Raw genomic sequence first — 115,343 nt, 5'->3', positions numbered from 1 at the left:
TACCAGCCGCCGCGACTGGGAGAGCACAGCGCCGCCATCCTGAGCGAGCTGGGCTACAGCCAGGACGAGATCGCTTCCTTCCGCGCACGGGGAATCATTTAAGCGAGCCACGTGGGAGCAAGGGATCAGGTGACCGGCAATCAGACAGGCGGCGAGCTGGCGGCAGGCAGGCCCCTCAATGTGATAGAATTAGAGAGTGAGAGAATAGCGGACATGCAGCAGGAGATCGCAGAGGGAAGAGAGGAGCCAGGCCAGCGGCTCTGGCGGCGTCTGCCGGCCAATCCTCTTGCCGGGCTGCGGCAGGTCGCCGAGGAACAAGAGAGGGCCGGTCAGGCCCTGCTGCGGCTAGAGATCGGAGAGCCGAGCTTTCGCACCCCGCAGCACATCGTCGCCGCCGCCATTGCCTCCCTGGAAGAAGAGGCCCAGACTTATGGTCCTGCCTGCGGCTGGCCCTGGCTGCGCGAGCTACTGGCAGACAAGATCAAGCGCATCGACGGCTACGAGGTCTCGCCGGACAACATCGGAGTGACTGTTGGCGGAACGGGGGCGGTCCAGCTAGCGCTCCTGGCGACCGTTGGCCCAGGAGATGAGGTCTTGCTGCCCGATCCCGGCTGGCCCCACTACTATCGCCAGCTTGCGGTCGCCGGCGCCACACCTGTGCCGTATCCGCTTGATCCGGCCAGCGGCTGGTTACCGGACCCGCGTGAGCTGGAGCGGCGGGTCAGCTCGCGCACGCGCCTGCTGATCCTCAACAGTCCCGGCAACCCAACGGGGGCCGTCTTTCCCCGGGAGCTGGTCGCCGCACTCCTGGAGGTCGTCCGCCGTCATCGGCTGGCGCTACTCTCGGATGAATGCTACGACGAGCTTGTTTTCGAGGGAGAGCATGTCAGCCCCCTGGCCCTGCTAACGGCGGAGGAGCGTGAACGAGGGACCTACATCGGCGTCTATAGTTTTTCGAAAACCTATGCCATGACCGGCTGGCGCATCGGCTATCTGGTGGCGAGCCAGACCCTTATGCGCAGCCTCAATCAAGTGCTCGACGCCAGCTATACCAGCCTACCGCTGGCCAGCCAGCGTGCCGCCGCAGCGGCCCTCAGCGGACCACAGGACTGCGTCGCTCACATGCGCGCGGCCTATCGGCAGCGACGCGACCGTGCCCTGGCCCTCCTGCAGCGCTACGGGCGCTACGAGTACACACCCCATGGCGCCTTCTATATCCTGGTCAACATCGCCCGCAAGAGAGACGGCAGACAGAGCGACAGCGGCAGCGGCAGCAACAGAGGGCAAGCCGCCGCCTTCGCTCTGGAGCTGCTGCGCCGGCGGAACGTCCTGGTTGTACCAGGGAACCTCTTCGGCACCAGCACCGTTGACTACGTGCGCGTCTCTCTGGGAGCGGAGGAGGAGACCATCGAGCGCGGCCTCAGCGCCATCTGTGAGCTGTGCGAGGAGGAAGCAGACGCGCCAGGAGTCGGGACGGCGCGCGAGCACAGCCAGGAGCTGCAAGAATAAGCCAAGAGCAAGAGCAGGCCAAAAGCAAGCACCGGGGCCCGGCGGACGCGGGCAGCCCCCTCAGCGGTTACTTATAGGCTACCACGCCAAACGCCTCCTGATGCGGCATCACCCGCGAAAAGCCAGCTTCCTGCAAACGGCGGGTCACCCCACGAAGGGTGCTACTCCCTGCGCGGCTCTGCAGGTCGCCCACATAGTGGAAAAGGCGCCCTCCTGCGCGGAGCACGCGATACAGCTCGCGATAGAAGGCACCCGAGTAGAGTTCGCCAGCCAGGGCGAAAGCAGGCGGGTCATGGATAATCCGCGAAAAATACTGATCAGGAAAGGTCGGCACCAACTCGCTGGCATCGCCCAGCATGCGACGGATTCGCGGATGATGAAAAAGATCCTGTGACCAGGGATTGAAACGAGCCACCTCCTGGACCGCAGGATCAAGCTCGATGGTAATCACCTCGTCGGCATGGCGGGCCGCCTCAATGGCGGTATAGCCCAGACCGGTGGCGGTGTCCAGCACGCGCCCCCCAATGGGCGCCAGCGTGCGGATCTTGAGGCGCGTGTCCTCCAACGGATCAACCTCCTTTACGCGGTGCATGACAAAGCCGGCGATCAGCAGGCTGGGCGCCCCCTGCGTCGGATAGAGGCTACAGGGACGGTTGGTCACCGCAGAGAAGGTCTGAATGGCCCGCACAGAACCGTGCTCCAACAAGAAACAGCTATTGAGAGCAGAGGCGATGCGCTCGACATCGTCCCAACGCAACAGTTCGCCCGAAGGGAAGAGTACCCCCTCCTCAGTGAGAGCCACAGTCACGAGGGAGAGGCCCAGGTCCGGCGAGAGTTCACACTGCCGCCTCCCCTCCCGACGAGCCTGCAAAAGGGGGGCAACCTGGACGTGTGATAAGACAACATGTAGGCTGGTGACCACAGGTCGCAGTTCCTCGATGTTGAATGGTAGGTGTTGGCGCGAAGATTATATATGGGAGCAAGCTTCAATGCAAGGGGGCCATTTTGACTAACTAAGAGTCTTACTCTCAGGGGCATTTATTGCCATCTGGGTAGACAGCGAGTATAATATCTTTCAACATTTATTGTACCTGCACCGGTAATCGCCGTCTGCTAGCAGGTTCCCAGCCAGGCCGTGCAGGTGGTAAATGCACAGCAATAAATCGATAAAAGATGGAAACATAACAAGGGAAAACGTATGAGTGGGCAACTCAGCATCATTCTGGTGCCACATACCCATTGGGACCGCGAGTGGTATCTGACTTTTCAGCAGTTTCGTATCCGGCTGGTACAAACCATAGACAAACTGCTGAACATCATGGAACATGACCCTGCATTCAAGCACTTCATGCTCGACGGGCAGACGATCGTGCTTGAAGACTACCTGGAGGTTCGACCGGAGCAGGAGGAGCGTCTCAAGCAGTATATTGCCGAGGGGCGCATTCTGATCGGCCCCTGGTACCTTCAGCCCGACGAGTTCCTGGTCAGCGGCGAGTCGCTGATTCGCAATCTGCAGACGGGTCTTAAGCAGGCGGCGCGTTTTGGGGAACCTATGCGAGTCGGCTACCTGCCTGACTGCTTTGGTCACATTGCCCAGATGCCGCAGATTCTGCAGGGCTTCGGCATCGGCAGCGCGGTTCTCTGGCGAGGAGTGGGCGATGAGGTCAGAGAAAGTGAATTCTACTGGGAGGCGCCAGATGGCACCAGGGTTCTGGTGGTCTACCTGCCCGAAGGCTATGGCAATGCTCGTCTGATGCCCCTGACTCCCGATGCCTTCGTCACCCGGCTGGAGATGGTGGTCTCGCAGCTGCTCGATCGCACCACCACCACCACGGACACGCTGCTCCTGATGAATGGCTCCGACCACCTGGAGCCGCAGCAGGGCCTGCCGGCCACTATCGAGGCGGCCAATAAGCTTCTGGGGAACGTCCCTCGCTCTGGTCACAGCAATCATCATCAGTATGCAGGTATTCATATTCAGATCGGCACGATTCCCCAGTACATCGAGCAGGTGCGCCGTGGCATCGAGCAGCAGCAGCGTCAGCTCCGCCTTCTCAAGGGCGAGCTGCGGAGCAGCAAGTATGCTCACCTGTTGCCGGCTGTCCTTTCGACTCGCATGTGGATCAAGCAGCAGAATACCGCTCAGGAGCATCTGCTGCAGCATTGGGTTGAGCCGCTGACACTCTGGGCCTGGAAGCTCGGCGACGACTATCCGCGCGGCCTGGTTCATCTGGCCTGGAAGTACTTGCTGCAGAATCAGCCGCACGACAGCATCTGCGGCTGCAGCATCGACCAGGTCCATCGCGAGAACAGCGTCCGCTTTGCGCAGTGCCAACAGATCGGCGAGGCCCTGGTCAGCCGCGCCCTGCAGCGGGTCAGTGATACGCTGTGCACGCTGCCGCCACAGTCGCTGGCCGGCCAGGAGCGGGCACCGTTCCCGATCGTGGTTTTCAATATGGGTCCGGGGCCGCGCAACGCGGCGGTCTCCGTCGAGGTCCATATCGCCGAGTCGCTGCAGCGCGCGGCGCTCGTTGATGAGCGGGGGCGGGCCTTGCCCTTCCGCGTGCTGGGCGAGCACCGACGCCGCATCGGCAGTCAGACCATCCAGCGTCAGGCGCTGGCCCGCATGCAGGCTGTTGGCACCTTCGACCGCCCCGGTCAGTTCCTGGCACTGACTCACGACACCATCAGGATCGCTATGGGCATCCCCGACGACCCCGATGAGATCGTCGATCTGCGCGTCCTGCCCGCCGCCACGCCCGACCTGCGCCGTATCGAGATCGCCCTCGCCCCTTCCCACCTCCTCAAAGGCGAGCGCGAACGCTTGCTTGCCGGCGAACGGGAGGTGCTGGAGCTGCTCCAGCGGGAGGAGATCAGGGCCTTCGAGTTCGAGGTCTTCGAGCTGGTGCAGCAGAAGGTCGAGTTTCTGGCCAGCGAGCTGCCAGCCTACGGGGCCAAAACCTATTGGCTCTATCCGGCTCTGCAGTCCCGGCAGGTTCCTCCCCAGGAACAGGAACAGGCAACCCTGCGCTGCGCTCCCCAGACGATCGAGAACGAGTTTTATCGGGTCGAGGTGGATGGCGAGCTTGGCACGCTGACGGTGACCGACAAGGAGACGGGCGCCGTTTTCCGCGGCCTGAATCGCTTTGTCGATGGCGGTGACGTCGGCGATCTCTATACCTACTGTCCGCCGGCGCGCGATACGCTGATCAGTACGCCGGCTCAGCCGCCGCGCATCGAGCTGCTGAGTGCTGGCCCGGTGCGCGCTACGCTGCGCATCAGCTCGGTCTGGCGCCTGCCAGTGGCCTGCAGCGATAGCCGCGATAGCCGCAGCGAGCGCTTCGTCGACTGCCCGATCGACAGCGAGGTCTCGCTCTACCCCGGGGTGCGTCGCATCGATATCCATACGACGGTGGAGAATAATGCGCGCGATCACCGTCTGCGGGTCCTGTTCCCCATCCCTTATACAATAGAAAGGGTGGCTGCTGAGGGAACGTTTGAGGTGCGCCTGCGCCCGGTAACGGCTCCTCGCCCGGAGAACGTCAGCGATTGGGCCGAGGCGCCCGTCAATACCTTCCCGCAGAAGCGCTTTGTGGATCTGAGCGATGGCCAGATCGGCCTGGCGGTCCTCAATCGCGGCCTGCCTGAATATGAGGTTGTGCAGGGCGGCCCAGGCCTGGCGTCGGGGCAGATGGCCCTGGCTCTGACCTTGCTGCGCTGTGTGGAATGGCTCTCGCGCGATGACCTCTCCACGCGCCAGGGTCCTGCCGGCCCCATGTACTATACGCCGGAGGCCCAATGTCCCGGCCGCCAGGAATTCGACTATGCGCTGGTTCCGCACCGCGGGACATGGGAGGCCGAGAACGGCCTGGTGCTGCGCGAGGCGCAGGCTCTCAATCTGCCGGTCCGCGCGCTGGTGACCAGCCAGCACGATGGTCCGCTTCCAGCTCAGACCTCGCTGGTGACCGTCTCGCCCCCGGAGCTGGTGGTCAGCGCCATCAAGCGCTCGCTCGATGATCAGGGCTGGGTTGTGCGCGTCTATAACCCGCTCGACCATGAGGTCGAGGCCACCTTCCGTCCCGGCCTTGCCGCCAGTCAGGCCTTTGTGGCAAACTTACTGGAGGAACCGCGCGAGCAGCTCGAATGGCAGGGAGGTCAGCATAGCTCATCGCTGCAGGATACCCCTTCTATCCGGCGACAGCTGCGCGCCGGGGAGATCCTGACGTTGCTGTTCCGTTAGGCCCGCTCGTGCGCGCGTCCTTTCTGAGCAGCGATAGCCTGATAGTCAGTCAGGTCGCTCTAACATAAGGCCCCAGTGAGGGCGAGATGGCCTCTCCCCTTCCGCTGCTCGGCCCCGCCTATTCGGCTCCGCCTGCTGTAGATGAGCGGGGCAGGGAGGAACCAGCGGACGGATAGGGAGAGGGTGAGGAAGAAGCATAAGGGGCAGAGGCGGGGCGGAGAACAGTCAGAGCCGGGTAGCTTAAGGCTCGCTCGACCGTCCGCCCCGCCTATGAGCCTGCCGCTCTGCGCCGGGCCAGCCAGATGGGTACTGGAAGTCCTGGCAGAAGCAACGTTCAACCGGGGATGTCCGTTGTAATTGTGTGTACTGAGCTATGTCTATTCTGAAAGGGGCCTTCATCCTGTGAACGCGCAATCTCTGACCCTTATTCTTGGAGCTACTCCCGGTGGGGGCAGCTTGCTAACAACCCTGCAGAACGCACTCGGGTTTATTGTCAGTTTTTTTCTCGCCTTCTTCTTCGTTTTCTGGATTAGCTTGATCATCTGGACATTCCGTGATATTCGCTCTCGCTCTCAGGACCTGGCCACCCAGGTCATCGCGACTTTGCTGGTGGCCGTCTTTAACGTGGGCGGGCTGCTGATCTACTTGATCCTGCGCCCTCGCCAGACACTGGCCGAGATCTACGAACGCCAACTGGAGGAGGAGTCGCTGCTGGCCGAGATGACAGAGCGCCAGACCTGCACCAACTGTCACGCCCGCGTGGAGTCGGACTTCCAGATTTGTCCTTCTTGCGGGCAGAAGCTAAAGCGGCCCTGCCCGAAGTGCGAGCGTCTTCTTGAGCTACGCTGGTCTTTCTGCCCCTACTGCGCCACTAATCTGATGGGGATGCCCATGCAGGGTATGCCCAGCGTCCCAGGTGTCTCCGGGATGCCCGGCGTGCCATCCATGCCGGGAGTGGCTGGGATGCCCGCTAATCAGCCGCCCGGCGTTCCAATGAGCGGGCCGCTCGGCGGCAACCGCTTCTAGCCCTGCTCTCAAACTCTGCCTCTCGCTTGCTATGCCGCCGGCCGACTTTCCGGATTCTCCGACCGGCCAAGCGAGCAGACAATGAACAGGATCGACGGATCGACAGCGACTGCCGAGAGGGCGGCAATGCGGCCCGGTTTTGGCCTGGCCACCAGGGAGCTGTGGCTTCCTGGCTTCTGCCGCTGGCTTATCTGGCATCTCGACCTTTCTCCTCTCGCATGGCGAGCGCTATGCTGGCTCCCAGGCACTAGCTCGGTATCCTCTGCTCCTCTGCAGGCCGGTGACCGGCGAAGAGCCGCCTGCCCGGTTTGGTACCAGGCCAGACGGCTCTTGTCTTGTTTTTTGGCTTTCTTCCCACTCAGGAAGATCGCTCACTTCCCCGGTCACCGGCAGGCAGGAGCAGCCAGGATCCGCTGGTCGGGCGAGCACTCGCTCGCCGACCGCGAGCCTTCCCTGCACCAGGCGGAGAGAAGCCCCTGCCGCCCGCTCTCAGGGAGAGCGTTGTCGCTGCAGCCAGAGAGACTGGGAGAAGCCGGCAGCCTGAGAGACTCTGGAAGAAACGGCCCACTGGCCGCCCACTGGCCGCCCGAGGATGTACCCCTGTGCGCTACCAGGTGGTCAATCTGTCCGTCTTTGATTGGCCCGGCGCTCCGCATGTGATATAATAAGAGAGACACCAAAGGGTAACTTCGTTACCACATTGGCTTCTCTCTTTCAGAAAGAACGTGTAAGCAGCATAGCAGCTGCGACCTTTTCCTCACAGAGCCTGTCTCCTCGCCCTGGGCAGCACGAAGGTGCTTGAGACCGCCAGGCGCTCGGTCCGTCCGCCCTCGCTATGCATCAACAAAGGGGCGGAAGGCACTGGCCAGGCCATCGAGACCAATCGAGACCAGCGAGGGGCGGGAATAGGGCGACAAAGCAAACAAGCAGAAGAAGGCTTTGGTGGGTCTTGTCGGTCTTTCTCTCTGTCCAGCCTGAGCGGAAAGATGGCCTTGATTGGGGAGCGGTTTTGACGAGCGAGCAAACGAGCAAGCAGGTGAAGCAGACGACAGGCCGCCGTCAGGTTGACCAGGCAGGCAAGCGGATAAGCGGAGAGAGAGCGAGACAGGCTGTGAGAGCAGACCAGCCCGCCCTTCTACGGCGGCCTGAGCTGGTTGAGGCGGCCAGGTCCGTCGTGCGGATGAAGCGGAGCGCGCTGCCGACCAGGCCCGGGCCGGTCCTGGCGGCGCCAGTCTGCCGGCTGCGATATCCATGAGGGCGAGAGCGGCCTCTTCGCTCTTTTTCTATAAATAGAAGGCTGTTAGCGCTAAAGGAACGTGCAGACCCTATGGCAAAAGCAAGAGAATCTCTGGCAGCAACGGCTGAGCAGGTAGCTGGTGATGGTGCTCTCCCGAAGGAGAAGCTCAATGGCTCCAGGGCGGCGCCGCGTGGCAGTGCCAGCAACGGGGAGTACAACGAGCAACACATCCAGATTCTGGAGGGCCTGGAGGCGGTGCGTGTCCGACCCGGGATGTACATCGGGTCGACAGACCAGCGCGGCCTTCACCACCTGATCTATGAGGTGGTTGACAACAGCGTCGATGAGGCCATGGCCGGCTTTGCCGATACGGTGACGGTCACCATCCACGCTGATGAGTCGGTGACGATTGAGGACAACGGGCGCGGCATCCCCGTGGAAAAGCACCATCAGCGTCCGGAGATGTCGACCCTGGAGGTGGTGATGACGATCCTGCACGCCGGGGGGAAGTTCGGCAGCGGGGTCTACCAGTTCAGCAGCGGCCTGCACGGTGTGGGCGTCTCGGTGGTCAATGCCCTGTCGGAATGGTGCGAGGTGGAGGTGACGCGCGACGGGCACCGCTATCGCCAGCGCTACGAGCGCGGCGTTGCCGTGACTCCCGTCGAGGACCTGGGGCCGGCTGAAGGCCACGGCACCAAAACAACTTTCCTCCCTGACCTGCAGGTCATGGAGACCCGTGACTATAACTTCGATATTCTGGCCCAGCGCTTCCGCGAGATTGCCTATCTCAACCGGGGCCTGACGATCTCCCTCCGCGACGAGCGCACCGACCGCGAGGTCACTTTCTACTTCGAAGGCGGCCTCGTCTCCTTTGTCCGCTACCTTAATAAGAACCGCAACTGCCTGCAAAGCCGTCCCGTCAGTATTGTGCGCGAGGTCGACCAGGTGAAGGTCGAGATCGCCCTCCAGTACAACGATAGCTGGAATACGACGGAGTTCTCTTTCGCTAACGGCATCAATACCGTGGACGGGGGCATGCATATCACGGGCTTCCGCAGCGCCCTGACACGCACGCTCAATGACTACGCCCGTAAGATGGGCTTCCTCAAGGAGAAGGAGAGCAACCTGACCGGTGAGGACGTGCGCCAGGGCCTGACGGCTGTCGTGAGTGTGAAGCTGCCTAACCCGCAATTCGAGGCTCAGACAAAGGCAAAGCTGAACAACGCTGAGGTGCGTCCGATCGTCGAGGCGGTGACGGCGGAAATGCTCTCCGTCTATCTGGAGGAGACGCCTTCGGAGGCCCGCGCGATTATCGAGAAATGTCTGACCTCGGCCCGCGCCCGCGAGGCCGCTCGGGCGGCCCGCGAGCTGGTTCAGCGCAAGAATGCCCTCGATACAACCCTCCCCGGCAAGCTGGCCGATTGTACCGAGCGCCGTCCCGATCGCTGTGAGCTGTACCTCGTGGAGGGCGATTCCGCCGGCGGTTCCGCCAAGCAAGGTCGCGATCGCCATTTCCAGGCCATCCTTCCCCTGCGTGGCAAAATCCTCAATGTGGAGCGGGCCCGCCTGCAGAAGATGCTCGAAAACGAGGAGGTGAAGAACATCATTACGGCCATCGGCGTGGGCATCGGCGAGTCCTTCGATAAGTCGAAGCTGCGCTACGGACGTATCGTGATCATGTGCGATGCCGATGTCGATGGGGCCCACATCCGCACTTTGCTCTTGACCTTCTTCTTCCGCTACATGGAGCCTCTGATCACCGACGGCCACCTCTACATCGCTCAGCCTCCCCTCTACCACGTGAAAATGGGGAAGGAGGTGCGCTACGCCTACTCGGACGAGGAGCGCGATGCCCTGATCGCCGAATATAAGGCAAAGCATAACGGAAAGGAGCCGGAGGTGGGACGCTACAAAGGTCTGGGCGAGATGAACCCTGAAACACTCTGGGAGACGACGATGGATCCAGCCCGCCGCACGATCCTCAAGGTGACGATCGAGGAGGCGGTGGAGGCAGATCGCGTCTTTAATATGCTGATGGGCGATGAGGTGGCTCCCCGCAAGCGCTTTATCGAAAGCCATGCCAAGAATGCTGAGCTGGATATCTAGCCTGGCCCTCGCGCTCGCCCTTTCGCAGAGCTGAGCCTTTTCCTCCCTCCCTCGCTGGCTAGCTCCATCCGGCTGGCGAGGGAAGGGAGGACCAAGCGCAAACGCTCCATTCCCCTCTCCACTCGCGCTCTTCTGGCCTCTTTCTCTCCCTCTCTCCCTCCGCCAACGGTCGACCATCCCAGACCCGCTTCCCTGGCAGTCGTGCACCGCAGCCAGCCAGCGAACAAAAGAGGAGACCAGTAGCAAACTGGTCTCCTCGCTATCGGGACCTCCATTGGTGAGGTGGGCGGGTCCGGCCAGGGGTCCGCCTCTCGCTCTTCGGAAGATGGGACCTGCTGGTCTGCTCGCCGCTGGGCCGGGGCTGACTAGTGAGCAGCCACGGCCTCGGTGCGCTCGCCTCCCGCGGCGGGTGGCGTCGGCTTCCTGGTGAAACGCTCCTTGATATCTTCAACCAGGACATAGAGCGTGGGCACCAGGAGCAAAGTCAGGACCGTCGAGGAAGTCAGACCACCAATGACTACGATGGCGAGATCGCCCGAGATCAGCAGGCTGTCGCCGCCTCCGATCCCCAGGGCCATCGGGATCAGGGCCATCACTGTCGCCAGAGCCGTCATGAGAATAGGACGCAGACGCCGGCGTCCTCCTTCAACCACGGCAGTGCGCGCATCCAGTCCCCTGGCTCGATACTGATTCACGAGGTCGATCAGAACGATGGCGTTGGTGACCACAATACCGATCAGCATCAGGAAGCCAAAGAGCGAGGAGATGCCGATCGGCGTGCGCGTACTGGCCGCCAGGATCAACGAGCCAACGCCGGCAAAGGGAATGGCGATCAGCAGGATCAGGGGCTGCACCAGGCTACGGAAGGTGGCAACCATCACAATGTAGACCAGAGGAATGGCTACCAGCAGAACAAAGTAGAACTGCTGCAGAGCCTGGTTTTGCAGCGAGGTATTGGTGCCCAGGCTGGCGCTCGCTCCATCTGGCAGGTGCAGACCATTGATGCGCTTCTCCACCTCGTGGGTTACCGCTCCCACGTTGTCGATGGTAGCGGTCAGGGTAATAGTAGCCGTGCGCGTGCCGTTGAGATGGGAGATCTGGGTCGGGCCGTTGACCTGGCTCACGGTGGCGATGTCTCCCAGACGTACGCTGCTTGAGCCGGTCGGCAGACGGAGGTCTCGCAGTTGCTGCAGGCTGGTGGGCGCCGCTCCCAGCTTGAGGTCAACGTCCTGCTGGGTTCCATTGAGGGTCACATGGGTCACCGTGGTGCCATTATAGACCATCTGCAGAAGCTGCCCCACCTGGACCGCTGTCAGGCCGTGCACCAGGGCCTTCTGAGGATCGACATGAACGTCAATGAGGGGCACCGCGGAGGAAAGATCGCTGCTGACGTCGGTCGTGTTGGGCGTATTGGCCACCGCGTCGTAAACCTGCTGGGCCGCCTGACGCAGCGTGGCCTCGTCGGGCGCCTGGACAGTGATATCAACGATGTTGCTGTTGCTGGTCTGCAGGAAGGTGAAGCTGCCTACTCCGTGCAGCCCCTTGAGGCGATCACGGACGGTCTGCTGAACCTGGTTGAGATCGGTGCTGGCTTTGACGGTGACGATGTAGGTGGCACTGGGACCATTGGAGGCACCAGGGCTGAGATTGAGAAGGGAACCACCACCGCCCCCCACGGTCACTTGATAGGCCTGGATGTCGGGGATGGTGCTCAGCATGTCTTCTACAGGCCGCGTCGCCGCGTCGATGCGGTCCAGGCTGGCCGTCGGCTCAAGCTTCTGGGTAAAGCGGAAGGAGGTCGCCCCCTGGTTCCCGAATACGTTGACCGGCAGCAGCGGGAAGAGGGCACAGCTCCCAAGGAAGAGCAGCAGGGCCACAACGAGCGTAATGGCCCGGTGACGCGTGACCCAGCGCACCAGCGGGACGTAGCCCCGCTCCAGAAAGCTCGGCTTCTCTTTGGGAAGCTCTCCCTTGCTGGCAGCTTTCTCCGCAGGACTCTTGAGGAACCAGTAGGCCAGGACGGGGATAATGGTCAGGGCCACCAGCAAAGAGGCCAGCAGCGCTACCGTGACTGAGAAGGCCAGCGGGTGAGCATACTCGCCCACGATGTCGCCGATAAAGGCTAACGGTAGAAAGACACAGACGGTCGTCAGCGTCGAGGCCGTGACGGCCGTGGCTACCTCTTTGACTCCCGCCAGCACTGCCGTACGCTTGTCTTCTCCTCCTCGCAGATGTCGATAGATATTTTCAAGAACAACGATTGAGTCGTCGACAACGCGCCCGACGGCGATGGTCAGTCCCGAGAGTGTCAGGAGGTTGAGCGAGTAGTTGCCCACCCAGAGACAGATCAGGGCGATGATGATAGAGAGCGGGATCGAGATAGCCGTGACCAGCGTGGAGCGTACGGACAGCAGGAAGACGAGGATGACGACCACGGCAAAGAGGGCGCCGAGCAGCCCTTCACGCGCCAGGTCGCGGACCGACTCCTGAATGTAGGGGGCCTGGTCACTAACGACCGTGATGCGGGCGTTATAGCCCAGCTTGCGCTCCAGGTCGGGAATCTGGTTGTTCACGTCCTGGGAGATCGAGACGGCATTGCCGTCGTTGGTCTTGGTAATCGAAATGCCCAGGCTAGGCTTGCCGTTGGTGCGTGTCAGAGTGGTAGAGGGAGCGAGATCTTCTTTGACAGTGGCCACATCGCCAAGCTTGATCGGTTTCAGGGTGACGCCCGCCGCAGCAGCCGCCGCCGCGCTGGCGCTGCTACTGGAATTGAGCTGTTGCTGCTGCTGCAGGGCGGCAGCGCTGCTGGCTGCACTGGTGCTGCCGGAGAACTGGCCCTGTGGCAGAATCGCCTGCTCGCCAACGACCAGATTCTTGAGGTCGTCGAGCGAGCCAAGGGTGTTGCCAACGCGCACCGCCAGCGTTTGACCGTTGGCGGTCTGCTGACCCGCCGGCAGGGTCATGTTATTGGCCTGCAATACTTGCTCAACCTGGCTGACGCTGAGATTGTATTGCTGAAGCTTCTTGGGATCGAGGGTGATGCTCACAATCTGCTGGCGCACTCCGGTGACGCTCACGTTGGCCACGCCGTTGATCCCCTGGAGGGCCGGCACCGCAATCTGCTTGAGACGCACGGCCAGGTCCTGCTGGTTCTGGTCCGAGCTGACGGCCAGGATGATGATCGGCACGTCGGCAAAGTCGTACTGCTGAACCTGGGGAGTGACGTTCGAGGGCAGGCTGGACTGGGCCTTGTTGATCTCTTCGCTGATGGTCTGTTGGGCCCGATCAAGGTCAGTGCCAAAGTTGTAGTAGATGGTAATGACCGACAGTCCCTGGCTCGATTGCGAGGTGATGCGCTGGACACCAGAGTTTCCCTGGAAGTCGCTTTCGAGAGGATCGGTGACATCCTGCTCTACCTGCTCCGGCGCAGCCCCCGGATAGGCGGTAATAACCGAAATAGCCGGATAGACAAGCGGTGGTAGAAGCTCTTGCTTTAACAACGGGATGATATATCCTCCTAACAGGAGCACAGCAACGGTGGCTAAGGCCACGATGCTCCTGTTAGCCATGCTCAGTTTCGCAAGGCGATGCATACTGTTCTCTCGTACCCTTTCTGGTCTGGTTCTAGCAGGAAGATATCTAGAACGGGGCAGTTTCGAAATGTTTTTACGAACGGCCCCGGTTATCGGTTACAGTCCAGGACACCAATCGGTGAGGTCGTGTGACCAGAAAAGGTCAGGGCCGGGCCGAGGGCGGCGATGTTTTTCCTTCTCGAATGCAGGGGAGAAGCGGCGTCTGAATAGCAGAAGCAAGGCAGCCCTCTTATCGGTCTGCTGCTATAATGCTTGTCAGTGAATTAGACCTCAGTACAACTAAGGTAAAGGAGACAGAAGCGATGTTCTGCCCTTTTTGTGGAACGCCCCTGCCGCCAGAGGCACGTTTCTGTCCTGTCTGTGGGCGTCTGGTGCTCCTCCCGGGGAGCGAGTGGGTCCAGGGTCAGGAAGGCCAGACCGAGAAGGCTCAGGCCGAGCCTGACCGGACAGAGCAGGCCGCCACCGTGCTCGCCGAGGAGCACACCGATACTGATCCGCTCGGAGAGAGGTTCATTGCTCCTCCGCCGCCATGGGTCGTCGGTCCAGAGCAGCCTGGTGCCGACAGGGGAGGCGATGGTGGCCTGGCAGTGCCACGACGCGCACTGCTGATTGGAGCCGCCGGGCTGGCGCTCCTCGGTGGCACAGCAGCCCTGGCCTCGCTGCGCGCCTTCACGGGAGCCTTCTCTGCTCAGCCCGCCCCGACCCGCAGCGCCGTCAAACCCGGCGTCGCCACGCGTCAACCTCCTGTCGTCTCTTCGACAGCCGCCAGCACGCCAACTGCCGGCGCGCCCTCCCCGACCGCCACCAGCTCAGGCGTCATGTCCCAATCCGGAGCCGTGGGCAGTCTTGTGGCCCGCTACACAGGTCACCGCGGTTATGTCTACTGCGCCGCCTGGTCGCCCGACAACCGGTTGGCAGCCACGGGAGGGCAGGACGGCAGCGTGCAGATCTGGGAGGCCCTGACGGCCAGGCCCGTCTTGATCTGGAATAGTGGGAATCCGCAGCAGGAGATCTACGCCCTGGCCTGGTCTCCTAATGGGAACTATCTGGCCTTTGGCGGCCAGGACTACCAGGTCTACATCGGCGATGTGAGGAGCGGGGCCGTGATCTTTAGCTACAGCGGCCATAGCCAGCCGATCTACGCCCTGGCCTGGTCCCCCGACAGCCAGCGCGTGGCTTCGGGCAGCGGAGATAAGACCGTTCAGGTCTGGAACGCGAGCGATGGCGGTGCGGTCGTGACTTATACGGCCCATCAGGATACCGTACGCGGCCTCTCCTGGTCACGTGTGGCTCAACTGCTGGCCTCCTGTTCTGAGGACAGCACTGTACGGGTCTGGCGGCCCTCCGATGGCACAACCCTGACGGTCTGCAGCGGCCATGAGGGGGGAGTCTTAAACCTGGACTGGGCACCCGACGGCCAGCGCCTGGCTTCGGGCGGACGCGATGCCACCGTGCGCCTCTGGCGTGCGGCCACTGGCAGTCAGGAACTGGTCTATCGCGGTCATCAGAGCCGTGTCTGGAGCGTGGCCTGGTCGCCCGGCGGCGACCGTCTGGCTTCCTCTGGCAAGGACGGCACGGTTCAGATCTGGCAAGCCAGCGGGGGGCAACAGCTCTTTGTCTATCGTGGCCATAGCGACACCGTTTGGGCGGCTCTGTGGTCGCGCGATGGCCAGCTCATTCTTTCCTGCGGCAACGACGGGACAGCTCAGATCTGGAGAGCCACACCCGCTTGAGGCAGGGAAGCCAGCGCCCCGCAGGTAGCGCCCTTTTCCTCCGCGGCCGGCTGCGCGATGGGGCTGGTAGGGGGCGGGCGCGGTGCGCCCACGAGGCTGGAAGCGGACCAGGCGCTGCCTCCGCTAGGTCAGGCGTACGAGGAGCGCCATGCAGGCGGTAAAGCCGTGAAGAAAAGGGCGGCCATCAACCGGTCCGATTTCTCCGCTGCAGAAGAGACCGACGAGCGGCAGGGGACCCAGATAGTGCTCGACTGCCTCGGCATCGTGATTGGGGGTATCGAAGAGATTCATGCCACGCCCGTTGCAGGTGCAGAGGATGGCCGCCACCGGTTCACGATCTCCCAGCTCCTGGCGGGTCCGCTCGAGAGTATCGCGTAGATCCATATCGGCGGTGCCAGCGTCGCGCATCTGGAACTGAATCGTCTGGCCCACGCGCGGCATAGCTCCGATGGCCAGGCCACCGCTGAGCCGGTCGACTCCAATCAGGGGCCGCACCAGAAAGCTACCGCGGCCAAAACTGTCGCGATACTCGTTGGCCGCCAGGCCCACCAACAGATTGTGGCGAGCGCGGCGCTGCAGAAAAGGCGGCAGCTCCTGCAAGGTCTCTAGCAGCAGCTCATAGGCCGGACGATTCGAGATCGTTTCGACAAGGTTGCCGCGCACACTGGTGATCGTCCAGGGTTCTCCGATCGGTTCACAGCCCTGCGAGACGAGCGGCAGAAGAGTGTAGGGTCCACCAATGGCCAGTCCAACGCCGCCCTCGCCGAAGACGTCACCATTGCGGAAGACAAAGGTGCGTTGCAGCAAGGGATGGGCCGAGGCCAGGCCGCCTACCATCGGGCAATGGGGATAGGCTCGCGCCAGCCCTTCCAGCAGAGCTTCGCAGTCCAGTCGGAAAGGATCGGCAAAGATCAGCCAGGCGTTGACCTCCTCCGGCAAGAGTCCCAGGCGCGCATGCCACTCCTCAGCCCGTTCACACTCTTCGACCAGAGCCTGCGTAAAGCGCACCACGCGCAGCCGCGCGCCCGGCAGTTGGAGCGTCATCAGCGCCAGGGCCGTGGTCTCCTCCAGCTCTTCACCCTGGCCGATCACTCCCTGACCGGAGCAGCCGATCAGCAGCCGCACTCCGCTTTCTTCATAGGCCCGGCGCACGAGTTCGGGAAACGATTCCGCATAGAGGCCACTGGCAAAGAGAATGGCCAGATCGCCAGGACCTTTGACGCGCCCGAGGGCGCGGGCCAAGGCCCGCTCCCAGCGAGGATCCTCGACCAGCGCTTCCCGCACCAGGGGCTTCTCCTCAGCCTCATTCATAGGCGCTCCCCCCGCTTCGTCTCGTCTCTGCAGGCCCTCCGGCTCGTTCTGCATGATAGGCCCTCAGTCGGCACTGGTCCGACAGATGAATTCCACTTCGTTGCCATCGGGATCATCCACGTACATGGTCCGACTGGCCAGCACGGGGTGCTGGCCACTGCGCGGTTGATAGCCCGCCTGCACCAGAGCTGCATATTGAGCATCAAATGCTTCTTTCGGCAGCTCCAGCGCCAGATGATGCAGCTGATAGCCCGCCGGTCGGGCTTTGATTTCCTCGCTCTTGGGAACCAGCACGATCATCTGGGGAATACCGGCCCGCCCCTCGCCAACTTTCAAGAAGACGTTCGGCAGGGCCGGAGGCGAGATTACCTCTAAGCCCAGGAGATCCCGGTAGAAGTGGAGAGCCTTTTCTTTGTCTGCCGTCCAGAGTACGATCTCCGCAATCCCGACGATATGTTTCATGTGGAACACCCGTTCTTAATACCGCTTCCTTCCTTGTTGCTCTGCCAGGCACCTTGCAGATGGTCGCGTCCTCATCGCAGCCTGGAGAGTTCTGGAAGAGGGCCGCTCTCTGCTTTCTTCTCAATTACGATAGTATCGCACACGCACAAAGGTTCCGGCAACTACAAGAGAGGCACAGCAGAGCTGAGGGGTAGCCTGGCAGCCTGCTACTCCCCAGCCCCCTGCGCCTAACAAGAGCGGGAGCCTGCGCGCGACCTGACGGTGGCCTCCGGGCCGCGGAGGCCCCTACTCGCTAGCCCCTGTCACCGCGAAAAAGCAAAGCAGCGCTTCCTCCCAGACCGGAGGAGAGAGGCGCCCCCCCAGGGGGAAGGCGCCGTCCCCCTGCCCCCAGACTAGAAGAAGAGCGGGCAGGGGTTGCCTGGCAGCACCTGACGGAAATCGTTGTAGCGCTGCAGCGTTGCCCCCCCACCTCCAAAAACCAGGTAGGTGAGCTTGAGCAGAGAGCCGAATTCCGCCGTCTTGCCGAAATCGTTGGTCGTCAGACCCGGCACATCGTTGCCAATCAGCCAGAGGCAGGTCGGCCCGTGGCTGGCCAGGCTGAAGAAAGGATAGAAGTCCGCTGGCACCCCCTCATCCGTGTTGGGAACGATGGCGCAGCCAGCTCCCGTGTCGCGGTTGCACTGTCCGTTAAAATCGGCCGCCTCGATGCGCGGCGTGTCCGCTTCAAAGGCCACTCGACTATAGTTTTGTCGATCGCCCAGGCCGGTGCGGGGACTGCTGAAAAGGATCGGCGTCGGATGGAGCCGTGTATTTCCATCGGGCCAGACCGGCTTGTAGGAGGTTCCGTCGAAGCCCACATTGGTGCCATAGCAGCCCGCCACCTGGATGCGCAGCGAGGCACTCGCGGGGAAGCAGGCGGTATCGTCGCGATCGGCTGGCTCGATGTCGCCGCCGGTCCCCTCAGTACCCCGACAGACTCCTTCCTCGTCGATCGGGCCGTTGCAGTAGTCAAAATGGCCGATCTCGTCGGCAAAGGCAATGTTATAGGAGTGAGCCGCCCAGATGACGCGCGTCGCCTCGGAGGAGGTGCTATACATCGGGTGGAAATCGTAGGGAATGTTGGTGCACTCAGTCGAGGGTGCGGGGGCAAATTTGACCTGCCCAAAGCCGTTGGCGGCGCTGGCCGTCATCGCCCCATGCTGGCCCGTCGTCAGATCAAAGAGATCGACGCGCAGGCCGTGCGGCGTATCCCCCAGCTTAACCAGGACGAGGTCGCCGGAATTCATAAAGAGGTCGCGCTGCGGATCAGGGGTGAAGGTCGCCAACGTCGCCTGTACTGGATTGGCCGGCGCCTGGGACCGCCCGTCGCGCGTAATAAAGGCAAAGTTGACGTACTCCAGACCGGTCTGGGCCGCGCAGGTCGGATTGAGCACCGTCCCGTGTACGGGGTCCTCGGAAAGACTGTCAATCGTCAGCGCCGCACACCAGCGGCGCGCATCACAGCTACTGCCCTGGGGCCAGGGGACAAAGCCCGGCGGGTAAAATTGCAGCTCCATGTAGGCCGTGCCCGGATGCCTGGGACTCACCGCCGGATCCACAATGTTGCGATCGCTGTCCGGCGTGCAGGTGCTTACTTGTAGGGGATAGGACTGGGTGTCGCAGAGGGCCATGCCAAACCAGAAGGTGATGTGGAGCTGGAAGTTGAAGGCTTTGTTCCCTCCCGCTGTCAGGCCCGCTGGATCGCTCGGCAGACGGAGGAGATAGGTCATATGGTTGCCCGAGCCTGGCAAGGAGGAGTAGAACAGAACGGAAGGCTCGTCGTGTCCGACGTAGTAGCCTTCCCCAAATACTTCTTCAGGATCCTGTACTTCGGTGCAGGCTGTGCCTGGGCGGGCACAATCGATGTGCCAGTGGGTCTGCAAAAGCACGGCAGCCCGTGCCCGACTGGCGCTCGCTGAAACCGCGCCTGTCGCGAGCAGTAAGACCAGCCCAAGGGTACCAGCCAGCAGGCAGAGCCGATGGCACAGGAGTTTCATGGTGAGCCTCCCGCAAAATCGCTGCTCAGAGACGACCATCCACGTCGCTGTTTTGCAGCGCACAGCCACGTGCGCTGTCAAGGCCGGCAAGCAACCGGGAAGGAGCTTATTCTTCTTACATACTCTCCCCCCTTCCTTAGCGATAGACTCGTATGGTCTGAAAGCTGGGAAGCAAAGAATGGAATATAGTTTTATCTGCTCTACCTGTTATCTCTGTTGGCACCCTTATAAGACGATCTAGATCTTCTTGCGAGCCTGGCGAGGAAGCCCAATAACCTCTCTCATTGTGTACCATATTTTTCCAGCGGTGTGAAGTCTGTGGAGGATAAGATAGCGGCTTCTCCCGTCGGCCAGGCAAGGAGAGGAGCTGGTAAGAGAAACGGCTTTGGGAGGGTGAGCGCCCGGGAATGTGACACGGCAGGCAAGCCACGGGCGTGGTTGGTGCGGTGAGGAGAGAGCCGTACGGCAGAAGAGGAGAGGAACGGTCAGGACGGGGGGCCAGCCAGTCCGCGCTGGCCGGGACCCCTTTCGAGACACTGGGAGCGCACTACAGCCGTACCCTTCTCTTCCTGTCTTGCCTGAGAGGGCAGGCTGCAGCACGCTCGGAAGAGCAGACCGGACGGGATGGGATTGAGGCGCTCAGTTCCGGCGAGGATTGCGCGGACGATAATCCAGCGCCCCCTCAAAGGTCACCGTGGTCACCAGCGAGGCATCGGAGAGGCGCGAGCGAATGCGCTCATCGATGGCCTGCAGGCCACGTGGATTGGCGGTGATCACCGTTGGATAGCGCAGATTATAACGATAATTTAGCAATTGGAAGAGCTTCTCGTTGGCCCAGGGCGAGCTTTGTTGCGCCCCGAGATCGTCGAGAACAAGCAGCTCCGCCTCGCGCATGCGGGCGAAAAGCTGATCGTAGACCTCTGGCGCCTCGGGCGCGAAGGCGGCGCGCAAATGATCCAGCAGATCAGGGACCGTCGCAAAGAGCACCAGCGAGCCATTCTCAAGACAGAGATTGGCAATGGCGGCTGCCAGATGCGTCTTGCCGCAGCCGTTGGGTCCCACCAGCAACAGCCATCCATCAGGCTCGCGGGCATACTCCACTGCCGCCTGATAGGCCTGGCGTACCCCGGGCACCGTATAGTTAAAGCTCTTGAAGCTCTTATCGCGGAAAGCTTCCAGATTAGACATGCTGCGGAGCTGTTGGCGCCGGCGCTCCTTGAGGTCGGCCTCCTTGCACTCGCAGGGAATGGGTTTGCCGAAATGGGGATGGCCAAAGGGCACATCCAGGCGCAGGTAGCCCGCCCCCTTGCACTTGGGGCAGACTGGGCGCTGGGAGCCGAAGGGAGCCGGCAGCGTTGAGGCGCTGTGGCCGACGGCTTCTAGAGGCCCGCTCCCTGGCCGCTCAGGCGCCGGTGCCTGACGAGCCTGGCGCTGTCGCACAGTCTCTTGTAGCTGGGCAAAGGCCGGATTGGCGAGAGCGTTGGGGCGTAAGGGCTGAGTGACCCGCTGCTGACGAGCCACCGCAGGCACCCCGGTCGGAGAGAGCGCGAACTGATCGCGAGGCAGACCCGGGGCCGAGGATGGTCCTTCCGTCTGGCGCTGCAGAGCGGCGCTCTCGCGCGGCATCAGCGCCTGCCTCAGCGAGGGCAGCTTGCTGGTGGGCATAGTGCGCGAGGGAGCCGGGCGAGAGCGAGCAGTGGCCTCGAACAACTCTTGCTCGTCTTCCCAATCTCCGTAGCGCATCCCCCCCTCGTCGTCCTCGTCGTCCTCATCCTCCCACCCCTGGCCGAAGAGGGCATCGCCGCGCACCGTCGGCAGGTAATCGTCGGCCCGATAGTAGTAGTCGCGGGCCCGCCGCGGCGGAGAGGGGGCCGCCGTTGGCCGACGCGCCCCATAGAGATGATCGCTTTGGCGAGCAGGCAGCCGGCTCGGACGGGAGAGCGGCTCGCCGCTTTCCAATGTCAGGGTATCTGCCAGGACGTCGGCCAGTGCCTCTACCCCGGAGACCTCTCTGACCTCGACGCGCCCACGAGGGGAGCGCCCGGGGTGCACCGGGGCCTGTTGAAAGCGCGTCGTCTGCTCCCCGCGCTCCCGCGACGGGCTCCCGGCCTGGCGAGCGCGCTGCTGAAGCAGTTGCTGCCGTCGCTGCTTGAGCATAATCTCATTCAAGCGTTCCATAGGTTATCTGCCTTCCGTTTCCCAGCGCCTCAAGATTGCGCGAATATAACGCCAGTTACGTTTATTATGTTCTACAGCCTCGCGAAAAGCTGCTTCGATCCACTCAGGAGGATAGCGTTCGGCGGCATCGCGCAGCTCATCGGCGATCAATGGAGAAAGAAGCCCTATATTCTGTTCGTACAAGACAAATATATTCGGACGCTCAATCTCAATGTGCAAATGCTGAGTCTGGCTCTGGCCGACGCGCGCCAGAGCGGTCGCAGCCGGGGTGGGTGAGGCAGTGATGCTCTGGCTCTCTCCCTGGCGTGGTCCACGCTCTGGCTCGGGGCGACGCTGTCCGATGTCGAGCAGGCGGACCGGAACCAGCTCGCTGCCCTGCAGCTCAGCCACCACGCGCCGGCTGCGGGCCGTATTAAAGAAATACCAGCCGATGACCTCATCCTCAGAGCCATCATCACCGAGCACCTTGAGGTAGACACGCAGGATGGTGCCACGTGCTACCGCCTTTTCCAGGCCCTGGCGTACTCGCTCTTCAGGAGGGCGCGGATCGCCGCGCCGCTTCAAGCTTTTCAGCAGCAGGCGATCGCTCAGCAACTCCGGCTCGCTCACGCAGCGCGGCTCGGCGCGCTTCTGGGCCAGGAGCCAGAAGAGGTGCAGCGTCACCTTCAATTCCGCCACATCCTCAATCTCTGGCAGGAGCGACCTGAAGAAGACCTCCGGCACAGGGACATAGGGATTCTTGCCCGAAGGGAAGCCAGCAAAGGACGTCATAGTCATCCATCCAGAGATTACTCAGGAGGCGGAGAAAGCTCTAGATCACAGAAGCGGGTATGACTCGCCTGGAAGTAGAGGCTTACCTCGCCGACAGGACCATTGCGATGCTTGGCGACGATAATATCCGCGATATTCTTGCGCTCCGACTCAGGGTTGTAGACATCATCTCGATAAATAAACATCACCACGTCGGCGTCTTGCTCAATGCTGTTGTGCAAGACAAGGTCAGCCGCCACAAAATTGTGCAGGCCAGCCACCGTCAGATCGTAGACCTCAGCCTGGCCAGCCGGGACAATCGTCTCCACAGGGTCCCAGACGATGTCTCCCTCAACAGCCCCCGCCGTCGAGAGCAGGTGGCCAGGGCCAGCGTCAGAGCCGGAGGCAGACGACCGGGCGCGCTCCAGAGCCACCGCCACGCTCTGCCCCGCCCTTAGCTCATCAAGGCGCTGCCAGCCGGCGCGGGTCAGAAAGGGATGGTTGGCCGTGGCGCGTATCTGCCGGCCTCCGGCGGTGGTGAGGCGGTAGACAGGGCGGCAGCCCGTGGCGAAGGCGCGTGTCACCGGGGCAGCCTCCAGGCGCATGGTTGCCGGATTCAGAGCCAGTACGCGGAAGCCCCGACGCCCCACCAACTGCCCAATGGGACAGCAGACCCCTTCGTCGGCCAGATAGACCGGCGTCTCCTCGGCCAGACAGCCGCTCTCGCGCAGGTCCGAGAGCTGGGGCACCTTCGACTGACGCGCCTCCACCGCTCGCGAGAGCTGGGCCAGCGCCAGGACCGGCACATTCAGCTCACGCGCCAGGGCCTTGAGCGTCCGGCTGATCTCCGAAATCTCCTGAACGCGGTTCTCGTTACGCCTCCCGCCGCCGCTGGTCGTCTGCATGAGCTGCAGGTAGTCGACAATAATCAGGTCGACCCCCTGCTCCGCCTGGAGGCGACGCGCCTTGCTGCGCATCTCTGCCGTCGAAATGCTGGCAGTGTCATCGATCCAGATCGGAGCCTCGGCCAGCCGCTGCGTGGCCAGCATAATGCGCTCCCACTCCTCATCGTCGATCCAGCCCGTGCGCAAGCGCTGCTGATCAACACCGGCCTCCATCGAGAGCAGACGCTGCACTAGCTGTTCTTTGCTCATCTCCAGGCTGAAGATGGCCACCGTCTGCTTGAAGTGCACAGCGGCGTTGTGAGCCATGCTCAGGGCCAGCGAGGTTTTGCCCAGCGAGGGACGCGCCGCCAGAATGATCAGGTCCGAGCGCTGTAGCCCGCCGGTCAGGCGGTCGAGATCGGTGAAGCCGGTCGGTACGCCAACGATGGCCCCACGTCGCTCATGCAGCTGATCCAGCTTATTCAGGTAGTCGGAAAGGATCTCGCTCAAGAGCGAGAAGTCCGAGCGCAGGCGCCGCCGGCCGATCTCAAAGATCAGGCGTTCGGCCTTATCGAGGGCCACATCGGCGTCGCCCTCCTCGTAGGCGATGGCGGCTATCTGACCGGCAGCATGGATCAGGCGGCGCAGAACTGCCGTGCGCTCAACGATGCGCCCATAGTACTCGATGTTGCCGCTGGTGGGCACCTGGTTGACAAGAGACGTGATGTAACTGGCGCCTCCTACCTCCTCCAGCTTCCCCTGACGCTCCAGCTCATCGCAGAGCGTAATAAAGTCTGCTGGCTCATGCCGCTCATAGAGCTGGAGCATCACCTCGTAGATAGCGCGATGGGCGTCGCGATAGAAGTCCTCGGGGCGCAAAAAGTCTGCAACCTGGATGATCGCCTCCGGGTCGATCAAGATGCTGCCCAGGACGCCACACTCGGCCTCGATATTCTGCGGTAAGAGCTTCTCCACGTCCTGTCTCCAGCCTTCTGGCAAATCTCCGCTGCTCGTCTCAGGCGCTCAACGATCTCAAATCTGACTCAGCGGCTTAAAGGATTATACCATACTCAGCCTGATTTTTCACGCAAAAGCCATCTGCAGGCACTTTTTGGTGACCAGCCAGACAGGCCAGGCTCGCCCTGGCTGGCGCGCGGCCCAGGTATGCGCCCGGCGTCCCTCTCGGCCTCATCCCGTCTGCCGGAGGTCCAGCCCGCACGGGCGCAGCGGGAAGGGAATCCCGTGTGTCTACACAGTGTAGCGAATCTTGTGCCCGAAAGCAAACAGCAGGCTAGCGCTGACGCTGTGGATATGTGGATATCCTGGGGGATAGCTCACGCTTGCGGCCCGCACGTATAGCTGAGTTAATTCCAGTTATCCCCCAGTTATCCACCGTCTGAGGGCAGTTATCCACAGCTATCCACAAACTTATCCACAAACTTATCCACATGGCCCAGTGGGCAAATCTTCCTATTCCTCGGGGGGCTGGCTCTCGAACCCCACCTATGGGGGAGGCCGGAAAGGGCTTGACCGGCAAGGAGCGGCAAGGTATCATAGCACCCAGACATCAGCGCTCTTTGTTTTAGCTGGCTGGCTAGCCGTTTGCCAGCCGGTCCTGCCCAGCCGCCGCTGCACAGGACAGGAAGGAGGGCAGGTACCCAGCCATGTCCAGCGCTGCCGCCGTCAACAGAACAGCCCTCACAGCAAGGACGCAGCTGAGCTGTTGATCTGGGCCTCAGCCCAGTCTTGCAATCCCGATTCTTTGCAAGCAAGCAAGATCTGAAAAAGGAGCAGTATTCAGACCCCATGCCAAAGACGAGCAAGCGCGCAGCCACGAGAAGAGCGGAAAAGATCGCCCGGGCGCACGCGACCAAACTGCCGGAAGCGCCTGCCCCCAGGAAGAAGGAGAAGCGCGGCCCTGGCTATACGCCCCCTAAACGGGGCCTGGCTCGCTACCCCTGGGCCGTCACTCTGACGATCCTAATTATTGCTGCCGCCATCGGCGCCATGTACTATTACAAGATCGGCCCTTTCGCTCCGCCGAAGCCGCAGCCGAAGAGCGCCGCCGTCTCCCCCTGTCTGAAGGTGGTCAAGCAGCTTACCGACACTTCGCCGGCCCCAACCGGGGAGGCTTTCAACAAGATCCAGCATACGTATAAGGCTGCGCCCGCGATGTCGATCAATCAGAATAAGATCTATTGCGCCGGCATCAATACGAATCGCGGCCTGATTGTGGTGGAGCTTGATCCGAAGCTGGCCCCCGAGACGGTCAACAACTTTGTCTTTTTAGCCCAGCACCACTTCTACGATGGGCTGAAGTTCCATCGCGTGGTGCCGAATTATATTATTCAGACCGGCGACCCCAAGGGCGATGGCAGCGGGGGACCAGGCTATACGCTGCCTGCCGAGCCGGTCAAGGGCAACTATACCGCCGGGACCGTGGCGATGGCCAAACCTAACACCGGCACCGCCAATAACGGTAGCCAGTTCTTTATTTGCGTCTCCGATCAGCCAGCGAAGGAATTGACGAAATCGTACAATCTCTTTGGCCATGTGGTCCAGGGCATGGATGTCGTGAAGAAGATCCAGGGTCCGGGCGATCAACCTTCTCAGAAGAATATTACGCCCGATGTCATTACCCATCTGGTGGTAGTGACTGCTCCTTAAGACAGGCTCACCAGGGACAGGCGGGCAGAGGGAGACCAGAGGGCGGGCCGGACAGAGCAGGCCAGGCCAATCCCGGCCCGCCTTCTTGCTTCTCTCGCTCGCCAGGCCCGCCCTTCGTCCAACCAGCTCGGGCCGGCAGCGCTTTGGCTGAGGGAGGGAGCGCCTGGAGAGCCTGGCGCACAGTCCGAGTACGCTGCTTCTCTCCGGCAGCGGCTCCTTGAGCATCTGAAAGTGAGGATCTGCTAACAATGCCAGCCAAACGACGTTATAGCGCTCCGCCCGCTATGCAGATCGATCCGCATCGGACCTATTATGCGACGATCAGCACGGCGAAGGGCGATATCCGCCTCCAGCTCTTTGCTGCCGAGGCCCCCCTGACGGTGAACAATTTTGTGGCTCTGGCCCGTGACGGCTTCTACGATGGCCTGACCTTTCATCGCGTGGTGCCCGGCTTTGTGATTCAAGGGGGTGACCCGCTCGGCAACGGCACCGGCGGGCCGGGCTATACGTTCCCGGATGAGCCGGTACGCCGCCCCTATAAGGCTGGCACCCTGGCAATGGCAAACGCTGGCCCGAATACGAACGGGTGCCAGTTCTTTATCTGCCTGGAGGATCAGCCGCGCCTCCCGCCGAACTATACGATCTTCGGCGAGACGCTCGCCGGCCTCGATGTGGTCCGCCGTATCCAGGTGGGCGATGTGATGCAGCGGGTGACGATCGAGGAGGGCTAGTCTCTCGCTCGCTGCTCTTCCGTCCCCGTGGCAGCCTTGCCCTTTGAGGAGAGGAATCACAGGCCAGACTGGCCCGGCCCTGCTTTCTGGCCCTCTCGGGTCGGACGCGATCCTCTCTTCAGGGGGTACGAGGACGGCCAGGCCCAATGCGCAAGGTCCGCCAGACCCACCTCAGTCAGCCCTTCTGATCTCCCAGCCTGCCCCTCTAAGCTGGCACTCAAGCCCTCCCACGCTCCTCTGTATGGCGCCTCTGGACACGTCAGCTTTTCTCAGCTTTCTTCTCCACGCGGCTGGCTGCCTTGCGAAAGCCAATGCCTTGATCAGTAGTTTTACTGATCTCCACATCCGCCGTCCTTATCTGGCCTTCAGCCTCTTGACAGCAGATATTAGCATGGCCTAATATCTTAGTAACGCAGTCGGATATTAGGTCTGCCTAATATCGGAAGGAGCAGCAACCAGTCCAGGCGAGGCACCAGCCCCGCCTTCACTATCAGAGGAGTATGACCGGATGAGCAGACAGACTGAGGTGAGTCAGCCGGCACGGCGCTGGCTGTCACTGTTGGCCTGGAGCACGCGCGATATTTTGATCCTGGCGGCCATCAGTGTCGTTTTCGGCATTCTGCTGGGTGCCTTGCTTTACCCATACATGTTGTCTGTGGTTCTTGGGCCAATTGTGGCTTGGGCCTGGGTTGGACTCTATATTTTGCCAGGTTTCTTCATCGCCTATGCTTTGCGCAGGCCGGGGGCGGCCTTCTTGATAGCCCTGCTCTACTGCTTTGTGAGCATGCCGATCTCGCCGTACGGGCCATCGATTATGATCACGGGCATTCTCTACGCCTGCTCCGGCGAGATCAGCGTGGCGCTCGGAACACGCTATCGCCATTTCGGTCTGCCGTGGATGGCATTGACGGGCTTTTTCGGCGGGATCGTCATGCTGGTGATCTATGCCATCTTCTATCCATCCTCCTTCCAGCTCGCGCTGCCTGTCTTGATCGGGGTGATCGCCATTACGCTCGTGAGCAGCACGCTGAGCGGCATTCTGGCCAAGTACCTGGGCGATGCGGCGGCGCGCACCGGTGTGCTGGCTGGAACGATCCGCCGTGAGCAGGATGAAATCTAACTCCCTACCTGTCCACCCGCATCCAGGGTGGTGAGACTGAGCCTATGGCTCTCCCTGTCGCGCCCAATCAGCGCTACCTCAGCCTCTCGCAGGGGCTGGTCGAAGCTGACCAGCCCCTCCCTGCCTTAGCCAGGGGTAGGGAGAGCGCTGGCTGCCCGGCAGGCAGATAGGCAGCCAGCATGGCAAGACGTTAGACAGCCAGGCAGGATGCTGGTAGAGGAGAAAGGTCATGACTGAGACAAGGACGGCCCTCATCGAGATCGAGGATCTGACGGTCAAGTATCCTGGACGGCGCGCACCGGCCCTGGAGCGGCTCCAACTTGAACTGCGCGCTGGTGAGACCGTGCTGCTGTTGGGCCCTTCGGGCAGTGGCAAAAGCACGCTGGCGCTCACCCTGAACGGGCTGATTCCCCACAGCGTCGGGAAGGTGCAGAGCGGTCGCGTGCGCGTGGCCGGCCTCGATACGCGCCAGACGACGGTTGCTACCCTGGCCCAGCGGGTAGGTTTGCTGTTTCAGGACCCGGAGGCGCAGTTTGTGATGTTCACAGTGGAGGATGAGATCGCCTTCGGGCTGGAAAATCTCTGCTTCTCACCAGAGGAGATGGAGCGTCGCATTAGCGAGAGTTTGCGTCTGGTGGGACTGACAGAGCTGCGCTATCGCCGCGTCGAGCAGCTCTCGGGGGGAGAGAAACAGCGGGTAGCCCTGGCGGCCCTCCTGGCGCTTGAGCCGGAGATTCTGGTCTTCGACGAGCCGACGGCTAATCTTGATCCTCAGGGGACACAAGAGGTCTTTGCTCTGCTGCGCCGCTGCAAGGAGGCGGGCCGCTACACGATTGTCCTGATCGAGCATCGCCTCGATGAGCTGATGGATCTGGTGGAGCGCATGGTAGTGCTCGGCAAGCGAGGCGAGGTGGTGGCGGACGGAGAGCCACGCGAGCTGCTGCGCAGCCAGCTCGGCACTCTCGAGGAGCTGGGGGTTTGGGTTCCCCAGGTAGCCAGGCTGGCCCACGCCCTCCAACAGCAAGGCTGGTCGCTCGAGCCGTTTCCTCTGACGCTGGCAGAGGCCGAGGCAGTTCTGAAGAAGCGGCTGCCTGGTCCCTCTCACCAGGTCCAATCGGTTGCCAGCCTCCAGGAGACTGAGCGCCAGCCAGACCCTCCTTCGGGCGGACCTGAGCATCCTCAGCGAGAGCCGGCAATTGAGGTCCGTTCTCTCTCGTACCAGAGCGGAGGACGACAGGTCTTGCGCGATATCCGGCTGGCGATTCCGCGCGGGGCCTTTCTGGCCCTGGTCGGCTCCAACGGCGCGGGCAAGACTACCCTGGCCCAGCACCTGGTCGGCATCTTGCAGCCGCCACGGGACTGTATCCGTCTGCTGGGCCGCGATATTACGACCATCCCGGCTCGTGAGCTGACGCGCCACGTCGGCTACGTTTTTCAGAATCCCGAGCACCAGTTTATTACGGAGGCGGTCGAGGATGAGGTGGCCTATGGATTGCGTGTCATGGGCCTGCCCGCGCCAGAGGTCGAGGCCCGGACGCGCCCGCTGTTGGAGCGCTTCGGCCTGCTGCCTCTGGCAAGAGCCAATCCCTTTACCCTGAGTCACGGCGAGAAGCGACGCCTGAGCGTGGCTACCATGCTGGCAATGGGACAGGAGATCCTCATCCTTGATGAGCCAACCTTCGGCCAGGATGAATACAATGCGACCGCCCTGCTGGAACTGCTCTGGCAGCTTCATAGCGAGGGACGGACGGTCGTCGTGATTACGCACGATATGTCTCTGGTGGCCACCTACGCCCAGTATGTGGCGGTCATGAAAAACGGCAGGCTGCTCTTTTACGGAACCCCAGCAGCCCTCTTTGCCCGAGAGGAGCTGGTGGCAGAAGCGCGTCTGGCGCTGCCCCCTCTGGCTCAACTGGCGCGCCGGCTCGGGTGGTCGGATCTGCTGACGCTGGAGGAGTTGCGTGAGCGCTGCCTGCAGGACGGAGCGGAGGCGGCCCTGAAGCCATTGGCTGGTTCCGAGGGAGCGGCTTCCGCAGGGGAGGGAAGAGCATGCAAGTGATCTACCAGGAAGGCGAGTCGCTGCTGCATCGCCTGAACCCGCTCAGCAAGGTTATCGCTCTGGTGCCCGTGGTGCTTTTCGTCGCTCTCACTACCGATCCCTGGCTGCCCCTGGCCTTCATGGTCCTGGCCAGCGCTACCATTCTGGGAGCGGCCCGAATCGCCCCAGGAACTTTCTGGCGCCTGCAGGCCCCTTTGACTCTCAGCCTTCTGGTCTTCATGGTCCTTTATCCCTTTATGGTGCGCGCCGAGCTGTTCGATCGGACGCCCGTCCTGCTCCGGCTGGGTCCGCTGGTGCTCTACCAGGGCGCGCTCTGGGCCGGTACGGCAGCCGTGCTGCGCGTCTATGCCATGTTCCTGCTGTCGCTCATCTTCATGTTCACCACCGACATCAGCGACTTTATCCGCGCTATGGTTCAGCAATGGCGCTTTCCCTACCGGCTCGGCTACGGCGTGCTGGCCGCCTTTCACTTCGTGCCCCTGCTGCAGGAGGAGTTCCGCCTCATCCAGGCAGCCCATCGCATTCGCGGCATCGAGACCCAGGGTGGGGCCAGAGTCCATCTCGAGCGCCTGCGCCGCTATCTGATCCCATTGCTGACAAGTGCCATCCGGCGGGCCGAGCGCACCGCTCTGGCAATGGAGAGCCGGGCCTTTGGGGCTTTGAAAGAGCGCTCCTATTTCCGACGTTTTCGCTTCAGCCGCACTGATTATCTATTCATTATCTGCTTCTGGTCGCTCTGCCTGCTGGTCATTGCGCTGTTCTGGCTGACCGGCTGGATGGGGCCGCTCTCCTTTACCAAGGAGCTATAGCCATGAGCAACTTCCTGGAAAGTGAGGAATATTGAGTGTGGTAGAACGCATCTTCTGCGCCCAGCTCTCTGAGGAGCGCCAGATACCCTTTCATGGTCTGGCGCCGCTGGCGAGAATCTGGGTGTTGGTTGAATATACAGGGGCCTGGGAGCGTTCGGCGGTGCTCTACAACGATCTACCTCTGCCAGCTCGTCGCTGGCTTGCAGAGGTAGCCCTGAGCTACGAGGCCAGGCAAAGTATGGCGGTTTTCATCCGGCGAGGGCCTCGCAGCAACGGGCCGCTGCGCTGCTTTGTGGCCATTACCTTGCCTGAGCGCCAGGCGCTCTACGCCTTCCAGCTCGCAAGCTACGAGGAGTTGCCCCAGCTTCCTCTGGAAGAGCTGGAGCAGGGAGCCGCCCACTACGACCGCTATCTGAGCGCCGAGCCGCTCTATCTGGTCTGCACTCACGGTAAACATGACCAATGCTGCGCCAAATTCGGCATGCCTGTCTATCGGGAAGCGGCTCGCCTGGCCGGTGAGCAGGTCTGGCAGTGCAGCCATATCGGCGGCGATCAGTTTGCCGCCAACCTGGTCTGCCTGCCACATGGCATCTACTATAGCCGCGTCAAGGTGCCGGAGGTAGCCAGCATTCTGGAGGCAGACCGCCAGGGACAGCTCTACCTGGAGAAATGTCGCGGGCGGGCCCTCTATCCTCAGCCCGTGCAGGCCGCCGAGCACTACCTGCGTCAGCGCACGGGTCTGCGCGGACTCGAGGCCCTGACCCTTTTAGAGGCACACCAGGATGGGGACTATCATCAGGTTCTCTTCCGCACACGCCACGACGGCGCCCTCCATAGCCTGCGCCTCAGCGAGCAGAACCAACCACTCGCCGCAGTCGAGGGCTGCCGCTGTAATCTGACTGGCAAACTGCTGCGGCAAGAATATTGCCTGCTTGAGCACCGGATCTACATCCCGCAGGCTCAGCAGGCGACCGTTGGCTAGATAGCCAGACAACTGCACTCCCTCTCTCTCACTCAGCTCTCTCGGAACCCCTTCCTCTCTTCCCTCGGCGCCAGGTCTGGGATGGCACGGCAGCCGAGGGGAGGGAAGGGAGGAGGGAGAAGAGAACAAGCCAGCAAGCGAAGAAGCCCGATCTGAGTGGCGAGTAAGCCAACGAGGCCGGCCTTGTCAGCCAGCCTCGCCTTCTTGACCTTCTTCTTCTTCTCCTTGCCCTCAGCAGCTATTCAAACCCCTGCTCTGGTTCAGCCGCTGCCTTGCTGGCTAGCTGTAGCCGACATAGTAAGGATGGCGGAGCGTTGCCAGCCAGGCTCCGAAGAGGGCGGCCAGCCCTTCCAACAGGCCGAGCAAAAACATAAAGATAACGGTGACCACGATCCCCCCAACGACCCCACCGAAAGTGATATTGCCCGTGGCAGGGGCGTTGCTGGGAAAGCCCGGAATATAGCGGGGCAGGAAGATCGCGCCCAGATAGTAGAGCACCCCGGCCAGGAAGCCCGCCAGAAAACCCAGGCTTCGCTGAACGGCCAGCTTGCCGACGATGAAACCCGCCACAGCGCAGATCACCAGGCTAAGGAAGATGATCAGGCCACAGAGGGTCGTGATCGAGACCGCGAGCTGATAGGCATTCTGGCCAGCGAGTTGCTGGGCGTTGCTGAAGAGCGAGGCATTGAAGAGGACAAAGGCGATATTCTCGGCGGCACAGAGCAGCCCGGCTACTGCCCCAACGATCAGCGTCGGCACCAGGCGGCCCCTGGGCAGCTCCGGCTCGCTTGGCTCCTCGCGCTGATGCATTCGGCGACGCCGCTCGTACTCCTCCTCATCCCTCTCTTCGCTCTGCTCGGGAAAGGGCGCGATATGGTGGCGATGACGACCGTGACGCTCCTCTTCCTCGATTTGGCCCCATTCTTCATCTTCATGCTGATGCAAAGGATAACGCTGCTCCGACTCGTTCATTGACGGCCTACTCCCTTGTTGACTGATAGATGCTCATTTGCTGGTCGTTTGCGGGTTGGCAGCAGGAATATGGGCAAAGACCGCCGGGTAGGTATTGATGACCTGCCATTTGCCAATAGGCCAGTAAACAGCAATGGCCTTGCCGACAATGTAGTTGCGCGGGACCACACCCCAGTTACGCGAGTCGTCGCTGTCGGGGCGATTGTCTCCCATCACAAAGTACTGATCTTTGCCCAGTTTCCAGATATTGGCAATAGCGTTGTAGGGGGCCTTGATATAGGGTTCGTTCAGCAGGACACCATTGACCCAGACATGGGTACTGTCGGTCCTAATGACATCTCCGGGAACGCCTATGATGCGCTTGATAAAGTCCTGGCGCGTGTCCAGCGGCCAATGAAAGACAATCACATCCCCACGCTCGGGTGGATGAAACAGATAGGCCAGCTTGTTGACAATAACGTTCTCGCCGTCGACCAGCGTAGGCTGCATGCTCACATTTTCCACATGGTAGTTCTGGATGGCAAGGCGCGTTACCAGGAAGAGGATCAGCGCCAGGGCTATGACCTCGAGAATATCGCGGGCAAGATGTGCTCGTTTCAAGACCGTTACCTCGCCTGTTCCGATCACCGCATGCGGGAGAACCAGTGCCGGCCTGCTGGCTCACGGCTCTTCTGGCTGGCGAGCTGGCTGGAAAGCCCAGGCAGCTCGCCAGTCGACCGGTCCGGCTCTCCGGCAAAAGCTGGCTTCTGCACTCTATAGACGACACGCTCTGTCTGGGCACATTATAGCGAAAGATTGGCGACTACCTTCATGTTGCCCTTCGATCGAAAGGGAAAGCAGCCCAATGGTACCAGCTTGCTTGCCTGCTGACAAACTGTCGCCGCCAGGTGCCGCTCCCCCGGGTTCCGCGGAAAAGGTGTCCGCGTGCCTCCGACCTCCTGTGGTCCGCGAAAGGCGGCCCACCTTCCCCCGAGGAGAGAGCGGTCAGGCCAGGCAGGACAAGGCTCTCCTCCCCTCCTCCTGGCTGGCCTGGGCAGAGCAGTGAGCCAGCCGGGCCAGGCGGCGGGCAAGCAGACAGACAGGCAATGCGCTGGCCAGGTCGACGCTCTTGCCCGGTAGTCCAGGCTCTTCAGCATTCCTATGATAGCACGGGTTGCCGCCTCTTACCAGTTGCGTACGATGAGGTGTCCAGCGGCTACGGCGTGGACAATGTCGGCCCGGCTCACAATGCCAACGAGCCGGCCATGTTCAACGACGGGGACACGCTTGATCTTGCGTTCGGAGAGCAAAGCGGCGATCTCTTCCAGTGGGGTTTCTTCGGAGACAACGATCAGCTCGTGGCTCATGATATCGGCGACGCGCAGGCCCTCACGATTGACCTTGCTGATAATGTCAGCCTCGGTGACCATGCCGATCAGCCGGCCATCGCTGTCAACAACCGGCGCGCCACTGATACGCTTTTGGTCCAGCAGCCGAGCAGCTTCCTGAGCACTGGCCTCAGGACGAATGGTGTAGACAGTGCGAGTCATGATGTCTCTGGCGATCATTGAGCACTCTCCTCCGCAGCTTTGCAGACAGAACGATGCACACGAACGAGCAGATGCTCCCACGCCCGACTCTGGTCAGGGCGGAGCCAGTCAGGCGACGATACCACGGCGTATCAGCATCTGCACTCTCACTGCTCTGTGAGGCTCAGCCGATGAGATGCAGACGAAACGAAACATGGATCAGCAGCAGGGTTCTCAAGCCCAGCTCGCCACGAACCACGATGGCGAGCCAGAGGAGCGCAGCACAGCGACGGCCCGGCAGGCAAGGAGAGCGTAACGAGCCAGGCCCAGTTCCACAAGCGAGCGGCAGACAACCAGAAGCAGAGGGAGGCCTCCGCTCGTCCCTATTGCTGATTGAGCGCCCGAGCGCGCGACGGATGCAAGATCAGAGTCAGCTCCACCGCCTGGCTGACCGCCCCGCCTCAGCGATAGATGGCTGCAGGCTCCGCCCCCAGTGAGCTGGTCGTGTTGGCGCCTGCTCCCCACCGTAGCAGGTTTCTCCGGCTGATCCCCCGCTGATACATTACCATACCGGGAGAGCGAGCGGCGAGGGTGCCGGTCCGCGGCGCCTCCCTCCGATCGCGAATCAACCCCAGAGAAGAAGCGAGGCGAGGCGAGGCGCAGCGCAGCGGCGGCCTTAGCAGGCTAGCAGCGAAAGCTCTCGTAGAGCTTGACGAGGTGGCGCGCGTAATCGCGCCAGCCGGCTACGGCCTCGAGCTGTGCCTCGGCACAGGTGGCGCGCAGTAGCTCCTGGACAGCGCAGGTTCGCACCTCAGCCAGGGCCCGCTCCAGATCAGCTTCGTCAGCCGCATGGTAGAAGACCACGCACTGCGAGGCGGGCAGGTCGGCGAAACAGGGAAGGGCCGGGGCCACGACAGCTCGCCCGTAGGAGAGAGCCAGCAGGGCCAGATCGAGGTTGCCTGCTCGCAGGTGCGAGCGATGAGGAAGCACCAGGGCATCGGCAGCCCCCAGATAGAGCGGAATATCTTCGTCAAGTGGGGGACGGGGGAAGAGATGCAAGGCGGGTATGCGGGCCGCCATCCTCCAGAGGCGCCTGGCCTGCGGGCGATCAGCCGGGGACCCGACAAGCAGCAAATGCGGTCCCTGCGAGACGTCCCCCGCTACGGGCATCAGCTTCTCCCAGTAGCGGCGAAAGCTCTCACAGAGACTCAGAACCTCCTCCTCGCTGTGCCAGGCAGCAAAGCAAAGGTAGACGTAAGGAACGTTAGTCGGAATTCCAAGGCGCCGATAGGCCTCGGCCCTCGGCAGGGGGGCGGCATAGTAGCCACGGAAACCCGCGGGGAGCAGGCCCATGGCCCGCTCCTGCAGGGAGCGCTCGGGATAGAAATCTTCGATGCGCTGCGTGGGAACCACAATGGCCTTAGCCTGGCTCAGCAGGAGATGCTCCAGCCAGCGACGCAGCAGAGGACGGAAGCCACGAGCAGTATGCCACCAGCCCCCGCTATCAGTCACGACCAGCGGTAGCCCCAAACGACGCGCAAGCCAGAGCCGCCACAGCAGATTGAGGCCACGCCTCAGCGGGAGGCACCAGGCCCCTGGATGCTGGAGCTGCACCACTCCGCAAGCCTGACCGTCTAGCCCACGGTGGCGCCAGAGCCAGGTCAGGGAGAGATTGGCCCGCTCAACCTGACAGGCCAGCCCTTCGCGCCGCAGGGCCTGGGCCAGCAAGAGGGTCGCCGCCTCACACTGGAGTCCCATAACCAACAGCACTGCCAGACTGCCTTCCTGGGGAAGCGGGCGCCAGAGCAGGCTTAAGCGCTGCTGGAAGCGTCCCCAGCAGCGGGCGCTCTCCATCGTCAGATACAGATGCTGGGACGAAGTGGCGCGGGCAATCAGTAGCTGGGGTTGCTCCCAAAGGCAGAGACGAGCAAGATGCTGCAGGTCGGCTAGCAAGGCTTTCCAGGAGAGGCAAGCGTTGCGCTCCTGGGGACCTTGGGCCAGGGCGGCACTCAGCTCCATAAGAACCTCGGATCGCCCTTGCCAGTAGGCATGGCCGATAAAAAAGGTGCGGCAGAGGCGGGCAGCATGGGCGCGATGGGCCACTAAGGCCCGCGGCTCATACCAGAGAGCATAGCCAGCAGCATGGAGCCGCCGGCAGAGGTCTTCCACTCCCAGGCGCGTCGGAACAGCTAAACGCTTGTCGAGGAGCGGCGAGAAACCTCCGACCGCCCGCAGAACAGAGACCTTTACGGAAAAGTTGCTGCTGCTCAAGCTCTGTGACTCTCTCAGCCGCAGACGTTCCTCGGCGGGAGCAAAATAGCCGAGCACGGGCAGCAGCTCATCGGTCAGCCAGTAGGGACGAGGCGCCTCCCAGTAGAGTTCGACCCGCCCGCCGACGGCGTCGGCCCCGGTCTCGCTGTAGGTCTGCAGAAGATACTCCAGGAAGCGCGGCGCGGCGAGAGCATCATCGTCAAGAAAGACAGCGATCTCTCCCCGCGCCACCTCCAGAGCCGCATTGCGCGCATAGGCCAGGCCGTTGCGCCGCTCGCTCAGACAGCGCACTTGCCAGTCACGCTCAGCAGGAGCCCGCGCCTGCAGGTAGCGCTGGAGAACGGAGGGCGTGCCATCCTGTGAGCCATTGTCTACCACAATCACCTCGTAGAGATGGCGCGCCAGCGTCTGACGCCGCAGGCTGGCCAGCGCTGAGAGCACGAGATTGCAACGGTTGTAGGTACAGAGTATAACGCTCAGCTGAGGGGAGCGGCCCTTGCCACGCTCGTTCCCTCCCACTTGCTTATGCATAGCCCCCTCCCTCCTGGTCCTGGATGCAAAGCCCGCTGCGTGCCCGCCTCTGCATCGTGTAAGCCCGACCCGAGAAGAGCCGCGGAACAGCAGCCGGCTCCGACAATGTCAGACCCGCTCTCCCGCCCCCGCAACCATCACTTCGATGTGACAACAGACCTGCTCTACCCATTCCGGTTCCTGGGCAGCTTCGACCTCGCTCCTCTCGCCCGTGTCGCCGAGATCACCTGCCACCATCGCTTCGGCCTCCCCGGCTGCGGGGATAGCTCTCTCACCAGCCTCTTGAGCGCCCACCGCTCGCGGCTCAGAGGAATAGGTCGCCCGCTGACTTTTCTCTCGAGAAGAGAAGACGCTGACGTCCGGAACCATGCCCTGGTCCGGGGCCAGCATGGGACTCCAGCGCATCCTCCATCCAACAAGATAAGCCTTCATGCTCCCTGCTACCTCCCAGCAGGCCCTTCTGGCCTGCTTTCTTCGCTTAGCTTGACTTCGCTTCATGCTCGTGTCTTCTGCTACTGGCTCGTTTGTCGGCCTGGGGTCGGCTCAACTCAGAAGGGGCGGCCCTGATCAGGTCAGCCTGTGAGCGTTCGTTCGCACGCAAGGGGAGAAAGGGAAGCTCTGATCAGGCCGCCTTGTACCTGCCACAGTATGGCACGCTCTCCCTGGTCATGAGAAGAGAAGCTCAGTTGTGATCGGGTGATATATCTTATTTCCAGGTTAAAAATTGAAGACAGGAAATGATTGTTTTTCTTTACATTTAGAACATTTATCTTAACTGCCCCTAAACCAGGATAGACAAGAACTATTTCCTGGAAAAGAGTATACTACATATGCGGCATGTGTCGCATGCTCTGCCTCGTCAAAGAGAGAGGGCGGGCGGCAGGAAGCTGCCACCTGTGGAGGAGGATGACGTGAAAGACGAGGAGCGCAGAGGATCGCGAGATCACCGGATGGCCTCGATTGCGAGGCCGACCAGGGCGGGCAAGGCCATCATAGAGGGAGAGCCATTAGCCCTCATCCACCTGCAGGCGAGCGCGCAGTCGGCGGCGGCCCTTGAGCGAGCCATACGCCGTATTCGCCAGCAGATTCGCGCCAGCGATCTGATCTTCTCTTTAGAGGGTGAGTGCGCTCTGCTCCTGCACTCGGCCACGCTGGCGGGAGCGGAGACCGTCCTGAGGCGCCTTCGTCCGCTGCTGGCCGATGTCGAGCACAGCGCTCGCTGCCTGGCAGGAGAGGCAGCACGCCAATTTCTACACGAATTGCAACGTCGCCAGCCGCGCCTGATCGAAGGAGAGCGACACGAGGAGCAGGGAATTGGTCATAATAAACAGGCAGAAGCGGCGACACGCTCCGACGCGGATCAGAGCCAGGCGGCCAGTCAGCTTCCCTATCTCGCTTTTCTCTCCAGTTATCCTTCCATTCGTCTTTTACAAATTTTGCCCTACGAGCTGGCCCGGCGCTACCGCTGCGTCCCCATTGGGGCTGAGCGGGGTACCCTCACACTGGCCACAGCGCGTCGGCTTGATCGCGCCACCCTGGACCATTTACAGACGGTGACCCAGCGTGCCATTTTCCAGGTTCGCTGCGAGCCGGAGATGATCAACGAGATTCTCTCCTACTGGGAGCAACAGCAGCGGGGGCCTCTGGCCGAGCAGCCGCACCAGAATCAGGTCTGATGCCGACCGGGCAAAGGAGCGCCAGAGGGAACCCAAGAGAGAGCGAGAGAAGGTGAAAGAACATGACACAAGTGGTCATCCTGGGATTCGATGGCATGGACGCTGACCTCCTGCGAGTCTATGGTCCCGCCCTGCCTCACCTACGGCGCCTCATGCTAGAGTCGCCTTTCCTTGAACTGACCTCCAGCATTCCGCCGGACACCTTTCCGGCCTGGGGCAGCCTCTACACCGGCCTGAACCCTGCCAACCACGGTCTTCTGTCTCTCCCACCGGGAGACGCCGAGCAGAGCGGCAACCGTGACGGCGAGCCGCCGGCCCTCACCTGTGGCACCACTTTCTGGGACCTGGCCAGCGCCAGCGGCAAGCGGATCTGCGTACTCAATCCCTACCTGGCTTATCCTGCCTGGCCCGTCAACGGCGTTATGCTGGCCCTCTCGCCACGCGATGGCAGTCTCAGCATTGCCCCAGACGAATACGAGCTGAGCCTGGCCTTTCCCGCCCTGCCGCGCCTGGCTGAGCAGGCTGTGCGGCGCGACGAGCTGCGGACCTTCTATCACGAGCTTGTGAGCTGCACCCTGCAACAGGCGGCTCTCGGCCTGGAGCTACTGCAACAAGAGTCCTGGGACCTCTTCTTTCTGCAGCTCAACGCGCTGGATAGAGTGCAGCACCTTTTCTGGCACTACAGCGATCTCAGTGACCCAGCCTACCCGGGACAGAGCGAGCACCTCACCCGCATCCAAAGCTTCTATCGTCTCTGTGACCGCATCGTCGGCGAAGTGCGGGCCGCGCTGCCAGCCGAAAGCGTCCTGATCGTCGTCAGTCCCTACGGGCACGGGCGTCGCAGCCACCAGCGAGTCAATCTCAACGAATGGCTGCGGCAGCAGGGGCTACTGATAGTGCAGGCTCGTAGCTCGCGCCTTCTGGAGCGCCCTTTCTCAGGCCGGTTGTCCTGGCGCTCGGACTCGGACGAGTTGCTGGCCCATGTCGGGCTAATCGCGCGCGAGCGTCAATCACCTGGTCGTTCGTGCTCGCGCCTCATCGACGAAGAGCGCTCTCTGGTACGCGCTCTGGGCCTGGGAGGCGATGGACCATTCGGCGGCCTGGTCCTTCATCGCCGGGCCATCGAAGCACAAGGTCACGACTACGAGGAAATGCGCGCAAGCCTACAGGAAGAGATTCAGAGCCTGCGCTCACGAGGTCGTCCATTGCTACGCTGGGTACGCAAACGCGAGGAAATCTATCAGGGCAGGTATTTGGAGCGGCTACCAGATCTCCTGTTCGAGCTACAGAGCGATTTTGCACTCGGCGACGAGCTGTATGTACCGCTGCTAACAACGCAGCCAGGAAGGCGGACTGTCTCGGGGATCCATCGCAAGGACGGTGTCTTACTCATCGGTAACCTCCTCCACCATGAGCCAAGAGTAGGCGATGTACATGAGATCACGGTGATGGATGTCGCTCCTACGGTGCTCAGCCTTCTCGGGCTTCACAACGCGGTTCGCTTCGATGGGCAGTCCCTGCTGGCACTCAGGGCCGCCGAGTCGCTGTCGTGAAATAGCGTTCCGCAAGCGGCTGAGCAGCTACCACCTGGTCGTTCGGGCCGCTTGCCAGAGCCTGGCGAAGGTTGGAGAGGGCGCTCTGGATACGCTTTTTCAGGGTATTCTCGGAGATGTGCAGGGTCCGAGCCATCTCAGGTAAGGTCATGCCGCTGTAGTAGTGCAGGACAATGGCCACCCGCTGTTTGATGGGCAGCTCCTCGACAGCCCGCGCCAGATCCCAACTGCGCTCAAGTGAACCTTTGTGCAGCTCCGAGGAACGGGCCAGCAGGTCCGTTTCAAGGTCGCACAGGGCCTGACGCAGAAAGGCGCTGGAGCGCGCCAGACGACGCTTGAAGCTGATGCATTGGTTGACTACAATGCGTACCAGCCAGGGACGTAAGGCTCCAGCCTCCCGCAGGTCCGCCAGATGGTGCCAGGCTTGAATGAGGGCATCTTGCACGATGTCTTCGGCAACGTCCCGATCGCCGACAATCATGAAGGCCGTCCGCAACATCAGAGAGCTGTATTGCAGGGCAATATCGCTGAAGGCGTCTCCGTCACCGCGCAGCACCCGTGTAATGAGTAGCTGCTGCTGATCAGCCAGCTCCTCGCGCTCACTGCTCTCCGACTCTTCTGAAGGGAGGCCGCGCCCGGGCGCAGATAGCAGCGGCCCAAGGGCAGGAGCCGCCATCGCCGGCCCCGCCGCGGCAAGCTGGCATTCTTGATAGGCGCTGAGTGAGAGCATGGTCTCCTTAACCTCCTGCATATGCAAACCACATACAGATATATAACATAGTATATACAATAAAGCAAGGGATGCATACCTATAATTGTCTGTATAGAAAACCTTTGTATAAAGTTGAGCATACTTTTTGTGTGCATCGTGTAAACAATCACCCGACAGCCCGCTCCGCGGTTCACCAGCATCCCTGAAACATCAGGAGACAAGTCGCCAGACCTGACGCCATTCCCCCGTCACACGCCAGCTCCCGCTTCCTTCGATGATTGCCAAAACTGCCGTCCGCAATGGCAGACCACCCTGCCTTTCGTTTCTCCCCTCTCCTGCCGTCAAAAAGGCCTGCCGCCGATCGCCATCGAAGGTGACAGGAGCAGCCAAAGGCCGGCACACTCATGAGCGACCTTACAAAAAACAGGCAAAAAGGATCCTCAGCGCAGGCTGTCCGACCAGGGAGGAAGGGCCGAGTCGCTACAGGGGGAGAGAGCCACGGACAGCGGCCAGAACTGCAGTGCGGCCCTGCTGCTGTTCCAGGGCCAGGAAGCGCTGGAGGCCCTGGCCATAGAGGTCGCGGCGACGCAGCAGGCGTCGGAGCATCCTTTCCTGGCCCAGGGCCTGCACGACATGATAGGCGGCCCACTCGGCGAAGCCCTCGGCCACCAAGAGGGGCAGCCCTTCGAGGCCCTGCCAGGCCTGCCAGGCGTGCGCCAGCTCATGGGCAGCCACAGCCTGAAAGAGATCGCGCGGCAAATAGTGCTCGATGTAGATATCTTGTTCCCGGCCTTGGAGCAGAAAAATACCGAGTAGGTGGGGGTCGCCGGCCTCCCCTTCTCCGCCCGGCCGCGAGCCAGGCTGACGCTGCTGATGCAGCTCCTGCAGGACCGCACGCTCGCATAAATGGAGGCGGGGGAGGGAAGGCAGGGTCAGCCCTGGCGTCTGGGCGAGCACAGTCAAGACCCCCTGATAGAGGGCTGATGCCTCGTCCAGGCCTTGCACGGCCTCGGCCCAGCAGGCCGCGCAGCGCCGCGACTCGCCGCGGCGTCCAGGCAGGCTCCGTCCCTGTTCGTTCATAGGGGCCTGGCAGACATCGCAGCGAGGACGCTCCTCCAGACAGCGCTGGCAGTACTTGACTGGCGAATCCCCAATGAGATAGGCCGTCTCTAGCAAAGCCTGGCCACAGCAGCCACAGAGCGCTACCTGCGTGCGGCAGGTGGGACAGAGCAGGGCTCCGCCCACCTGTTGCAGATGCCGCCCTGGCAGGCCACAGCGCTGGCAGCGTGGCGCTCGACTTTCGCAGGCCGGACAGATGACCAGCCCGTTAGGATAAACCAGGTACCTCCCCACCAGGGCGAGCGGGGTTCCACAGAGGTGGCAAAAGCGAGGGTAGCGACGATTCATGACGCTTTGCCGTCGCGGGACAGCTCTCTAGCGCGACTGCTCAGAAGTCGAGGGGGTCGGTGGCGTCCCAACAGGTCCCTGCACACTGATCACCCCACCGCGATCGCTATCACTATAGCCCGTACTCCTTGTCTCCACGGGAACAGAGGTCGAAGGCGACACCGTGCTCTCTGAACTGCCCGCCGTCGGGGAGGCCTCGCTCATCGAGGGAGGCCGCCCGCCCGGCATAGCCACTGCCGCCTTTACAGGGAAGGAGGTTGGCTTTGGGAGGGGCACCGGCGGTTCCTCGAACTGCTCAGGATTCAGGCTGCGCCATTCCTGCCAGATAGCTACCAGCAGGGCCTGCAATACGCCCGCCAGGGGCGCGGCAAAGATGGCTCCGATCACTCCAAATAGCTCAGCCCCGGCCAGCAAGGCGAAGAGCGAGACCACTGGGTGCAGACCAACGGCCCGTCCGACGATGCGCGGCCCAATGACATCTCCTTCGATGATGTGCACTCCGATGAAGTAGGCCAGCACGAGCACCGCTGTCAGCCAGCCCTGGCTGAGTGCGATGAGCACACAGACCGCTCCCGAGGTCAGCGTTCCCAAGACCGGGATAAACTCTAACAGGAAGGCCAGTACACCCAGTAAGACCGCATAGGGAACCTGCAGGATGAACATTCCCAGACCAACCAGCACCCCTACCAGGGCCGAGAGGAGGAGCTGCCCCCGAATGTAGCCCCCTACAACCCGCTCGACCGTATCCAGCAGGAAACGGGTCCGCGCCCGCTGCTGCGTTGGCACTCCTCGCCGCAGCCAGCGTACGGCATGCTCACCATCGATGAGCAGGTAGATGCTGAGCACCATGACAATGACGATGTCGAGGACCCCTTCGAAAACGCCGGTCACAATCGGCAGGGCGCTGGTGGCAACGTTCTCCAACTGATTAAAGAGCTGCTGACGCAGATCGCTTAACTGGTTCGCGCTGATACCGAAACGGTTGAGAATCTCTTCTAAAGGACTTACTGAGCCTCCAGGTCGCGGTGTCAGCATTTGTTGCACATAATGGGCCAGAGAGAGGATCTGCTCGATTGTGGTGGTGATGACAAAATAGAGGAGGACACTTAGCCCGCCCAGCACCACAAGATAGACCAGGAGAATGGCCACGAGCCGCGGCATAAAGCGTTCCAGCAAGCGCACCGCAGGCGCAATAGCATAGGCCAGCAGGGCGGCGATGACCAGCATCAGCAGCGAGTGAGCAATGTGGCTGATGCCCCAGAGCGCCAGAACGCCGAGCGCCATCCAGGCCAGAATCGCCAGCGGGATATCACGCCTGCGCGTCCAGCGAGCCGCGGAGCGCATTTCTTTCTCTAAGGAGCTTTTGCCGGCTGGTTCCAAGGTTGCTCTACCGGCGGGATCAGTGCCTGAGCCAGTCGTCATCGATAGTGACGCCCCTTTCTCTCTTTCTTGCTTGTTTGCTGGTTTGATAGGATCAGCTAATCACTGCCCCGCCTGAGGGCAGGAGCTTTCAGAGGGCGATCCCCCGTCCGGGCTGGGTAGCCCCAACTCATGATCTCTCTAGCGGCATCGCGATCTCTATCGATTCTGATATTACAACAGGAGCAAGGAGAACAGACAGGTCAAATAGGAAACGCATCTACTTGTTATACGACAGAGCCAGCCAATCGTTTCGGACGTTTTTCAGGTAATCCCTCATATTCGGGCCAGGTCTTCTGCTGGGGCCAGCAGAGCAGATTGCTTCTCGGGGCCAGATGTCTGCCTCCCTTTTCCTCGCCTCGACGCCAGGCGATAGAGAGGCAACAAAAAAGGAGAGGCCATTTTGCCTCTCCTACGGGCTGGGGTGCAGGGATTCGAACCCCGATTGGCCGATCCAGAGTCGGCAGTCCTACCGTTGAACGACACCCCAACAAGCTGGTTTGGACTCGACCGCGCTTGCGTAAGCATATTACCGCAGCCACAAGGATTTGTCAAGCCCCCACTCCCCTGGCAGCTCGAGCCGCCTCCCATGGAGCCAGCCTGCAGCCAGGAGGCGCCGTGCAATTGAGGCGAGCGCGGGCCGCTCTTGGAGACGCAGGGCCAGGGCCTGTTCGAGAGCGGCACGAGGGAGCAGGCCGGTGGCGCCGCAGCAGACGGCCAACATGAAAAGAGAGAGTAAGCCGGGAGGTACCTCCTCCTCAGTCTCCGTCTCCGGCTCTCCGACTTTTGCCCAGCCGCGACAGCGCGGTTCAACAAAGATGCCTGCTACTTCTCGCTGTTGTAAAGCTTTTGCCAGTGCTTGCTGGCTGGGATAGGGCTGGCCCTGGAGGCCGGCGGCCAGCGGAGGGCGACGCCAGGTCGCGATGAAGGCCAAAGCCCCGGCGCGCGCCAGAGGCAGCACGCGCAGCACCTCGCTCATCTCCAGAACGATTAGCAGGTCGGCCTGCCCAGCCGTGATGCGCGGCGTGGAGGCAGGGCCTAGACGTAGCTGGCAGCAAGCGCTCCCCCCAAGGCGGGCCAGGCTCAGCGGCGCGAAGGTCTGCGCCTCCAGGCCGATCTCGTTCGCCGCCAGGGCCAGGACTTCCAGCGCCGTTTGCAGACCCTGACCACCGACCCCGGCCAGAACCAGGGCCTGCCAGCGCAGCTCAACGCCAGTAGACTCGGGCATAAGGGATTTACTCCTGGATCAGAAGGGATGACCAGGCCGGGGTTCCAAGCTGCGGCCCCTCCTCGGCACTGAAGGCCCTCTTCGCCTGCTCCCGCGGCCTGATGGCCTCGAACGGACAGGCTGCGGCACACAGCCCACAGGCCACGCAGCTCAGAGGATCGATGCGCACCCCTGGCATGCGCCCAGTTCTGGACTGCTCGCTCAGGCCGTCCTCCTCTGGCACGAGGGCCACCGCCGGGCAACCAACCTGGTAATAGCAGGGCAGGTCGTTGCAGCCATCTCCGGCCCGGCAGAGCCTGTCATCGACCTGGAACGGCGCTTCCTGGCCAGGCAATAAGCGACCTGGGACCGTGCAGGGTGCACGTGCGATGATCACCGCCACGCCAGGAGAGGTCAGAGCCTCGCGCAGCGTAGCTACCGTCGTCTCAAGGTCATAGGGATCAACCACGCGCACAAAGTTCGCGCCGCAGCCGCGGACGATAGTCTCGATATCGGCCCGTGGCCTCACTGAGCGATCAGCGCCGTCATGCCACGAACCGGGATTTGGCTGCTGGCCGGTCATGGCTGTCAGGCCATTGTCGAGCAAGAGTAAGGTCAGGCACACCCCAGACTGGACAGCGTTCAGCAGGCCGGCAATGCCTCCATGAAAGAAGGTACTGTCGCCCATCGCCGCCAGCACGGGACGCTCGATGCCGGCATATTTGAGTCCCTGAGCGATTCCCAGGCTAGCGCCCATTGAGACCTCGGTCCAGCAGACCGAGAGCGGGGCATGGATCCCGAGAATCGTACAGCCGATGTCGCCAGTGGTGATCACCTCATCGGGCCGATAGCCGGCCGCCTGGAGGGCTTGCCTGAGCGCGTAATAGGTCATACGGTGCGGACAACCGGGGCAGAATTCCAGAGTGCGAGGTAAGGGGGCGAGCATCTCTCCCGACGCAGCGGGCTGAGCCATCTGCTGTGCCAGGGCCTGGGCTTGGGCGGCGGCTTCAGACTGGCCAACCGTCTCTAGCAGGGCTGCCAGGGCCTGGGCCACCAGTTGCGGATCATACTCGCCCACGCGCGGCAGCAATCCCCCGCGCTTGCCCAGCAACCGCACCGAGAGGCCATGCTCGGCGATCAGGGCCGCCACCTGGGTTTCGATCAATGGCTCTAACTCTTCGAGGATCAGCACCGCCTCCAGCGGCTCCAGGAAGGCGCGTAGCTCCTCACGCGGCAGGGGATGCACCAGTCCCAGCTTGAAGATCGCCAGCGAGGGCAAGCCGCCCAGGCGGGCGCGCACCTCTGCCAGATAGCCGGCGCTCACGCCAGCCACCACCACGCCGATCCGCCTACCCTGGGAAGACGCCTCTTCCCGTACATTGGCCGCGCGCAGCACGGTCCCCGCCTGCTCCAGACGCGCCAATGCCGAGGCGTGCTGCTCACGACACCACTGAGGCACCGCCTTCGTAAAGCGTGCCACGTCTCGCCGGAAGCCAGGCGCAGCCTCAGCGGTAGGAGGCGCCAGGGGTCCCACCTTGACCCAGGACTGCGCCGCCGCCACCGCCGTCGTAGAGAGCAGCAGCACCGGCGCCCCTGTAAGGGCCGAACACTGGAAGGCCAGCAGGGTCATCGCGTGGGCCTCTTCGGGATTGGCCGGCATCAAGAGCGGCAGACTGGCCAGCAGCGCGTAGTAGCGCGAATCCTGCTCAACCATCCCGTAGAAAACCCCAACATCATCGACAGCGTAGATGACCAATCCCCCATTCACGCCGCTATGAGCGATCGAGAGCAGCGAATCCGCCAGCACGTTGAGGCCCGACATCTTCATCGTCACCAGACTTTTCCTGCCGGCCCAAGCGGCCCCCGCGGCTACCTCCAGCGCCACCTTCTCGTTGACGCTCCACTCGGCGGCCAGACCAAAGCGTCCTGCCAGCGGCAAGAGGGCTGCCAGCGCCCCACCCCCGGGGTTGCCCGGGTAGCCGGTCGCCACCTGGACGCCGGCCTCCAGCGCCGCCCGCGCTACTGCCTCATCGCCGCTCAAAAACAGCCGCTTGCCCGGAGCGGTCAGCCGATTCAACTCCAGACACTCCTCTCGTTCCTGGCTCTTGCCCTGTCCGTCGATCTCACCCAGTCAGTAAAGGGCCGGACTCTGCCCCCTCTCCAGCCAGATCAGTCAGTCCGCCAGACCCTCTCGCCGCCAGGGAAGGTCAGGACCCCGCGGCAGCAGCGACGAAAGTCAGAGAAAAAGCGCGCTCAGTCCTTCCGCCGGTCAGCCTTCGGCAAGAGCGGTCCGGTCCCGAACCTGGCCTGGCTGGTCCCCATTTTCTGATACCGGGCCAGGACTGTCAACAAACGCCTGTTAGAGCCAGGCTTCCCCCGTGGTAGCGGCGATTCTGGCCCCCTCAAGAGCAGTACCGCCCCGCCCGCCAGGTGCTAGACTAGACCATAGGAATATGCTCAGAGGGGGAGAGGCGGGCCTGCTCCTGGCCACGCCTCAGCAGCAAGCGTTTGAGCACCGTCCCCAGGCGACGGATCCCCTCCTCGATCTGCCTTTCCTGGGGAAAGGCATAGCTCAGGCGGATATACTGCTGACCGCCCCCATCGACATGAAACGGCTCTCCATTGAGGAGGGCTACCCCCTCGGAAGCCGCCTCACGCAGCAGGGTACGCGCCCGCACCCCAGCGGGAAGACGGCACCAGAGATGGAACCCTCCGCCGGGCGTATTCACCCGCACCTCGCGAGGCCAGTAGCGTCCAATCGCCTGAAGCATGAGATCGCGCTTGCGCCGATAGGCGGCACTGAGACGCTGCAGATGGCTATCTAACCAGCCACGTCGCAGGACTTCGGCCACCAGCCACTGACCAAGGGCATTGGTGTTCAAGTCAAAAATCTGCTTATGCAGCGAGAGACGCTCAATCATGGGTTCTGGCCCAGCCAGCCAGGCCACGCGCAAGCCCGGGGCCAGAACCTTGGAGAAAGTGCTCAGATAGATCACCTGCTCGCCGCCATCAAGAGCCTTCAGCGGGAGAGGCGGAGGCGTCTCAAAATACAGCTCGCCGTAGGTATCATCTTCCAACACCGGGACCTGATAACGCCGAGAGAGCAGCAGCAAACGCCTGCGGCGCTCGGGCGACATTACCACCCCAGTCGGATTCTGGAATGTTGGTAGGGTATAGATCAGCCGCGGACGATGGCGCGCCAGAACGCTTTCCAGGAGATCCAGGCGCATGCCCTCACCATCCAGAGGAATACCAATGACTCGCGCCCCCAAGGCGCGGAAAGCCTGGATGGCCCCGATGTAGGTCGGCACCTCGACCACCACCTCATCGCCGGGACGCAGCAAAAAGCGTCCGACCAGGCCGAGGCCCTGCGTCGAGCCGGAGAGGATCAAAATATGTCCGGCCTCGACAGGCACCCCATGCTGGCGCATGCGCATGGCCACCTGCTGACGCAGGCTCTGCAAACCCTCCACCGGGCAATAGCCGAGAGCGCTCTGACGATCAGAGAGCAGCGCATCCTGAACAATCTCGCGGAACAGCTCGGCCGGCAGCAGGGCCGGTTCGGGCATGGCGCTGGCAAAGGAAATCATCTCCCCCCGTTCAGCCAGAGCCATCAGCTCGCTGAGTACTCGCGCATCTGGTCCCAAGACCTCGCTCTCTCCGGCGGCCAGGCCCAGCAGCCAGGAAGGCATCTCCTGCTCGCACTCCTCCTCCTCCTCCATAGCACGCAGGCTGCGCCGAACCAGCGTCCCACGCCCGACATGACCTTCGACGAGACCCTCACTCGCCAGCTCGTTGTAGGCATTCATGACCGTTGTGCGATTGACCCCCAGCTCGCGCGCCAAGGCTCGCTCCGTGGGCAGTCGCGCCCCTTCAGGCAGGGTTCCTGACAGGATTGCTTCACGCAACTGGTGATAGATCTGCCGATAGAGTGGCACACTGCTGCTGCGATCGAGCCTGACAAAGACGGAGGCGGCAGAAGCAGCGGACCACGAACGCGAGCGGTACTCAAATGGGCGTGAGCGTCGCATGTTTTTACCCCTTCCTGCATTGGCTCATACCAATAGCAGTGTAGTGCGCCCGGCAGCGAATCACAAGAGCCAATGCGGGCCGCCCAAACGGAACCAATCGATCCCGCTTTCTTACAGGGGCAGGGGCCAGCCAGGATCCTCCAAGAGATAACTATTAGAGGGAGGGACCGTGATGGGCCGGTAGGCCCCTCCCAGTCCTTTGCAGGCCCTGAGCACGCGCGCGATAATAACTAGTAATGGTATCAACCAGGCCCGAAAGCCAGGATAGAACCAGGAAGGGAGAGAAGCATGAAGAATCTCCAGGAGCGCATCGAGGCTGTGCGCAGCGACCGCGAACATGGCTCACGTTGGCTGGTGGGCGAGACCATCGCCATACTGGAAGAGCTGACACGCGCCCCGGATGGATCGTCGGAAGAAGAAAGACTGGCCCAGATACGCGCCGCCGGCCAGGAGCTGATGCAGGCTCGCCCGGCGATGGCCGCCATCGCCGGAGCAGTCAGACGTATCTTGCAAGCACCAGGGGGACTGGCGGGGATGGCTCAGGAGGCTGCACGTTTGCGCGAGGAATATGCACGCGCCCCACAGGCGATCATCGCCCACGCTCGCCCATTGCTGGCCGGCACCCTGATGACGCATAGCCTCTCGGGCACTGTCCTGGAGGCCCTACAGGCCTGCGCCTCCCAGATCAAACGGGTGATTGTCCTGGAGGGACGCCCCCGCTACGAAGGGCGCGAGGTAGCCCGTCGCCTTCGGGAGCTGAATCTCTCCGTCACCCTCATCACGGATGCCGAAGCCGCCATCTTTCTGCCAGACTGCACCGCCGTGGTGGTCGGCGCCGATAGCGTCCTCGCCAACGGAGATGTGATTAATAAGGCCGGCACAGCCCTCCTGGCCTGGGCTAGCCACGGCTACGGTATTCCCTTCTATGTCCTGTGCGAATCGCTGAAAATCTCGCCCCAGCCCTGGACGGGCGACCTCTCCTTGCTGGAGGAGAAAGAGCCAGAGGAGGTGCTGGACCAGCCAATCGCCGGCGTCGAGGTGCGTAACTTCTATTTCGATCGTACCCCCGGCGAACTGGTCACCGCTATTGTGACCGAACGCGGTTTCTTCAACAAGGAGCCGCTCAACGACTTCCGCTAGCCACAGGTCCTGCAGACTTGGCGAAAGCGCTTCAAATGTGTATCCTATCAATTGCAGTGGTGCAGCCATCTCTTATGGCAATTGCTCCTTATTCCGTCCGCTTGCTCTTCGGAGAGCGAGCGAGATCAGGCAGGGGAGAAAGGAATAGAGACGGGTTCCCTCTGCAGCCGACGCACAGCATCACAGGATAGGGCCGGCCCGAAAACCGCTAGAAGCGCCCCTCGGCCGCGCCCGTCTCGCCTGCGGCAGGCAGGATGAGGTTTTGCCACCGGCGCGGCCCCCGCCAGGAGACGGCAGGGGCAGATAGACAGGCCAGACAAGCAGACAGGCCCAGTGGAGACAGGGGCGCAGAGAGCATACGGCCCTCAAGCAAGAGAGGACAAGACACCTGGCGGCCCACAGGCGGACCTGGCCGGGCAAGGGCCGACGTGGAAATCCTGAGCACGCCAGGCAACAACACCATACGGAGCGGCGCGGCAGGCTGCCGCAGTCGGGGATAACGGAAGGTCTGGGATGAGATGGGACGGGAGTGGGCAGAGCAGGGGCAGCACCGCGCCCGGAGTTGGAAGGGGGAAGTGATATGCACAGCGACGCCGAGCAGCCAGCTCAGGGAGAGCGGCAGGAGAGTCAGCCAGGCGAGGCACAGCCTCCACGAGAGCAGGAGCGGGAGCGCGAGGCTCCGGGCGAGAGAGAGCGAAGGGAGAGAAGAGAGATGCGTGAGGGGCGTGAGACCCGTGGAGAGAAGCGCCGCAAAGGCGATGATTTCGTGGCGCCAGGTGTGCCTATCGTCCGCAGCAGCACACCACGCCCGCCTTCGCTGGCGCTGGGCGAGATGGGAGGCGCATTCGGTGCCCATCCAGCGGACGGCGCCCCCTTTCCCGAGGAGGCCCCGGCAGCGCCTCCTGTGCCCGAGGAATATAGCCCGCTGGAAGAGACGCCGCTGCCAATCGCCAGCCAGGCCGTGGAGAAGGAGGAGGCGGCAGCCGCGACGCAGGCGGGACAGGAGCGCAGCGAATTTCTCTGGCTGTTTGAGTACGGCCCAGAGATGGATGCGGTGGCGCTGAATAGTCCCCAGTTGCTCGATGGGCTGGCATTGCCCTACGGACCGGGCATGCTGAAAGGATACGAGCTAGGTTTCGGCGCAGTGCGTACGGCCACGGGCGAGGTTGTGGCCTCCATCTTGCCAAGTAGCGACCCGACAGCCGCCGTTTGGGGGATGCTCTATCGCGTGCCGCGCCGCCTGGCCCTACCGGCAGAGGATGGCATCGTTCCGCTGGATAAGGTGCATGACGCCGTCGCGCCAATTGGTCTGTTCGAGCCATTGACGGTGGTGGTCCACGAACCCCTGCGCCAGCGCGAGATTACCTGCACAACTTACATCGCTTCGGCTACAGTGCGGAAGTATTTCCAGACCCGCCTGCCAGAGCGCTACGCCGGCGATCCCTATGTGCGCCACTTGCTGGAGAGCGCCCGCCGGCAGAAGCTGCCAGAAAGCTATCTGCTGGACCTGGAAGGCCGGGCCGGCCCCCCCCCTGGCCCTGACCCGGCGAGCGAAGAAACGGTCGCTCGCGGATACGGCGAGGGGCCAGGAGGCCCAGCGGTCACGGTGGCACCAGCACCGTCGGGGCGCAGTGAGCTGGACACAGAGCCGATCGTGGCCATCTCAACCAGGGAGCAACAGACGCAGGCCAGCGGGCCTGCGCCCAGCCCACTAGCCGCCTCCACCTCACCAGAGCGGCCCTGGCCAGCCGCCGGGCAGCCCGCCGAGATTCGCGAGCCAGCACCCTCCGGCCCTCGCCCAGCCCCCCAGGGCTGGCTGCTGGCCCTGGCCGTCTACCACGCGCTCCTGCTGGTGGCCGTCTTGACCCTGGCCGTCGGCGAGGGGCTGGGCTTCGGTCAGAGCATCTTTACGCCCGCTTTCGCTCCCTTCGGCGTGCCCTGGCAGGTCCTGGCCTACGGGCTGCTCGGCGCCTGCGTGAGCTGCCTGGTCTCCTTACGCCAGCCTGGCTCTCGCGCTCAACCACTCTTCCTGCTGATCACCTGGTTCGTACGTCCCTACCTCGGCATCGTACTGGCAATGCTGGCCTACCTGCTGCTCGATAGCGGCCTGGTCGTTTTTGGTTCCTTGCCCGGTCACACCAGCGCCCTCTTCTCCCTGGTGGGCATGCTGGCCGGCTACTGCGAACATCGCTTCTTCTTCCAGCGCCCGCCAGCATGAAAGAGGAGCCAGAATCAATGAGGGTTCAATAAAGGATTGACGGGCTGACAGTAGAGCTTGTGAAAATGCAATTGGGAGTGTACAATTGCAACAGAAGGCTGACCCCGTAGTGTTCCATCTCGAGTTGAAGGCCTGTCAAGGGCGAGGAGGTCCTTCGATGCCAACCTACATCAGCCTGGTCAATCTGACCGAGCAAGGGATCAGGGAAGCCAAGAACGCCCCCGAACGTCTGCAGATGTTCGAAAAGGCAGTCCAGGAAGCAGGAGGCAGACTTATCGGCTTTTATCTTGTCATGGGCCAGTATGACTATGTCATCATTACCGAGGCTCCCGACGATCAGACTGCCGTGCGCTTGATTCTTGGCACCATCGCTCAAAGCAGCTTGCGAACCCAGACGATGCGCGCCTTCCCACGCGAGGAATTCGAGCAGATCGCTCGCACCTTGCCGTAGAGGGGAGGCAGCAGCCTTCGGTCAAGGCAGCGCCGGAAGAGGACAGGGCCAGCCGGGAGAGACGAAGCAAGCTTTCGCCGTGGCCGCCCTCTCCGGCTAGCAGTCAGAGAGAAGAGGCGGAAGCGCTCGGGCGACAGACCAGCCCCGCCTCATCCGCGAACTCTGGTCCGGTCGCCCGCCGATCTCAGCGCTCTCTGCCGCCGGCCCGCTCCCCGGCGATCCGACTGCGAAAGCAGAGCGGCGGCCCATTCGCCGCGGCAGCTTCTGTGATTGCTGTCAGTCGGCCTGGCGCCCTGGCAAAGAAACCCGGCAGGCCATCGGAGAGGGCAGGGTCAGACGGCAGAGAGCGGTACGCGGCAGCTTAGAGAGGATCTGATGGGAAAATCGCGCGAACCAGGCGCTCGGGATCATGGCGAGCCAGCATATCGTCTTCAAGATTGAAATGGCCGATGACGACGTTTGGCACCAGGCGAGTTAAACGAGCGCGATCGACGACTACTGGCTCGCTCTTCTCTTCAGCGTAGGTGCGCAGCACTTCCGGTGGGAACGGCCCATCGTTGACGATGACGCGATCGACCCGGCCTCCCAGGTAGCGATGGATCTCACTCACAAAATCGGAGGCTTTGTAGCCGTCGGTCTCGCCATGCTTTGTCATCAGGTTGCAGACGTAGACCTTTTCGGCCTCGGACTCGCGCACGGCCCGCGCTATGTCCTTGACGAGGAGATTCGGGATGAGGCTCGTGTAGAGATCGCCGGGGCCAATAATGATCACATCGGCCCGACGAATGGCGCGGATAGCCTGGGGACAGGCCGGCGCGTCCTCCGGCACCATACGCAGACGTACGATGGGCGAGAGCGGTCCCAGGTTCTTTTTACCGCGCGTGTCGATCTCGGTTTCGCCACAAATGGTGGTGCCATCCTCCAGTTCAGCACAGATGGTGGTCTGCGCCAGGGTGACAGGTAAGACCCGCCCGGCGGTGTTGAGCAGCTCCTGGGCATCCTCGATGGCCAGCATGAGATCGCCGTTATTGATGTCCTGAAGGCCCTTGAGGATCAGATTCCCCAGGCTATGACCACCTACTCCTCCTTTTCCCTCCCCCTGCTCATCTGTGGTCTCGAAGCGGTGCATGAAGACCTCGCGCCAGAGGGCCCCATTGCGCGCCAGAGCAACCAATGACATGCGCAGGTCCCCCAGCGGCAGTTGGCGTCGAAACTCATCCATGAGACGGCGCGAGCTGCCCCCGCTGTCCGACATGGTGACGATAGCGCTGATATTGTACGGGTACTTCTTGAGATGCGAAAGGAGGGCGAAGGTCCCAGAGCCTCCGCCAATGGTGACGACTCGCTTTCCGACGTGCCGCTCTCCTGGGCGATAGTAATGTTCTGGCACCTCAGATCTCCTGTGGCTCATTCCAGTCTCGATTGACAAACGACGTCTACCTCTCTTGCTGATTTCCCCAACCTAAGAGAAACTATACACGCCTGGTGAACGCTGGAGGCAGGTCTCTCTCCCTCTCGGTCGGCTCTCAGCGGCTGCGGGGCATGGTCGGCTGCTGGCCGCACCGGTCCGAACTGGCTGGCTCTCTCGCTCCCCCTCCCTCTGCCAGTTTATCCTATCACGCCCCCCCACTTTCTGCAAGCAGGCTGCCTCGGCTCCCCTTGACAGGAATACGATATATCGTTATACTCTGGTCAGAGGTTTCGATATATCGCGATGCTGGGTCACTGGAGAAAGTCAGCCGAGAGGCACACTGGAGAGAAGAGAAAGGAGTAGAACTTCATGTTTGGTCGACGCTTTGCCTGGCAATCCTACGGTTGGGAAGAGGGAGGTTCCTTCCCCTGGCAGCGGCCACCTGGACCAGCGGTTCCCCGCTTCTGGCAAGCACGCCGCGCCCGGCCCCCCTTCGGTCCGCATGGTCCTGGCCCTCACGGCCCCGGCCCGCATGGTCCTGATCCCCATCCACACGGTCCGGCAGTCTTTTTTGAGCGGCTGCGCTTCTTTGGGCGCGGCGATCTGAAGTATGTCTTGTTGGAGCTACTCCAGGAGCGCCCCATGCACGGCTACGAGATGATGAAGGTGCTGGAGGAGCGTGCTGGCGGCTTCTATGCTCCCAGCCCGGGTTCGATCTATCCAACATTGCAAATGCTGGAGGATCGCGGCTTTATCACCTCTAGCGAGGTCGAGGGCCGCAAGGTCTATACGATCACGGAAGCCGGGCGCGCCTTCCTGGCCGAGCACCAGCGCGAGATGGAGCGCTTCGGTCCGGGCTGGCCCTTGCGAGCCGCGGGCGCCCGCGCCTGGTCTCCTGAGCTGCAGGCTCTCCGCCAGGAGGCCGGCGAGGTGGCCCGCCTCTTTATGATCGCGGGACGCTCGGCGATCGGTGACCCTGAGCGCCTGGCCCGCCTGCGCAGCATCATCGAGCGAACCCACAGGGAGCTGGCCGACCTGATCTACGGTACCTCGTCGCCAGCGCCAGGCAGCAGCGCCGCCGGCGCCCCCAATGAGGTCAGCCAGGAGCAGGAAGGCCCCGCTTCCCCAAGCGCCAGCGATGAGCCTCCCGCTCAGGCTTAGCCTGGCCTGACCGGTGACCCGCATGGGCCGGCTGTCCAGGTACTGGCGTACTTCCTCAAGCCAGCTGACCAGCCAGCCGGCCCCCGCGGCCCTCACCCCTCTACCAGAAACGCGAGAGATGAATGGACGACAATTGCTCCTCCGCGAACCGGGACAGACCTCTCGTACCGGTGAGCACTTTTGTGCAGTTACGCTCAAAAACTCTGCCTTACTCTCGCAGCTTCCCAAAGTTCCCTTGCCGAGCGTCGCGAGTGCAGCTCTTCCTTGCAACACAAGGGGCAGAGAACCAGGGGTACCTTATATCCAACCTCTCCTATATATCTTGTGTTACAAGAGGTATTTGGGTTATACTGTAGGGGACGGGAGTCGCTCTACCACTCTGTGGGCGCGGTGGTGGGGATCCAGATATCCCGTTTCTTTCTTTTTTTGGGGCGGGAGGCCCAGAAAGGGGCCGGACAAGGCCGTCCAGCCTGGGCGGAGCACCGCAAGAGAGGGCAAGCAAGCAAGGGAGCTGAGCGTCGGGAGGCGGCGCGAGGAGGACTGGCCGACCCGGAGCCGCTAGGAAGCCGGCGCGGGTCGCAAGCGTACCAGAATAAGGCCCAGCCAGAGGGTCCAGAGAGCGAAGAGCAAGAAAGCCGGCGTAGTCAAAAAGGCCTGGCCGCTGGCCGGTGCCAGAGCCACCTGCACGGCGCTGCCGATAAGAAAGAGCGCCAGCAGAATCGCCCCGTAGCCAAGAGCCACCCAGAGCGGCGGCCAGAGCTGCAGGCCGCTGCGCGCGATAATGAATCCGAACAGGAGAGTTGCCAGAGCCAGCAAGAGGCCCCCACCCGTATTGGCCACCAGAGAGCAGATTTCCACCACCAGGGCAAAACTGGGAGAGGGGAGAGCCAGGGCGCTGAAGCCGCGCGCCACTCCTACCTGATAGACTGTACTGGCCAGATTACCCAAGACCAGCAAAAGAATCCCCAGCATTCCGCTCCAGGCGGCGATGACGGCAAATCCCTTGCCGCGCCAGGGAACAGCCAGCAGCTCCTCGGCAGTCTGCGGCAACGGCTTCTCGCCCGCCCCCGTGTCCGTCGCCTTCGCCGCGGCCTGCCTGCCATCAGCTCTTTCCTCCCTGTCAGCCCCAGCGCCCTCCGGTTCAGCGCTCGTTCCCTCCTCGGCCTCCTCCTCGCGCCCCAGGACCTCCTGGGCCACGATAATGCGGAAGAGCGTAAAAGGCAAACTGAGCGTCAGAGCGAAAGCTGCCATCTGGAGCAAGCGATAGAGAGCAAAAGACCACAGATGCCGCTGAAGCCAGAGCAGGTATATGGCCAACTGACCGCGGCTGGCCGCGGTCAGGGCCTCGCCGTAGCCGTGCGGCAGCAGCCAGAGCCACTGGTAGAGCGGAGCACCGAGCAGCAACAACAAGGCTCCCAGCACATAATAGGAGCCATTGATCCGCAGGCGTGTCAGAAACGTGCGTCTCATCCGGGACCTCGTTAGCCTGAGAAGAAGCTGTCGTCTATATCATAGCAAGACGCGCCGAGTCCCGGCAGAGCATGGGCCATTCGGTCCCCAGGGTAGGTGATCGAGGCAGCAACTGACCAATTGTCCTCGGCGCTGCGCCCCTGGAGAGAGCAAGGCCAGCCTGGCGACCTCACCCATGCCCCAGCCCGCCCGGAGGCCAGGCAGGCCAGCCACTCAACGCAGGAGGAAAGCCGGAAGTCCCTGCTCATGGAGGATATGCAGGGGACCACCTGGATAGAAATTGCCCAGAATATTGAGCGCCGTCACCAGGACGAAGAAGACGATCGTCAGAGCCATCAGCAGGCGATCAAGAGGGCGCGTCTGCAGCTCCGTCAGCCAGGTGCGCTTGCCCAGGCCGAAGCAGCGCAGCTCCATCGCATTGACGATATCCTCTGCCCCCACGACCGAGCCGATCACGATGGGCACCACCAGCGGAGCCAGGCGGGCAATCCTGCCAAAGATTCCGCCGCGCAGCTTATCCAGCTCGAAACCACGCGCGCGCTGCGCATCGAGTGTCACACTGAAGTCGCGGGCCAGCGTTGGCAGGAAGCGGAACGAGAGATCGATCGCATAAGCAAACTGGTCCGGCAGCCCCAACTGCTTGAAAGCTACCCCGATCTGGCCGGGATTGGTCGTATAGGGAATGACCACCGCCAGAAAGGCAATGCTGAAGTTGCGCAGGCCCATCGTCAGCATATAGGTGATGCTCTCGACGCTGAAGACCAGCGGCTTCGGCCCAACATAGGGAGGGCGATCCAGAAAGCCGAGGAACGGCAGCGAGAACAACTGATGCTGGTGACTCAGGTCGATGCCCTGCACAATGGCGCCACCGGAGAGAAAGTAGTTGCCGAAGACCAGGATCACATTCAGAAAGATGATGAAGAGCCAGGCTCGCCGCGTCTCCGACCATCTCAGGCGCGCCAGCGCATAGTAGCAGGCCGTTCCTCCAAAGCCCAAGAGAATCAGCCAGAAATTCGAAGTTTGAGCCGCCGCCAGACCGTAGGCCAGCAGCAAGAGCAACTTAGCCCGCGGATCGAGGCGATGGATAGGCGTATCGCGCTTGATATAAGGAAACGTTATCAACATGGCACATGCATCCTTCTGCCACACCACAGAGTAAAAGATAGAACAAATTGGGGCAAGAACGGGGGCAGAGCGGCAAGAGCGCCCTGCTCCCGTTCTTCCGCCCATCCTCTGTACTCGCCGAACAGAGGACCACCACCACCCCGATCAGACCGCCGCCGAAAGCCGGCGTTGTTTAGCCGTGCGGCCTTGTGCCGCTTCGCTCGGCCCAGGAGAGCCTTGGGCCGTCAGGTTGGTCAGCAGGTCAGCGTCCGAAGCGGGCCACCGCCGCCCGGTAAGCCAGCAGCAGAATAGGCAAGAGAATCAGGCCATTGACCAGGTCGGAAAGAGCCGCTGGCAACAGATAGCCAGTTGTAGCGGTCACGAAGGTCAGCTTCGAGAGCCAGATCTCCGTGTAGGAGGCAAAGCCGATTCCGATGATGATCCCCAGTGCCGCAAAGACCTCAGCCAGCACGATAGAGCGCGAGCTGCGGTAGACGCCCCAGGTAAAGTAGATCACCAGGCCAGCGATGAAGCCGATAATGGCGTTGCCCACATCCCAGTTCCAGTAGACGCCATAGCCCGAGATATAGTCACCCAGCAGGTTGCCCACTCCTCCTGAGAAGAGGCCAACCCAGGGACCAAAGACGGCCCCGAAAAAGAGAGGGATGACAATAGCCGGGCGGAACGAGACATTCCCGGCGCTCGGAAGCTGGATAATATTCGTAAAGTAGCTGAAAATGCCATAGAGCGCCGCACCGAGCGCCATGTAGACAATGTGCCGGACCCCAATGCCCCAGACCCGGCTTGTGACCTCGCGCTCGCGCACGCCTTCTTTCTCGGTCGTTGCCATAAAGCAATGAACTCCTTTCTGGATGATCGCGATCGGTAGTCGCAGATCCTTGGAATAGTGCAGCAGGGACGACAATCACGGGAAGAGTGTAGCCAGTGAGTGGAGAAGAGCGACCAGCTCAACTCACCCTCGCCCGTTACGCCAAACTGCGGCTACACTCCGCCAGCAAATAGCGTAAGAGCGAGGTAGGGCGCAAATTACAGCTTTCCAGCAGGGTCTGATCGGCCAGCACCTCTAACGGTGCCCCATCAGCCACCAGGTGGCCATCCTTGAGGAGAAGAACGCGCTGCGTATAACGCAGCGCCAGATCGAGATCGTGTGTGATGAAGAGGAGAGCATCAAGCTCAGGAAGCTCGCGCAGATGCTCCATAAAAGAGATATAGGAGCGATAATCCTGGCCCGCCGTCGGCTCGTCCAGCAAGAGAATGCGGCTCTCCATCGCCAGCACCGAGGCGATGCTGACCCGCTTCTGCTGTCCGAAGCTGAGCGAGAGAGGCGAACGCTCGGCAAAACGGGCCACATCCAGGGCTTCAGCGGCCCGCTGGACGGCTCGCTGGAGTCGCTCGGGCGGGAAGCGCAGATTCTCGGGACCGAAGCTCAGCTCCTTCCGAACCGTAGGAGCGAAGAGCATGGCGCTCGGACTCTGAAAGACGTAACCGATGCGCGTCGCGAGCTGAGCCACACTGAGCCTGCGCGTATCTTCGCCGTAGAGAAAGACCGCGCCAGCCGTTGGGCGCAGCAGTCCCAGAGCCTGCTTGACCAGGGTGGTCTTGCCGGCCCCGTTGGGTCCGAGTAGGGCGATCGTCTCGCCCCGGCGCACCTCAAACGAAATGCCGTGCAAGATCTCCTCGCCGTCGGCCTCGTAACGATAGTGGACGTCCTGAAAGACCAACACCGGCTGCTCAGCGGCCGAACCTGTCGTCACCGCGTGCCTGGTGACAATAGGACGAACAAGCTGCTCCACCGCCTGCCGCGGGTCAGTTGCGCGGCGCAAGGTGGCCTCAATCGGCAGCTTCACCTGCTCGGGGTCGGCCATTTCCAGGAAAGAAGAGACATCCCCCAGGAAGACCTGCCGTCCGTCGCGCATCAAGAGCACCTTATCGGGGCGCAGCTTGAGGGTCTCCTCAACACGGTGCTCCACAATAATGACGGCCCGCCCCTCAGCACGCAGGCCATTAATTAGCTCTTCCAGCTCATCGATAGCCCGCGCATCGAGATTGGCAAACGGCTCATCAAAGAGAAAGATCGAAGGTTGCATCACCAGGACCCCAGCCGCCGCCACCTGCTGCCGTTGTCCACCCGAGAGGGCAAAGGTCGATTCCTGGCGGTAAGCCTCCAGATGGAGGCGCTGCAGCACCTCGTCGACCCGGCGACGGATCTCAGCCCGCGGCACCCGCAGATTTTCCAGGCCAAAAGCGACCTCCTGCTCGACCGTGGTGCCGACGATCTGCTTCTCGGGGTCCTGCAGCATCGTGCCAATGTAGCGCGCGCGCTCGCGCAGGCTCATGCCAGCGGCAGAACGCCCTTCGATCCAGATTTCCCCGCTCAGCTCGCCATGAAACGTGTGGGGAATAAGACCATTGAGACACTTGAGCAACGTGCTCTTACCGCAGCCACTCGGACCGGCAATCAGCAGTAGCTCCCCATGCGCCAGGGAGAAGGAAATATCCCGAATGGCATACTGCGACTCCGCTTCTGCCTCCGCCTGGACCCCAGAGGAATCAGGGACAGCTATCCTGGTCTTCTTCGAAGGGGGCGACTCTTCGTTGAGGGCGCGATAGCGAAAGCTCAATCCCTTGACAGCAACAGCCGGAGGTGCTTCCTGCGATGCATCTCTCGTGTTGTCGGGATGAGTAACCATCTATCCGTGTTACCTATCGCTTCCAGTGAACGCCTGCAACTTTACGAACAGTGGAAGCCCTCTGATCAGATGAGATCTACTCTCTACTAATTGTACCGAGCGACAGGGGAAGCTGTCAATGTTGTCGAGTTCTGCTAGAACAGCCATTTCAGAGATACCGCAATTGCAGTAACCTCATCAATTAAAGAGAACTACCCGAGCGTCAGGCGAGCGAGGCTGTCATCTCAGTGACTGGCATCTGCCTTCTATCTGCTCTGGCCTCTGGCAAGGAGCCTGCCTATACTGCTCTCAGGCAGACAGTGCAGAGCACCAACCTTCCCCGGCAGAGGAAAGTGGAAGGAGCCAGACAAGGAGCGCAGGCCGGGCCGTGTTCACCCAGTGCGGCGCGCTCGCCTCGAGGTGGTAGGGTTGCGCGCTGGCGATTTGCGCGCGTTGTGGTGATCCGCCTGTCTGTCTTCGCCGTTAGCCGAAGCTAGCTGGTCCCTTATTTGCCGGTCGGAGCCAGCTAGCCAGCGGAAGGCAGCGCGCTGACTGCACAGGACAGGACACGAACGAGCGAGTCAAGGATGCGACCCTGGAGAGTCTTGAAAGGAGTCAGACCGTGTCTACCCGCATCTCGCGGCGCGAACTGCTGCAGCAATCGCGCAATCTGCTGGTAGCGTTGCCATTAGGTTCCCTGGGAGCGGCGCTTGTGGGCATGGAGAGCAGCTTAGGCGCCAGCGCCGCTCCTACTCCCCAGTACAACCTGGCGGCGGCCCTGCAGATGTCGATCTACTTCTACGACGCCCAGAAATCCGGGCCGGGCGTCACCGGTGGTCTCTTGCCCTGGCGCGGTGACTGCGACCTCTCCGACACCGCTGTACCCTTGCAGCCCAAGAACAGCAACAACGTAGGGACCAACATGTCGGCCTCCTTCATCGCGGCCCATCGGCAGGTCCTCGATCCGACGGGTAAAGGAAGCGTTGATGTCAGCGGAGGCTTCCACGACGCCGGAGACCACGTCAAATTCGGCCTGCCCCAGGGCTACGCCATTTCAACGCTGGGCTGGGGCTTTTACGAATTCCGTCAGGCTTTCGTCTCCACCGGCCAGGACGCTCATATGCTGGCTATCCTGCGCTGGGGCTGCGATTATCTGATGCGCTGCACCTTCCGCGACAGCAGCGGCAACGTTGTGGCCTTCTGCTATCAGGTTGGTGAAGGTTCCATCGATCACACGGTCTGGGCGCCGCCCGAGGTAGAGAACCTGGCCCGTCCGGCCTACTTCGCCACCTCCGAGACGCCGGCCAGCGATATGTGTGGGCAGGCTGCCGCCGCTCTGGCTATCATGTACCTCAACACCCAGAGCAGTGACCCCACCTATGCAGCGAAATGCCTTGACTACGCCAAAGCGCTTTATCGCTTCGCCGTCGCCAACCGCGGCCTCGGCTACTCTGGCGGCTTCTATAACTCCAGCGGAGACAGCGATGACCTCGCCTGGGCGGCCATCTGGCTCTACATAGCCACGGGCCAGCAATCCTACCTGAACGATATTATCGCCACCGACTCCAGCGGCCACTACACCGGCTACCTCAAAGCGATTATGAACAGCACTCAGGACAACTGGCAAAATACCTGGGTCCATTGCTGGGATGCCGTTTGGGGTGGCATGTTCCTCAAGCTCGCCCCCATCACCAACGACCCCAAGCACTGGTACATCGCCCGCTGGAACCTCGAATACTGGTCGAATGTGCCTCATCAGGACCCCAACGACAAGAACTTCCTGAAGCCGACGCCGGGCGGCTTCATGGTCATCAATACCTGGGGATCCTGCCGCTACAACGCCGCCGCCCAGCTCTGTGCTCTGGTCTACCGCAAGTACACGGGCGACACGCGCTTCTCGGACTGGGCCTTGGGACAGATGAACTACATTCTGGGCAGCAACCCGATGAACCGCTGCTACATGGTGGGCTTCGCCTCCAACTCGGCCAAACATCCCCATCATCGGGCCGCCCACGGTTCCTTCACCAACAGCATGTCTGACCCACCCAACCACCGCCATACGCTCTGGGGCGGCCTGGTTGGCGGTCCTGACACCAGCGACTACCACGATGACGCCACCAACGACTTTGTCTACAATGAGGTGGCCGTCGATTACAGCGCAGCCTTCGTCGGAGCGCTGGCGGGCCTCTACTACTACTATGGCGCAGGTCAGCAGCCCAACCCCAATTTCTCGACAGCCGAGACGCCGGTCAATCCCTTCTTCGTCGAGGCGCTGGTCAACCAGGACAGCAACCAGAGCACGCAGATCACGCTGACGCTCCACAGCGATACCACTCAGCCGCCGCAGTTTGTGACCGGCCTTAAGGTGCGCTACTTCTTCAACATCAGCGAGCTGCTGAGTGTCGGCCAGTCGATCAGCTCGGTCTCAGTCGCCATCTACTACGACCAGAACCAATACCTGCCCAACGGCGGCCCGGTCGCCGTGCGCGGTCCCTACGCCTGGGGCAATTCTAACACGGTCTACTACTACGAGTTCGACTGGTCGGCCTACCCGCTCTGGTACACACGCGACCTCGAGTTCGCTCTGATCGTGGCTATCGGCAGCGACTACAAGTACCATTGGGACTCGTCGAACGACTGGAGCCGCCAGGGCCTGACCTCGACCAGGGCCGTTACCCAATACATTCCCGTCTACCGCAACGGCACGCTGGTCTTTGGCCAGGAGCCGCCGAAGTCTTGAGCTTCACGGCGGTTCCTGGTCCACGGGGGAAAACGACAGAGGCGGGTCGGTCGGGTCATCAGGCCAGCAGATAACGGCAGCAGGGACCAGGGGGCCTGCTCTCAGGGATGAGATAGCCGCAACAGATGAGGAGGGAACGCTCGTGAAAACAGCCCTGTCCCGCAGCCTGCCAGCGCTCTGCGCCTTGTTGGCGTTCGCACTGGCGGGCCTGATCTGGTACACGCCCCGACACGCGCAACGTGCTCAGGCCGCCGTCTCCTACAGCGGCCTGCACGTCTCGGGCAACCAGCTCCTCAACGGCGCCGGTCAGGCGGTGCGCCCGCTGGGGGTGGATCGCTCCGGGACCGAGTACATGTGCGATGCCGCCGGCGACACCACCGTCTTCGACGGGCCGAGCGACGCCGCTTCGGTGGCCGCTATGATGAGCTGGCACATCAATGCCGTACGCCTGCCACTCAATGAGGATTGCTGGCTCGGCATTAATGGCTACCCCGCCGCCCAATACACGGCAGCTCAGTACCGGCAGGCCATCATCGATTACGTTAACCTGCTGACGGCCAATAATTTGATTACGATCCTCGACCTGCACTGGAGTGCCCCCGGCACTCAGCAGGCGAATAAGCAGCTTGCCATGCCCGACCTGGACCACGCTCCGGCTTTCTGGACCTCGGTGGCCAATACGTTCAAGAATAACTCTTCAGTTATCTTCGACCTTTATAACGAGCCTTTCACCACAAGCTGGGATTGTTGGCTCAATGGCAGTACGGCGGCCAACGCCAGCCCCTGCACCGACGTGCCCTTCGCCGTGGCCGGCATGCAGACGCTGGTGAACACCGTGCGCGCTACCGGGGCAACCAATGTGATCATGCTCGGCGGCCTGGCTTACGCCAACGACCTGTCAGGCTGGCTCTCCCACAAGCCGAGCGATCCCTTGAATAATCTGGCCGCCTCCTTCCATCTCTACAATTTCAATACATGTAACTATGTCAATTGCTGGGTGCTGACCGTGGCGCCCGTGGCGGCCCAGGTGCCGGTGATCGCCGGTGAGATCGGCGAGAACGACTGTGCTCACGGCTTCATCGACATGGCAATGGCCTGGCTGGACCAGAACAACATCGGCTATCTGGCCTGGGCCTGGGATACTTACAACTGTTGGAGCTTCCCGTCGCTCATCACCGACTACAACGGCACTCCCACGCCCTATGGCCAAGGTCTCTTGAACCACCTGACGGACCTCGCTAACGGCGTCACGCCGACTCCCACGCCGACCCCGTTGCCTGGACACTACTGCGCGGTCCACTACAGCGCCAGCTACTGGACAGGTGGCATGACCGCCAACATCACCATCAGCAACATCAGCACTGCCGCCATCGTTGGCTGGACGCTGGTCTTCACCTTCCCCGGGGACCAGCAGGTCACGGCGGGCTGGAGCGCCACCTGGAGCCAGCAGGGCCAGCAGGTGACGGCTCGCGATGTCGGCTACAACGACGTTATCGCCGCTGGTGGCTCGGTTTCTATCGGCTTCAACGGAACCTGGACCAGCAATCACACTGATCCGACAGTCTTCACGCTGAACGGTGTGACTTGCAACACGGTCTAGCAAGGCGAGCGAGCATGCTCGCTCGCCAGAAGCCAGACGGCAGAGCATCCGGTCATGGCAACCCGAACAGGCGAGCAACGGTCACAGCCTCCGGCTGCCCGGCGGTTCGCGAATCAGCGGCCATGCCGTGCGATCCGGCCTGGGCAGACCGGCTCTGGGACCGTTCACTCATAGATCCATCAACAGAGTCCCTAGGAGAAAGGAACAACGGCTATGCTCAGGAAACAGCTCAAGAACCTGTGCGCTGGCCTGGCGCTCCTGGCACTCATCTGGGCCTTGACGCTGGGCATCGTCCTGCAAGCGCATCCGGCTTATGCTGCTTCCAGCGTCACCATCAACGGTGGCACGACCTATCAGACCATCGACGGCTTTGGCGTCTCTGAGGCTTTCGGCCAGGCCAATGCCATCATCAACGCCGGTTCCACGCTGGAGAGGCAGATGCTGGACCTGCTCTTCAGCCCCACGAGCGGCGCTGGACTGACCATCCTGCGCAACCTGATCCCTTCCGACAGCAGTCACACCATTGAGCCGAACAGCCCCGGCAGCCCGACGGCCACGCCGCAGTACGTGCCCATCGGCACCGACTGGGGCCAGTTGCCTCTGACCCAGCAAGTGATTCAGAACTACGGTGTGACGCGCATCTATGCCGACGCCTGGAGCGCGCCAGGCTTCATGAAGACCAACGGCTCCGAGAGCAACGGCGGGACCCTCTGTGGCGCTCCGGGCGCTACCTGCAGCTCTGGCGACTGGCGTCAGGCGTACGCCAACTATCTGGTGCAGTACATCAAGGACTACCAGGCGGCGGGCGTCACCATCACCGACGTGGGCTTCGTCAATGAGCCGAACCTGACGACCTCCTACTCCAGCATGGTGATGAACCCAACCCAGACCGCCGACTTCGCCAAGATTCTGGGGCCGACCCTGGCGAATGCCGGCCTCTCGACGCAAATCGTCTGCTGCGACGCCGAAGGCTGGGATCTGGCGCCCAGCTACACGAGCGCCATCGTCAACGATCCAACCGCCAATTCGTACGTCAAGATCATTTCCAGCCACGGCTACACTGCCGCCCCGACTTCACCGCTCAATTCCAACGGTAAGCCGGTCTGGGAGACCGAGTGGTCGACCTTCGATAGCTTCGATGCTGCCTGGGATGACGGCAGCGACGCCTCCGGCCTGACCTGGGCCCAGCACATCCACGTCGGCCTGACCTCGGCCAATTTGAGCGCCTTCTTCTACTGGTGGGGCGTGGCCAGTACCTCGGTCTCGACCGACAACCAGGGTCTGATCCAGCTCAACGGCTCGACCATCACGCCAGCCAAGCGCTTGTGGGCCTTCGCCAACTACAGCCGCTTCATCCGACCCGGCGCAGTGCGCATCGGGGCCACCAGCTCCGACAGCAATCTGCTGGTCTCGGCCTATCGCAATACCAACGGGACGCTGGCCATTGTGGTCATCAATCTGGCCAGCAGCAATACGGCGGCGACCTTCTCGCTGCAGAACACCTCTGTGGCCAATGGGGCGAGCGTGACCCCCTATCTGACCAACAACAACAACAATACGGCAGCTCAGGCAGCGCTGACTGTGAGCAACGGCACCTTCAGCGCGACCGTGCCGGCGCGCTCTCTGGTGACCTACGTCATCCCGGCTGGCACCGGTGGCGGTACGCCGGCCCCCACGCCGACGCCATCGCCGCAGCCGACCAGCACACCGACACCAGCTCCCACGCCGTCACCAACGCCAGCTCCGACAAGCACGCCAACTCCTACCCCCACCCCGGGTGCGAGCTGCCAGGTGCACTATAGCGTGGTGAGCCAGTGGCCGGGCGGCTTCCAGGGGAGCATCACCATCACGAACACGGGTAGCAGTCCCATCAACGGCTGGACGCTGCGCTTCAGCTTCACGGCGGGTCAGCAGATCACCCAGCTATGGAACGGCAGCTACACGCAGCAAGGGGCCCAGGTGACAATCACCAACGCCTCCTACAACGCCCAGATCCCGGCAGGCGCTACTTTGGGCGCGTCACCTGGCTTCCTGGCCTCCTGGAACGGGAGCAATCCCGCGCCGACCTCGTTCACGCTGAACGGCGCGACCTGCAGCGTCGTCTAGGGGGTTGAGCCAGGTTAGAGAAGCGAAGAGGAGAGAAAGGAGGTCGGGAACAATAGCTCGCTCCTTGCAAGCGAGCCAGACGAACGAAAGACCGAGAGGGAGGGCCAGCCTGGTGGCTTCAGCTCGGGCTTCCCGAGAGCCAGATGCTGCCGGGAAGCAGAGATAGCCAGCCTGGTAGGCCGTACCTCTGCGCTGCTGAACGTGAGACGTTTTCCTGCGGCGGGCATCGGTCGAGGAGATAGATAGACAGACAGGCCAGGGCTTTGTTTCGGTTCCAGCCTGGCCTGCCCGGTCTCGATCGGTGCCCGCCGCGCCGTTAGGGCGCGGAGTGAGATCTCCTCGAGGGGCTTGACCCCCTCCCTCTTACCTTTTGCGCACGCACCCTTTCTCCCTCTTCTGACGGAGCAGAAAAGAGCCTGCCTCCGACGACGATCGGATAAGCAGCCAGGCTCCGCTTCGAGAATGCCCTGCAGAAGCACCCGCCCGCCAGCGCTCTTGCCGCCAAGCGGCGACTTTTTTTGAATCGGGGCACTGCCTTAGGCATGACCTTCGGAGTTCAGAGCCTTCATTATGCCGCGCACGACCCGCTCCCAGCCGCAGGCCAGGAAGAGGTAGACCAGAGTGCTACCTTCGCTTTCCCCCTTGACATCCTCGCGAGCCTGTAGTATCATGAAAACGCCGACGCGGGGTGGAGCAGCGGTAGCTCGTTGGGCTCATAACCCAAAGGTCGCAGGTTCGAATCCTGCCCCCGCAATTCCGTCAGTGCTTTCGCCTGCGCACAATCACCCCCTCCAGGCCGCGCAGGCCCGCTGACAGATCGGACAGCCTGGTGTCCAGCCGAGAACATCGCTTTTTCGATTACTTGCCAACGACGCGGGGTGGAGCAGCGGTAGCTCGTTGGGCTCATAACCCAAAGGTCGCAGGTTCGAATCCTGCCCCCGCAATTCAATCGCTTCTCTTGCCTCCGTTAAGGCACGCTCTAGCGATAACGCTTAGCTCGCCTCACTCGCTCACCACGAGTGAGGCGTTTTCTCTTCCAGCACCTCGCTACACTGGCCCGTTTCCTCCCCGCCCCCCTCGGTCCCACTTCCAAAGATAGGTCCTCTCCCTCTTGACAGGATGTGATAAGATAGAGTCGAAATCGCTAGAAAGCAGGGCGGCCCCGCCAACCGGAGCTGCAATCTCCGGCAAGGTGCTGGCTCCCCCCAGGAGCAACTCCGTGAGGCAGTGGCCGTGCCCGCAGCCAGACCTGGAGATGGCGGCGTAGCTCAGTCGGTAGAGCAGGGGACTCATAAGCCCTGGGTCGTAGGTTCGAGTCCTACCGCCGCTACCAGATAGTGCCCGACCTGTTCCTCTACCTGTAGGGGAACAAGCATTCTGGTCGTTGGCAGATGGCTGAAGAGACAAGAAAGGATAGACCGCTGGTGGTCTATCCTTTCTTTTTCCCCAGTACACAAGCGGCGGCTCCCCCGCGAGGGACCGCTCTCAGCCGCTCCGGTTGCGCCTTCGACTGTGACAGCGCTCCCCTGCAACTCTGCTGCCTCAGCCACAGGGGAGGCCATCAACCAGCGCCCGCCTTAGCCGTGCCGCCCCTGTCGCCTCCTCAGCAAGAGACCCAGGCCGGATCGGCAAAAGGACGGAAAGAACAAAAAGAGCCTTTAGCTGAGTGGCTCTTTCCCTGTCGGTCGATCGGTCAGTCTGCCTGCCTGCCTGCCTATTGGAATAGTTCCGTCACCGAGCGGTTCTCGTGGATGCGACTGATGGCCCCAGCGAACAGCTCCGCCACCGAGAGAATCGTCATGTTGGGCAAGCGCTTCTCTTCCGGCAGAGGGATGGTGTCCGTGATAACGATCTCCTTTATCTCGGCCTCGCGCAACCGCTCAATGGCCGGACCCGAGAAGACGCCGTGCGAAGCGCAGCAATACACCTCGCGCGCGCCATGCTCGCGCACGACCCGCACCGCCTGCGTGATTGAGCTAGCCGTGTCGATCTCTTCGTCGACAATCAGGGCATGGCGCCCCTCCACGTTGCCGATCACGTTCTTGGCTTCAGTCACGCCGTCATTGCCCAGACGGCGCTTCTCGACAATCGCCAGCGGCGCGTTCAGGCGATCCGCGAGCTGACGCGCCTTCTTGGCAAAGCCCTCGTCGGCGGAGACAACGGTGAAGTTCTCCAGCCCCTTGGACCGGAAATAGCGCGCCTGCAGGGTCTGGGCCGTCAGCTCATCGACTGGGATATTGAAGAAGCCCTGAATCTGACCAGCATGCAGGTCCATCGTCAGCACGCGATGAGCGCCGGCCACCGTGATACAATCAGCCAGCAGCCGGGCAGTAATCGGGACCCGCGGCTGATCCTTCTTGTCGGTGCGCCCATAGGCATAGTAGGGAATGACGGCGGTGATGCGCTGCGCTGAGGCTCGCTTGAGCGCATCGATCATGATCAGTAGCTCCATGATCGAGCGATTGACCGGCGAGCTGAAAGGCTGAATAACGAAAACGTCGTGGCCCCGAACGTTCTCGTTGATCTTAACAAAAATGTTTTCGTTGCTAAACTGGAAGACCTCGGCCTTTCCCAGCTCGATCCCCAGGTGACGGCAGATGGCAGCAGCCAGCACGGGATTGGCGTTACCTGTGAAAACACTGAGCTTGTTCATAGCACCTCCGGCCTGCCTGCGCCCAGTATAGCACAAGGCAGCTTCCCTGTAAACTATGGATGACTTAAAAAGGATCGGCTGCGGTTTTATCGAGAAATAATGGTGCTACATGCTTGGAGAAAGCAGGCTGGCAGGATAAGGCCAGGCAGAGCAGGAGCCAGGGAGATACATTGGACCAGCCAGCCCGTCACGGGCAGGAGAAGCTGGGCCTGCCCGCTCCTGGCCAGGGCTGCTGCCAGGAGGAGGCTGTTAAACCCAATACCAGACCACACAAAAGATCATAGCCCGAGCTGGCCCCCAGAGCAAGCACGGCCTGCGCTCGCGCCAGCAGGTGCTCCTCATGCTCCTCAGCCAGGCTCTCCACTAGCTGGAGAAGCGGGGAGGCAAAGTAGCCACGCGCGGCCCACGAGAGCCAGGCTCGACTCAGCAGATGTGTGCGCGAAGCGGCCACGGCTACAACCCGCTCACAGGCCGCCAGGAAATGGGGAGCGGGACCATGCAGCCACCAGCCAGCGGCCAGCCAGCCAGTGAGCAGATCATCGCCCGAAGGAGTCAGGCCAGGACCGCGTCCGGCCAGCAGCTCGGCCAGAGCCGTCGGCTCCGCCGGCAGCCGGCTCTCTCCCCTCAGCGCAGCTCTCATCAACGGCAGTAAGGGATGATCCTCCTCCTGACGCCTCCTCAGCAGCTCAGGCACCAGCAGCATTCTCCGCAGACGCTCGCGATTCCGCTCCAGAACCGCAGGCTCAACCCGCGGCGGACGCCTGAGCTGGGCACGCCAGCGCGCGCAACTACTCAGGTCAACTGACCAGTGAAGATCTTCGATATACAGACGAGAGGCCCCTAGCAGCGCCGGCATGCCGGGCCGCAGGGTGCTGAACGGAAAGGCTCCCCGCAAAGCCCCCAGACGAATGCCGTTCGGCACAGAGATGCCATCCCGCGTGTTTAACGACAGAACAAAGTCTCCAGGAAAAAGCAGATTCGCCGCCGCCGGGAAGACGCTATGGACCTCTCCTCGCCAGACCGGGCCGGCAATCATCTCGGCGATGGCCTCGCTATAGGCCAACGCAGGGCAGACAGGAGCCACCGAGGGAATAGGGGTCAAACCCTCCATGAGAGATTACTCTGCTGTCTCCTTGGGAGTCGAGATCAGCAGGCGCAGAAAGCTCGTGATAGCCAGGAAAATCAGGGCATAAACGGCCATAGCGATCAGAGTTGGCCATTCAAAGGCCCAGTTATGCAGAGATGGGGTCTTGACAATGCCGTTGAAGGGCAACAGGATAATCCCCGTCAGGGCGTAGAGCAGACCAGCAAAGGCATTGTTGGGGTCAGCAGCGATGAGGCGGAAGATAAAACGCAGCAGCAAAGCCACCTCTAACACCGCTAGAAACCACAAGAGGAAGTCCTTGAACTTGCCAATCGCAAAGACCAGCGTGCGAGCCTCGCTCTCACGACTGATCGCCTCCGGCTCCACCGGCGGAGGCGCCGACATCGGCACGGGCGCCGGCTCGTAATGAGATGGGGGCGCCTGCTTCGGCTGCAGCTCCTCCATCGGAGGTAACGCGCCGGGTGGCGGCACTCTGCCAGGTTCGACACTGGTCGGATCACTGTAAAACGGGTCCCCGTGCATAGCACCTCTCCTCTGTTCGTCAACTGTCCACAGAAGCGAATAAAGCAGAGAGTCTCACCTGCAAGGATTATAACATACTATGGCCTACTATGAACTATTGCGTTTGAGTAAAACGACTCCCTCGGCCCGCGCGATCAGACGAAACTGCCCGGAAGCCGTCAAGCGATTGAGGATCTCGATCGTGCTGGCCCGATCCTCGGGAAAGACAGCATTGAGGTCGACAATGATGTAGTCAACCGTATATTGCCTGCCATCGATCGTACCGGTAAAAGAGGGAAAGACCGCCAGGCGCTGCCTTTCGCTAAGATGTGGATTAAGGTTATCTCCCGCTGAAACCGAGGCATCTGGGGGAATCATGGACAGAAGCTGCTCAATATGCTGCTCGCGTGGCCCCGGCTCATGATTGGCCCAGAAGCTATTGAGTATCGGCGCCTCGGCAACATAATTGACGCCGATGAGCAGCAGTATCCAGAGCGTAGCGTACCACTGTAGGCGCGTCAGATTGATTTGCTGAGCCAGCGGGATCATTCGCGCACAGAAGCGCTGCCAGTGTCCACGCCACCAGGCAGGCCGCAGCAAGTGCAGGGCCAGCTTCTGGAGCCGTAGCAGGCAGCCAGTCCTCCAGGCCTGCAGCCTCTGACCAGCCGCCAGCGAGAGAGGCCACCTTAACCAGGCAGGCCAGGTTCCCCTTGCGGCAGCCGCCCCTGCCTGCTCACGCTCGCGGACCTTCTCCTTGCCGCGCTCCGGTACCATCAGCTCCATCGGAGGTAGCGGCTCTCCACGCCAGTTTGCCCAGAGGGCGAGGAAGCGACGCAGGCCGACGATGCCCGCTAACACCACAAAAGGAATGATTGTGGCATTGTAGTGGTAGACGCCGCTATAGAGGGCCGGGTCGGTGTTGAGCGTATTGACTGCCAGGCTGGGCAGAGTTGGTATCAGCCATTCGGGGGCCAGAAGCGCGAGAAAGCCTGTGTTCCGGATCAGGCTGGCCAGATAGTAGACGCGCTCGATCGTCAAGAAGGTCGTGAAAAGCAGCCAGGGATGCAGCAAGAGGTTGACGATGGCCGCCCCCGGAGAGCTGCCGAGCGTCTCGTAACGGTACCAAAAGTTGTTGGCCTGCTGGCCGGGAAAAAAGTGGGGGATGATGACGCCGAAGGCCAGGGCCGACCACAGGAAGCCGCCGATGAAAAGGGCCAGGCCCAGGCGTGGCAGGCGATAGCGCCAGATCATCAGCAGGCCCAGCAGGCCAACCGCCAGCGGCACGTCCTCTTTACAGGAGGCCGCCAGGAAGCAGCAGAGGACCAACAGCACGTAACGGCGGTAGGTGAGGGCCAGCAAGGCGTAGAGCAGCAGGGGCGTGGCCAGGCTGACTGCGTGGAAGTCAAAGATGTTGAGGCCCAGCAGAGCCGGCGCCAGCAGATAGGCCACCACACAGAGGGCCGCCAGCAGCGGCCAGCGCGGCAGATAGTAGCGGGCCAACAGAAAGACGGGCAAGGCTCCCAGAGCCAGCACCAGCGTCTGAAACACGAGCAACGTCCGCGGATCTGAGCGAATCAGATAAAGAAGGGCAAGAGGCAATAGAATGGGTTCAAAGTGCACGCCAAGACGCGTGGGGGGACCGTACCAGTCGATCGCCTGGTTTGTGAACTGAAAGGGCCGGCCATGCAAGGTGTTCCAGATGGCCTGATCGTAGTTACCAAGGTCGAAGGCCGTTGCCTTGAACGTATCGTAGCGCAAGACGGCCTGATGGCTCATCTCCAGGAAATAGGCCAGCGTTGCCAGAACGACCAGGCCCCAAGCCAGCCAGCTCTGAACTCGCAGATTCACCAGTTTCATAGCCCTTGTTTGCCGCTCTTTCTCGCTCACTGCCCCTCTCGCCTTCTCTCTCCTGGCCCCTTTCTTCGCTACCTGACCCTCTCCTGGCCCGGCTCCCCCTGTCCTCTCTCTATCGATCCCCTTATATATAAATGACATTCTGCCAGATTCCAACGCCTACCAGGATGATAAAGGACCAGACGATGACATATTCCGGCCAGGTCCCAGTACGAAAGCGCCAATCTGGATTGGGCGGGAACCCAAAGCGTTTCGGGTTGGGCCAGAAGAGGGGTACGCCTCCCTCAGTCAGGGCATCGCAGAGAATGTGGACGATGCAGCCGAAGAGCACGGCGAAGAAGATCATATGGGTGGCATTCATGAGGCTTGCGGGAGCGCTCAGGCCACGCATTGCCAGCAAGGAGAGGACAAGTTGTTGGGCTCCGAGAGCGAGCAGCGACCCCAGGAGCAGGCCGAGGAGGCTGTGGAAGAGAGTACGGTGGCCTGCTATATGCTGAATCTCGCGGCTGATCCAACCAAACCTGCGCCCAAGCGTGCTGTGTGCATTGTCGATATCCGGCAGCAAGGAGCCAAAGCCGACGGCGACGTAGTAGATCGCCTTAGCTACAACAAGCTTGAGCGGCACGCTCGGCGCCAGGGTAATCGGGGGACCACTCAGGTGGACCAGACTGTCAAGCACAACGCCCGCCGTGAGACCTATGAGAAGATGTGACCTGCCTACCATAACAGCGTTTTCTCCATCCGCAGTGAAGATTGGGCTTCTTCCTTGAGTGAAGGTTTCACGCGGCTATTGTAGGGGGTCTTCCGCGACTGCGCAAGAGGATTTCCGCGCAGAATCGGCGACGGCTGGCGCTGGCTATGAGCGGCAGAGTCCCTGCCTCGCCGCTGGCCTGCCTGTGGCGGGCCGACAGGACAACGGCAGCAGGCAAGCGAAGGGCCAAAGCCAGTTCGGCACCTATCGGACTTGCAGGACAGCCGGCCGCAGCCTATTCATTCGGGAGGGAGAGCCACCTTAATCAGACCGTCCTCAACGCGCACAGGATAGAGCACCAGGTCCTGACGGGCGGGACCTCGCACGACCTTGCCGGTCCGCAGATCGAACTGGGCTCCATGGACGGGACAGGTGAGCACGCTGCCCTGCAGCTCCCCCTCGTAAAGGCGCCCTCCAACGTGGGTGCATTCGCCATTACAGGCATAGACCACCCCTTCGACTTTGGCCAGACAGACCGGCTCGCCATCAACTTCCACCCCTAGCAGCTCGCCCTCTCCCAGCTCGTCCCAGCGCGCAACGGCGACAAAATCACTCATAGCAATCTCCTCCCCTCGCCAGCTTTTGCCTGAATCGCAGTCAGCCAGGCAGCCAGCAAGCGTAACGCCTCCCTCTCGTGGTCTTGCCGACAACAGGCGGGCAGACTCTCAGGTGGGCGCGGCTGAAGGGCAGTCCCTCTGCTCACCCCACCGATCAGGCTCAGATGCCGCGCCCCTGAACGGGGATAATAGCCCCTGTGACGCCATCGCTGGCGGCACTGGCCAGAAAGATGGCAACCTCAGCCACCTCGCGCGGGCTGACCCACTTGCTGCGCAGCTCTGTGGGGGAGGGATGCAGCTCCTCGAGATTCGCCTGAGTGGCGATCAGGCCGGGGGCGATGGCATTAACGTAGATTCCCACACCCTTCCCGGCCTGGGCAAAGGTCCGGGTGAGAGCATCCACCCCAGCTTTGGCGCAGTTGTAGGCCAGCGTCTGTGCTCCCGCATTCTGAATGCTATAGGCCCGACTAAAGTTGATGATCTTGCCACCTCCCTGGGCCAGCATCGACGGCCAAACCGCGCGTGTGCAGAGAAAAGTCGTGCGCAAATTATTATTCAGCTCGCTCTCCCAGTCCTGCAACGAGACCTCATGAGGGGGTCCATACTTTGTCAGCCCGCCAGCCAGGTTGACCAGGACGTCGACGCGTCCCTGCCATTGCAGGGCCTCCTCGACCAGGTGCTGTGCACCCTCCTCGCTCGTCAGGTCGGCGGCCACCCCTTTGACGAGGGCCCCACGCGCCTGCAACTCGGCGGCCCGAGCCGCCACGCGCTCCCCACTGCGAGAGGCGATCACCAGCCTGGCCCCCTCCTCAGCAAAAAAGCCGGCCAGAGCAAAACCCATCTGACCGGCGTGGCTCACGCCGGTAATCACCGCCACTTTACCCTCAAGGCGCATCTTTCAGGCTGCTCCTTTCTATCGCTTCAGGAACTCGCTCGGCAGTAGTGCAAGCAATCAGCCAGGGCCCACCAGCCGGGCTTACAGCTCCTCATCGCGCTCGTCGGAGTCCGTCGGGCGCTCCAGGCCAGCCAGAACCAGGCTCTTATGCAGCACGCGCAAGCCCAGGAAGGCACACTTCATACGCGCAGGACTGATCGGGATACCCAGGGCCTCCAGGATATCATCTTTGCCCAGACGTACCACCTCCTGCACGCTCTTGCCCTGCACCATCTCCGTGAGCATCGAAGTGGCCGCCTGGCTGATCGCACAGCCTCGTCCCTGAAAGCGCACCGCCGTAACGCGATCGCCCTCGACCAGGAGGTCCATGCTCACCTGATCGCCACAGAGCGGATTTGAATCCTCAACGTGCACCGTCGGATTCTCCAGCCGCCCATAGTTGCGCGGATCGCGATAATGGTCCAGAATATACTCACGATAATCCATCGACATAGCGCTGCCTCCCAGGAAAGGAATCGACCAGGCGGCCAGATAGCCCAGCAGAGACCAGCCCTGGCCTGTCCTGCCTACCTCGGGTCTACCTCGCCTCACCTGGTCTCCAATCTACCACGGCCCGGCGCAAGCGCGGCCAGCCGGCGGCAGCAGTCTGCAGGCAGGCGGGCAGCGTAGAGTGGCCAGGCATGGGATTATTATAGACCTAGAGCTGGAAAATCTCCAGCGCCCGCCGCAGGCCCTGGACCAGCACGTCGATCTCCTCCGGCAGCGTATAGACATAGAAGCTCGCGCGGGCCGTTGCAGCCAGGCCCAGATGCTCCATCAGAGGCTGTGCGCAATGGTGACCGGCCCGAATGGCCACCCCGAACTCCTGATCAAGGATCGAGGCCAGGTCGTGAGGGTGGATATCGGCCAGCGTAAAGGAAATCACCCCGCCGCGCACCTCCTCGGTGAGGGGTCCATAGAGCCGCAACTGAGGAACGGTGCGCAGGCGCTCCAGGGCATAGGCCGTAATCGCCCGCTCATGTTCGCGCACCCATTCCATCCCGAGCGCGCTCAAATAGTCGATCGCCGCGCCCAGGCCCACCGCCTCAGCGATGGCCGGCGTGCCCGCCTCGAACTTCCAGGGCAGATCATTCCAGGTCGAGGAACGCAGGCTCACACTGCGGATCATATCGCCGCCTCCCAGGAAAGGCGGCATAGCCTCAAGCAGCTCGCGTTTGCCGTAGAGCACCCCGATTCCTGTGGGACCGAGCATCTTATGGCCACTAAAGCAGACAAAATCGGCATCCAGCTCCTGGACATCCAGAGGCAGATGGGGAGCGCTCTGGGCGGCATCTACCAGCGCCAAAGCACCAGCGGCGTGAGCCTGGGCAATCATCTCCTTCACAGGGTTGATCGTTCCCAGCACATTGGACATATGGGTAAAGGCCACCAGCTTCGGCCCCTCTTCCAGCAAACGGGCATAGACATCCAACTGCAGCAGGCCCTCGGGCGTCACCGGCACAAATTCCAGCCGCGCCCCCGTGCGTTGGGCCAGTAGCTGCCAGGGAACCAGGTTGCTGTGATGCTCCATCCCCGTTAGCACGATCAGGTCGCCGACCCTGACGTTGGCCCAGCCCCAGCTATAGGCCACCAGATTGATGCTCTCGGTCGTATTGCGCGTAAAAATGATCTGTTTGCTCTGGCGCGCATTGATAAAGCGGGCTACCTTCGTGCGCGCGCGTTCCAGAGCCGCAGTCGCCTCCTCGCTGATCTCGTAGACCCCACGATGCACATTGGCATGCGTGCTGCGATAGTAGGCATTCATGGCCTCGATGACCGCCAGCGGCTTCTGCGAACTGGCCGCGCTATCCAGATAGACCAGCGGCTTGCCATGAACCTGCCGCGCCAGGATCGGGAAATCGCGTCGGATTTCCTCCACGCTGCGCGGCTCGCGGCGCACCTCAACGACGTCCTGCATTGTATTCCCTGATCTCTTTCTCTCTAACTCTTGAGTGAGACGACCATCTGCTCCCCCGCTCAGCGGGCGAGGGAGCAAGCGAGCAACTCCAGCGCTGCCACCAGGCAGGGCGGACAGGAGGCGGCCTCGGCTGGCCGCGCGGGCGGACGCCCTAGCGCGACCGAGGGCAGGCCAGCAAGACAAGAAAGAAAGAAAGAAGAGGAGGAGCCGCGAGCAAGGCTCGCTTCCTCCGTCCCTGGCCTGGCCAGCAGGGGGGTCACAGGTAGGCGCCGCCCTGCTTGCGCGCGGTCGCAGGCCAGCCTACTCCGGCAGCAGACGGATCTCCTCCTCTTCCGAAGGGCGATCGAAGCTGACCGCGCCCTCATCGACGCCTTCGATCTCCCAGCGCTCCTGAGCCTCGAGCCAATCGGCCTCGGACTCGTGGCCGCCGCGCATGCGGCGCACAATATTGCGGCGCAGGCGCGTGCGCAAACTATCGAGCGAGATGCGCTGCAGCACCGGCTCAAAGAAGCCCTGGACAATGATGCGCTCGGCCTCATCCTTGGGCAGGCCACGAGCCATCAAGTAGAAGAGCTGCTCCTCATCGATCTGGCCGGTGGTCGCCCCGTGGCTGGCGCTCACCTCGTTGGCACCGATCTCCAGGCCAGGGATCGCCTCCGCCCGACAATGCTTGCTCAGCAGCAGATTATGCTCCGACAAGAAGGAGGCCGTTTGCTGAGCCCCCGGCTGGACGCGGATCATCCCATCGAACTCCACGCGCGACTCATCGGTCAGCGCCCCGTGTACCAGCGTCTCCGCATTGGTCGACAGGCCGACATGATTCGAGAGACTCTTAATCACAAAGCGCTGATCCTGGTCGCTGAAGAAGACGCCCACCAGCTCAGCAGCGCTGCCGTTGCCGACCAGATTCGAGCCGATGTTCGAGAACGTCAGGCGGCTCCCCAGATCGGCCATTACCCAGGAGACGCTGCTATCGGCCTCATGGATCGAATTCTTATGCATCACGCTCCAGACATTGCGGCCCAGGTCCTGGAGGCTGGTGAACTCAATGCGAGCCCCATTCTTCGTAAAGACCTCGACCACCGCGCTCAGCAGAGAAGGCTGCTCGCCCTCGAAGGCCGAAGCATACTCCTCTACATAGCGGGCGCTGCTCAGCTCATCGGCAATAATCAGGGTGTGGGCAAAAGCTGCCGCCGAGGGCGAATCGAGCCAGATCTGGGCCAGGATTGGCTCCTCGATCTCCACGCCGCTAGGAATGTAGAGGAAGACTCCGCCGCTCCAGAAAGCGGCATGCAGGGCCGTATACTTATCGGTGGCCAGCGGCACAGCCTGGGTCATAAAGTAGCGCTGCACCAGATCGCCATGCTCGCGCACCGCCGTATCGAGGTCGGTCAGAATCACCCCGCGGCTCTTCAGTTCATCGGACAGCTCCACCCGCACCACCGAGCTGTTGCGCTGCAGCACCAGGCCCGAGCGCTCAGCCGAACCGACCAGGGCATCGCGCAGCCCCTCCTCAATGGGAGCCGGCAGCGCCCCGTTGCCATCGGCAGGCAGATAGGAACGCAGCTCCTCGAAGTGGAAACGAGCCAGCCGCTGCAGCGTTCCCAGATCGCCGCGCCGCCCCAGAGGGGCCGGTGTCTGCTCATAGATCTCCCAGGCTTCCAGGCGCTTCTGCAGCATCCACTCAGGCTCACCCTTGTGGCGCGAAAGCGCGATGACAGCCTCGCGGGAAAAGCCGGTTGTAGCCAGAGCCTCAGTCATTGACGCCCACCTCGCTCCCCTCGGGACGGAGCCACTCGTACCCTTTCTCCTCCAGCTCCAGAGCCAGCTCCTTGCCGCCGGAGCGCACAATGCGCCCGTCGAACATCACATGAACGAAATCGGGCACGATATAGTTGAGGATACGCTGATAGTGGGTGATTACCAGCAGACCCAGCTTAGGACCACGGAGGGCGTTGACGCTATCGGAGACGATCTTAAGGGCATCGATATCGAGGCCCGAGTCGGTCTCATCCATCATGGCGATCTCCGGCTCCAGCAGAGCCATCTGCAGGATCTCGGCGCGCTTCTTCTCGCCCCCGGAGAAGCCATCGTTGATCGAGCGGTTGATAAAGCTGTTATCGACCTTGAGCAGCTTCATCTTTTCGCGCAGCAAATTGCGAAACTCGGCGGGGGGGATGGTCTTACGCGAGGCCGGCCTGCCGCTGGGGGTTTCCTCACCAACGGGCCTGGGGCCTTCGCGCACAGCCTCCAGCGCGCGACGCAAAAAGTTTGCCACACTCACGCCCGGGATCGCCATCGGATATTGGAACGCCAGGAAGAGGCCCATGCGAGCACGGCGGTCCGGGGAATATTCGAGGATATTCTCTCCCTTAAACCAGATCTCCCCGTCGGTGACCTCGTACTTGGGGTTGCCCATAATCACGTTGGCCAGGGTACTCTTGCCTGAGCCATTGGGGCCCATCAGGGCATGGACCTCGCCCTGCCGCACCACCAGGTCAACGCCGCGCAAAATGGGCTTGCCCTCAATGCTGGCGTGAAGATTCTTGATAACCAATTCTGAAGCCATTAGCGAAAACCATCCTCCTTGGAAGAAGAGCTTGAGATAAAGCTACCTCAGCCTGATAGCCAGAGCTTCCTGTTTGTTCTCAGCAGCGTTGAACGGGCAGAGTCGGAGCAGAGCCAGACACAAAGGCGAAGCTGGCAGGAAGGTGGCCTGCCCGAACCAGCGAGCCGCTCGAGAAGCGGCCTGAGTTGCTGGTTGAACGGCAGCGCTCCCGGTCGGCGGCGAGAGAGAGATCGCTCGCCTGGCGCACCCGCTCCGCCAGGGTCCGACCCGGCTCTTTCGGCTTCCCCCACCAGCGGTCAGGGAAGGCGAGGGAAGGCGAGCTGTTCGCTCATCAGCCTGTCTGCCTGTCTATGTCACCAGGGCCACAACCGGCAGCGGGTTGTGCCGCCCGCGATCGCTCCGAGCACCAGCCCTTCCCGCCCTCAGCCCAGCTCCCTCAACCACCGCCAGCCCCTCGCCTCACCGGCAGGCCCTCACCGCTTTCATCTCCGGACTTCGAACTAGCGACTCCGTCTCAGTCCAGCTCACAGCGCCGAAGATGGAGCCACGCGGATATCCGAGATGGAGATAAAGTGCGTCGGAGCGTTCTGCGTCTCCTGCTCAGAGACGCCCACCAGATCGGCGAGAGTGATCGAGTCCAGCGTCTGGGCAACGGCATCGCGCACTCTGGCCCAGAGGAACTTCGTCTTGCAGGAGTCCAGCAGGCTGCAGACCTGGGTCATCTCCCCTTCCGTCGCGCAGATCATGGGCGCGATCGGACCTTCCAACACCCGCACGATCTCCCCCATCGTGATCTCCTCCGGCGGGCGACTCAGCCGATAGCCACCGTGCGCCCCGCGCGTGCTGACCACCAGCGGCGGCTCAGCTTCGCGCAGAAGCTTCACAAGCTGCTCCAGATAGGCCAGAGATAATTGCTCGGCCTGGGCAATGTCGGTCAATGATCGCGGGCGCGAGCTGTAATAGTGGCGAGCCAGATCAACCATGAGGCGTACGCCATACTCGCCTTTTGTCGAAACCCTGAGTATCATGGCTCGCTCCTTTCTCGCCCCGTGGGGAATACTGATTCCTCGCTTTCATCGCTCCTACGCAGGTTGCTCTTAATCCGACCTGCTCACTAGGATATATTCTAGCACTTCTGGCGGGAGAGCGTCAACCTCGCTCTGTGGCGCTCTGCCGCGGCCGCGGCTGATCCCCCCCCATTGCCCCCCACGGTGGGGGCTGACCGATCATTCTATTGGCATGGTATCAATCCTATCTTCAAAGACGCGCGAAAAACGGCTACTATAGAGGGAGAGCTGTGATGTGACTGAGCGGACACCACAGCAAGGGGAGTAGACAGCGAACGACAAGGAGCAAGATGATGGAAGAAGAAGGGAAGCTCATTAAGAAGAGTCTCTGGCTCTTTGAATACAACCGGGGCGACTCGGCCCTGTACCTCCAGCAGTTCTACGCCGTTGATGAGGACGATGTGCGCCGTCAGATCGAGGAGTTTATCCGGCAAGCCGACTTTCCGGTCTACTGGGAGCGCCTGCGCCACGTGCCCGGCGGCTTCACGATCGGCTATTCGTCTCTGAGAGGAACCATCTACGAGCGACCCGACGGTAGCCTGATCGAGGAGGCCGAGGAGCAAGTTCAGGCTGCGGCCCCCCACCCTCAGGTCCGATCCACCCCGGGCGCAGCGGCGCCGCCTGGCAGCCAGATCGGCGCTCCTTCCTGCGATATCCCCAGGCCAGAGACGGCCATCGGCCCCACCACCAGCGAGGAGGCCCCCGGCTGACAGTCCCAAGCCTGCCCACCCTATCTTTTCTTTTCTTTTCACCCACCCAGCCAGCCTATTGCCAAGCCGAGACCGCCTGTGCTATACTATGCAACGACAAGAGGCACGCGAGAACGTCCGCGCCTGCAGACCGCTCGCTAAGAGCCATAACAGCAGCGTCCTGTAGGGCACCGTTTCCGCACTGCCTCGCCACCAGCTCAGGCTGGTGCTGTTGCTCGTAGGATGTTCGTTTCGCCTCATCGATTGCGCAGAAGGGGAATAACCGAGCAGAGCAAACGAGCGAGACCGGCGAAGAACTTGCACGAGTCGGTTTAGCGGGGTGTAGCGCAGTGGCTAGCGCGCAGCGTTCGGGACGCTGAGGTCGGAGGTTCGAGTCCTCTCACCCCGACCAAGTTGACACTTTCTCTTCCTGGAGCTCATCTCTCGTTAGTTTGTTACCTGGCCGGCCCAGCAGCCGGCTAGCTCGACGGTCGGCTGAGGTTTGGTCAGGCTCGACTGCCGGTCCGACCCGCCAGAGGATGGAGCAGTTGATCACCGTTGGTCATCGCCTGAGCAAGGCCCAGACCTGGGATATGGGCAGCGCCTTATCTACCAGCTCCCTTCCCCGGCCCGTCTCCAGCTCGCAGGTGGCCTTCCGGACGATGGTGGTCAGCCAGCCCCTCAGCGAGCAGGTCGGTGGTCCGCCCAGCCCCTGCCTGATCGTGCAACGTCAACGCCCGTCTCCTTGTCCAATCGGTGAGCAACGCAGGCGGCGATGAGAAGCTGACGAGAGGTGAGGCCCTGGCCTCTCTCCTCCTCTAGCCCCCGTTCGGCTTCCTCCTCGCTGTCTGCCCGGTGGTTCAGCTCTGACAGAGAGGAAGGAAAGCTATTCATGCCTGTCTTAGTTCTGAACTCTTCCTTTCAGCCTCTCTCGGTCATCTCAGAGCGTCGTCTGGTCGTCCTGCTGTCGAAGAAGAAGGTGACTTTCCTGGACGACGAGGTTCGCAAGGCCATTGAGGAGAATATTCAGGCCCGCCGCCTCGACCACGAGCGGCCCGTGATCGTGCAGTTGCTCGCCAATGTCCGCGTCCCGCGCGTCGCCCTCCAGCCTACGCGGGCCAATATCTTTCTGCGCGACGAGGAAACCTGTCAGTACTGCGGCAAGCGCACCCGCGAGCTGACCCTCGATCATGTGATCCCGCGCTCGCGCGGCGGCAAGAGCACCTGGGAGAATCTGGTGACTTCCTGCAGGGCCTGCAATAGCAAGAAAGGCAACCGCCTCCTCAAAGAGGCCAATATGCGTCTGATCCGCCAGCCTCGCCCGCTGACGCAGGAGTACGCCGGCGTCTTTCTGCTGCGTTATCCGAAGCTGCGCCAGGCCTACGAGGAGTTCTTGATGAGCACCCAGTCCCGCTCGGCCTGAAGCAAGCCAGCCTCCGGATCGGCTTCGCCCCTCCCTGATGGAGGCTAAGGCAAAGGCAAGAGAAGAGCTGGACCAGGATAAGCCAGGCTGCTGCCGCGGCCCCTCCCCTGGTCGGTTGGCTGTCTGGCCAACGTGGCAGGAGGTTGGAACGCTCTTCCTCCGGCGTTCGTATACTCTATGCCACGGGTTAGCCAGGTTGCGCGCAGAGAAGCAGCGTCGCAGGTAGAGGCGGAGGCTGGCCGCGCAGCAAGCAGCTAACTCTAGTGAGCAGGTGAGAAGGTTCGTTTGTCTATGCTTGAACAGCAAGCGGTGAGCGAGGCCGCGACTCCCGGCGCCGCGCCTCTCTTCCTCTGCCTCCACGGGCACTTCTATCAACCCCCGCGCGAGGACCCTTTCACCGGCGCCATTCCCGCCGAGGTCGAGGCCGCTCCCTTTGCCAATTTCAATGAGAAGATCACGGCGGAGTGCTACCGCCCGAACGCCGAGGCCGGCAATTTCGAGCTGATAAGCTACGACCTGGGGCCGACCCTGGCTTCCTGGCTGGCCGACCATCATCCTACGGTCTATCGAACCATCATTGAGGCCGATCGACTGCACCGCGCACGCTACGGCGCCGGCAACGCTCTGGCCCACCCCTACCACCATGTGATCCTCCCCCTGGCCAATAGCCGCGATAAGTATACGCAGATCGTTTGGGGCCTGGAGGATTTCCGTCAGCGCTACGGTCGCGAGGCCCTGGGGATGTGGCTACCTGAGACGGCGGTGGATATGGAAACGCTCGATCTGCTGGCGCGCTGCGGGATCGCCTTCACTGTGCTGGCTCCCTGGCAGGCCGCCGGTCCGGTGGATGTGACGGAGCCTTACCTGGTGCGCCTACCGGCAGGTCGCAGCATAACAGTCTTCTTCTACCATGCCCCGCTGTCAGGGGCGGTCTCGTTCGATGGCAACGTGACGGGGAACGCCGATCACTTTGCGGCCTCTATTCTGCCCGCTCATCTGGCAGCGGAGAAGCTGGAACGGCAAGAGCCACAGTTGCTCCTGATCGCCACCGATGGCGAACTCTATGGCCATCACTGGATCTGGCGCGATAAGTTTCTGACACGCCTGGTCCGCTATAGCGCTGAGGCGGCAGGCTTCCAGCTATGCACGCTGGAGCGCTACCTGCGTCTGCATCCGCCAAGGCGCGAGGTGACGCTGCGTACCCCCACATCGTGGAGCTGTTTCCACGGCGTTGATCGCTGGGCCCGCGGCTGCCCATGCACCGAAGGGCGTAGTGACTGGAAAGGAGCCTTGCGGCAGGCGCTCAATCGCCTGGCGGCCCGCGGCGATCAGCTTTTCGAGCGGGCCGCCGGGGAGGTGCTGCGCGATCCCTGGGCGGCCCGCAACAGCTATCTGGCCCTGCGCAATGGCTGGCGCTCTCCCGATAGCTTCTGGGAGGAGTTCGCCCGGCCCGCCGGTTCCGGCGGGAAGGTCGTCAGCTCCGAAAAACGCCGCCGCACTTTGTTGCTGCTGGAGGCCGAGTATTACCTGCTGTGTAGCTTCACAAGCTGCGCCTTCTTCTTTGAGGACCTGGATCGCATTGAGCCGCGCAACGCCCTGGCCTTTGCCCGGCGCGCCATCAGTCTCTTCTGGCAGGCCCTGGGGGTCGATCTGCAGCGCGATTTTCTGCAGGACTTGCGCGCCGCCCATAGCTGGCGCCATCCCCTGAACGGGGCCGATCTCTATCTCCGCCTGCCACGGGTGCGACCCGATCTCTTGCCACCCCTGCCTTCCGCTTCCGGGCAGGCCGGGGAGAGCACTGGCGAGAGCGAAGACGTGGCCTGAGCAGGAGTAATCAGAGGGGCAAGCCTGTGATGGTCAGGTCAGCTCTCGTCTGGCTGACCATCGTGGCTATCGATCGCTCCACTACAGGGCGCTGCTCTGGTGAATCCAGAGCAGCGCCGCTTTCTGACAGGAGTGCTCTCCTTGCTCCGCCAGAGAGACACTCAATAGATCACGATAACGGTGTTCCAATCGGTGTGACCGTAGAGCCAGGCCATCTGGTCTTCCTGGACGTTGACGCAGCCATGACTGCCGTTGCCTGCGAAGCTCTCGTCGCCACCACGGTCATAATGGGGGAACTGCGTGCCGGGACCGAAGTCGACGCGCCACCAGGCATCGTGGACGAAGAAGCCTCCCCAGTGGTAGAGAATAGCATAGTTGATCTTGGTAGGAGGATAGTAGTAGGGTGAGCCTGGGGGATCGCTCGACTTGAACTGTGTCGGCGATTCGCGGTTCTGCGTCGGCCAGACTCCGGGTAGAGCCGGACGCTCAACCCGACCCGTGGTGACCAGGAAGGCGTTGACAAGCTTGCCATGATCATAGATGCGCATGGCCTGCTCGGTGAAGGAGACCATCAGGACCTGGGAGCCGCGCAGGCGATAGTGATCGAGGATCTGCAGGTCGGTCTGGTGAACTTTGTTGTACGGCGTGGGGTCGTTGTAGTTCTGCTCCATCATGTGGAGATTGAATAGTTCGTTCTGTTCCTCATCTACAACCGCCTGATAGTCCTCGGTGGTATAGGTCCAGCTCAGCTCACGGTTGAGCCAGTAGCCAATGCCGTCAAGGGTGTAGCCCGCATCGAGTATATAATTGTTTCCATCAAATTTATCGTGATAGAGATGCGCTTTCCCCCAGGCACGCGCCTGGCGATCGATCTCGTTCACCAGCCAGTAGGCCTGACCTCGCACAAGATCGGGATACATGGCAGCCATGTCAGCGTCGATCTGACGGGAGACAGCCAGGTACTGCTCCAGGGTGGTGGCCCGCTCCATCGCCGCCTTATCGGCATTGTAGCGCTGCTGATAGGCACTGGCATCAACGCCATACTTCTTGAGGTCATCAAGCTGGGCTTTAAAGGCATTGAGTTTGGCACTGCCAACATAGGGGACGGCCTGAATAGAATTGACCACCGCCAGCTCGTACTGGGCATTGATCAGACTCTGCAGGTGTAGGAAGTCCGCCGGCTTGACAGCCTGGTTGAAGCTCTGCAGATCGTCCTGGTACTGGGCCTGCATGGCCGTGACATCGATCCTGGCACTCTGCAGTTGTTTAATGGTAGTCTGCAAGGCCGTTAGACGATCATGGGTCGTCTTCATGAGATTTAAAGCCTGGGTATGCGTCTGGGCATCCCGGCTAATGGCGGCGTAGTCGCGCGGATAACGGGCGGCGGCCATAAGATTTTGATCTTGCTGATATTGCTGCGTAAAGAAGGAAAGATTGCCAAAACCATCAACGCGGCGAGCCGTGAGAGCGTCCTGGAAATTCTGCATGTCCTGCTGGGCTCGCGCTTGAAATTGCTCAGTAGCGCTATTAATAATTTGTTGAGTTTGTTCTTGCAAATGCTTGTATTGATCAGACAAGCGAGTATAATAGGCAGTGGCTGGCCGATCGTCGAATGGAGAAAACGGGGGGGAGCTGCTATTAAGAATGGCCTCCTGCTTTTGGATTGGTTGAAGTAAACTGGCGGGCACACCGATAGAGAGCGCGTAGCGCAGCAAGCGATCGAGCTGATCCTTGCTCTGGCTGGCCTGCTGGCGGGCCTGAGAGTCGCCGCCGCAGGCACTCATGAGCAGCAACAGAAGCATCAAGCTCAGCAAGAGCAGCGCGCCTGACGCGGGTGGACGGGCACGGGGCTGGGGTCTGGCCGGCATAGAGTTACCTCCTCTTTTTCTGCTTGGCCTTCTGCTTTTTCCGTTCTTTACGGGCAGCCTTGCCGGTCTTCTTCTCGCCAGGATTGAGCTGAGGGATCGCCGGAGCAGCCGGCATACCGGGCAGTCCTGAGGTCAGGCCAGCGCCATCGCTGGCGTACTGGCGTAGCAAGCGGGCCCAGGGACCTTTCCCGCTCGCGAGCTGGCGCAGCATGGTACGCGTCTCGCTGAACTGGGCGAGGAGCTGGTTGACCTCTTGCACGCTGGTGCCGCTGCCGCGCGCAATCCGTCGGCGTCGGCTGCCGTTGATGATATCGGGATTGCGTCGTTCCTCGGGCGTCATCGAGAGGATGATCGCCTCGATATGCTTCAAGGGATCGCCCTCCAGGGCCTCATCCATCTCGGGCAGAGCAGCCAGCTTGTTGAAGCCGGGCAGCATCTCCAGGATGGAACGCAGCGGTCCCATGCGCTTGAGCTGGCGCATGGCCTTGAGGAAGTCCTCCAGGTCAAACTGCCCCTGCTGTAAGCGGGCCTGCGTCTGGAGAGCTTCCTGTTGATCAATGGCCTCCTGCGCTCGCTCGATGAGGGTCAGGACATCGCCCATTCCCAGTATACGCGAAGCCAAACGGTCCGGGTAAAACGGTTCCAGAGCATCCGTCTTTTCGCCGACGCCCAAAAACTTAATGGGTACCCCTGTGACCGCCCGGATCGAGAGGGCCGCGCCGCCGCGGGCATCGCCGTCCATCTTGGTCAGGATCATGCCCGTCAGGGCCACCGCCTGGTTGAAGTCGCTGGCCACGCGCACCGCTTCCTGACCAGTCATGGCGTCGGCTACCAGCAGCACCTCACGGGGCTGGACACGCCTGCGAATGGCGATGACCTCCTGCATCATCTGCTCATCGATGTTGAGGCGCCCGGCGGTATCCAGAATAACGACAGAGGCAGCCTGCTCGCGGGCGTAGTCCACAGCATGGGCGCAGATGTCGACCGGATTGGCCCCCATTGGCTCGGCATAGACTGGAATCGAGAGCTGCTTGCCCAGCGTCTGAAGCTGGCGCACGGCGGCTGGCCGGTACATGTCAGCGGCGACCAGCAGCGGGCGCTGGCCCTCCTTGCGCAGATAGTTGGCTAGCTTGGCCGCCGTGGTAGTCTTGCCCGAGCCTTGCAGCCCGACGAGCATGATGACGTTGGGCGGCGGGCCTCCCAGGTCCAGCCGATTCTGATTGCCTTCACCTCCCAGCATGTCTATGAGTTCCTCATGCACTATCTGCAGAACTTGCTGGGCCGGCGAGAAGCTCCCCAAAACCTCCGCGCCAATGGCTTTGGCCCGGACACGCTCGACAAACTGGCGCACCACACGCAGGTTGACATCAGCTTCGAGCAGGGCCAGGCGCACCTCACGCATGGCCTCGTTGACATCGGCCTCGGTCAGTTTCCCCTTGCCACTTAAACCGCTGAAAATTCCTTCAAGGCGTTTCGAGAGACTTTCAAACATAGCCATAGGAACAGGTTCCTCTCTCCACCAATCGCGTAATCAGTCGCCCTATTATACCATCTTTCCCGGCTCTGTTTGCACTCGTTGTAAGGATACTCCCTTTTCTGTACAACTCTCCGACGAAAAGCGACCATTCCTATTACTATATAATCGATGAGCATCGCTCATGGTCTCATGGAGGAGAAAGCTGGTATGCCTACCGTAAAACGCTGGCAAACGGTGATTTTTTCCGCTGCTCACCCGCGCGAGCGGCAGCCACAGCTCACGAAGGTACGCGGCGACTATGTGGAGGCAGTGGCGGCACGCCTCTATGGGAGGCAGGCTTTAGGACAGGAGGAGATCCTTGTTGTGGGCTGCGGTCAGGGCCAGCTCTGCGAGGAGCTGGCGCGACGGGGAGCAATTGTTTTGGGCCTGGACGACTCGCCGGCGATGCTGGCCCAGGCCCGGCGCCACGCCGAGGAGGTCGCTCTGGGACACGTGATTGCCTACGTTCAAGGACGAGCCGAGGCTCTGCCCTTTGCAAGCGGTTCCTTCTCGCTGGTGGTCTCTCTGCAGGCGCTGACCCAGGCTGAGGACCTGCGGGCGGCTGTTGCTGAAATGGCGCGTGTCCTGGCCCCTGGGGGGCTGCTGGTCTTTGAGGCGCAGAGGGGCGGCTGGCTCTTGCGCCTGCTCTGGAACTGGCTGGGAAAGCGCTGGTCAGCGGTTCTGGCAGCCGAGAGGGTTGCCGATGCCCGCCACTGTCTGCGTCCGCGGGAGTTGATTTTCCTGCTGCGCGCCTATGGCCTGCAACCCGGCGAGATCCGCGGCTTTTCCCCGCGTGGCTCGGCTAAGGGTGCTCTGGCCCAGAGCCTCGGTCGCTATTTGGGCCTGCGCTACCTGGGCTATGCACTGCGCCAACCTCCGCCGCGCTCCCGCGCTCATCAGGAATCCGTGCCGTCCAGGCTCCCGCTCCGGCCCGAGTCTTCGCAGGGAGCAAGCTAGAGCGGTCCCGCCAGCATCCACGAGGAGAAGGGGCAGGAGAGCAGCGGCAAGGCTACTCCTCTAACCAGAGGCGCTTCTCTTCATCGCTCATGTCGCTGCGGGCGATGGCCTCGGCCAGGCTCTGTTTGCTGGGTACCTCCTGCCGCTGCCGACGGGCCGCCTCGCCCGTCTGCCTTCGATTGAGCGCCAGCGTTGGCTGGCTGTTGCAGAGCAGCTCGCCGAATTGCTGTGGGCTGATGTTGAAGAAGCTGGCCAGTCGCTCAAGCTGGCGGGCGCTGAGACTGAAGAGGTCGATCAGGCCATCTTCAAACTTTTTCCAGACGTCGACACCCAGGCGCAGACCACGGGCCGCCTCGACCAGGCTCAGCCGATGCCGCTGGCGCAGCTCGCGCAGCGTTTTGACGGAAGTTAGCGCGGGCATAGCCTGAGCATCGGTAACCGTGCCGGGCTGGCTGGAACCGAAAACACGCTCCCAGGCCCGCCGCCGGGCGCGCTCCGTTAAAGGCAGCAGCGGCGCTGCCGCGGGCGAGGCAGGCGCGCCAGTTTCTTGCTCAAGCGCCGTAGCGCGGTAGGCTGCGATGAAATCGATCAGGGCTTCCTGGGCCTCGGGATGTGCGCGCAAGAGTGCAATTTGCGCTTGTTTATCGCCGCGTTCCTCGGCGGCCAGCCAGGCCATCTTGAGCTGCTGAATCGTCTGGCTGTCCATACTAGCCATAGTTGACGCCTCCTCACCTTTGCTGGTTCTGCCCCTGAGTCGTGGGTGTATGCTGCGCTGGTCGTCGCTGATGGGGCTGCTGACGCACCTGAGTCGCATCCTGCCCCTGCTCGCGATCAAGGCAGGCCCGCAGATAGGCCCGGGCCTTCTCGTAGCGCAGGCGCACCGTGCGCTCAGTTCGCTGACAAAGCTGCGCGATGTCGTCCCACTTCAAGCTCTGGAAGACGCGCAGCACCATGATCTTCCGATCGAGCGGATCCGAGAGATAGGTGAGAATGCGCATGCTCTCCTCAACGGCATGCAGGCGCTCATAGGCATCCTGGGGATCCGCCACGTCGGCGCCGGGCGACCCTTCCTCTTCCGAGGGACTGGCCTGGAGCGACTCCACCAGGGCACGCGGGATGTGCTGAGGCTGCCCCAGCGGACGCCCCTCGCTATCGCGCCGATAATGTAGCCCTTCCTGACGCAGAACGCGCATAAACTCATCGGCACAGAGACAGCGCAAATAGTGTGGGAAATTCTGGGTCATAAACAGCTCTTGTGGATCCAGGGCCTCGCGCAGGAGATGCTCGAACATGTTGGCAATCGCTTCCTCGCGCAGCTCGGGCCGGTGACGCAGCCCCTGGGTGCGCCGCTGGAACTCCGGCGCGCAGCGCTCAACCAGCTCCTCGCTGAGGAGCTGGACACGCTCACTCTCCCCCCGAGCCTTACAGGCGCGGATCGCCAGCACCAGCTCGGCTTCGCTGATCACATAGCGACCCTCCGGGGTCCTGCGCCGCAATTGCTCCCTGAGAGCGGGGTCCTGCAGGTCGATCATGCCTATGCTCTCCCCTTGTCTTGTTTCAACTGATCCGGTCCTGTTTCCCCAGGCATGGCAGTTAGCACGCTTCCTTATGGGTAACTGTCCTACTCTCTTGTTCTTTCTGAGACCGCGCAAAACGGAAGCCCCAAGGGCAGTTCCGGCTCCCTAAGGCGAGAAGATCAGCATCTATTCCGCTCCGCGGCAGCAGAGCAGAAAGATTGGCCCCCAGCAAGCTGACAGCCAACAGCCTTTCCACCGGCTCGCCTCCAAGCCGAAGGCTAACTCTTTCCAGGTAACTGGGTCGGACCAGGACGGCCACGCCACAGCTATGGACGAGGCGCCGGCTTTGCGCTATCATCTAGCTGGACGACCTGTCTCTCCTTCCTTTAGATAGATTAAGATAGAGACTATCGACCAGGACTGAGGATTGTTCTCCAGCGTCGACAGCGCGCTCCGCTCGTCACACCTTTTGTGCGCTGCCACGCTTTTTGAGACCGCGAACATAGAGAAAGAAGGTGGTCAACTGCGATGGAGCTGGAAAAGGTAAAGCCGTCACAAGTACCGGTCGTCGCGCCGAAATACCCACAGTGGCCGACGTCGCGCCCGGGGCCGCAAGCTACAGAGCCGCCGCCGGGCTACCGTCCGGTTCCCGTGCGCAGCGATCAAGTTATTGAGCTGGCCGCGGGCGTTACCTGGAGTGAAACGGGGATTCGTTTCCTGGAGCAGATGGGGCTTAAGCCCCAAGGGCAGAACAGCCAGGAGGAGCTACCCAAAGAGAAAGGCTGGCTGCGGCTGCGCAAATCACGCCCCGATCTGCCTCGCTGAGCTGAGGCGGGCGGACGGCCTGGTCGGGCAGAGCCGACCAGGACCAAAGGTCGCAGCGGGTCGGCCCGGGCAGCCTGCTACCGGCGGCCCTTTAGCAGCTCCAGGGCACACTGAGCTGGCGGTTATTCCAGGAGAAGATCAGTTTTCCAGAGACCGGACAGGTCGCCGGGAGATAGATGATGACTTGCTGCTGCTGCCCAGGCTCGATACTGCCGCTGCCAGGGTTGAAGCGGGCCGCGACGCCCTGAGCCCAGGCTTGCCAGCGCACGCTGCCCGCCGGCCCGCTGGCCATCAGTGTTGCAGTGCAGCGATAGCCATTATCGGGAAGACAGTTGGCCGGACTGAAGGTCTGAGGGAAGAGCGCCAGCTCAATGGTTGCGCTGCCCTGGCCGTGCTCTCTATCTGCTGACTTGCCGTCGACGGTCGCCGAGATGAGCGAGGCAGGAGGAAGACCCTCGCGCGCCGCCAGCACGCTTAAAAGATAAACCAGCAGACCAAGGCTCGCCAGCAGCAAAAGCAAAGAAGCAATGAGGGCTGCCAGCGAGAGCTTTGTGAAAGTGGAGCCGCCCGCTGTACCCTGAGAGGGTCGTCGGCGCGCGCCTGGAGGGCGCCAGCCTCGAGATTGGCCTGGCAAGTGCCGGGCAAGGCCGGGCGGTTCCTGCGGCAGGACCGGCAGCGTCGGCGCACTGTGGAAGGCTGCCTGCGACCCCGAACTGTCCTCAGCAGGGCGCTTGAGCGGGAGAGTATCTTCACGATGATCAGCCGGTACCGCCTCCAGCGACGGCACCACGAGCGCCTCCTGCTCCTGTCGAGGAGCGGCTACGGCTTCACGCTTCAGAGTAGCCTCCGCCAGATTTATTTCACCAGCCTGTAGCCTCCCGTCGGCCTCAGCAGCGGTCGCTGCTTGCTGGAGCAGAGTCTTCTCCTCCACCTCTTCTTGCTTCTCCACCACTGCCCCCCTCTCACCCTGGGCCGCCTCAACCTGGGGCATCGGCCCAGCAGCCGGCTCCTTGCCAGGCTGGGGATCGCGCAGCGTGGGTCTCTCCAGTGACCCGGTCATGGTCAAACCACTCCTTCCTCACCAGGGTGATCCTGCAGACCACCCGTCTTCTGCACTCCTTTTATCCTTCTTTTTCAGTATACGAACGGCCCGGCGAGGAAGTGACGCAGCCAGCCAGGAGGCGAGCCTTTGGTCCCGACAGCGACTTTAGAGCACGAGTGAAGCCCGCAGAGGAGGCGCGGAGGACGGCAAGGGAAGCTCTTGCCTTTAAGCAAGCGAGCCGACAATTAAGCGCCATATGTTAAGATTTCTTAAGGTAGATCTTTACCATCTATCAACCTGTTCCTCTTTAAAAAAAGCAGGAAGACCATGTATACTATAAGCGGGTGCCATTCCTATTCCCCTCTATCCGCACCAGGCACGAGTTTTCTCTACTGTCTTAAGGCACTATGTTCTGAAAAAGGGGGTCAGACATTCATGAAAGATCTACCTCTCGTCCGTCGGTTCTCGCGCCTGCTTATTACCGCAGTAGCCATCAGCGCAATGCTGGCGCTCAGCCTTGGTCTGAGTGGGGGGGCGAGCGCGGCGACACTGACGGCCCACCGTCTACACGGCTTTGCTGTAGTCCATCCGCAGTACGAGTATGTCGGAGTCGCCCGCAGCGATACGACCTTCAGTTGTCAGACGACGACGCCACCCAGGTGCTACGGCCCCAAGCAGATCCGCGAAGCCTATGAAATCACGCCTCTTCTGAATAGAGGGATTACAGGAAAAGGAAGAAGCATCGTCATTATTGATGCCTACCAAAGCCCGACCATCAGCCACGATCTGCAGACATTTGACTCCATCTTTGGGCTGCCCGATCCTTCCTTCACTATCATCGCACCGGACGGATTGACTCCCTTCGATCCTAACGATGCCAACCAGGTGGGCTGGGCAGGCGAGATCACCCTCGATGTGGAGTGGGCCCACGCTATCGCTCCTGACGCCCACATCGTGCTGGTGCTGGCCAAGACCAACCAGGACACGGATATTCTCAGCGCGACACGCTACGCCATCCGCCATAACCTGGGCGATGTGATCTCCCAGAGCTTCGGTGAGGGAGAGAGCTGCGTCGATCCCAAGCTGCTCAAGCAGGAGCATGAGCTGTTCCTCGAGGCCACCCTCAAGGGCATTACGCTCTTCGCCTCCTCGGGTGATCAGGGTGCGGCCCAGCCAACCTGTGACGGCAATTCCTATTTCCTGAGCGCGAGTTCGCCGGCCAGCGATCCCCTGGTGACGGGTGTCGGCGGCACGCAACTGGTCGCCGATGGCCAGACTGGCGCCTACCAGAGCGAGACGGCCTGGAATGAACCCCAGTATGAGGCGGCCAGCGGCGGCGGCTTCAGCACCGTCTATCGGAAGCCGTTCTACCAGATCGGCACCGCTGGAATCGGTCGCTATCGCGGAGTGCCCGACGTGGCCTATAACGCGGCGATCGATGGCGGCGTACTGGCTGTGTGGAGCTCGTCGGGCCTCGGGCAAGACCTGGTCTTCCGCTTCGGCGGTACGAGCGCCGGCTCCCCCCAGTGGGCCGGAATCGTAGCCCTGGCCGATCAGCTCGGCCATCATCGTGTAGGCTTCCTTAACCCCGCCTTCTACCTGATTGGCCATTCGCCGCTCTATGCGCGGGCCTTCCATGATATCACGACGGGGAACAATACCTTTACGGGCACCGATGTCAATGGCAACTCGGTGACGGTCAATGGCTACTCCGCCGCTAAGGGCTGGGACCCCGTGACCGGTTGGGGAACGCCTCGCGTGGCCAATCTCCTGCCACTGCTGGTAGCCTTCGGCTGCGGCACCACGGGCCCCGATCTGGCGCGCGCTCGCTCTCTATAACCCGTCCAACCCCTCGCCAGGTCGGCCCCTGGCAGGTCGGCAATCAGACCACATGGCCAAAGGGGGACAGGAAGGCTGGTCTTCCTGTCCCCTTTTTTCAGCCCCTCCCCTCTCCCTGTCATATACCTCTCTTACCCCATCAGTAATCCCATCCTTATCATCTATCTCGTCATTAATATAAAAATAGACATTTCTGTATCCAATAAACATCTACTTAACTATGATACATTTTAACCATATTTTAACTGTTTTTAGCTATTCAAAAGCGGTTGTGGCCTCCTACACTAGGATCGATGGGGTGCCGCAAGGTATCGATCGCGGCGCACATTGTCCCGTTTAGCTCACAAGGAGGTCACAATTCTCATGGAGAGAAGCCCCATTACGCGCTGGCTGCCGCACCTGGTAGCCACCGCCATTGTCCTGTGTGGCTTGCTGGTAGGGACGCTGATCCACTTCTATGCCGACCAGATCGCGCAGGCGGCCAAACCACACTACGTCATCAACCGGCCCGAGTACGTCTATGCCGGCGCGGTCAATAAGGACCGCACCTTCCCATGCCAGACGACGAATCCGGCTACCTGCTTTGGGCCGAAGCAGATTCAAGCCGCCTACGAGATCGCCCCAGTTTTAGCTAAGGGGATTACCGGCAAAGGGCACACCATCGTGATCATCGACGCCTACCAGAGTCCGACGATCCGCCATGACCTGCACACCTTCGACACGCTCTTCGGCCTGCCGGACCCGCCCAGCCTTACCATTGTGGCGCCCGATGGCCTTCCACCTTTCAATCCCTTCGACAACACGCAGGTCGGCTGGGCCGCCGAGATCAGCCTCGATGTGGAGTGGGCCCATGCGATCGCGCCGGATGCGGCCATCACGCTGGTCCTGGCCAAGTCTAATCAGGACATCGATGTGCTGAACGCGACGCGCTACGCGATCGAGCACAACCTGGGCGATATCATCTCCCAGAGCTTTGGTGAGGGTGAGAGCTGTGTCGATCCCCAGCTGCTCAAGCAGGAGCATGAGCTGTTCGCCAAAGCTGTGGCGCAGGGCATGACGCTCTTTGCTGCCTCTGGGGACCAGGGGGCCGCCCAGTACACCTGCGACGGCAATTCCTACTTCCTGAGCGTCTCCTCGCCGGCCAGCGATCCCCTGGTGACGGCTGTCGGGGGAACGCTGCTGGAGGCGAACGGCGCCCAGGGCAGCTATCAGGGTGAAGAAGCCTGGGATGAGCCTCAGTATCAGGCGGCCAGCGGTGGGGGCTTCAGCACCACGTATCCCCGGCCAGATTATCAAAACGGCCTGGCTCAGATCGGCGGCTATCGTGGCCTGCCAGATGTGGCCTTCAATGCCGGCATCGATAGCGGCGTGCTGGTGGTCTGGAGTTCCTCGGGCCAGGGCGAAGACCTGGTCTTCCGCTTCGGCGGTACCAGCGCTGGCTCTCCCCAGTGGGCCGGGATCGCCGCTCTGGCTGCTCAAATGGCTGGCCACCGTCTGGGCAACCTGAATCCCGCTCTCTACGCGATCGGACGCTCCAATGTCTATACCCAGGCTTTCCACGACATTACCTCGGGCGATAATACCTTCGTCGGCCAGGACGGGCAGGGCAATGCCGTGGCGATCCAGGGCTACAGCGCCGGCCCCGGCTGGGATGCCGTGACCGGCCTGGGCACGCCGCGCGTGGCGAAGCTTCTCCCGCTCTTGATCCAGCCACCCTCGTCTGCCCCCATGCGCCCACTCTGAGAGAGGACCCGGAGGGTGAGCCTGGCGGCCTCCCCTCCGGTGAACCATCCCCAGTCTGGTCCGTGCCACGCTGATGCTGTTCCTGTGAAATGTGGGAACAGCATCAGCGTTTTTCCTCGGCTTTCTAAGCTAAACATGCTTTCTTTTCTCGCTGTTGATCAGTCTACAGAAGTCCTTCTTCCCAAATATAACCACAGGAATAAAGTATAGTTCCATATAGCGGAATTATTTTGACAAATAACAAACTAACTACTATCCTCTTTTTTAGGATGCAAAGAGACCATGGGATGGCGAGGCGTGGCCAGCCAGGGTCAGCCTTTCGTCCGGAAAAATAGACTTCTCGCGGCCCGCCATCTAAGCCTCCAGGCCGGCCCGACCCTATCCCCACCCGGCCGCTGAGGACCAGACGAGCGATGGCAAGAGCGGATGCATGGAAAGGCCCTGGCTCCCCTGGCCGACCAGGGAGAGACTGTACTGCGTTTTTGTGATCCTTTGCTCCTCCTACTACTTTCCGCCCATAGTCGAGCGGAAGAGGTGCCAGGTTGCACTGAACTGCCGTCTTGTTCTCTGTGCCCGCTACAGCGGACAGGAAACGAGGTGGTGATCTGTCCGATGTGTCTGATGTTGAACAAGGCTTACTCCAGATTCACAGCTCTCCGCTGGCAGCCGCCTGCGTTGAGACGCAGTGCGTGGAAGCCAAGAAAAGAGGACAGTATGTTCACCCGCTCTCCTTGCTTTCTGGCAACGATGGGCACGACGGTGCTGGCCCTGGCAACCTTCGGCTGGACTACCGTTGCCCCCGGTCTGCCTGCTCCCGCCTGGGGCGAGCAGCGGCTAGCCGCCTGGGCGGCCCCAAATCTGACCGTCATGGTCCTGCTTACAGGCTCCATCAACAGCGGAGCATGGTGGGAAAATACGCCGATCGTGGTGGCCTTTATCTCGCTGGCAGGAGCCGTGCTGGCTGCCGCGATCCCTGCCGCCGTCAACCTCTACCTGGGACGTCTGCGCGCCTCCCAGAGCGAAGATGAGGCTAATGCCTGGCGCCAGCGCCTCTCTACCCGCTGCCTGCGCCAGGCCCTGGAGCAGTATCGATCGGGGTTGCGCGTCGATCCCCGCCTGACCCACCTACAAATTCTCGATATGAATCTTCCTATCAATCTGCTTGATCTCTATATCCGCGTACGCCTGCACGAGGAGACTCGCCCGGGCTACCAGCTCGATGAGGAGCGCTACGGAAGGCAGCCCGGCGGCGACCTTGTCGATCTTGCTCACGGCAGCCACCGCTACTGCGATAGCCAGTCAACCGCTACGCTCGATCCAGACGAGGCTATTCGCCGCTACCGCCGGAGCGTGGTCCTGGGAGACCCCGGCGCCGGTAAGACTACCTTGCTGAAATATCTGGCCCTGCGCTCGCTCTCCGGCCAGCTAGAGGGCCTGCCCGACCTTCCCATCTTTGTTGAGCTGAATACTTTCGTCTCCGCCACCCCCAGCGCTGCCTCTCGCAACATTGACATCATTCAATTTTCCGCCCGAACGTGGGAGGAGCGCTATCGCATTCCTCGGGGAATGGCCCTGGCCCTGATGCACGCCCGCCTTCAGGAAGGGAAGGCCCTGCTCCTGCTCGACGCTCTCGATGAGACTCTGACCGGCACCAGCAAAGATGAGGCCGAGTCGACCTATCGTACGGTCGTCATGATGATCATGGAGCTGGCGACACGCTATCCCCAGGTGCCAATCGTAGTGACGGCCCGCAAGGCCGGTTACCACCAGCGCAGTCGCCTGACCGGTTTCCGCGAGTTGGAGGTTCTCGATTTCCGTCCCGAGGATATCCGTCAGTTCATTCAGCGCTGGCTGGCGCTGACCGGCTCTCGGCTGCCGCCCGAGGCGGCGAACGATTTGATCTATCGTCTCGAACGCAGTCCCCGGGTGCAGGCTCTGGCGGGCAATCCCTTGCTGCTCTCGCTGATCGTCCTCCTCTACGAAGAGCAGTTAGATTTGCCCGACCGGCGCGTCGAGCTATATCGGCGTTGCGTGGAGACGCTGCTGACGCGCTGGGATAGCAGTCGCGATATTCGCCGTCACAGTCAATTTCTGCCTCAGCACAAGCTTCAGTTGCTGGAGGCTATTGCCTGGCACTTCCACCTGCGTGGCCAGCGCTATTTTCCCGAAGATGAGCTGCTGGAGGAAATCGCTCGCTTCCTGCCGACCATCGGTCTCGACTCCGAGCAGAGCCAGGAGATCTTCAAGGAAATCATAGGGCAACACACGCTCCTGAAGGAGCAGGCCCGTGGGTGGTATGGCTTTCTGCATTTGACCTTGCAGGAGTATCTGACCGCTCTCTACGCCGTCGAGCATGGGAAGCTCTCAGAGCTGATCAAGCGTCGCGGCAATCCCTGGTGGGAAGAGGTGATCTTGCTCTACGCCGGGCGCGTGAGCGATCTCAGTCCCCTGCTTCAGCACCTGCTTGGCAACGGTGGACGGAGGCGCTCCAGCGACGACCTTTTCCATACGAATCTGCTCCTGGCGGGACGCTGTCTGGCGATGCGACCAGCCATGCGCGAGAGCGGCCTGCGCCAGGAGGTCATCAGCCGCCTCTTTGCTCTGCTGACGGCGACTCCCTATCCCCTGGACCGGCGCAATAGCGCGGAAGTGCTGGCAGAGATTGGGGGTGAGTGGGTGAACATGGGCCTCTTGCATCTGTTGGCCGATGAGGGGGTCGATGTGCTGGTGCGCGACGCTATCGCCGATGCCCTGGGGCGACTCGGCGAGCGCTCGCTGGCCTTGCCTCTGGTACACCTGCTGGTCGACGAGCAGCTTGATGCCTCGGTGCGCTACGCCATCGCTAACGCCCTGGGCCACATAGGAGAGCGCGCCATCGTGCCCCATCTTTTGCGCCTGCTCTCGGATGAGGAGATCGATCCTTCGGTGCGCTACGCCATCGCCCACGCCCTGGGCCATCTGGGCGAGCGCTCGATTGTGCCTCAGCTGCTCAACTTGCTGACAGATGACGGCCTGGATCCCTCGGTGCGCGATGCTATCGCGGCCACCCTCGGCCAGCTTGGCGAACGCTCCATCGCCCCTCAGTTGCTTGTCCTTCTCGTCGAGGAGCATCTTCCGCTGCCGCTACGTCATACGCTGGCGGCGGCCTTGGGTCAGCTTGGCGAGCGCTCCATCGCCCCTCAACTGCTGCGCCTGCTCGCCGATGAGCGCTTGCCGCTGCCGCTGCGCCACGCGATCGCAGCAGCCCTGGCCCGCCTGGGTGAGCGGAGCCTGATTCCGCAGCTCCTGAGCCTCCTTGACAATGAGTATATCGATCGCTCAGTGCGCCATGCCATTGCTGTGGCCCTGGGCTACCTGGGCGAGCGCTCGGTCATCCCCTTGCTGCTGAACCTGTTGGCCGATGAGGAGGTCGAGTTACCGGTACGCGAGGCCATTGCTGGGGCCTTAGGCCACCTGGGCGAACGATGGGTCGTGCCACAGCTCCTGACGCTGCTGGCCGATCGGCGACGCGGTTCCTGGGTGCGTGAGGCCATTGCGCGGGCGCTGGGCAACCTGGGGGAGCGCAGCGTCGGGCCATACTTGCTGGCCCTGCTGAGCGACGAGGAGGTCGAGTTGCCGGTGCGCTGTACCATCGCCCATACCCTCGGCCAGCTTGGCGAACGTTCGCTTGTTCCCCAACTGCTGCGCCTGCTTTGCCGCGAGGAGGAAGATAAGTATCTACGCCGCACCCTGGCGGAGGCTGTCGGACAACTCGCCCAGGATCAAGAGACCCTGCAGACGCTCACGCTCCTGCTCCAGGATGGGGATATCGCCGACGCTGTCTATGAGGCCCTCTGGAGGATCAGCCGGCGCCTGGGCCTGCGCCTGGTGCCAGGCCAGGGGTGCGTGCGCATCGAGGCTATCCCCTAGCGAGCGCTCAGGCATACAGGCAGGCTCTCACATGGTGCTGACTGGATCGATGTCGACGTGCCAGCCCGGAGGAATAGCGAGTGCGCGCAGCAGGGGGCGCAGATCTGGACCGCGCGCGATCATCTGCCAGCGAAATTCGTCACGGATGCGCTCCATCACTGCCGGGGCCGGACCCACGATGTCGGTCTCCTCAAGTCCCAGCTCGGCGATGACGCGATCGAGTTGCTCGCGCAGCAGGAGAGCCTCGTTCTGGGCCTGGCGCCGGTTTACATGGCTATAGGTGAACTTGACGAACTGGCGGAAGGGAGGATAGCCGTAGCGCTGACGCAGAGCGATTTCAGCGGCATAGAATTCATGGTAGGCGTGGCGTGAGGCCGTCTCGATGGCAAAGTGCTCGGGATTGAAGGTCTGAATGATGACCAGCCCGGACTCGCTGCCGCGCCCGGCGCGGCCCGCAACCTGGGTCAGAAGGGTGAAAGCCCGCTCGGAGGCCGCAAAGTCCGGTAGCAGGAGAGCGATGTCGGCGGCAACCACACCTACCAGGGTGACCCCAGGTAGATCGAGGCCCTTGGCAATCATCTGGGTGCCGATCAGGATGTCGGCTTCGTGATTGGCAAAGCGGTCTAGCAGCTGTTCATGGGCGCGGCGCGTGCGCGCCGTATCGCGGTCCCAGCGCAGCAGACGGGCGCCAGGAAAGGTCTGTTGCAGCGCCTGCTCAACCTTCTCGGTGCCAATCCCAAAGTAGCGCAGGCCGTGGCTGTCGCAGTGTGGACAGCGGGTCAGGACGGGACGTCGGAGATTGCAGTAGTGGCAGAGGAGAATGCGCTCGGTGGCGTGATAGGTTAGCGGGACGTCGCAGTGTTCACACATGGCTACGTAGCCACATTCGCGACAGAGGACACAACTGGCAGCTCCGCGGCGGTTGAGATAGAGAATGGCCTGCTGGCGCCGGGCAAGGACACGCTCCAGCTCGCTGCGCAGGCGCCGACTGAGAATGCTGGTGTTGCCGGCATGAAGCTCACTGCGCAGGTCAACGATCTCTACCGGCGGCAGCGGGGCCCCTATGCGCTCGGGCAGTTCCACCAGTTGATAGGTCCCCTGCCGGGCACGGTAGAAGCTCGACACGGAAGGGGTGGCGCTGCCGAGAACGATGGGAATCCCAAGGAGCCGCCCCAGGGCACAGGCTACCTCACGCGCATGATAGGTGGGTCGACGCTCCTCCTGCTTGTAGGCCGTTTCGTGCTCCTCGTCAAGGATGACAATCCCCAGGTCGGGTAATGGGACGAACAGGGCCGAGCGCGAGCCAAGGACCACGTCCACTTGACCGGCCCGGATACGCCGCCATTCGTCGTAGCGCTCGCCGGGGCTAAGGGCGCTGTGGATGATGGCTACCCGCCCCGGGAAGCGCCCGGCGATACGCTGGACGGCCTGGGCCGTGATGGCAATCTCCGGGACCAGGACCAGCCCTTTCTTGCCGCGAGCAATGAGCGCCGACAGGGCTTGCAGGTAGACCTCGGTTTTGCCGCTGCCGGTGACCCCGTGGAGGAGCAGGGGACGCTGAGCAGCTTCGGGGGCCAGGATGGCACCCAGGGCAGCTTCCTGGGCCGGCGTCAGAGGCAACGGCTCGCTGGGCACAATGGGCCGGTCGCGCAGCGGGTCACGCCGGACCTCCACATCCTCTTCGATGGCCAGAACACCCTCAGCTACGAGCTGTTGGAGCTGGGCCTGGGTAAGGCCACTGGCACGCGCCAGACGGCTTGGCGTCCAGAGTATCTCGGGCGGGCTGTGCTCGAGCAGGTCAACGGCAGCCAGCGCGCGCAGGGCACGCCACTGCTCCTGGCTCCGGCCGATCTGAAGCGGCGCCAGGGAGGCTCTGGTCTGCCCTTTGGAGGCCGTTGGGAAGGTCGGGGACCTCAGCGAGCGCAGTCCCCGGCCTGGGGCAGAGGAGAAAGGCAGCAGCTCCAGGGGCTCGCCGGGGGAAGCAGCGGACACAGCGTTCGGCGGCAGACTTTCCTCCAGATGCCGTTTCCAGGCGGCTAGCTCCTCGCCATACAGCCGCAGCCGAACGGCCCGCTGACGCCGTGGACGCAGGCGCGGCTCTTTCAGGCGCGGCTCGCGCTCGATGAGGCCGCTGGCCACGGCTTCCTTGAGGAGGGCGCGGGCCCGCGTGGGACCCAGCATACTCCGCAGGCGCGCGACATCTATCTCGCCCTCGTCCAATAGCAGGCCAATTAAAGCCTGCAGCGGCAGAGAGATAGCCCCACGCGGCTCTTGCTTCACCAGCGTCAGAACAGCTCGCGACCCCTGCAGCAGGCCCGGAGGGAGCATCAGCTGAACCACCAGCGCCAGCGAGGTGACATAGTAATCGGCCATCCACTCAGCCAGGGCCTGCTGATAGGGCAAGAGCACCGGCTGAGGATCGAGCAGGGCCTGCAGCGGGCGCAGCCCTTCCAGCTCGCCATAGCGACAGGTCTCCGCCAGTTGCCAGATAACGCCCTCGACCAACCGTTCTCCATAGGGCACAGCCACCAACTGGCCGGGCCGGAGCTGCCCGCTCAGCTCCTCAGGCACCTCATATGTCAGGAGAGGTCGCTCTCCCTGCCAACTGGCGGCCACAGTCAGCACGTCAGCAAACACTAGCGCCTCCCAAACTCGCGTTCCAGTGCGGCAGCACTAAAACGGATAGTTGTCGGGCGACCATGGCAGCAGCTAAAGGGTGCGCGCGTTCGCGCAAGCTGATCGATCAGTTCACGCATTTCGCTGCTGGTCAGAAAATAGTTAGCTTTAATGGCGGCCTTACAGGCGATGTTAGCGAGTGCATGCTCCTCCCAGGTCTGGCTATACCCATCGTGCTCTGGGGCAGTCAGCTCCCTGAGCAGCTCCTGCAGCGAGCGTGCGCTGAGCTGCCTGGCAAGCACGGAAGGAACCGCGCGCGCCAGGAGCTGGCCGTGATCGAGCATCTCCAACTCAAAGCCCAGAGCGCGCAGCTCGTCAAGGCGCCCCTCGATGGCCTCCAACTCAGCAGGCGCAAGCTCAAGGCGCAGGGGTGTCAGGAGCATCTGGGCCAGCGATGTCTGTTCCTGACGCGCGGTCAGCATGCGCTCCAGAATAATGCGCTCGTGAGCGGCGTGCTGATCGATCAGATAGAGGCCATCACGCCCCTCAGCCACAATATAGCTCTGGAGCAACTGCCCGATGACGCGCAGCTCAGGAAAGCGTGCCTGCTCCTGGCGCGACCCAAACGGCGTGGGAGCCATTATCTCGGACGCGGGCAGAGGCCCGGCGGCCTGCTCGGCCTCCTCCTGGAGAGGAGGAGTAGCCTGCTCGTGCTCCCTCTCCAGCTCCTTCTCGGCAGGCCCCGAGGACCTGCTAAAAGCGGCTGCCTGGGAACGGGAGGAACGTCCCGCTTCGCCCTGCCTCGGATGTAAATGACCCTGCCACAGACGCGACTGCAGAGCGGCTCGTGCTCCGCGCTCCTCCTCGCTGACCGTCAGCCAGGGATTATCAAGAGGAAAAGCATGTCTCAGGCTGACCCTGTCGACCCTCTGAGGGCCGTGCGCGGGATCGGAGGTCGGCCCGACGGCCTGCCCCTTCCGCGGCTGCTCTTGAGAGGCCAGCTCCGCCGAGGAGGCGGGAGCTTGCTCCTGGGCAATCGTCTCTTCCTCTTCCCCCACCTTCTCGTCAGGCTGAGGCGCTGGCTCCGCAGACGGAGCAGCCGCCGCCGAAGAGGATCGCTGGGCTGGCTGCCAGCTTGGAGCCTCCGCCCCGTCCAGAACGGCGCGGCGCACCGCCCGCATCAGTTCGGCGTAGATACGACGCTCGCGCAGAAAGCGAATCTCCGTCTTGGCCGGGTGGACGTTGACATCGATTTGCGAGGGGTCAACCTGGATGTTGATCACCGCCAGCGGATGGCGCCCACTGAGCAAGAGGGTGCGGTAGGCTTCTTCAACAGCGGCGATGAGCAGGCGGCTGTGAACCCAGCGACGATTGACAAAGAACGAGAGGTACTGGCGCGTGCTCTTATAACAGGTGGGCCGGCTGACGTAGCCGCTAATCAGCGGGCGCTCAGGGTCCTCAGCCGGGGCGCTGCTGAGGGGCACCATCTGCCTGGCCACAGTCGGACCATACATCTGCACCAGCACGGTGGCCAGTTGGCCATCGCCGGGAGTGGTAAAGACCTCGCGCCCCTCGCTCGTGACCGTAAAGCGGATCTCTGGGTAGGCCAGGGCATACTGCTGAAGCAGATGCAAACAATGACTGACCTCTGTCTGGCGGCTCTTGAGAAACTTCAAGCGCGCCGGTACGGCACTGAAGAGGTTGCGCACCGTGACGATGGTTCCCTCGGGGGAGGCCGCCGGGCTAACTGAGGAAATCTGGCCATTGCAGGCGCTGACCTGAGCGCTGTCCGCCGCCCCACGGGGCCGGCTGATCAGCACCACTTCAGCCACGGCAGCAATGCTTGCCAGCGCCTCCCCACGGAAACCCAGCGAGCGAATGCGCTCCAGATCCTCCACAGTACTGACCTTGCTGGTGGCATGGCGCGCCAGCGCTAAGGGTAGCTCCTCCGGAGGAATGCCGCAGCCATTGTCGCTGACCCGTATCAGCTGCAGACCTCCTTGAATAAGATCAACCCGAATCTGCGAGGCTCCGGCATCGATGCTGTTCTCAATTAATTCTTTAACGACCGAGGCGGGGCGCTCCACCACCTCGCCAGCGGCGATTTTGGCTGCGACCTCTGGGGCCAGTTGGCGAATCGGCATAGGGCAGACTCTTCTTTCGCTGCTGAAGCGAGCAGGGAGAAACAGACAGCTCCCGCCCTCGCTCCACTCCTCAACAGTAGTCGCTCAGCCCGCTTTCGATCTTCCTCCCCTCGGCGGGAAGCGGGCAGGCAAGAACGATTGTTCGTACGAGCTGATTATACCATAGAGTCAGGCAGCACGCGGCCTCTGATTCGGGCTCCGCTCCCCAGTCAGCAGCAGAGTCGCTTGCCTTCACCCCCAGCAAGAGCCACAAGACCCTCTAGCCTTTTTGGGTTCTCCCAGCGGCTCGCTTCCTACTAGATGTCTCCTTCTAGTAGATATATAACTATTTATATACGTTTGCCATAGACAAAAAATGCATGGCCCGTAATTTTAACGGAATTTTAATGGCCGAGGTCGGAGGGGCGTGCTATAGTTAGGTGAGGAGCGGTGTGTAGCTATTGAGAGGGTCCAAGGAAGGAAGAATGTACGAGCCTCAAAGATGGTATGAATTCCTGAGCAGCATTGAAGACGATCCTCAAGAACAAATGCGCTTGATAGAAGCAGCAGGTGTTTCCCCCATTACCCTGTCACGCTGGGCCACCGGCGACGAGTCGCCCTGTCCATATGCTCTTTACCGCCTCTTCTGTGCATTACCAGAGCACCATCAAGGGCTGCTGGAGCTGGTGGCGCGCGAATTTGCTCTTCTGAGCCGCAGGGATCAGGGTGCCACCCTTTGCAGCGAGGCTCAGGAGATCGCTCCTGTCTTTTATGACCGCGTCTTGAATGCTGCGCTCAGGGTGCCGATGCCGCTGCGCACCTGGGTAGTCAGCAACCTTGTGCTGCAGCAGGCCAGCATTCATCTTGACCCACGGCGACAGGGCCTGAGCCTGCTCATCTTGCGCTGCATGCCGCCCTCGCGTGGCGGGCGTGTACGCACCCTGCGCACGTCTCTGGCCAATGACAGCCGGCGCTGGCAGCTCAGCTCCCAGAACGAGGCTTGCTTTTATGGCAGCGAGTCCCTGGCCGGTCATGCGGTCTCTATCGCCCGCACGGTCATCTTCCAGGTTCCAGCCCAGGCCCCGCTCACGCTTCTTCCGACTCCCGGATGGGAGCCACTGGCGCAAGACGAGGCTCTCACCGCTATCGCCTGCCCGATCGTCCGGGTCCGCCGCGTCGCCGGCTGCCTGCTGGCCGTGAGCAGCCAACTGCCGTTGCTGGCACAGGAACAACTTTCTCTGCTACATAAATACGCCAATCTACTTTTACTAGCCTTTGATCCTGACGAATTCTACTCTATCGAATCGATCGATCTCTATAGCCTACCACCGCTAGAGAGGCAAAAGCCCCTACTCGCCAGCCTGCGCCGTCGCGTCGCTCGGATGATGAGCGAGGCGACGCGCCAGCACCAGCCGCTCGATGTCAGCCAGGCCGAAGCGCTTGCCTGGCGCCAGCTTGAAGAGGAGCTACTCACGCTGGTCGCTCCTTCTGACGAGAACCAGGAGCCGTAAGACGCTTTCGGGGATCTGCGAGGGCCATTGTACCTGTTGTGGTGCCCGTGGTACATCCCTCGCATCTCCCGTTTCTCCCCTCGCGCGGCGGCCGGCCCGTTGGTTTCCCTCTCCCTGTCCTCTTTCACTGCCCCTCTCCGCTCTTCCGCCTGCTCTCCCTCTGCTCTCCCTCGCCCTCCGCTCCGGTCCCGCTATTCGCTACTCTCAGTTATCGTTGTGCCCAAGCTGGCAAATTATGATACACTATGAGCGGTCCTGCTTCTCCCCTGGACGTCAGGCAAGGTTTGACGTCTATCTCAGTAGAGAGCATGCGAACATCTCCCTCCACAACAGCCCGCTTCTCAGCCTGGCCAGGGAGCGGTCGAGCAAGCAGCTCCGAGGCGGGCTGGCCTGCCAGGCCCGTGTTGAGCTGTGCCGGCGGGCAGTAAGGTCAGAGAGTGGGACACAGCGATGCAGACCAGGCGTTGTCGTTTCTGTCATAAACTGGTGCCTGCCGATGCCCAGGTGTGCCGTCACTGTGGGCATGTCCTTGGGCCTTCTGCTCTTGCGGGCAGAAGGGGCCGGCGCCTGCGGCGCTCCGTTCCTCCGGCTTCGCCGCAACCGATCGGCTACCATGCCGGGCTCCACCCCGAGGATCTCCCCTATCTCTCCAGTCCTTTCTCGGTGCCGCCCTCCGCTATCTGGGAGGGGCCTGCCTCCCAAAGGTCGCCTGCCCCTGCCTCGAGGGCGGAGAGCGCTGAGCCACAGCCAATGCTTTTGCAGGCCCAGGAGGCTCTGCCTTCCTTTGCAGGATTCCAGCCCGGGGAGAGCGCTCCGGTCGGCAAGCCTGCGCAGCCGGCCTCCTCTTCGCGCCGGCGTCCTTTCCTGTCTCGCCTGCTGCTAGCGCTATTTTTGATCGCGCTGGCGCTGAGCACAGCTCTCACCTATCTGTTCTTCACGCGCCGTCTGTCGGGTGCGACCCTCTCTCCCTCGCTGACCGTCCTTCCACGCCAGCTCCACGTCTATGAGAGCCTGACGCTGGTCGGCAAGGGGTTCGGCGCGGGCGATACGCTTGTTCTGCAACGCGACAGTGCGATTCCCTTGCTCGATGCCCATGGACAGCCACTGCATGTGCGGGCCAACGAGATCGGCGCCTTTGTTCTTCAGTTAACGGTTGCGTCAGATTGGCAACCTGGAGAGCACCAGCTTCTAGTGGTTGATGAAACGCAGTTGCTGAGCATTTCGACAACGATTACAGTGCTGCCTCCGGTGTCAGCTCCGGCCCAACTGAAGCTTTCCGACTATAGCGTTGACCTGGGGGCCGATCTGCCGGGGACAGCGACGCGGCTGGCTATTACTTTACTCAATAGCGGCAACGGCCAGTTGAGCTGGCGAGCCAGCAGCGATCAGCCCTGGCTAACGGTGGATCCCTCTGCGGGCAGCTTTGTCGGTAGTGAGGTGGTCACGCTGATTGCTCAGCGTGGAGATCTGCCCGCCGGCAGCTATACGGCCCACGTGATCTTTGCTCAGCAGCCAGATGATCAGGGGAAGGGCAGCCCCGCCCAGGTCTTGACGGTCAACATGACGGTTCTCGGTCCCTCAGACACGCTCAGTATTGCCCCCGCCAGCTTGAGCTACACGGCGAGTAGCGGCACCCAGACCCTGCCAGCGCAGACTGTGACGCTGCAGAATCATGGCCCGCGGGCGCTCGATTGGAAGAGCAATGTGAGCACAAGCGCCGGCGGTAGCTGGCTACAGATCACCCCAAGCAGTGGCCATCTGGCCGCCGGTGCCAGCGTCACCCTGAGTGTGACGATCTCGCCCGTCTCGCTCGCTGTGGGAAACTATCAAGGAACGGTTCTTTTTGAGGGCGTCGGCTACTCAGGCGGAGGTCCACAGTTGCGGGTGAGTCTGCATCTGGTGGCACCGGGCCAGCTCACGCTGACCCCCGCAACGCTTAGCTTCACGGCGCCGGAGGGGCACAATCCTCCTCCTCAAGCGCTGACGCTGCACAACAACGGCGGCCTGGAGGTGAGCTGGTCGCTGACGAGCAGCACAAGCGACAACGGCCAGTGGCTGGGGGCCACGCCGACCTCGGGAACCCTGGCCGCCGGTGGGCAGGCCACAGTGACCGTGCAGATTAACACGGCCGGTCTGGCTCCTGGAAGCTATCGGGGGCGCCTGCTTTTCAGCGCTGGTTCGACCGAGCAGGAAATTGCTGTTACTTTGACGGTGGCAGCGCCCGCCTCGCCAACTATTACGGTTGAGCCGACGATTCTCATCTTCGACGTGCCGCACGGCAGCAGGCCCAGGGCGCAAACGGTGACCGTCAGCAACACAGGTACGGCACCGCTCAACTGGGTCATTACCGCTGACCAGGACGATCCGCCCCTGGAGATCACGCCGAACAGTGGTGGTCCCCTGGCGCCAGGCCAGGACACAAGCGTCAGTATTCTTCCCGCGCTCTCTCAGGTGCCAGCCAACACCTCGCTGAGCCTGACGCTGACGGTGGCGGAGCGCGATCCCGTTCTTGCCCCTTTGGTGACTCCACAGCAGGTGCTTGTGCTCATGGCTGTGATTTGATCGGGAGCAGAGCAGACCAGGCCAGGACGCCCGACCCCAGCCAGGTCCGGCAAGATTCTGGCTCGCTTCTGCCCTTGCTAGCCCTGGTGCTCTATGCTACACTCTGACCAGGCACAGCAGCAACAGCGAGCGGCTCGCCTGACCGATATGAGGGAGGGAGGTCCAGCAGGTGAGTTACCAGGCCGGCGCGCTGGCGCTGGCGCAAAAGAAAGTAGGAACCAGGCAGAGGTCGGTTAAGTAAGTAAGAAAGAGTGCGCTGCTGCGGCTCGATCCCATCGCAGTCATCGCTTCCTTGCGAGCACAGCCCTGATCTGTACCATCGCTCTGGGCGTGTTCTGGCAGGTCCGACCTGCCTGGCTTGCCTGGTTTGTCTGGTTTGCTGACTGGCCAGCTGGTCCCTCCAAAGAAGCATCCAAAGAGAACCAGCACCATTCCTGTGGAGGAAGTCACCGTGCCAACGATTACGTTTGTACGTGAGAAGGTTAAGGTCGAGGTTCCTGAAGGTGACAATGTGCGCTATCCGGCGCTTGAGCATGACGTACCCGTTTACTGCGGCCTGTGGAAGTTCGCCAATTGCCACGGCAATGGTCTCTGTGGGACGGACCGCGTGGCGGTCTACCCTGCCAGCAACACGAACGAACTGACTTTCATGGAGAAGTTCTGGCTGCGCAACGATCTCAAGAAGAACCCTAACCTGCGTCTGGCCTGCCAGGTGCGGGTCTATGGCGATGTCAGCGTTGAGACGCTGTGCAAGAGGCGCGGGGAGGAAGCCTAGCGCAGGCGAAAGGCGGAGCAGAGAAGGAGCGGGGCAGCTCAGATTTTGCCAGCCGCCCTTGTCTCCTTCCTCCTTGCTGTTTGCTGGGCGGACAGCCTTTTGCTTAGAAAAGTCTCTCATCGGTGACTCCGCCCGCGGCCCAACCCTGTCTCAGGCCCCGATCTCCTTAGCCAGGCTAGGGACGGACAACGAAGTAGAGGCGAATGGCCAGTTGGGGTTGTTTTCCAGTATCGTTCCAGTAGAGTTCGACCATGCCTTCGAGAGGCTGAGTAAAGCGCATCATAGAGACGCCCGTCCAGGAACCGCCTTTCGGGTCCGGGGTCGCTTTTGAAAGCACCTGGTAGAGCAGGCCATTGGTATACCACTTCACAGTGACCGTTCCAGCCTTTTTGGCGTGGACGCTATAGGTCAGGTAAATGGTCTGACCCGGCTTAAAAACCTGACCGGGCTGGAGGGCGATGCCGGTCTTGGGGTCAACACTGGGCGCAGTCGTAGCTGAGCTGATGATTCCGTAGGCCGGACCATTCTCGCTGGGCTTGGGATCGGGCAGGTTCGGCACCGGCGTCGCTGCGACGTTGGGAGGAGTGACTCCTACGAGCTGCCCCAGGAAGGCCAGCTTGCCAGTGACTTTGGCATAATAGGCCGCTCCGCTGCAGAGCAGCAGCACAACAATGAGGAAGCTGACAAAGCCGCTGATCGCGCGATAGCGCGGGATGATCGGCCTCGGCTTCGTGTACATGGGAGGAATATAGAGGGCCTCCTCCTCGGTGGGAATGCCGGCAATGGGAGGCCCGGGCATCTGCTGGCCGAGCGGCAGCAAGGCGCCGGTATTGATGGCCTGACCCTGGGCCTGGGGAATGAGGATCAGGGATTGCGTGGAAGGATTGGCCGGGTCCTGATAAAGGACGGGCAGCATGGCCATTGTCTGCTGACCCTGCGCCTGGGCCTGCAGGGGGTTCTGGGGACCAGTCTGCTGCTGTCCCGCAGCCCCATCTCCGCCCGGGTAGGCTCCGGGAAACTGCTGCTGACCTGGCGGGAAAGGCTCCTGAGGCACAGACTCGCTCGTCCCCGCCTGCAGCTGCTGACTCTGGCTCCAGAAGGGACCAGAGAAGCTGGCGGCCCCATTCATTCCCGCAGAGCTAAGGCCGGGAGCACTCAGGGCCGGATAGCTGATGTCTGAGCCAGCCGCGCCCGGACCGATGGGCGCATAGTTGACCCCCGAACCTCCACTCCCCATGCGCCCTACGCTTTGCTGCTCGGGCGAATAGCTCGACAGTGATTGTGCCTGCCACTCTGTCCCCGTTCCAGTCCCAGAGGCGGAGGGCATTCCAAATGAGGAAGCCAGCGGCGGCATGGCAACTGTCGTCTGGCCGCCACCAGCGGAGAAGAAGCCGCTACCATTGGCAGTGGCAGGGCTGGCCGGACTGGTCGGCGCCGGCCCGCCGCAATAGGGACAGGGACCCTCACCCTCCGGTCGATACGTATTACAGTGGACACAGAGCATCATCACAATCACCTTCGCTATTTACCGGAAGTTATCTATCGAGCCTCGATCTCCTTTCTGACAGTAGCATTGTTGCCTGATGCGGTCAAGAGTGAGCGGGCGCTTTAGGGCAAAATGGCTATCTCCAACGTATACAAATCTGTTTCAGGGTGTATCTCTTCATGAGCCTGGACAGCGGGGGGACGCTCTTGCGCCTCCTGGAGTGGCCATGATAGCATTACGTTGATGAAAGGGAGCAAGGCCGATAGAGGCACAGCCAGCCACACTCAGTCAGGGCCGGGGAAGAAGCGAGGGCTACTGTGGCCGGTGATGCCCCCGGCGATTGCTCGCCGTATGCGTATGCAGCTTGTTGGTCTTGATCTGACTGCCTCTTGAGCGGGTGGGGGGCCTATGGCAGAGACACAGGAGCAATGGTATCAGCGCCAGGCGGTAGAGCATCTGGCACAGCATATTCCTTTCGAACAAGACGTTGCCACCAAGGCGGAGCAGATCGAGATGCTGCGCAGCCTGGTCCTCCGCCATGGCCGTGAGATGGATCCCGAGCAATTTGGCTTCGAGGCCCGCTGTGAGCTGATCCGCCTGGGCCTCTGGGATCGTATCGGGCCTGGCCCAGGCCCTGAAGACCAGGGGGGCGAAGAGCCTTTCTGATCTCCTGGGCGCGACAGAGAGGGAGAGAGGAGCCGAAAATAAGATGAGTACGACGGCAGGGAAGGCGACCATTGTGATTACTGGTTGTTCCAGCGGCTTCGGGCGCGTTACGGCCCTGCACCTGGCGCAACGCGGCTGGCAAGTCTTTGCGACGGTGCGGCGGGCGGAGGATGCCGAGCGGCTGCTGGCCGAGGCCAAGACCTCCGAAATCGCTGGGAACCTGACGCCGCTCTTGTGCGATATTACGGACGCTGCCCAGGTGAGGGCGCTGGGCGAGCAGGTGGCGGCTGCAACGCCAACCTTGACGGCCCTTCTCAACAACGCCGGCACGGCCTTCGCCGGCCCGCTGGAACTGATCGATCTCGACGATCTGCGCGCGCAGTTCGAGGTCAATACGATCGCCCATATCGGGGTGACGCAGACCTTGCTGCCTCTACTGAAGACGGCGCGCGGGACGATTATCAATGTGAGCAGCGTTAATGGCCGCATTCCGCTGCCAGCTCTTGGTCCTTATGGGGCAAGCAAGTTTGCTCTGGAGGCGCTCAGCGATAGCCTGCGGGTCGAGCTGGCGCCCTTCGGAGTGCGGGTGGTAGTGATCGAGCCGACCTCTAGCCCGACAGGGATCTGGCGCACGAGCATGGAGCGCGCCCGTAGCAAGTTGGAGCAGTATCGCGGTCAGGGAAGCCCATATGAGCGCCTGCTGACGGTGATGGAGAAGAGCGCACTGCGCCTGGCCGCCGGGCGCGGAGGCTTTCCTCCCGAGCAGTTCGCTCAGACGGTTGAGAAGATTCTGCGCAGTCCCCGCCCACGTACGCGCTACGCTGTTCCTCCCAACATGGCCTGGGCCATGCGCCTGCGCTATTGGCTCCCCGACCGCTTTTGGGACTGGCAGATTCGTCGCACCCTGCGCTGGTAGCCAGCAAAACAGGGCGCAGTGCAGTCGATGCGCAACTGGCTCGCCAGCCAGCTCATCGGTCCGTCAGGAAGAAGCAGCAGGAGCTATCGCTCAGGCGGCTCCAGCGATCCTGCTTGCTGGTTTGCTTGAGTCAGGTTGAGAGGCATAGGACTGCTCTGGCCTCCGTCGGCAGCGGACCAGAGCAGCCCTTTTTGTGCTATCATAAGGGCAGGAAAGCTTCACAGGGCAACCTATGCTGAGGCTTCACTATTACCTGGATTCTATCATTGGCCATAGGGGGCGCTGATGCTCAGAGATACACTGCTGTATCTGTCGCAGCACGATGGGCTGCGCAACTTTGCGCTGTCGAACCGGGCGGCGCGCAATTTCTCTCACCGCTTTGTGGCCGGGGAGCGGTTGAGCGAGTGTGTCGAGGTCACTCGGGCCCTCAATCAGAGGGGCCTGAGTGTGGCGCTGGATCATCTCGGCGAGAATGTGACCGACGAGCACGAGGCCCGAGAGGCAACGGAGGATTATATCCGCGCGCTGAGCTGCATCAAGGAGAGCGGCCTCGATGCCAATCTTTCGATCAAGCTGACGGCCCTGGGCCTGGACATTTCGCCGATCTTGTGCGAGGAGAATCTGCGTCATCTCCTGTCGGAGGCCGGTCGCCTGGGAATCTTTGTCTGCATCGATATGGAAAGCTCGGCCTATACCGAGCGAACGATCGAGATGACGCTGCGCCTGCATCGCGAGTTTGAGCAGGTCGGAACCGTCATCCAGGCGTATCTGTACCGCAGCAAGGATGATCTGGAGCGTCTGCTGCAAGCCGGGGTACGGGTGCGCCTGGTTAAGGGGGCCTATAAGGAGCCTCCTAACCTGGCTTTCCCGCAGAAGGCCGAGGTGGATGCCAATTATGTGCGCTTGATGGGCATGCTGCTGGCGCGCGGGAATTTTCCTGCGATCGCGACGCACGATGAGGCGATGATTACGGCGGCCTGCCGCTTCGCGCGCGATCACGGGATCAGCCGCGAGGCTTTTGAGTTCCAGATGCTCTATGGCATCCGGCGCGATCTTCAGGAGCGGCTGGCACGTCAGGGCTACCGTGTGCGGGTCTATGTCCCCTACGGTTCGCAGTGGTATCCCTATCTGATGCGCCGCCTGGCTGAGCGTCCGGCCAACTTGATGTTCGTGCTGAGCAATCTGTGGCGCTGAGCGCCGCTCGTTCTTTCTTTGGACCCGATTGAGGAGGGAGGACCGATGACGACGAAGCTGGTGGTGGCAGTGCCGGTGGCAGATGTGCGACGGGAACCGGATGCGGCGGCGGAGCTGGTGACGCAGGCCCTGCTGAACCGCGAGGTGCTGGTCGATGGGGAGCAGGGCGAGTGGCTACATGGACAGCTCTCGGACTACAGCGGCTGGCTGCGCGGGGTCGAGCTGGAGGAGCCGATCAAGTCGGGCTTCTGCCGCGTTGGGGAGGGCTGCGGGACAGCACTGCCACTGGTGGCGGTGGTTCAGAGGCCACGCGCCCGCCTCCTGGCTGCGGCGGAGGGCGATGAGACCCTGGGGCCAGCCTATCTGTCGACAGTGCTCCCGCTGACGGATCTTCGCCTGGCGGAGCGCGTGGAGGTGGCTCTGCCGGGCGAGCGCCGTGCCTGGCTGGAGCGCGAGACGGTAGCCGTGGAGCTGGCCCACGAGGCTTTCCCGCGCCGTCCGCTGAGGGTGGTGCTGGAGTATGCGCGCGATTTGCTGGGAACGCCCTATCTGTGGGGCGGAACGACCTGCGAGGGGATCGATTGCAGCGGACTGGTCCAGCTCTGCTATCGAATGGCTGGCTATGCGCTGCCGCGCGATGCCGATCAGCAGTACGCTTTTCTAAGCCACTCGGTGCCGCTGGCGGAGCTGCGGGCTGGGGATCTGCTCTTTTTCGGACGGGAGCGGATCACTCACGTGGCGCTGGCCCTGGATGAGCGGCGTTTCATACATGCGGAGGGAGTAGAGTATAACCGCGTGGTGATCAATAGCCTGCAGCCGGGCGACGAGGACTACAATGAGCGCCTGGCGGGCTGCATTTGGGGGGTGAAGCGCGTGGTGGCAACGGAGGATGAGGGGGCAGGGGCTGCCAGCCAGACTTGAGCCTTCATTCAGAGGTTTCGCCACGCGCTCTGCCTGTCTGCCCGCTTCCCCGGGATAGAGGCGATACCGTGGGGGCAGTCGATCCGCGGCGCGGGCGCAGGACGTAGCGGCGGCTGCCGCGCGGCTGCTCGACAACAAGCAGGCCAGTCCGCCGCGTGACGTGCCAGAGAGCCTCGAAAAGGGCATCACTGAGCCGGGGCAATTCTGCGCCGGCTGGGCTAGCAGTTACTCCTATGCGCTGGAAGAGCGCGAGCAGGCGCTCGGCAACATCGGGCGTCTCACCCAGCTCGCTGAGAGTTATGGCCATCCGCCTTAGCTTCCTCTGCTCCGCATCTTTGAGCTGACTCAGCCCGGCTTCCGTCACCTTTTGCTCCATTATCTTGAGCAGGACAGGCAGTACATCGCGACGTTCGGCATCCTCTATAAACCTCATCAACGCCAAAACCGAACTCTCATGACTAAATAGACCCCTCTTCAGCAAGTGCTCCAAAGTCTCGGCTCTGCTATGCTTTACCAAATATTTTGCCAAATACACTTCTACGAGATGCAGTCTGCTCTGCTGGCTGAAAAGGACAAGAACCGGATGGGGCCGCAAAGCCAGCCGCTCTGCCTGCTCCAGGAGATCCGGCTCATCAAGACATATCAGGGCCATCAGAAGTGCAGCTCTGAGTTGCTCATTCTGCTCCTGCTGCCAGAGAGCA

Annotated in this window: 82 protein-coding genes and 5 tRNA genes (1 of these 87 running past the window's edge); 41 read left to right on the top strand and 46 right to left on the bottom strand. The window is 62.0% G+C overall.

Annotated features, from left to right (window positions below):
* Together ACFMO7_RS10630 and ACFMO7_RS10625 are read left to right on the top strand one after the other, a co-directional pair.
* Nucleotides 1-102, top strand: partial view of a CaiB/BaiF CoA transferase family protein gene (locus ACFMO7_RS10630; protein ID WP_376795461.1) — the 3' end only. Its footprint begins 1,080 nt before the window's first position; the window shows 102 of its 1,182 coding nt (coding positions 1,081-1,182); its start codon lies off the left edge, out of view; its stop codon occupies nt 100-102.
* Nucleotides 103-213: 111 nt separating this feature from the next.
* Nucleotides 214-1,509, top strand: coding sequence for a pyridoxal phosphate-dependent aminotransferase (locus ACFMO7_RS10625; protein ID WP_376795460.1), 1,296 nt, complete (start codon nt 214-216; stop codon nt 1,507-1,509).
* A 67-nt stretch (nt 1,510-1,576) separates the two neighbouring features.
* Here the strand turns inward: ACFMO7_RS10625 and ACFMO7_RS10620 are convergent, their stop codons facing one another.
* Nucleotides 1,577-2,431, bottom strand: coding sequence for a methyltransferase domain-containing protein (locus ACFMO7_RS10620; RefSeq protein ID WP_376795459.1), 855 nt, complete (start codon nt 2,429-2,431; stop codon nt 1,577-1,579).
* A gap of 276 nt (nt 2,432-2,707) precedes the next feature.
* Between ACFMO7_RS10620 and ACFMO7_RS10615 the strand changes: the two genes are divergently transcribed.
* From ACFMO7_RS10615 to gyrB, 3 genes are all read left to right on the top strand, one after another.
* Nucleotides 2,708-5,749, top strand: a complete 3,042-nt coding sequence (locus ACFMO7_RS10615; RefSeq protein ID WP_376795458.1) for an alpha-mannosidase — start codon at nt 2,708-2,710, stop codon at nt 5,747-5,749.
* A gap of 402 nt (nt 5,750-6,151) precedes the next feature.
* Nucleotides 6,152-6,775, top strand: a complete 624-nt coding sequence (locus ACFMO7_RS10610) for a zinc ribbon domain-containing protein (RefSeq protein WP_376795457.1) — start codon at nt 6,152-6,154, stop codon at nt 6,773-6,775.
* 1,327 nt (nt 6,776-8,102) lie between these two features.
* A complete protein-coding gene (gyrB, locus tag ACFMO7_RS10605) occupies nt 8,103-10,118 on the top strand; it encodes a DNA topoisomerase (ATP-hydrolyzing) subunit B (RefSeq protein WP_376795456.1) in 2,016 nt (671 codons plus the stop codon).
* A 365-nt stretch (nt 10,119-10,483) separates the two neighbouring features.
* Here the strand turns inward: gyrB and ACFMO7_RS10600 are convergent, their stop codons facing one another.
* Nucleotides 10,484-13,687: an efflux RND transporter permease subunit gene (locus tag ACFMO7_RS10600; RefSeq protein WP_376795466.1), complete on the bottom strand. Its 3,204-nt coding sequence runs from the start codon at nt 13,685-13,687 to the stop codon at nt 10,484-10,486.
* 326 nt (nt 13,688-14,013) lie between these two features.
* On the opposite strand from ACFMO7_RS10600, the gene ACFMO7_RS10595 reads away from it, so the two are divergent.
* Nucleotides 14,014-15,444: a zinc-ribbon domain-containing protein gene (locus ACFMO7_RS10595; RefSeq protein ID WP_376795455.1), complete on the top strand. Its 1,431-nt coding sequence runs from the start codon at nt 14,014-14,016 to the stop codon at nt 15,442-15,444.
* Nucleotides 15,445-15,567: 123 nt separating this feature from the next.
* Here ACFMO7_RS10595 and ACFMO7_RS10590 read toward each other — a convergent pair whose 3' ends face one another.
* The 6 genes from ACFMO7_RS10590 to dnaB form a co-directional block, all read right to left on the bottom strand.
* A complete protein-coding gene (locus ACFMO7_RS10590; protein ID WP_376795454.1) occupies nt 15,568-16,755 on the bottom strand; it encodes an FIST N-terminal domain-containing protein in 1,188 nt (395 codons plus the stop codon).
* A gap of 63 nt (nt 16,756-16,818) precedes the next feature.
* Nucleotides 16,819-17,217, bottom strand: coding sequence for a VOC family protein (locus ACFMO7_RS10585; protein ID WP_376795453.1), 399 nt, complete (start codon nt 17,215-17,217; stop codon nt 16,819-16,821).
* Nucleotides 17,218-17,609: 392 nt separating this feature from the next.
* Nucleotides 17,610-19,253 carry a hypothetical protein gene (locus ACFMO7_RS10580; protein ID WP_376795452.1) on the bottom strand — a complete coding sequence of 548 codons (1,644 nt, stop codon included), beginning with the start codon at nt 19,251-19,253 and terminating at the stop codon, nt 17,610-17,612.
* Nucleotides 19,254-19,892: 639 nt separating this feature from the next.
* Complete coding sequence (locus ACFMO7_RS10575) at nt 19,893-21,431, bottom strand: ATP-binding protein (protein WP_376795451.1); 1,539 nt, start codon at nt 21,429-21,431, stop codon at nt 19,893-19,895.
* Between the two features lie 3 nt (nt 21,432-21,434).
* Nucleotides 21,435-22,202: a DnaD domain-containing protein gene (locus ACFMO7_RS10570; RefSeq protein WP_376795450.1), complete on the bottom strand. Its 768-nt coding sequence runs from the start codon at nt 22,200-22,202 to the stop codon at nt 21,435-21,437.
* 17 nt (nt 22,203-22,219) lie between these two features.
* On the bottom strand, nt 22,220-24,040 hold the full coding sequence (gene dnaB / locus ACFMO7_RS10565) for a replicative DNA helicase (protein ID WP_376795449.1): 1,821 nt from the start codon (nt 24,038-24,040) through the stop codon (nt 22,220-22,222).
* 831 nt (nt 24,041-24,871) lie between these two features.
* Here dnaB and ACFMO7_RS10560 point away from each other — a divergent pair.
* The 6 genes from ACFMO7_RS10560 (at nt 24,872) to ACFMO7_RS10535 (ending at nt 31,433) form a co-directional block, all read left to right on the top strand.
* Nucleotides 24,872-25,732 (top strand): peptidylprolyl isomerase, encoded by an 861-nt coding sequence (locus ACFMO7_RS10560; RefSeq protein WP_376795448.1) that lies wholly within the window; start codon nt 24,872-24,874, stop codon nt 25,730-25,732.
* 248 nt (nt 25,733-25,980) lie between these two features.
* The gene (locus tag ACFMO7_RS10555; protein WP_376795447.1) at nt 25,981-26,463 is read left to right on the top strand and encodes a peptidylprolyl isomerase; all 483 of its coding nucleotides are present in this window, start codon (nt 25,981-25,983) and stop codon (nt 26,461-26,463) included.
* A 508-nt stretch (nt 26,464-26,971) separates the two neighbouring features.
* Entirely contained in the window at nt 26,972-27,583 is a 612-nt protein-coding gene (locus tag ACFMO7_RS10550) for an ECF transporter S component (RefSeq protein WP_376795446.1), read from the top strand.
* Between the two features lie 229 nt (nt 27,584-27,812).
* Entirely contained in the window at nt 27,813-29,642 is a 1,830-nt protein-coding gene (locus ACFMO7_RS10545; RefSeq protein WP_376795445.1) for an ABC transporter ATP-binding protein, read from the top strand.
* A complete protein-coding gene (locus ACFMO7_RS10540; protein ID WP_376795444.1) occupies nt 29,633-30,451 on the top strand; it encodes an energy-coupling factor transporter transmembrane component T family protein in 819 nt (272 codons plus the stop codon). The genes ACFMO7_RS10545 and ACFMO7_RS10540 overlap by 10 nt, the downstream gene beginning before the upstream one ends.
* 37 nt (nt 30,452-30,488) lie before the next feature.
* Nucleotides 30,489-31,433, top strand: coding sequence for a sucrase ferredoxin (locus ACFMO7_RS10535; protein ID WP_376795443.1), 945 nt, complete (start codon nt 30,489-30,491; stop codon nt 31,431-31,433).
* A gap of 279 nt (nt 31,434-31,712) precedes the next feature.
* On the opposite strand, the gene ACFMO7_RS10530 is transcribed toward ACFMO7_RS10535, so the two are convergent.
* The 5 genes from ACFMO7_RS10530 to ACFMO7_RS10510 all read right to left on the bottom strand — a co-directional run bounded on the left by ACFMO7_RS10530 (nt 31,713) and on the right by ACFMO7_RS10510 (nt 37,147).
* Nucleotides 31,713-32,405 carry a hypothetical protein gene (locus tag ACFMO7_RS10530; protein ID WP_376795442.1) on the bottom strand — a complete coding sequence of 231 codons (693 nt, stop codon included), beginning with the start codon at nt 32,403-32,405 and terminating at the stop codon, nt 31,713-31,715.
* 33 nt (nt 32,406-32,438) lie between these two features.
* Nucleotides 32,439-33,005 carry a signal peptidase I gene (lepB, locus tag ACFMO7_RS10525; RefSeq protein ID WP_376795441.1) on the bottom strand — a complete coding sequence of 189 codons (567 nt, stop codon included), beginning with the start codon at nt 33,003-33,005 and terminating at the stop codon, nt 32,439-32,441.
* 563 nt (nt 33,006-33,568) lie between these two features.
* On the bottom strand, nt 33,569-33,952 hold the full coding sequence (locus ACFMO7_RS10520) for a CBS domain-containing protein (protein ID WP_376795440.1): 384 nt from the start codon (nt 33,950-33,952) through the stop codon (nt 33,569-33,571).
* A 645-nt stretch (nt 33,953-34,597) separates the two neighbouring features.
* Nucleotides 34,598-36,715: a glycosyltransferase gene (locus ACFMO7_RS10515; protein WP_376795439.1), complete on the bottom strand. Its 2,118-nt coding sequence runs from the start codon at nt 36,713-36,715 to the stop codon at nt 34,598-34,600.
* A 108-nt stretch (nt 36,716-36,823) separates the two neighbouring features.
* The gene (locus ACFMO7_RS10510) at nt 36,824-37,147 is read right to left on the bottom strand and encodes a hypothetical protein (RefSeq protein WP_376795438.1); all 324 of its coding nucleotides are present in this window, start codon (nt 37,145-37,147) and stop codon (nt 36,824-36,826) included.
* Between the two features lie 518 nt (nt 37,148-37,665).
* On the opposite strand from ACFMO7_RS10510, the gene ACFMO7_RS10505 reads away from it, so the two are divergent.
* Together ACFMO7_RS10505 and ACFMO7_RS10500 are read left to right on the top strand one after the other, a co-directional pair.
* Nucleotides 37,666-38,391 (top strand): hypothetical protein, encoded by a 726-nt coding sequence (locus tag ACFMO7_RS10505; protein ID WP_376795437.1) that lies wholly within the window; start codon nt 37,666-37,668, stop codon nt 38,389-38,391.
* A gap of 62 nt (nt 38,392-38,453) precedes the next feature.
* On the top strand, nt 38,454-39,944 hold the full coding sequence (locus ACFMO7_RS10500) for an alkaline phosphatase family protein (RefSeq protein WP_376795436.1): 1,491 nt from the start codon (nt 38,454-38,456) through the stop codon (nt 39,942-39,944).
* On the opposite strand, the gene ACFMO7_RS10495 is transcribed toward ACFMO7_RS10500, so the two are convergent.
* From ACFMO7_RS10495 to ACFMO7_RS10465, 7 genes are all read right to left on the bottom strand, one after another.
* Nucleotides 39,919-40,674 carry an RNA polymerase sigma factor gene (locus tag ACFMO7_RS10495; RefSeq protein ID WP_376795435.1) on the bottom strand — a complete coding sequence of 252 codons (756 nt, stop codon included), beginning with the start codon at nt 40,672-40,674 and terminating at the stop codon, nt 39,919-39,921. The two genes, ACFMO7_RS10500 and ACFMO7_RS10495, sit on opposite strands and share 26 nt — an antisense overlap.
* 462 nt (nt 40,675-41,136) lie before the next feature.
* Nucleotides 41,137-42,063, bottom strand: coding sequence for a hypothetical protein (locus ACFMO7_RS10490; RefSeq protein ID WP_376795434.1), 927 nt, complete (start codon nt 42,061-42,063; stop codon nt 41,137-41,139).
* A 27-nt stretch (nt 42,064-42,090) separates the two neighbouring features.
* Entirely contained in the window at nt 42,091-43,485 is a 1,395-nt protein-coding gene (locus ACFMO7_RS10485; protein WP_376795433.1) for an AI-2E family transporter, read from the bottom strand.
* A 416-nt stretch (nt 43,486-43,901) separates the two neighbouring features.
* Nucleotides 43,902-43,972 (bottom strand) — tRNA-Gln (locus ACFMO7_RS10480).
* A gap of 39 nt (nt 43,973-44,011) precedes the next feature.
* Nucleotides 44,012-44,710, bottom strand: a complete 699-nt coding sequence (locus tag ACFMO7_RS10475; RefSeq protein ID WP_376795432.1) for a 2-oxoacid:acceptor oxidoreductase family protein — start codon at nt 44,708-44,710, stop codon at nt 44,012-44,014.
* Between the two features lie 7 nt (nt 44,711-44,717).
* On the bottom strand, nt 44,718-46,766 hold the full coding sequence (locus ACFMO7_RS10470) for a thiamine pyrophosphate-dependent enzyme (protein WP_376795431.1): 2,049 nt from the start codon (nt 46,764-46,766) through the stop codon (nt 44,718-44,720).
* A 361-nt stretch (nt 46,767-47,127) separates the two neighbouring features.
* The gene (locus ACFMO7_RS10465) at nt 47,128-48,720 is read right to left on the bottom strand and encodes a PLP-dependent aminotransferase family protein (protein WP_376795430.1); all 1,593 of its coding nucleotides are present in this window, start codon (nt 48,718-48,720) and stop codon (nt 47,128-47,130) included.
* 288 nt (nt 48,721-49,008) lie between these two features.
* On the opposite strand from ACFMO7_RS10465, the gene ACFMO7_RS10460 reads away from it, so the two are divergent.
* The 3 genes from ACFMO7_RS10460 to ACFMO7_RS10450 all read left to right on the top strand — a co-directional run bounded on the left by ACFMO7_RS10460 (nt 49,009) and on the right by ACFMO7_RS10450 (nt 52,529).
* Nucleotides 49,009-49,860, top strand: a complete 852-nt coding sequence (locus tag ACFMO7_RS10460) for a translation initiation factor eIF-2B (protein ID WP_376795429.1) — start codon at nt 49,009-49,011, stop codon at nt 49,858-49,860.
* 580 nt (nt 49,861-50,440) lie between these two features.
* Nucleotides 50,441-52,078: a gamma-glutamylcyclotransferase family protein gene (locus ACFMO7_RS10455; RefSeq protein WP_376795428.1), complete on the top strand. Its 1,638-nt coding sequence runs from the start codon at nt 50,441-50,443 to the stop codon at nt 52,076-52,078.
* Between the two features lie 157 nt (nt 52,079-52,235).
* Nucleotides 52,236-52,529, top strand: coding sequence for a GYD domain-containing protein (locus tag ACFMO7_RS10450; RefSeq protein ID WP_376795427.1), 294 nt, complete (start codon nt 52,236-52,238; stop codon nt 52,527-52,529).
* 361 nt (nt 52,530-52,890) lie between these two features.
* Here the strand turns inward: ACFMO7_RS10450 and yvcK are convergent, their stop codons facing one another.
* Nucleotides 52,891-53,919 carry a uridine diphosphate-N-acetylglucosamine-binding protein YvcK gene (gene yvcK / locus ACFMO7_RS10445; protein ID WP_376795426.1) on the bottom strand — a complete coding sequence of 343 codons (1,029 nt, stop codon included), beginning with the start codon at nt 53,917-53,919 and terminating at the stop codon, nt 52,891-52,893.
* Between the two features lie 390 nt (nt 53,920-54,309).
* Here yvcK and ACFMO7_RS10440 point away from each other — a divergent pair, with 390 nt between their 5' ends.
* On the top strand, nt 54,310-55,101 hold the full coding sequence (locus ACFMO7_RS10440) for a PadR family transcriptional regulator (RefSeq protein ID WP_376795425.1): 792 nt from the start codon (nt 54,310-54,312) through the stop codon (nt 55,099-55,101).
* A 558-nt stretch (nt 55,102-55,659) separates the two neighbouring features.
* Here the strand turns inward: ACFMO7_RS10440 and ACFMO7_RS10435 are convergent.
* The 4 genes from ACFMO7_RS10435 to ACFMO7_RS10420 form a co-directional block, all read right to left on the bottom strand.
* Nucleotides 55,660-56,571, bottom strand: coding sequence for a hypothetical protein (locus ACFMO7_RS10435; RefSeq protein WP_376795424.1), 912 nt, complete (start codon nt 56,569-56,571; stop codon nt 55,660-55,662).
* 213 nt (nt 56,572-56,784) lie between these two features.
* On the bottom strand, nt 56,785-57,696 hold the full coding sequence (locus ACFMO7_RS10430; protein WP_376795423.1) for an energy-coupling factor transporter transmembrane component T family protein: 912 nt from the start codon (nt 57,694-57,696) through the stop codon (nt 56,785-56,787).
* A 241-nt stretch (nt 57,697-57,937) separates the two neighbouring features.
* Nucleotides 57,938-58,525: an ECF transporter S component gene (locus tag ACFMO7_RS10425; protein WP_376795422.1), complete on the bottom strand. Its 588-nt coding sequence runs from the start codon at nt 58,523-58,525 to the stop codon at nt 57,938-57,940.
* Nucleotides 58,526-58,661: 136 nt separating this feature from the next.
* Nucleotides 58,662-60,386, bottom strand: coding sequence for an ABC transporter ATP-binding protein (locus ACFMO7_RS10420; RefSeq protein WP_376795421.1), 1,725 nt, complete (start codon nt 60,384-60,386; stop codon nt 58,662-58,664).
* Between the two features lie 601 nt (nt 60,387-60,987).
* On the opposite strand from ACFMO7_RS10420, the gene ACFMO7_RS10415 reads away from it, so the two are divergent.
* The 6 genes from ACFMO7_RS10415 (at nt 60,988) to ACFMO7_RS10390 (ending at nt 68,144) form a co-directional block, all read left to right on the top strand.
* Complete coding sequence (locus ACFMO7_RS10415; RefSeq protein WP_376795420.1) at nt 60,988-63,105, top strand: glycoside hydrolase family 9 protein; 2,118 nt, start codon at nt 60,988-60,990, stop codon at nt 63,103-63,105.
* A gap of 142 nt (nt 63,106-63,247) precedes the next feature.
* Entirely contained in the window at nt 63,248-64,705 is a 1,458-nt protein-coding gene (locus ACFMO7_RS10410; protein ID WP_376795419.1) for a cellulase family glycosylhydrolase, read from the top strand.
* A 213-nt stretch (nt 64,706-64,918) separates the two neighbouring features.
* Nucleotides 64,919-66,811, top strand: coding sequence for a cellulose binding domain-containing protein (locus tag ACFMO7_RS10405; RefSeq protein WP_376795418.1), 1,893 nt, complete (start codon nt 64,919-64,921; stop codon nt 66,809-66,811).
* Between the two features lie 682 nt (nt 66,812-67,493).
* A tRNA-Met gene (locus ACFMO7_RS10400) sits at nt 67,494-67,565 on the top strand.
* Nucleotides 67,566-67,683: 118 nt separating this feature from the next.
* Nucleotides 67,684-67,755, top strand: a tRNA-Met gene (locus tag ACFMO7_RS10395).
* A gap of 313 nt (nt 67,756-68,068) precedes the next feature.
* Nucleotides 68,069-68,144 (top strand) — tRNA-Met (locus tag ACFMO7_RS10390).
* Nucleotides 68,145-68,525: 381 nt separating this feature from the next.
* Here ACFMO7_RS10390 and ACFMO7_RS10385 read toward each other — a convergent pair.
* The 12 genes from ACFMO7_RS10385 to ACFMO7_RS10330 all read right to left on the bottom strand — a co-directional run bounded on the left by ACFMO7_RS10385 (nt 68,526) and on the right by ACFMO7_RS10330 (nt 80,681).
* Nucleotides 68,526-69,464 carry a ribose-phosphate diphosphokinase gene (locus ACFMO7_RS10385; protein WP_376795417.1) on the bottom strand — a complete coding sequence of 313 codons (939 nt, stop codon included), beginning with the start codon at nt 69,462-69,464 and terminating at the stop codon, nt 68,526-68,528.
* A gap of 187 nt (nt 69,465-69,651) precedes the next feature.
* Nucleotides 69,652-70,575, bottom strand: coding sequence for a DUF2877 domain-containing protein (locus ACFMO7_RS10380; protein WP_376795416.1), 924 nt, complete (start codon nt 70,573-70,575; stop codon nt 69,652-69,654).
* A 6-nt stretch (nt 70,576-70,581) separates the two neighbouring features.
* Nucleotides 70,582-71,091 (bottom strand): hypothetical protein, encoded by a 510-nt coding sequence (locus ACFMO7_RS10375; RefSeq protein ID WP_376795415.1) that lies wholly within the window; start codon nt 71,089-71,091, stop codon nt 70,582-70,584.
* An 87-nt stretch (nt 71,092-71,178) separates the two neighbouring features.
* Complete coding sequence (locus tag ACFMO7_RS10370) at nt 71,179-72,927, bottom strand: DUF2079 domain-containing protein (RefSeq protein ID WP_376795414.1); 1,749 nt, start codon at nt 72,925-72,927, stop codon at nt 71,179-71,181.
* Between the two features lie 121 nt (nt 72,928-73,048).
* Complete coding sequence (locus tag ACFMO7_RS10365; protein ID WP_376795413.1) at nt 73,049-73,648, bottom strand: metal-dependent hydrolase; 600 nt, start codon at nt 73,646-73,648, stop codon at nt 73,049-73,051.
* A 266-nt stretch (nt 73,649-73,914) separates the two neighbouring features.
* On the bottom strand, nt 73,915-74,232 hold the full coding sequence (locus ACFMO7_RS10360; RefSeq protein ID WP_376795412.1) for a Rieske (2Fe-2S) protein: 318 nt from the start codon (nt 74,230-74,232) through the stop codon (nt 73,915-73,917).
* Nucleotides 74,233-74,392: 160 nt separating this feature from the next.
* Nucleotides 74,393-75,127, bottom strand: a complete 735-nt coding sequence (locus tag ACFMO7_RS10355; protein WP_376795411.1) for an SDR family NAD(P)-dependent oxidoreductase — start codon at nt 75,125-75,127, stop codon at nt 74,393-74,395.
* Nucleotides 75,128-75,208: 81 nt separating this feature from the next.
* Nucleotides 75,209-75,718, bottom strand: a complete 510-nt coding sequence (gene sufU, locus ACFMO7_RS10350; protein WP_376795410.1) for a Fe-S cluster assembly sulfur transfer protein SufU — start codon at nt 75,716-75,718, stop codon at nt 75,209-75,211.
* 106 nt (nt 75,719-75,824) lie between these two features.
* Nucleotides 75,825-77,084 carry a cysteine desulfurase gene (locus tag ACFMO7_RS10345; protein WP_376795409.1) on the bottom strand — a complete coding sequence of 420 codons (1,260 nt, stop codon included), beginning with the start codon at nt 77,082-77,084 and terminating at the stop codon, nt 75,825-75,827.
* A 300-nt stretch (nt 77,085-77,384) separates the two neighbouring features.
* Nucleotides 77,385-78,845, bottom strand: a complete 1,461-nt coding sequence (gene sufD / locus ACFMO7_RS10340) for a Fe-S cluster assembly protein SufD (RefSeq protein ID WP_376795408.1) — start codon at nt 78,843-78,845, stop codon at nt 77,385-77,387.
* Nucleotides 78,838-79,653, bottom strand: a complete 816-nt coding sequence (sufC, locus tag ACFMO7_RS10335) for a Fe-S cluster assembly ATPase SufC (RefSeq protein ID WP_376795407.1) — start codon at nt 79,651-79,653, stop codon at nt 78,838-78,840. Before sufC ends, sufD begins: the two co-directional genes overlap by 8 nt.
* 524 nt (nt 79,654-80,177) lie before the next feature.
* Entirely contained in the window at nt 80,178-80,681 is a 504-nt protein-coding gene (locus tag ACFMO7_RS10330; protein WP_376795406.1) for an RrF2 family transcriptional regulator, read from the bottom strand.
* A gap of 329 nt (nt 80,682-81,010) precedes the next feature.
* Between ACFMO7_RS10330 and ACFMO7_RS10325 the strand changes: the two genes are divergently transcribed.
* The 5 genes from ACFMO7_RS10325 (at nt 81,011) to ACFMO7_RS10305 (ending at nt 84,656) form a co-directional block, all read left to right on the top strand.
* Nucleotides 81,011-81,430: a hypothetical protein gene (locus ACFMO7_RS10325; RefSeq protein ID WP_376795405.1), complete on the top strand. Its 420-nt coding sequence runs from the start codon at nt 81,011-81,013 to the stop codon at nt 81,428-81,430.
* A 315-nt stretch (nt 81,431-81,745) separates the two neighbouring features.
* A tRNA-Pro gene (locus tag ACFMO7_RS10320) sits at nt 81,746-81,821 on the top strand.
* Between the two features lie 136 nt (nt 81,822-81,957).
* Nucleotides 81,958-82,188, top strand: a complete 231-nt coding sequence (locus ACFMO7_RS10315; protein WP_376795404.1) for a hypothetical protein — start codon at nt 81,958-81,960, stop codon at nt 82,186-82,188.
* 113 nt (nt 82,189-82,301) lie between these two features.
* Nucleotides 82,302-82,832: an HNH endonuclease gene (locus ACFMO7_RS10310; RefSeq protein ID WP_376795403.1), complete on the top strand. Its 531-nt coding sequence runs from the start codon at nt 82,302-82,304 to the stop codon at nt 82,830-82,832.
* 291 nt (nt 82,833-83,123) lie between these two features.
* Complete coding sequence (locus ACFMO7_RS10305; protein WP_376795402.1) at nt 83,124-84,656, top strand: DUF3536 domain-containing protein; 1,533 nt, start codon at nt 83,124-83,126, stop codon at nt 84,654-84,656.
* Nucleotides 84,657-84,817: 161 nt separating this feature from the next.
* On the opposite strand, the gene ACFMO7_RS10300 is transcribed toward ACFMO7_RS10305, so the two are convergent.
* Both ACFMO7_RS10300 and ffh read right to left on the bottom strand, forming a co-directional pair.
* The gene (locus ACFMO7_RS10300) at nt 84,818-86,524 is read right to left on the bottom strand and encodes a L,D-transpeptidase family protein (RefSeq protein ID WP_376795401.1); all 1,707 of its coding nucleotides are present in this window, start codon (nt 86,522-86,524) and stop codon (nt 84,818-84,820) included.
* A gap of 4 nt (nt 86,525-86,528) precedes the next feature.
* Entirely contained in the window at nt 86,529-88,016 is a 1,488-nt protein-coding gene (gene ffh / locus ACFMO7_RS10295; protein WP_376795465.1) for a signal recognition particle protein, read from the bottom strand.
* Between the two features lie 192 nt (nt 88,017-88,208).
* Here ffh and ACFMO7_RS10290 point away from each other — a divergent pair, with 192 nt between their 5' ends.
* Nucleotides 88,209-88,997, top strand: a complete 789-nt coding sequence (locus tag ACFMO7_RS10290; protein WP_376795400.1) for a class I SAM-dependent methyltransferase — start codon at nt 88,209-88,211, stop codon at nt 88,995-88,997.
* A 52-nt stretch (nt 88,998-89,049) separates the two neighbouring features.
* Here the strand turns inward: ACFMO7_RS10290 and ACFMO7_RS10285 are convergent, their stop codons facing one another.
* Nucleotides 89,050-89,712, bottom strand: a complete 663-nt coding sequence (locus ACFMO7_RS10285; RefSeq protein ID WP_376795399.1) for a helix-turn-helix domain-containing protein — start codon at nt 89,710-89,712, stop codon at nt 89,050-89,052.
* Nucleotides 89,713-89,725: 13 nt separating this feature from the next.
* Entirely contained in the window at nt 89,726-90,529 is an 804-nt protein-coding gene (locus ACFMO7_RS10280; RefSeq protein ID WP_376795398.1) for a sigma factor-like helix-turn-helix DNA-binding protein, read from the bottom strand.
* Nucleotides 90,530-91,042: 513 nt separating this feature from the next.
* Between ACFMO7_RS10280 and ACFMO7_RS10275 the strand changes: the two genes are divergently transcribed.
* Complete coding sequence (locus tag ACFMO7_RS10275) at nt 91,043-91,339, top strand: hypothetical protein (RefSeq protein WP_376795397.1); 297 nt, start codon at nt 91,043-91,045, stop codon at nt 91,337-91,339.
* A 91-nt stretch (nt 91,340-91,430) separates the two neighbouring features.
* On the opposite strand, the gene ACFMO7_RS10270 is transcribed toward ACFMO7_RS10275, so the two are convergent.
* Nucleotides 91,431-92,399 (bottom strand): hypothetical protein, encoded by a 969-nt coding sequence (locus tag ACFMO7_RS10270; protein ID WP_376795396.1) that lies wholly within the window; start codon nt 92,397-92,399, stop codon nt 91,431-91,433.
* A 417-nt stretch (nt 92,400-92,816) separates the two neighbouring features.
* On the opposite strand from ACFMO7_RS10270, the gene ACFMO7_RS10265 reads away from it, so the two are divergent.
* From ACFMO7_RS10265 to ACFMO7_RS10255, 3 genes are all read left to right on the top strand, one after another.
* Nucleotides 92,817-94,220 carry a S8 family serine peptidase gene (locus ACFMO7_RS10265; protein WP_376795395.1) on the top strand — a complete coding sequence of 468 codons (1,404 nt, stop codon included), beginning with the start codon at nt 92,817-92,819 and terminating at the stop codon, nt 94,218-94,220.
* 363 nt (nt 94,221-94,583) lie between these two features.
* Nucleotides 94,584-95,963 carry a S8 family serine peptidase gene (locus tag ACFMO7_RS10260; RefSeq protein ID WP_376795394.1) on the top strand — a complete coding sequence of 460 codons (1,380 nt, stop codon included), beginning with the start codon at nt 94,584-94,586 and terminating at the stop codon, nt 95,961-95,963.
* 714 nt (nt 95,964-96,677) lie between these two features.
* Nucleotides 96,678-99,872 carry a HEAT repeat domain-containing protein gene (locus tag ACFMO7_RS10255; RefSeq protein ID WP_376795393.1) on the top strand — a complete coding sequence of 1,065 codons (3,195 nt, stop codon included), beginning with the start codon at nt 96,678-96,680 and terminating at the stop codon, nt 99,870-99,872.
* A 27-nt stretch (nt 99,873-99,899) separates the two neighbouring features.
* Here the strand turns inward: ACFMO7_RS10255 and priA are convergent, their stop codons facing one another.
* Together priA and mutL are read right to left on the bottom strand one after the other, a co-directional pair.
* Nucleotides 99,900-102,509: a primosomal protein N' gene (priA, locus tag ACFMO7_RS10250; protein ID WP_376795392.1), complete on the bottom strand. Its 2,610-nt coding sequence runs from the start codon at nt 102,507-102,509 to the stop codon at nt 99,900-99,902.
* Entirely contained in the window at nt 102,509-104,632 is a 2,124-nt protein-coding gene (gene mutL / locus ACFMO7_RS10245) for a DNA mismatch repair endonuclease MutL (RefSeq protein WP_376795391.1), read from the bottom strand. The genes priA and mutL overlap by 1 nt, the downstream gene beginning before the upstream one ends.
* A gap of 464 nt (nt 104,633-105,096) precedes the next feature.
* Here mutL and ACFMO7_RS10240 point away from each other — a divergent pair, with 464 nt between their 5' ends.
* From ACFMO7_RS10240 to ACFMO7_RS10230, 3 genes are all read left to right on the top strand, one after another.
* Nucleotides 105,097-106,122 carry a hypothetical protein gene (locus ACFMO7_RS10240; protein ID WP_376795390.1) on the top strand — a complete coding sequence of 342 codons (1,026 nt, stop codon included), beginning with the start codon at nt 105,097-105,099 and terminating at the stop codon, nt 106,120-106,122.
* Nucleotides 106,123-106,872: 750 nt separating this feature from the next.
* Nucleotides 106,873-108,684, top strand: coding sequence for a choice-of-anchor D domain-containing protein (locus tag ACFMO7_RS10235; protein ID WP_376795389.1), 1,812 nt, complete (start codon nt 106,873-106,875; stop codon nt 108,682-108,684).
* Between the two features lie 451 nt (nt 108,685-109,135).
* On the top strand, nt 109,136-109,459 hold the full coding sequence (locus ACFMO7_RS10230; protein ID WP_376795388.1) for an iron ABC transporter substrate-binding protein: 324 nt from the start codon (nt 109,136-109,138) through the stop codon (nt 109,457-109,459).
* Nucleotides 109,460-109,634: 175 nt separating this feature from the next.
* Here the strand turns inward: ACFMO7_RS10230 and ACFMO7_RS10225 are convergent, their stop codons facing one another.
* Entirely contained in the window at nt 109,635-110,966 is a 1,332-nt protein-coding gene (locus ACFMO7_RS10225; protein WP_376795387.1) for a hypothetical protein, read from the bottom strand.
* A gap of 387 nt (nt 110,967-111,353) precedes the next feature.
* Here ACFMO7_RS10225 and ACFMO7_RS10220 point away from each other — a divergent pair, with 387 nt between their 5' ends.
* The 4 genes from ACFMO7_RS10220 (at nt 111,354) to ACFMO7_RS10205 (ending at nt 114,642) form a co-directional block, all read left to right on the top strand.
* On the top strand, nt 111,354-111,611 hold the full coding sequence (locus ACFMO7_RS10220) for a hypothetical protein (protein ID WP_376795386.1): 258 nt from the start codon (nt 111,354-111,356) through the stop codon (nt 111,609-111,611).
* A 43-nt stretch (nt 111,612-111,654) separates the two neighbouring features.
* Nucleotides 111,655-112,527 carry an SDR family NAD(P)-dependent oxidoreductase gene (locus ACFMO7_RS10215; RefSeq protein WP_376795385.1) on the top strand — a complete coding sequence of 291 codons (873 nt, stop codon included), beginning with the start codon at nt 111,655-111,657 and terminating at the stop codon, nt 112,525-112,527.
* A 285-nt stretch (nt 112,528-112,812) separates the two neighbouring features.
* Entirely contained in the window at nt 112,813-113,721 is a 909-nt protein-coding gene (locus ACFMO7_RS10210; RefSeq protein ID WP_376795384.1) for a proline dehydrogenase family protein, read from the top strand.
* Nucleotides 113,722-113,766: 45 nt separating this feature from the next.
* The gene (locus ACFMO7_RS10205) at nt 113,767-114,642 is read left to right on the top strand and encodes an NlpC/P60 family protein (protein ID WP_376795383.1); all 876 of its coding nucleotides are present in this window, start codon (nt 113,767-113,769) and stop codon (nt 114,640-114,642) included.
* 4 nt (nt 114,643-114,646) lie between these two features.
* Here the strand turns inward: ACFMO7_RS10205 and ACFMO7_RS10200 are convergent, their stop codons facing one another.
* Entirely contained in the window at nt 114,647-114,949 is a 303-nt protein-coding gene (locus tag ACFMO7_RS10200; protein WP_376795382.1) for a hypothetical protein, read from the bottom strand.
* Nucleotides 114,950-115,343: the final 394 nt, after the last annotated feature.

The sequence above is a fragment of the Thermogemmatispora sp. genome (genome assembly GCF_042408735.1).
GTDB lineage: Bacteria > Chloroflexota > Ktedonobacteria > Ktedonobacterales > Ktedonobacteraceae > Thermogemmatispora.
This window is presented reverse-complemented; position numbering and strand designations above follow the sequence as displayed.

Bases quoted from the DNA above. Each gene is read 5' to 3' on its own strand.
- ACFMO7_RS10210 (WP_376795384.1), top strand. From the start codon at position 112,813: ATGCTCAGAGATACACTGCTGTATCTGTCGCAGCACGATGGGCTGCGC.
- ACFMO7_RS10580 (WP_376795452.1), bottom strand. From the start codon at position 19,253: ATGAAACTCCTGTGCCATCGGCTCTGCCTGCTGGCTGGTACCCTTGGG.
- ACFMO7_RS10330 (WP_376795406.1), bottom strand. From the start codon at position 80,681: ATGATACTCAGGGTTTCGACAAAAGGCGAGTATGGCGTACGCCTCATG.
- ACFMO7_RS10595 (WP_376795455.1), top strand. From the start codon at position 14,014: ATGTTCTGCCCTTTTTGTGGAACGCCCCTGCCGCCAGAGGCACGTTTC.
- sufD (WP_376795408.1), bottom strand. From the start codon at position 78,845: ATGACTGAGGCTCTGGCTACAACCGGCTTTTCCCGCGAGGCTGTCATC.
- ACFMO7_RS10325 (WP_376795405.1), top strand. From the start codon at position 81,011: ATGATGGAAGAAGAAGGGAAGCTCATTAAGAAGAGTCTCTGGCTCTTT.
- ACFMO7_RS10285 (WP_376795399.1), bottom strand. From the start codon at position 89,712: ATGGCTAGTATGGACAGCCAGACGATTCAGCAGCTCAAGATGGCCTGG.
- ACFMO7_RS10460 (WP_376795429.1), top strand. From the start codon at position 49,009: ATGAAGAATCTCCAGGAGCGCATCGAGGCTGTGCGCAGCGACCGCGAA.
- ACFMO7_RS10520 (WP_376795440.1), bottom strand. From the start codon at position 33,952: ATGATCGCCAGAGACATCATGACTCGCACTGTCTACACCATTCGTCCT.
- ACFMO7_RS10220 (WP_376795386.1), top strand. From the start codon at position 111,354: ATGGCAGAGACACAGGAGCAATGGTATCAGCGCCAGGCGGTAGAGCAT.
- ACFMO7_RS10575 (WP_376795451.1), bottom strand. From the start codon at position 21,431: ATGGAACGCTTGAATGAGATTATGCTCAAGCAGCGACGGCAGCAACTG.
- ACFMO7_RS10465 (WP_376795430.1), bottom strand. From the start codon at position 48,720: ATGCGACGCTCACGCCCATTTGAGTACCGCTCGCGTTCGTGGTCCGCT.
- ACFMO7_RS10430 (WP_376795423.1), bottom strand. From the start codon at position 57,696: ATGTTGATAACGTTTCCTTATATCAAGCGCGATACGCCTATCCATCGC.
- ACFMO7_RS10555 (WP_376795447.1), top strand. From the start codon at position 25,981: ATGCCAGCCAAACGACGTTATAGCGCTCCGCCCGCTATGCAGATCGAT.
- ACFMO7_RS10585 (WP_376795453.1), bottom strand. From the start codon at position 17,217: ATGAAACATATCGTCGGGATTGCGGAGATCGTACTCTGGACGGCAGAC.
- ACFMO7_RS10425 (WP_376795422.1), bottom strand. From the start codon at position 58,525: ATGGCAACGACCGAGAAAGAAGGCGTGCGCGAGCGCGAGGTCACAAGC.
- ACFMO7_RS10270 (WP_376795396.1), bottom strand. From the start codon at position 92,399: ATGACCGGGTCACTGGAGAGACCCACGCTGCGCGATCCCCAGCCTGGC.
- ACFMO7_RS10280 (WP_376795398.1), bottom strand. From the start codon at position 90,529: ATGATCGACCTGCAGGACCCCGCTCTCAGGGAGCAATTGCGGCGCAGG.
- ACFMO7_RS10225 (WP_376795387.1), bottom strand. From the start codon at position 110,966: ATGATGCTCTGTGTCCACTGTAATACGTATCGACCGGAGGGTGAGGGT.
- ACFMO7_RS10495 (WP_376795435.1), bottom strand. From the start codon at position 40,674: ATGCTCTCACTCAGCGCCTATCAAGAATGCCAGCTTGCCGCGGCGGGG.
- ACFMO7_RS10255 (WP_376795393.1), top strand. From the start codon at position 96,678: ATGTTCACCCGCTCTCCTTGCTTTCTGGCAACGATGGGCACGACGGTG.
- ACFMO7_RS10540 (WP_376795444.1), top strand. From the start codon at position 29,633: ATGCAAGTGATCTACCAGGAAGGCGAGTCGCTGCTGCATCGCCTGAAC.
- ACFMO7_RS10560 (WP_376795448.1), top strand. From the start codon at position 24,872: ATGCCAAAGACGAGCAAGCGCGCAGCCACGAGAAGAGCGGAAAAGATC.
- ACFMO7_RS10385 (WP_376795417.1), bottom strand. From the start codon at position 69,464: ATGAACAAGCTCAGTGTTTTCACAGGTAACGCCAATCCCGTGCTGGCT.
- ACFMO7_RS10485 (WP_376795433.1), bottom strand. From the start codon at position 43,485: ATGACGACTGGCTCAGGCACTGATCCCGCCGGTAGAGCAACCTTGGAA.
- ACFMO7_RS10275 (WP_376795397.1), top strand. From the start codon at position 91,043: ATGGAGCTGGAAAAGGTAAAGCCGTCACAAGTACCGGTCGTCGCGCCG.
- ACFMO7_RS10570 (WP_376795450.1), bottom strand. From the start codon at position 22,202: ATGACGTCCTTTGCTGGCTTCCCTTCGGGCAAGAATCCCTATGTCCCT.
- ACFMO7_RS10240 (WP_376795390.1), top strand. From the start codon at position 105,097: ATGTACGAGCCTCAAAGATGGTATGAATTCCTGAGCAGCATTGAAGAC.
- ACFMO7_RS10290 (WP_376795400.1), top strand. From the start codon at position 88,209: ATGCCTACCGTAAAACGCTGGCAAACGGTGATTTTTTCCGCTGCTCAC.
- ACFMO7_RS10305 (WP_376795402.1), top strand. From the start codon at position 83,124: ATGCTTGAACAGCAAGCGGTGAGCGAGGCCGCGACTCCCGGCGCCGCG.
- ACFMO7_RS10365 (WP_376795413.1), bottom strand. From the start codon at position 73,648: ATGGTAGGCAGGTCACATCTTCTCATAGGTCTCACGGCGGGCGTTGTG.
- ffh (WP_376795465.1), bottom strand. From the start codon at position 88,016: ATGTTTGAAAGTCTCTCGAAACGCCTTGAAGGAATTTTCAGCGGTTTA.
- ACFMO7_RS10300 (WP_376795401.1), bottom strand. From the start codon at position 86,524: ATGCCGGCCAGACCCCAGCCCCGTGCCCGTCCACCCGCGTCAGGCGCG.
- ACFMO7_RS10600 (WP_376795466.1), bottom strand. From the start codon at position 13,687: ATGGCTAACAGGAGCATCGTGGCCTTAGCCACCGTTGCTGTGCTCCTG.
- ACFMO7_RS10420 (WP_376795421.1), bottom strand. From the start codon at position 60,386: ATGGTTACTCATCCCGACAACACGAGAGATGCATCGCAGGAAGCACCT.
- ACFMO7_RS10625 (WP_376795460.1), top strand. From the start codon at position 214: ATGCAGCAGGAGATCGCAGAGGGAAGAGAGGAGCCAGGCCAGCGGCTC.
- ACFMO7_RS10450 (WP_376795427.1), top strand. From the start codon at position 52,236: ATGCCAACCTACATCAGCCTGGTCAATCTGACCGAGCAAGGGATCAGG.
- ACFMO7_RS10615 (WP_376795458.1), top strand. From the start codon at position 2,708: ATGAGTGGGCAACTCAGCATCATTCTGGTGCCACATACCCATTGGGAC.
- ACFMO7_RS10265 (WP_376795395.1), top strand. From the start codon at position 92,817: ATGAAAGATCTACCTCTCGTCCGTCGGTTCTCGCGCCTGCTTATTACC.
- ACFMO7_RS10355 (WP_376795411.1), bottom strand. From the start codon at position 75,127: ATGCGCCTTGAGGGTAAAGTGGCGGTGATTACCGGCGTGAGCCACGCC.
- ACFMO7_RS10550 (WP_376795446.1), top strand. From the start codon at position 26,972: ATGAGCAGACAGACTGAGGTGAGTCAGCCGGCACGGCGCTGGCTGTCA.
- ACFMO7_RS10215 (WP_376795385.1), top strand. From the start codon at position 111,655: ATGAGTACGACGGCAGGGAAGGCGACCATTGTGATTACTGGTTGTTCC.
- ACFMO7_RS10435 (WP_376795424.1), bottom strand. From the start codon at position 56,571: ATGAGACGCACGTTTCTGACACGCCTGCGGATCAATGGCTCCTATTAT.
- ACFMO7_RS10360 (WP_376795412.1), bottom strand. From the start codon at position 74,232: ATGAGTGATTTTGTCGCCGTTGCGCGCTGGGACGAGCTGGGAGAGGGC.
- ACFMO7_RS10200 (WP_376795382.1), bottom strand. From the start codon at position 114,949: ATGGCCATAACTCTCAGCGAGCTGGGTGAGACGCCCGATGTTGCCGAG.
- ACFMO7_RS10440 (WP_376795425.1), top strand. From the start codon at position 54,310: ATGTTTGGTCGACGCTTTGCCTGGCAATCCTACGGTTGGGAAGAGGGA.
- ACFMO7_RS10310 (WP_376795403.1), top strand. From the start codon at position 82,302: ATGCCTGTCTTAGTTCTGAACTCTTCCTTTCAGCCTCTCTCGGTCATC.
- ACFMO7_RS10490 (WP_376795434.1), bottom strand. From the start codon at position 42,063: ATGAATCGTCGCTACCCTCGCTTTTGCCACCTCTGTGGAACCCCGCTC.
- ACFMO7_RS10545 (WP_376795445.1), top strand. From the start codon at position 27,813: ATGACTGAGACAAGGACGGCCCTCATCGAGATCGAGGATCTGACGGTC.
- ACFMO7_RS10405 (WP_376795418.1), top strand. From the start codon at position 64,919: ATGCTCAGGAAACAGCTCAAGAACCTGTGCGCTGGCCTGGCGCTCCTG.
- ACFMO7_RS10375 (WP_376795415.1), bottom strand. From the start codon at position 71,091: ATGCACGGGGACCCGTTTTACAGTGATCCGACCAGTGTCGAACCTGGC.
- ACFMO7_RS10380 (WP_376795416.1), bottom strand. From the start codon at position 70,575: ATGGAGGGTTTGACCCCTATTCCCTCGGTGGCTCCTGTCTGCCCTGCG.
- ACFMO7_RS10515 (WP_376795439.1), bottom strand. From the start codon at position 36,715: ATGCATAAGCAAGTGGGAGGGAACGAGCGTGGCAAGGGCCGCTCCCCT.
- ACFMO7_RS10510 (WP_376795438.1), bottom strand. From the start codon at position 37,147: ATGAAGGCTTATCTTGTTGGATGGAGGATGCGCTGGAGTCCCATGCTG.
- ACFMO7_RS10530 (WP_376795442.1), bottom strand. From the start codon at position 32,405: ATGAACGAGTCGGAGCAGCGTTATCCTTTGCATCAGCATGAAGATGAA.
- ACFMO7_RS10260 (WP_376795394.1), top strand. From the start codon at position 94,584: ATGGAGAGAAGCCCCATTACGCGCTGGCTGCCGCACCTGGTAGCCACC.
- ACFMO7_RS10590 (WP_376795454.1), bottom strand. From the start codon at position 16,755: ATGAATGAGGCTGAGGAGAAGCCCCTGGTGCGGGAAGCGCTGGTCGAG.
- ACFMO7_RS10345 (WP_376795409.1), bottom strand. From the start codon at position 77,084: ATGCAGGACGTCGTTGAGGTGCGCCGCGAGCCGCGCAGCGTGGAGGAA.
- ACFMO7_RS10500 (WP_376795436.1), top strand. From the start codon at position 38,454: ATGACACAAGTGGTCATCCTGGGATTCGATGGCATGGACGCTGACCTC.
- ACFMO7_RS10505 (WP_376795437.1), top strand. From the start codon at position 37,666: ATGGCCTCGATTGCGAGGCCGACCAGGGCGGGCAAGGCCATCATAGAG.
- ACFMO7_RS10370 (WP_376795414.1), bottom strand. From the start codon at position 72,927: ATGAAACTGGTGAATCTGCGAGTTCAGAGCTGGCTGGCTTGGGGCCTG.
- ACFMO7_RS10205 (WP_376795383.1), top strand. From the start codon at position 113,767: ATGACGACGAAGCTGGTGGTGGCAGTGCCGGTGGCAGATGTGCGACGG.
- mutL (WP_376795391.1), bottom strand. From the start codon at position 104,632: ATGCCGATTCGCCAACTGGCCCCAGAGGTCGCAGCCAAAATCGCCGCT.
- gyrB (WP_376795456.1), top strand. From the start codon at position 8,103: ATGGCAAAAGCAAGAGAATCTCTGGCAGCAACGGCTGAGCAGGTAGCT.
- ACFMO7_RS10475 (WP_376795432.1), bottom strand. From the start codon at position 44,710: ATGCCCGAGTCTACTGGCGTTGAGCTGCGCTGGCAGGCCCTGGTTCTG.
- ACFMO7_RS10235 (WP_376795389.1), top strand. From the start codon at position 106,873: ATGCTTTTGCAGGCCCAGGAGGCTCTGCCTTCCTTTGCAGGATTCCAG.
- sufC (WP_376795407.1), bottom strand. From the start codon at position 79,653: ATGGCTTCAGAATTGGTTATCAAGAATCTTCACGCCAGCATTGAGGGC.
- ACFMO7_RS10455 (WP_376795428.1), top strand. From the start codon at position 50,441: ATGCACAGCGACGCCGAGCAGCCAGCTCAGGGAGAGCGGCAGGAGAGT.